Here is a 113,645-nt window from a genome sequence, read left to right as displayed (position 1 = left end):
GAGCAAGGCGGAGGAACGGGCGGTGCATGGTTCAGTCCTGGCCGATGGCGTTTTCGAGTTCGGCCTGCGCGGTGAGGACGGCGAGGAGCGCCTGTTGGCGGCGGCTCTGGGCGGCCTCGGCGGCGGCCTGCTGCTGGAGCAGGTCCTTGCGCAGGGCAAAATTCTGCTGGAAGGCGTTGAGGGCGACGCGGAGCTTCTCCTGCTCGGCGGCGAGCTGCAGGTCGGCGCTGCGGAGCGCGAGCCGCGTTTCCTCGAGCTGCCGGTACTTTGCCCCCACCTCGACCAGGACGCGGGCCTCGGTGTCGTTGGCGAGGTTATCCGCCTGGCGGAGCGCCTTCTTCGCGATGGCGACCTCGCGGCCGCGCCGGCCCCAGTCGAACACGTCCCACTGCGCCATCACGCCCGCGCTGGTGACCTCCGAGGGCAGGACGTCGCTGGTGTTGGCGCGCACATGGCTGACGACGAGGTTGACGTCGGGGATGTACTCGGCGCGTTTTTCGCGGCGGGTGAGCTCGGCGTAACGCACGCCGAGGCGGGCTTGCTGGAGTTCCGGCCGGTGTGCGAGGGCCTGTCGGCGCGCGTTGGCGAGAGAGGGGGCGGCGGGCACCTCCGTCACGGGAACGACGGTGAATTCGGTGGCAAGATCGCGGCCGAGGAGGACGTTGAGCTGTTCGCGCTGCGTGACGAGTGCGTCCCGGGCCTGGGCGGCCCGCGCTTCGGCGTCCGCGAGGCGTGCCTGTACCTCGAGCAGGTCACCCGGGAGCGCGGCGCGTTCCGTCACGGCCTGTCGCGTGATGCGTTCGAACTCGCGGGCGAACTCGACCGCGGCTTCCGCCGCCAGGACGGCGCCCTGTGTCTGGACGATGCCGTGGTACGTCCGCTTCACCTGCAGGTCCGTGGCCTGTTGCTGGGCGCGCAGCCGTTCGGCGTCCACCTTCCGGCCGATCTCCGCCTGGCGTACCTTGAGGCCGACCTTGTACTGCTGGGAGACGGGTTGGGTGAGGAGGGCGACGCCGGCGAGCAGGGATTCGCGCGGGCTGCGGATGACGGTGTCGGTGGCCGGCACCGGCCCGAGGTAGTTGTACACGCCGAAGGCGCCCTGCGGGAAATGGAAGTCGAGAGGCGAAAGGAGATGGCTGCCGATTCCGTAGGCCTGGAGCTGGGGGTAGCGGTAGCTGCGGGCGGCGGCGGCGCGGTCCCCGGCAATCTCCACGGCGAGCGCGGCATTCTGGACCTGCCGGTTGTGCGCGCGGGCCAAAACGAGGGCGTCGGACAGGGGCAGCGGGGCCGGGGCGGCGACGAGCGGGAGGACCGCGGCCAGCAGGAGGATGCCGGCGAGTCGTACGCCCACCGTGGCGGGGGCCGCCGACGGTTCATCCGCGCGGACGCACGAAGGGCGGCGCGAAGGCGGGAGGCGCGGCGGGAAGGTGTCGGAGGCGGGCATCGGGAACGGCGATCAGCGGTGAGAATCTGCGATCATACCAGCCCGCCGGGCGGCGAGGAACGACTTAGATGTTGCCACGCTGGTAACCGGAAACTACCAGCAACGCCGAAATGGAACTGCGGCACCTGCGGTACTTTGTGGCGGTGGCGGAAGCGCTGAGCTTTCGGCGGGCGGCGGAGCGGCTGCGGGTCGCGCACCCGGCACTGAGCAATCAGATCCGCGATCTGGAGGACGAGTTGGCGGTGCGGCTGCTCGACCGGAACACCAGCCGGGTGCGGTTGACGGATGCCGGTCGCGTCCTGCTCGAGGAGGCGCGCGCGGTGCTCCGGCGGACCAGCGTTCTCGCGCAGGTGGTGCGGGAGGCGGGCGCGGGCCGGTCGGGCCGGCTCGCCGTGGGAAACGTGGGGCCGATCTCCGCCACGTTCATGCCGGCCGTGCTGCTGGCGTATCGCGAGCGGTTCCCCCAGGTCGAGGTGATGCTGCACGAGATGGATCTGCCGGATCAGATCGCCGGGCTGGACGACGGCACACTGCAACTCGGGTTCACGATGCGCCCGGCCGCTGAGATCCCGCCGCGGCTTGACCACGTTCTGGTGCTCCGCACCCCGGTGTGTGCCCTGGTGGGGCGCCGCCATCGGCTGGCCGCGCTGCCCCGGATCACGCCGGCGGATGCGCAGGCGGAGGTCATCTTGTGCGTCGGAACCGGTCCCCGGTTTCCGGGCCATGCCGAGCGCGTGATCGCCGCGTTTGAGGCCAACGGGCTGCCGGCCCCGAAGATCCGCCGGGTGAACAGCTCCGCCGCGCTCTTTACGCTCATCGCAGGCCATCAGGGCATCGCGTTCATGCCGGCGTTACCCGGCCTGCCGCCGTCGTCCGAGATCGTGGTCCGGCCGGTGAAGCAGGTGCGGCCGGAGGTGAGATTTGAGATGCACGCGGTGTGGCGTCGCGGCGACGGATCGGCGCTCGTGCGCAACTTCATCGAAGTGCTGAAGCGGACGATTCGCGTCCGGCCCCAACTGCGGGACGGCGCCGCGAACCCCGCCGGCTAGGCGCCGAATTCGACCCAGGCGTCGCGGAACCAGACGAGCGTTTCCCAGCGCGTGCGAATCGAGGTGTTGCAGCTCGCGGAGAGCATGAACCGGTGCCGGTACGGCTGGAGCCGGCGGAGGAGTCCCTCCACGTAGCGGCGGACGTCGTCCCGGGTTTGCAGCCGCTCTGTTTCCATGGCGCTGATGCCGCCCGTGATGATGAGCCGGTCACCCGCGAGTTGCAGCGCCTCGTCGAGCTCCACGTTGCCGAGCGGCGGAAACGCGACGCCTTCGAGCCCGTCCACGCCGAGCGAGGCGACCAGAGGCAGGATGGCGCGCTGGTGGCCGCAGGCGTGAATGAAAAAGGTGGCACCGGCCGCGTGGCAGAGTTCGCTGGCGCGCTGGTAGAACCGGGCGGAGTACTGCTCGAGGTAGTGCGGCGGGTGGAAGGCCGCGTCGAGGTTGTCCATCGCGATCATCGACGGCACCCCCGCGGCCAGCATCTGGCGCACGAGGTCGAGCTGGGCCTCTTCATGGGCGTCCATCCACGCCCGGCAGCGTTCCGGATGATCCTGCAGAAGGAAGACGGCGTTGTCGGCGCCGGCGGCGAGGTGGAGGAGCTTCAGCGGGCTGTAAAGTTCGCCGGGATGGATGAACCCGGCGTCGCCGACCCGCGCCTGCCATTCGGCGTACGCGGTCGCGTCGAAGCGCCAGCGGCGGGCGTGAACCAGGGCGTCGAAGGCGTCGAGGCCGGCCTCGGAGCCGTCGAGGAGGAAGGCCTCTTGGACGAGCGTGGACTCCGCGAACACGTAGCGCTGCCGTTCCGTCAGCGGGCCGCGTGGGGTGTGGTACGTGCGTGTGATGACCCGGTCGCGATCATCGCTGGCGGCTTCCTCCTGGCGGGTGGTGCCGGGAGCGAGTGTTTCCTGGGCGAGGCCGCCGAACCAGCAGGACTGCTGGTCGCAGTAGGCGTTGCGGCTGAAGACGTCGAGGCCGAGGTGGCGGATGAGGTCGAGCTGATCGCGGCAGCCGGCGAGTTCCGGCGGCAGGAGCCGGTGGTTGAGATGATGGGCGAACCACTGCCAGTAGTTGGGCGCATAGACGAAGCGCGCGGGCGGCTGGCGGCGCAGGACGGACTCGATGCAGGCGCGGGGCGAAGCGGGCATGGTCGGCGGCCGGGCGGATCAGGCGAGTTGCGTGCCTTCGAGGAACGGCTGGCCGGCGCTGAGCCGTTCGAGGTTCTCGCCGGTGACCTGCGCGATCTGCGTCAGCGCCTCATGCGTGAGGAATGCCTGGTGCGAGGTGATGAGGACGTTGGGAAACGTGAGCAGCCGGGAGAGCTCGTCGTCCTGCAGGACCTGGCCGGAGAGATCCTCGTAGAACACGCCCGCCTCTTCCTCGTAAACATCCAGGGCGACGCCGCCGACCCGATGGTTCTTGAGCGCCTGGATCAGTGCGCCGGTGTCGATCAGCTTGCCGCGGCTGGTGTTCAAGATGGTGACCGTGGGCTTCATGAGCCCGAGGGTGCGCTCGTTGACCAGGTGGTGGGTTTCCGGGGTGAGCGGCGTGTGCAGGCTGAGGATGTCGCTGGCGCGCAGCACCTCCTCGAGGCTGGCGTAGCGGATGCCGCGAGCCCGGGCCCACGCCTGGTCGGGGTAGAGGTCGTACGCGAGGACGCTGACGCCGAAGCCCTGCAGGATCTCGGCGGTGATGCGGCCAATCTTGCCGGTGCCGATGATGCCGGCGGTCTTGCCGTGCAGGTCAAAGCCGACGAGCCCGGCGAGGGAGAAGTTGAGTTCGCGCACCCGGTTGTGGGCGCGGTGGATCTTGCGGTTGAGCGTGAGCAGGAGGGCCACGGTGTGCTCGGCGACCGCGTGCGGGGAGTAGGCGGGCACGCGGGTGACGGTGATCCCGAGTTCCTTGGCGGCGGCAAGGTCGACGTTGTTGAAGCCGGCGCAGCGCAGCGCCACATGCCGGACTTCCTGGCGGCGGAGAATCTCGAGGCAGGCGCGGTCGACGCGGTCATTCACGAACACGCAGACCGCGGCGGCGCCGCGTGCGATCGGAGCAGTTTCGGCGTCGAGGCGAAACTCGTGAAACTGCAGGGCCTGGCCCGGGTGGGCCGCCTGCTGGAGATAGCTGCGATCGTAGCTGCGCGCATCGAATACCGCGATGTGACTCATGGCGGCGAAGATGGGGCGGCCATGGGGGTGCGCAATGCTGCGCTTGCCTGACGGGCCGAGTGGCGCCTGGCCGATGGCTGGAAAGTCGCGGTGACGGCCTAGTTCGCCGGACCGGCCAACGACCAGACGAGGCAGGAGCCGTCGCGCCGGTCGGGCTTGGGCCCTGGCGAGTCGGCAACCAGGCCGCCATCGGGATGCAGGCGCACGTGGCGATGCGTCACGAGCGAAAGGAGGTTGAGGTCACCATAGACGTTCTCGGTCCACTGGAATGTTTCGGCGTCGCCCGGCGGTCCGGCCCGCAGACTGATCTGCGGGTCGCCGGATTGGGCGACCGAGAGGAAACGTTCGCCGGCCTGGAACGCCACGCGCCCGAGCCCGCGGTCGATCACCTTGAACGTGGTTGCGTCGCCGACGCGGACCGGCAGACCGCCACCATAGATGACGAACGAGATGGTCCGATCCACGGGGATGGGCCGCATCAAGCCGCGCGGGTGCGGTTGGTCCACGGTGAACGCGTCGAAGTCGGCGTGGCCGCCGTCCGGCCCGAGGCGGTTGTAGGCGAAGAGCGCATAGCGCACGCCCTGAAAGGTCTTCAGTTGAAACACCATCGTGAACTCGCCGCCGATGGGCGTGAACGCGTGGCCGTCGGTGCTGTAGCTGAACGCGGCCTTTTCGGTGAGGAAGTCGCAGTGCGCGCGGAGCCAGACGCGGGACGTGGCGAGCGGGACCGTGGTGGTCTTGTCGGCGAGCTGGTCGTACTGGGCGAGCACGAGGCCGGACGCCTCGCGGCGCACACCGAGCCAGGCGTAGGGCAGGTTGAGCAGGGCGAGCCCGGCGACGTCGCCGGGGGCGAGGGCGCTCGCATCGAGGATCGTCGTGGGCGTCGAGCTTGGGCCGATGGCTCGCTGCGTGAGGGTGTTGCGCGCCCACCAGAAATCGGCGGCGGGCAGGGCGTGCAGCCGGAGAAACCCGGGGCGTTCGGTGAGCGACCACCGCGCGTTCACGGGCAGATGGTTCCACTGCCAGACGTTGGCCAGGGCGGGAGCGGAGAAGTCGTCGTCGCGCTGATACGGTGCGGTCGGCGGCGAGACGTGACCGGTGTTGGGCTTCACCCAGGTGCGCGGGGTGCGCTTGAGGTTGCCCGGCAGGCCGAAGTACGGCCAGCCGTCCTGCCAGGTGATCGGGGAGAGGCAGGTGAGGCGGCCGACCGAGTTGTAGTCCATCATCGAGAAGCCCCACCACTCGCCGGCGGGCGTGTCGACGATGCCGCCTTGATGCAGCGACATGCGGCCGCGGTCATCGGTGTTGCCGGGCACGATCTGGAAGGGCGGCTTCTGGCCGCGCAGCCGGTTGCCTTCGGCGAGCCCGAAATCCTCATCCATGCTGATGGCGGGATTGACCTCATACGGCCCTTCCGGACGGTCGGCGCGGGCGCAGGGCATGCGCATGCGCCCCTCGAACCAGGCGCTCAGGATGTAGTATTTGCCATTGAGCTTGTAGAAATGGCAGCCCTCGCCGATGCCCGAGCCCTTCTCGATGATCACGCGCTCGGTGCCGGGGACGACGTCGGTGAGCTCCTCGTTGAGCTGCGCAAGGTGGATTCCCTGGTATCCCCAGATCACGTACACCTTGCCGTCGTCATCGAAGAGGACGGACAGGTCGTGGAACGTGCGCTTCATGCGCGTGTGCGTCCACGGGCCGGCGGGATTCGTGGCGCGGAATAACTGGGTGCCCTGGCGGTTGATGTTGGAGAAGATATAGAACGTACCGCGGTGGTGGCGAAAACTGGGGGCCCAGATGCCCTGGCCGTAGATCTCGCGTCCCTCCTCGAGCCGAAATTCGGGGCCCAGGTCGAGCCGGTCGAAGACGTACGTGAGCAGCCGCCAGTTCACCAGATCGCGGGAGTGCAGCACGGGCAGGCCGGGCTGCGCGTGCATGGTGGTGCCGGTGAGATAATAGTCCTCGCCGACGCGGATGAGGTCGGGGTCGGAAAACTCATCGTAGAACAGCGGGTTGGTGTACGTGCCGTTCCCGTTGTCGGGCATCCAGGTGGCGGCATGGGCGCACAGCGCAAGCAGGCAGGCGGCGAGGGCGACGAGGGGCTTCATCGGAGGGAAAGCAAAAGTGAGAGTGAAAGAGGGGGAATCGAGGGGAGGGGTCGCGGAGGCGGGCTCGTCCGCAGAGGGGGTGAGGTGGAGATATGGCACGGCGGTGGCGGAAGGGAAGCTCCCGGGGCGCGTGACCGTGAGGGGGGGCGGGATGTCTCCGGCTCTTACTCTTACTCTTACTCTTGCTCTTGCTCTCTCTCCGCGATTCCCCGCGGGCGTACCAGCTGGCGATGGAGAGTAAGAGAAAGAGAAAGAGGAAGAGTAAGAGGAAGAGGAGGAGGGTGCCGGGGAGCGGCCGGCTTGCCATGGCCGGGTGAGCTGGGCTGTGTTGGGCGGATGCGAGTTGGGTGGACGTGCCTTTTGGTGATGACCGTGGCGACCCTGGCGGGATGGGGAGCGGGGACGGTCGCGGGCACGGGGACGACTCCCGCGACGGCGAAAGACCTGGCGGCGGTGGGATCGGACGATGTGGTGGTTGCGGCCCCAGAACTGCAGGCGGCGGCAGAACGCGGCGAATCGGCGGCGCAGTTCGTCCTCGGCTTCTTTTGCGATGTCGGGGTGGGCGTGCGGCTCGATCATGAGCGGGCGCGGGCGCTGCTGCAGGCGGCGGCGGAGCGGGAGCCGGCGGCAAGGGCGTACCTGAAGTGGAAATACGAGAGCGGCTTCGGGCTGCCGCAGGCGGATGAGAGCGCGGCGGACCGGCTGGCGACGCGGGCTGGTGATCTCGCGTTGCCGGGAGCCTTGCGGCGCTGGGCGGAAGTCGACGCGAACCGCGTGCGGCCGCGGTTTGGCCGGGTGCTGCTGTGGATGATGGACCGGGCGGCGGCGGAGGACGTCGTGGCGCAGCTCAACCTGGCCGATGTGTACCTCGCGGAGGAGTGGACCAAGCCCGATGCAGCGCAGCACCTCTACTGGCTCGGAATGGCCGCGGAGCGGGGCTCGCCAGAGGCGCTGGAGCGGATGGCCGCGTATTACGACGAAGGCCGGTTGGTGGCGCGCAACCCCGGCCGGGCCCTGGAGTTTCGCCGCCGTGCCGCCGAGTTGGGCCGGGTGACCGCTCAGCTGACGTTGGGCCGCCAGTACCGCGACGGCCAGAGCGTGGCGTCGGACCTGGTGGTGGCGGCAACGTGGCTGGGACGGGCGGCGGCGCAGGGTGATCTGCGGGCGACGGTCGAGCTCGCTGCGCTCCGACGCCAAGGTGGGCCGGGTCTGCCGGTCGATTATGCCGCGGCGTTGACGCTGTTGCGGCGCGCGGTGGACCGCGGCGACCCGGCGGCGATGTGCGATCTCGGCGCCATGTTGCGGGAGGGCCAGGGGACGCCGGTCGATGCGGCGGCGGCGGCGGCGCTTTACGCGCGCGCGGCGCAGGCGGGCTACGCTTATGGGGCCGACGTCCTGGGCTGGATGCACGCCCGAGGAGAGTTGGGCGCGCCGGATATGCGGCAGGCGCGGGAGTGGTACACGCGGGCGGCGGAGGCGGGGAACCGCCACGCCATGAGCCAGCTCGGCGTGCTGTGGCGCGACGGCCAGGGCGGGGAGAAGGACCTTGCGCGGGCGAAAGCGTGGTTCGAGCAGGCCGCGCGGCAGGGCGACACGAACAGCCAGGTCCAGCTCGGGCTGATGCTGCGGAATGGCCTGGGCGGCGAGGTCGACTTCGAAGGAGCGCTGGAGTGGTTTCGGCAGGCGGCAAAGAATGGCGCGCCGGAAGGCAGTGCACAGATCGGCTTCCATCATCTCTTCGGGCTCGGCGTGCCCCGGAGCATGACCCAGGCGCTGGCGCACTTCGTGGCGGCGGCTCGGGAGTGGGACGATCCCTGGCTGAAACGCCATTTCCGGATGGCCGTTGCGGCGGTCGAGCCGGAGGAGCTCGAGCCAGTTCACACCTTGCTGCAAACGGCGCTGGAAGATCCGCGGCTGATGCTGCTGTCGGGCCCGTTGCCGGAGCTTGGTCTCGACGTGCTCCAATCCGGTCCGGATGGGCTGCGCGATGCAAGTGCGGCGCGGGCGTTGCTCGCGCGGATGCGGGCATCGCGGCGGCCGCAAGCCGCGCTCACCATTGCGTGGTATGCCTTCCTCGGCGCGGGCATGCCGTACGACCTTGGCGTCGCGCGAGCGGCGCTGGCGCAGGGCGCGGCACGGCAACCAGAGGAGGCACGGCGGCTGCACGCGGTGATCGAGAGCGTGGCGGCGGAGACGCCGGTGGCGCGGGCGGCGGCGCGGGCCGAACTGCATGCGCTGGCGGACGCCGGGGACGTGGACGCCGCGCGCGCCCTGCTGCCGCGGCTGATCACCGGCGTGGGCGACAGCTACGATCTCGCGAGCGCCCGAAAATACTACGAGCTGGTGAGGGCGCCGACGCGCTCGCGTGCGACGCCGACCTTCATGCAGTTCGTCGCGCAGTTTGGCCGGAAGCAGAACGTGCCCGACGAGGTGGAGCTTGGCCGCCGCCGGGCCGAGCTGAAACGCGAGCGAGGCGACGCGCCGGCAACGGTGGTGTATCGCACGGAGCCCACGTACCCGATCGACCTGCGGCGGGTGGGCGGGGCGGGTGAGGCGACGGTAAACGTGAGCGTCGATGCCAGCGGCCGGCCGACGGCGGTACGCTGCGTGGCGGCGTCACACCCCCTGATGGCGCGGGCGGCGGAGGCGGCCGTGCTGGAGTGGCGCTTTGCCCCGGCCCTCCGGGCGGGAGTCCCGGTGGCCTCGGAGCTAGTCGTGCCGCTGATGTTTTCCGACCCCGAAGCAATCGTGGGACGATAACGTATGCGCATCTTCATCACCGGGGCGTCGGGACTTTTGGGCGCGGCGTTGGCCGCCGCAGCGGCGCGCGCGGGACATCGCGTCATTGGCACGCGGAATCGCGGTTGCGAGCGCGTGCCGGGAGTGGCCGTGCTGCACGCGCTGGACGCGGCGGACGAGGGCGCAATGCACGCGGCGCTCACCGCCGAGCCGGTCGACGCGATCGTGAACTGCGCGGCGGTGTCCTCGCCGCCGGATTGCGAACGTGATCCCGCGGGCTCGCGCGTGATCAATGTCGAGCTGCCGCGCCGGTTGGCGGCATTCGCGGCGGAACGCGGGGTGCGGCTGGTGCATGTGTCCTCGGAACAGGTGTTCGATGGCGACGGCCGCGAACCGTATGCGCCGGGTGATGCCGTGGCGCCGCGCAACGTTTACGGCCGGCAGAAGGTCGAGGCGGAGCAGGCCGTGGCCGAGCTGACGCAGGATGGGGCGGCCATCGTGCGGCCCCCGCTGCTGGTCGGCGACAGCCTGAGCGGCACGCGGAGCCTGCATGAACAGTTGCTGGCGGCGTGGGCGGCGGGGCAGGTGCCGCGACTCTTTACCGACGAGTACCGGCAGCCGTGCGGCATCGGGAACCTGGCGGACGTGCTACTCGCGCTGACGGTGCGCCGCGATCTCGGCGGGGTGTTCCACTGGGCGGGGCGGGATCTCGTGTCCCGTTACGAGCTGGCGGAGCGAATTCGCGTGCGATTTGGCCTCCCAGCGGAGCGGGCGCCGCTGGCGCCAGTGACCCGGGCGGAGGTGCCGGCGGTGGCGGCGGTGCGTCCGCAATACCTCGCGCTGGATGTCACGGCCCTCGAGGAGCGGCTCGGCCGGCGGGCGCAGACGCTCGAGGCCGCGCTGGCGGAGTTGTACCGGCGGTGATGGCCGAGCCCGGGAACGCCGGGCGGCGAAGTTGGCGCTCGACGGTGTTGGGTCCGGGGCCAATGAACGGGGCATGAACACGAAGAACCGGCGGGTGGCGTCCGGCGCGCCCTGTCCCTGTGGCAGCGGCCGGCCGTTTGGCGCGTGCTGCGGGGCGCTGCTGGACGGACAACGCGAGGCGGCGTCGGCGCGGGAACTGATGCGGTCGCGCTACACCGCGCACGTCCTGGGCGACGAGCCGTATCTGCACCGCACGTACGCCAAAACCGCGGACCAGCCGTTTGTGGCCGGCCAGCACGCGAGTCCCGGGGTGGACTGGGTGCGGCTGGTCATCCACGAAGACGCGCCCGGGCGCCGACCGGACCAGGCGTTCGTGGAGTTCTCGGCGTTCTATCGCGACCGGCAGGGCACGCATGAGATGCGGGAGCGGTCCGAGTTCCGGCTCGTCGGCGGACGCTGGCTGTACTGGGACGGGGCGCTGCGGAAGGAAGGCTGAACGGCTGAAGGCTGAGAACAGAGGACGCCGCCGCCGAGGAAAGAGTGATTGCAGGAGGGCGGACCTGACTCCGTCGGTCCGGTTTCAGCCTCCAGTGCTTCAGCGTTCAGCCTTCCTCCGCTCTGCGGATCTCAGAGCGGCGGGAAGGTGAGTTCGTGGGCGATGCCGCCGGCGACGCGATGGGCGACGACACGGAGGCGGGCGGCGTTGGCGTCGACGTCGATCCAGGTGGCCTGTTCCAGGTTGGGGCCACCGCCCGTGAGCTGGGCGTAGGGGAAGTCGGGCGTGGCGGGGATCGCCTCGGAGCGGTGGGTGTGGCCGGAGATGACGAGCTGGGTCTTCCAGGCGACGAGGGAGTCGTGCCAGAGGGGGCGGCCGCGGGCGCAGAAGTGGTCGTAGCCCTTGTTGGCGTAGTCGGCCGGGACCTCCTCGATCCAGCGCAGCGGCATGTGGCAGCAAACGACGCGATAGGGGGCGTCGGCGATGCCCGGCTGCCGGATGGCGGCGCGGAGCCACTCGGCCTCCTCGGCGAGGAGCGTTTCGAAGGCGGCGCGACCCTTGAAGGTTGGGTGGTTGTCGGGCTTGTCCTCGCCGCTGTGCAGCATGATGCAGGCGACCGGGCCGGTGCGGAAGGCGCAGAACGGGCGGCCGGCGGGCGTGGGCACGATGGAGGCGGTGAGATAGCCGAACTTGCCGCGCGAATCGTGGTTGCCCCAGTTGAACAGGAGCGGGCGTCGGGCGGTGATGTCGCGACCGCCGGGGTGCAGGAGCGTGGGCACCAGGAGGTCGGAGGCGGTCCAATTGTTGCAGGTGTCGCCATTCCACAGGAGGAAGTCGGCGGCGGGGGTGAGGTCGTCGAGCCGCTGGATGGTGTCGTTGTGGATGTGGGTGTCGTTCCAGGCGACGAAGTGGGTGGTGGCGGCGGAGGCGTCGAGGGTGCGGAACGTCTTCCACGCGCTCGTCTCGGTGCGTCCGTCCTCGCCGGACACGGTGATGGCGCGGACGCGGTAGCTTTGGCCGGGCTGCAGGCGATCGACGCGGACGCGCAGGACGCTGTCGTGCTGCGGAGTGAAACCGAAGCTGTTGGCGGCGGCGACGTGACGGCGGCCCGCGGCGTCTTCGTACTCAATCCGGCCGAGGCAGAGCTCGTTGACGCCCCAGACCGCCTCGAACCCATCGACGCGGGGCGCCATGAGACTCACCGGCGTGCGCACGAGGGGGCCGGATTTCGCCGCGGTCGCAGGGGTGGGGGCGGGAGTGCTGGCGGCGGAGGCGAGGGCGGGAACAGCGCTGGCAGCGGCAGCGGTGAATAGGAATTCGCGGCGGTTCATGCCGCAGCCCTCTCAGGAACTGGAGTGAAGGCAAACGCAGAATATTTACCGCGGAACAAGGAATCCGGACGAAGCGCCCTTCCTGATGGCAGCCCGTTGGTTCCGGCCCGCTCAACGTCCTTACTTTTCGGTTTTCGCGGCGCCGAAAACCGGATGGAGCCACGCGAGATAGCAGAGGAGCACGAAGCAGCCGAAGGCGCCGAGCCATGCGACGGCGGCGCTGGAGGCGGCGGAAGACTCGATCGCGCGGAGTTCATCGCGGCCGAGCCCAAGCTTCTCGTAATACGCGATGAGGTTGGAGCCGTAGAACGAAATGAACGTGTTGAGGCCGCCCAGCAGGACCACGCCGAGGGCGGTGAAGTAGGCGGAGCGTTTCAGGCGATAGAGACCGCAAGCGATCCAGGCGGAGAGGGCGGCGAACGCGAGGAGCACGAGGATGGCGGGAGTACCGGAAAGCACGTGACCAAAGACCGGCAGCGCCCGGCCATAGAGCGGCGAGAGCAGGGCCACACTCAGCGTGCCGACGCCGAACAACAGGACGAGCCCGAGCACGCGGAGCGGGCAGGCGTCGGTCCAGCGGCGGACAGGGTCGCGGGCCTCGCAGGTGCGGCGGACGTTCTCAGCGCGGAAGAACAGGACGAGCGCGCTTGGGATGACGACATACATGACGAGGACCATGCCGATCATCGACGACTTCATGGCGAGCATCATGCCCTCGGTGAGGTGCTGTCCGCTCTGCGCGGCGGTGAGCCGCATCGAACGGTCAAATTCGGGAAGGATCCAAACGAGCGAGAGGCTGCCGAGGAGACCGCAGACGAGCCAGATCCAGCCGAGGCAGAGATTGAGGGCACGGGCCCAGCGGCGGGCGAGGATTGTGCCGATGCCGAGCCAGGCGGCGGCGACGGCCATGCCGGCGAGCACGAGGACCGACCAGAGGGCGACGGTCGGTCCGCCGGCGGACTTGGCGCGGACCGCGAGCAGGGTGACAACGCTCAGGAGTGTAATCGCGGCAAGCAGAAGGGCGAGGAGCAGTTCAAAAACGCCGAAGACAATGAGGGCCGTCTTCCGATCTTGATAGGGCGCGGGGACCGCCGGTTCGCTGGTCATCGCGCCTTTCTGCCGGCGGGACGGACCTCGCGCAACGCCGGAGAGGCGGCCGGGCCGGCGTGGCGGGAACGCTACGCGCGGGCGCGACCGAGGGCGGAGGCCATGAAGTGGGCGTGGGCGGAGAGCGGCTTGGCGTTGGGGGCGCGCGATGGCGCGACGTAGCTTCCGTTGGCCAGGAGGATGCGGGCGTTGGCGGTGTCCCGAAGTTCGGTGAGCAGCAGTTCCTCGACGACCCAGCGCCGCAGGCGTGGATCCTCGAGCGGGAAGAGCACCTCGACGCGGCGGAAGAAGTTGCGTGGCATCCAATCGGCGCTGCCGGCGAGGATGAGCGGTTCGCCGCCGTGGTTCTCGAAGTAGAAGGCCCGCGCATGCTCGAGGAACCGGCCGACGATGCTGCGGACTCGGATGTGCTCGCTGAGATGGGGAATGCCGGGGACGAGACAGCAGGTGCCGCGGACGATGAGATCGATTTCCACGCCGGCCTGGGACGCCTTGTACAGGGCGTTGATGGTCTCGGGATCCACCAGGGAGTTCATTTTGGCGATGATCCGCGCGGGCCGGCCGGCGGCGGCGTTGCGGGACTCGCGGGCGATGAAACGGTTGAGGCGGGTGTGGAGGTCGAACGGCGCGACGAGCAGGTGGCGGAAGTGCGGCGAGCGGCCGAAGCCGGTGAGCGTGTTAAACACGCGCGCGACATCGCGGGTGAGGTGGCTGCGGGCGGTGAAGAAGCTGAGATCAGTGTAGATGCGGGCGGTGCGCGGATTGTAGTTCCCCGTGCCCAGGTGCACGTAGTGCATCATCTTCCGGCCCTCGCGGCGGACGATCAGACACATCTTGCAGTGGGTCTTGTGGCCGACGAGGCCGTACACGACGTGGACGCCCGCCTCCTCGAGCTGGCGGGCCCACTGGATGTTGTTGGCCTCGTCGAAGCGGGCCTTGAGCTCCACGAGGGCGGTGACCTGCTTGCCGTTCTGGGAAGCCTCGATGAGGGCGCGCACGAGCGGAGAGTCGCCGCTGGTGCGGTAGAACGTCTGCTTGATGGCAACGACCTTGGGGTCGCGCGCGGCCTGCTCGACGAAATCCACCACGGGCGCGAAGGAATCGTACGGGTGATGAAGCAGGACGTCGGTGGCGCGAAGGGTCTCGAAGATCCGCGTCGGATCGCGCAGGGGCGAGATGTTCACCGGCGTAAAGGGCGGGTACTTCAGGTCGGGCCGGTCGATGTCGGCGAGCGACTGCAGCCGCAGCGGACTGAGCGGGCCCTTGATGCGGAAGGCGTATTCCCGCGGGAGCTCGAGATGGCTGCAGAGCGTGTCGAAGAGGAACGGGTCCATGTGCTCCTCGACCTCGAGGCGGACGGCGGCGCCGCGGCGGAGGTTGCGGAGCTCCTCCTCGATCTTCTTGAGCAGGTTGGCCGCCTCCTCCTCGTCGATGTAGAGGTCACTGTTGCGCGTGATCCGGAACGTGTAGGCGCCGCGGACGCGGTAGCCGGGGAACAATTCGCCGGCGTGGAGCTTGATGATCTCGCTGATGAAGATGACGCGCAGCGGGCCGCGGCGGGTGGCGGGCAGCGGGATCAGCTGGGGGAGGATGCGCGGGACGGGCAGGAGGGCGACGGAGACCGTCGGCGGCCGGGCGGTGGGGTTCTCGAGCGAGACGATGACGTTGAGCGTCTTGTTGCCGATCTGGGGAAACGGGTGCGCCTGGTCGAGGGCAAGCGGGGTGAGGACGGGATAGATCTGTTCCTGAAAATAGGCGCGAGCCCAGGCGAGCTCGCGGGCGGAGAGGTCGCCGCCGGTGCGGAACTGGATGCCCTGGGCCTCGAGGGCGGGCATGAGCTGGTTGCGCCAGCAACGGTAGAGGTCCTCCAGGAGGGCGTCGACGAGCGCGCGGATGCGTTGCAGCTGCTCGCGCGGATCGAGCCCGTCGGGGCCGGGCTCCATGATGCCGGACTCGGTCTGCTGGATGAGGCCGGCGACGCGGATCTCGAAGAACTCGTCGAGGTTGTTGGAAACGATGGCGAGGAAGCGGACGCGTTCGAGGAGCGGATGCCGTTCGCTTTGGGCCTGTTCCAGGACGCGGCGGTTGAAAGCGAGCCAGGAGAGTTCGCGGTTGAAATAGACGGGTGAGGTGGGGTGGGCGGGCAGCTCGGGCGCAGGCGACGCGGCGGCGCTCCGGCGTGACTTTGCCGGCGTGCGGTGAACGCGACGCGGGGAGCGGGACGAAGGACGCGTGGCCATGAGCGGGACCGGAAGACGTTAGCGAGAAGGCGTGGGATGACGACGATTATGCCGGGCTGACACCGGAATGTAACCTGGGGTTGCGCGGAGGATCAGGCGCCGACGACGGTCTTGATGTTGGTGAACGCATGTGCGCCCCAGGCGCCGAGCTCGCGGCCGAAGCCGCTTTGCTTGATGCCGCCGAACGGGAGTTCGGGCGAGGAGCGGACAAGTTTGTTGACGAAGACGCAGCCAGCCTCGAGTTGCGGCGCTAGACGCCGGGCGCGGTCGGGATCGCGGGTGACAAGGACGGCACCGAGCCCGAAGGACGTGGCGTTGGCGAGGCGGATGGCTTCGGCCTCGTGGCGGGCGGGGACGACGGCGGCGACGGGACCGAAGGTTTCTTCGTCGAACACGGCCATACCCGGAGTCACGCCGGTAAGGATGGTTGGATCGTAGAAGAAGCCGCGGCCCGAGCGGGCGCCGCCGGCCAGGAGCGGCTTGGCCCCACGGCGCAGGCTGCGCCGTACCTGGGCTTCGAGTGTCTCGCGCAGGTCGGCGCGGGCGAGCGGACCGACGGCGTTGGCCGGATCGGTGGGGTCGCCGACGCGCCGCGCGGCGACGCGCGCGACGAGCCGAGACTCAAATGCGCGGCGGACGGAGCGCAGGACGATGATCCGTTTGCCGCAGATGCAGCTCTGGCCGGAGTTGAGGAGACGGGACTCGGCGGCGAGCTCGGCGGCGGCGTCGAGGTCGGCGTCATCAAGGACGACGATCGGATCGCTGCCGCCGAGTTCGAGCACGGCGGGCGTGAGGGCGGCGCCGGCGAGGGCGGCGACGGCACGACCGGCGTGCGTGCTACCGGTGAGCGTGACGCCGGTGACACGGGCATCACCGATGAGCCGGCTGGTGACGCGGGTGTCCACCAGGAGCGTCTGGAAGACGGCGGGAGGGAAGCCGGCGTGCTGGAACAGAGCTTCGATCGCGAGGGCACAGCCCGGAACATTGGGGGCGTGCTTCAGAAGGACGGCGTTGCCGGCAAGCAGCGCAGGGACGGCGGCGCGCATCACCTGCCAGAAAGGGAAATTCCATGGCATGATCGCCAGGAGGACGCCGAGAGGTTCGAACGCGACGCGGCTGCGAGCGGGAGCGCCGGGCGGGTGCTGGTCGAGCAGCAGGGCAGGGCCCTGGGCGGCATAGTAGTCGCACAGCGCGGCGCACTTCTCCACCTCGGCCACGGCTTGTGTGACGGGTTTGCCCATTTCCTCCGTGGCAAGGTGGGCGAGCGCGGTGGCGCGTTGACGCAGGACGCGGCCGAGCTCCCGCACGGGCGTCGCGCGCTCAGCCGGGCTTGGCTTGCGCCATCTCCGTTGGGCGGCCGCGGCGCGATCGAGCCGCCGCGCGACATCGGCTGCAGTGTGCGTTGGATACACGGCGATCCGCCGTTCGGTGGCCGGGTTGATGGTGGTGAAGGGCATGAAAGGAAGTGAGGGAGTGAGGGAATGAGGGATTGAGGGAACTGAAGGGAGGTGGACGGAGTGGCAAACGGGGGTGGCGTGATGCCGATGGTTCCAAACCATGGAATGAACATCGTAAGGTTTGGAAGTTATTTATGAATAGTACATTGCGTCGATCCAGGCGCCCGGGAAAGCTGGTTCAGGGGAAAACGGTTGACGAGTTGCTAAATCCATTTAGCTAAAACCGCCGATCGGGCCGCAGGCAGGGCTGTGCCGGGGTCTTCCGGTGCCTCTCCTGTACCCGCCGACCTTACAATGGCCTTCGAACTCTCCGGTGTTTTCAGTGCTCAGTGGCTGCCGACCGATTCCCACGGTCAGCTCGACCGCGAACTGCTCGCGCGGCATCTCGCGTTTGAGCGGACGGCAGGCATCGCGGGGGTGCTCGCGCTGGGCAGTACGGGTGAATTTCCGCATTTCTCGCCGGCGCAGCGGCAGCATGCGATCAGCACGCTGGTCGAATTGGCGGCGCCGCTGCCCGTCATGGTCAACATCAGCGACCTGCGCCCGGGCGTGGCGGTGGAACTCGGGCGCTTTGCGAAAAGCGTCGGCGCCCCTGCGGTGGCGCTGATGCCGCCGAGCTTCTATCCGATTTCGCCGGCGGACATGCTGGCCTACTTCCTCCATGTGGCGGAGCGGGTCGAGCTGCCGGTGATGCTGTACAACTTCCCGGAACTCACCGGCAAACGCATCGGCCTCGAGACGATCGCCGCGTTTGCCGACCGCGCCCCGATGATCGGCATCAAGCAGAGCGGCGGAGAGTTCGCGTATCACCGCGAGCTGATCGCCCTGGGGCGCGAGAAGCGGTTCGTGGTGATGTCGGGAGCGGACACGCGGCTGCCGGAGGTGTTTGCGCTCGGGGCGGCCGGCTGCATTGGCGGCCTGGTGAATCTCGTCCCGGAGTGGATGGTGGCACTCGAGCGCATCTGCCGCCGGGGGCAGCCCGGCGAGCATGCGACGATCGCGCAGGCGATGGTCGAGGTGGGCCGCATCATCGATCAGCTTACCTTCCCGATCAACGTGGCGGCGGGGATTGAGGCGCGCGGGTTCGATCCTGGCGTGCCCAAGGAAGTGATCTCGCCGGCGTCGCAGCAGTTGCACACGAAGATCGTCGCGGAACTGCGCGCGCTCTTCCGGCAGCACGAGCTCACGCTCGGCGGCTTCACCGCCTCGGCCCGCCCGGCGGCAGCGTAATCGATTGCGGCGGACACCAACGTCCGCCGCGCCTGCCGGCTCGCGCGGAGGAAACACCGCGCGCCGGGATGCAGCCTGTTTCCGCGTGTTCTCGCGTTTGCCCCGCCCCCTCTTTCCCCTGCTCTGCTTTCCGTGCGCCGACGCTTCCAGCCTAGGTTGGGAGTCGAAGTCGGCGGCCGGGTTGATCAACCTCCCCTGAGATGCCGCCTGAAAACACCCCCAGCCGCCTCAACTACGCCTGGTTCGTGGTCGCGATCCTGTTCCCGGTTGCGCTCCTGAACTACCTCGACCGGCAGATGCTGGCCACGATGAAGGCGTCGATGGTGGGCGACATTCCCAGCATCGCGAACCGCGCCGACTGGGGGCTGGTGCTCGGGTGTTTCAAGTGGACCTACGCGATCCTGAGTCCCTTCGGCGGCTACATCGCGGATCGCTTCAGCCGCCGGCACGTGATCGCGGGCAGCCTCTTTGTGTGGTCGGCGGTGACATGGTGGACGGGGCACGTGACAAGCTTCCATGAACTGATGCTGGCGCGCGCCCTGATGGGCATCAGTGAGGCCTTCTACATTCCCGCGGCACTGGCGATGATCGCCGAATACCATCCCGGGTTGACCCGTTCGCGGGCGGTCGGCGTGCATCAGACGGGCATCTACATTGGGCAGATTCTGGGCGGCTTTGCCGGGTACATCGCGGATTCGCCGGAGCATGGCTGGCGCTGGGCCTTCACGATGCTGGGCATGATCGGCGTGGTGTATGCGGTGCCGCTGCTGCTGGCGCTGCGCAACCCGCCGCCCGCCACGGCGACTCCTGGTGCCGCCGCCACCTCACGCCCGACGGAAGGCGTGTTGCGGGGGCTGCTCGGCAACCGAAATTTCCTGCTGCTGGTCCTGTATTTCACGCTGCCCGCGATCGCGGGCTGGGTGGTGCGCGACTGGATGCCGGACATCCTGCGCGAGAAGTTTCACCTCGGGCAGGGCAAGGCTGGGGTCAGTGCGATCCTCTACGTGCAAATTGCCTCGATGGTGGGGGCGCTCGTCGGCGGCGTCCTGGCGGATCGCTGGATGCGGACGAACGCGCGCGGCCGGATTTACACCAGTGCCCTCGGCATGGCGCTGTTCCTTCCGGCGCTGTTTAGCGTGGGCAACGCCGGCACGCTGTCGCTCGCGATCGTGGGGTTGATCGTGTTTGGCATCGGGTGGGGCTTTTTCGACTGCAACAACATGCCCATCCTCTGCCAGATCGCGCGACCGGAATGGCGCGCCACCGGCTATGGCATCATGAACCTCGTCAGCATCAGCTGCGGCGGGTTCGGCGACTGGGCGTTTGGGGCGCTGCGCGACCGGCACATGCCCTTGAACCTGATCTTCGGCGTGTTCGCCGGCGTGGCACTGCTCTCGGTCGCGCTGGTCCTGGCGATCCGGCCGCGGTCCGAGCAGACGGGTTGAGTCCGGCGGGCGCCCGGGCGAAACACGGGCGCGCCGGGCGGCCCCACGGTCAGCCGCGGCGAATTTCGCAGCCCGGGAACTTGATCTGGATGCGGAAGACCTTCTTGACGCGGCAGGTGATGGCGCCGGTCTGCAGGTCGAACTTCTCGGGTACCTCGATGCGGTGGATGTCGACGACGGCGTGGAAGCCACGCTCGGAGAAGACGTCGATCAGCATGGCCAGCGCGGTTGGATCGGTGAGCAGCGGGTCCTCGGTGTTGACCTGGGCGGCGCCGGAAATCGCGTGCCGCTGGACGACCGGGATGATCTTGCGGCTGATGAAGGCGACGACCTGACGGAAGAGTTCCGGCTGGCCAAACTCGTAGCTGTCGAGCCGCTTCACCAGCTCCTGGCGGGCATGGACGGCGAGTTCGCTGGCGACAGGCACGTTGCGGAGGCAGTCGACGGTACGCGGGTCGAGCTCGAGCGTGCTCTGGTATTCAAGCTCGTGGAGAATGTTCTGCTCCACCTCGTCGATCGCGCCCTGGGCGTTGATGAAGTGGTAGTGGAAAATCTCCTTCAGGGACTGCAGCGCATCCCACGTCTGCTCCTTGAACACGCGGTAGCGCCGCTGGGCGAGTTGCTGGTCGTAATCGGTGGGCCGCTCCTCGAGCAGTTCACCGATGCCGGTGCGCCGGACCTCCTCGTTGTACTGCTGGACCTCGCGGCCGCGTTTCAGCTGGCGCTCCACGGAGGTCTTTTCGTCCACGAAAAGGACCATGATGTGGATCGTCGGTAGCCGGAAATGCATGCACAGCGGCGTGGCGTAAAACTCGCGCCGCAGCTGGTGCATCTTGTCGACGAGCATCTTGAAGCACTCGACCTGGACGTTGGTGCGGGGGAAGCCGTCGAGGATGACGCCGTCGTGGTATTCGGGGCGCAGCAGGTGGCGATAAACGAGGCGCACGACCTCGCGGTCGCCGACCATGTTGCCGGAGTCCTTGATCGCCTTGGCCTCAGGGGAGTCGAGCAGGGAGCTGACGACGACGGGCGGGCAGGTGAGGCCGCGCGTGCGCGTGATGAAAGCGGTGTTGGTGCCCTTGCCGGCGCCGGGGGCGCCCCCCAGCAGGATGATCTCCTTTGGGAAGCGGAGATTCTCGCGGCCGTAGTCCTCCTCCAGATCGCGCCACACGGATCCGAAGATCAGGTGGGCGTCTTTGATTTCGAGGTCGCTCAGTTTGGCGGCGCCGGTGGGAGCCGCAGGCGTCATGGGGGCGGACGATTTCATGAAGGAGCCAGGAGAAAAGGAATCACGTACCCTGCGGCGTCCGGGGGCGATTCGTGCAAAACGCGAGGTCCCGGGGGTGGGTCGGGGACATTTGCACGATCCGCGCTCGGGCCGCCGGCGAGCCGCGAGGGCAGGTAATCCGCCAAGGGCCCGCCCGCAAGGCAAGTTACTTCGACCCGACGGCGCTTGGCACGTTTCCGGCGAACTTGCCGTATCAAATCGGCTACTTCCCCGGCAGTATGACGGGATCGTGGCTAGATCGCAGGCGAGGCGGATATCTCCCACCGCCGCAGCCGCTAACGTCGTTCCCTTTGAAATCTGAAAAAATTCCGTCCGCCTTGGAACCGCCCCCGAGCACCCGGGTCAATCCCGCCAACAATTCGCGCGGGCTTAGCCTGCGGGATTGTTAAGTTGAAGCTGGACCTGGCGGGGTCGCGCAAGCGGCCCCGCCTTGTTTTCGGCTTACGCGGACGTCCACCGCTCACTTTCCCCACAGTCCATGCGAATTCTCATCGTCGACGACGAACCCGGCATCCGGCGCACGACGCGCATCGCGGTCGAAACGGCAGGCCATCAGGCGGCGGAAGCGCCCAACGGTCTGCGCGCCCTGAAAGCGCTGGAGGACGAGACGTTCGAGGCGGCTTTCCTCGACCTGAAACTCGGGGCCGAGGACGGGCTGGAGGTGCTGGACAAGATGCTGAAGGCGCAGCCCTCGCTGGCGGTGGTGATGTTCACGGCGTATGCGAACATCGCGACGGCCGTGGAGGCGATGCGGCGGGGGGCGTTCGACTTCGTGCCCAAGCCGTTCACGCCGGAGCAGATTCGAACGATCCTGGCGAAGATCGAGAAGACCCGGGCCCTGGAGACGCGCGTGCGCACGCTGGAAAGCGAACTGGCCGCGGAGGCGCCGCCGGTCGACCTGGAGTCCGCGGAGCCACAGACCCAGCACGCGCTCGAGATCGCGTTCAAGGCAGCCGAGACGCCGGCGAACATCCTGATCCTGGGGCCCAGCGGCACCGGGAAGAGCGTGCTCGCGCGCGAGATTCACAAACGCAGCGCGCGCCGCGAGGCTGCATTTGTCACCGTAAGCTGTCCCAGTCTTTCCCGCGAACTCCTCGAGAGCGACCTGTTCGGCCACGTGAAGGGCTCGTTCACCGGGGCGGTGATGGACACGATGGGCAAGGTGGCGGCGGCGGACGGCGGAACCTTGTTCCTCGACGAGATCGGGGAGATGCCGCTGGAGATCCAGCCGAAGCTGCTGCGCCTGCTGCAGGAGCGGGAGTATGAGCGGCTCGGGGAGGCGAAAGTGCGCCGGGCAAACGTCCGCGTGGTGGCGGCGACCAACCGCAACCTGGCGGAGGACGTGAAGGCGGGGCGCTTTCGCGAAGACCTCTTTTACCGGCTCAACGTGATCAGCGTGCTGCTCCCGGGGCTGCGCGACCGGCCGGCGGACCTGACGCGGTTTGCGGAGAGCTATCGGAAGTTCTTCGCCGAGCGGCTGGGCAAGAAGGTCACCGGGTTCACCCCGGCGGTGCTGAATGCGTTCGTTGGATACCGGTGGCCGGGCAATTTGCGCGAACTGCGCAATGTCGTTGAGCGGGCGGTGATTCTGTGTGCCGGCGAGCAGATCGACCTGTGCGATTTGCCCGAAGAGTTCGGGTCGAAACCGGAACCCGGGATCGCGGTCGGTGCGCGAGTGACAATCGATGCCCTCGAAGCCGAACACATCCGCCGCCTTCTTGCCATCTCCAGGAATCTGGAGGAGGCGGCACGCACGCTCGGCATCGATCCGGCCACGCTCTACCGGAAGCGACAGAAGCTCGGGCTCCTCTGAGCGGCCCTCCGGCATGCTGCGCACCCGCCTCTACCTCGGGCTGCTGCCACTCGTCCTGCTCATCATCGCGATGGGCGGGTACGCGATCTACGTGTGCCGCGATCTCGCCGGGTCGCTTTCGAGCGACCTGGTGACGAACTACCGCGCCATCGTCGCGTGCCAGCACATGCGCGAATCGGCGCGGCAGATGTACGGCGCCATGACGCCACTGACGCCGTCGGATGCGGATCGGCAGTCGTTCGCCGACGCGCGCGCGGCGTTCGTGCGCGAGCTGATGGCGCAGTCGGCGGCTTCGGCCGGGACGCCGCGCGCGAGTTTCGTGGAAGCGCTCGACCGGGCGTTTACCCAATTCGTCGAACTCGGCGAGCGGACTGTGGAGGGTGATGTGCGCCGCTGGGGCGTGGCGGCGACAAATCGTTACGATGCCTTCGGCAGCGTGCTCACCGCGATCGAGAATCTCACGCGCCGGGATTTTGCCGCAGCGCAGCAGACGGCGGCGCGCGTGGCGCAGCTCGCGACGTCGACGCAACAGCTCATGGTGATGACCATGGCGGCGGCGGTGTTGCTGTCGCTCTTCCTGGCGTGGCGGCTGGCGGCCTCGCTGCTGCGCCCGATCAAGGCGTTCACGGCGTCGGTGATGGCAGTCGGCGAAGGTGATCTGGAGCGCGAGGTGCCGGAATACTCGCGGGACGAACTCGGGCAGCTGGCGCGTGCGTTCAATACCATGGCCGCGAAGTTGCGGGCGTACCGCGACGCGACGCTCGCGCGGGTGCTGCGCGCGCAGCGCACGATGGAGGCGACGCTGACCTCGACCCCGGATCCGGTGTTCGTGGTGGCGCGGGACGGCACGCACGAAGTGCGCAACCCGGCGGCCGAGCAGCTTGCGAAGTCGGAGGAGTTCGAACCCGGCTTCCCGCCTGCGTTGGCGGAGCCCTTGGCGCGAGTGCTGGCGTCGGGTGAACACTACCTGCCCGCGGACTACAGCCGGATCATCACCCTGCGCGTGGAGCGCGAGGATCGGCATTACCTTCCGCGCATCCTGGCGGTGGGCGACAAGCTCACGGAGTTCCGGGGCGCGGCGGTGATCCTGCAGGACGTGACGAAGTTCCGGCTGCTCGACGACGCGAAGACGAACCTCGTCGGCACGGTGAGTCATGAGCTGAAGACGCCGCTGACGAGCCTGCGCATGGCGCTCTATCTGCTCGTCGAGCAGCGGATCGCCGGCCTCACCCCGCAGCAGAACGAATTGCTGGAAGGCGCGCGCGACGACGCCGATCGCCTGCTGCGCATCCTGGACAACCTGCTGGATCTGGCGCGGCTGGAGAGCGGCGCCTCGGCCCTCGACCGGCAGCCGGTGACGGTGGGCGAACTCGTCAGCCGCATCGCGGCGGAGGCGCGCGGCATCATCGAGACGGCGGAGCAGCGGCTGGTCGTGGAGGTCTCGCCGGAAATCGAGGGAGGCGAGATCAACATCGATGAAGGACGGATGCGGCACGTGTTCATGAACCTGTTGACGAACGCCTCGAAGTACTCGCCGCCTGGCTGTGAGATCCGGCTGGTGGCGCGGCCCGCGGACGAGCGGGGCTTTGTGCGGTTCAGCGTGCATGATCGCGGGCCGGGCATCCCGTCGGACAAAGTCGGCCGGGTTTTCGATCGCTTCTTCCGGGCGACGGATCTGCCCAAGCCGGGCGCGGGGCTGGGACTGGCCATCGCGCGCGAGTTGGTCGTGGCGCACGGCGGTTCGATCGCCTGCAACAGCACGCCGGGCGAAGGCAGCGAGTTCTATTTTTTGCTGCCGCAGTAGGCGGGCGCGTTGTGACCCGGCGCCAAGTCGCGTTCCCGGCAGAGAGTTGGGCACCGGGGCGGCGAACGAGTGACTATGGCCCTCTGGAACGGGGCGGTTCGATCGAGCCGGGCCTCCGGCCTAGACCAGGATGCATGCGGAAGCGGGCGCAGCCTGGCCGGGCCGGGCTTGGCGCGCGGTCGCCCCGGAGTTCCGCAACCTGAACCTTGTTTCTCCCTCACTATGAAAAACCGTTACGACTCCGGCACGGAGACCCCCGAACAGATCATCGAACACATCAGCCGGTTGATGGCCGAGGCCGAGGCCATGCTGGCCGGTCCTGTCGCGCAACAGGCCGGTGAGCGGATCAGCGACCTGCGCGAGCGGCTGTCCGACGCCCGTGCGAAGATGGGCGAGATGTACGCGACGGCGCGCCGCAATGTCGTCGCCGGCGCGAAGTACACCGACCGCACGATCCGCGAGTACCCGTACTACGCGATCGGCATCGCGCTCGGAATTGGCCTGCTGGCCGGCACGTTGATGCGCCGCGACGACTGAGGCGCGGGCGCGGTCAGCGCTTCTTGGCGATCACTTGCGGTGCGGCTTCCATCTGGCCGCGGGTGACACCGAGCTGGTTGAGGAGCTTGAGCTCGCGCCAGAGCTCGGCGCCGGTGATTTCGCCGCGCAGGAGCCGGGCGTAGCGTTCCAGCGTTCGGGCGACCTCGGCGGCGGGTTCGTTGACGAACTCGACGCGGAAGCTGCGGACGCCGAGTTCCTGGAACCGGGCGACGTATTCGGCGCCGGTCTGCGCGCGGTTGTTGAAGACCGTGTTGCGGCAGCCGGCGTCGGCCCGCAGCGGGAGTTCGGCGCCCACGCGGTCGCGCAAGGCGACGCGATGGCGGTCACAGGGCCGGCCGCAGTCGCGGTAGTCCTTGCCGGTCGAGAGGAACGCGCAAAACACGCAATGCTCCATGTGAAACATGGGCATGTGTTGGTGGATGGTGATCTCGAGCCGCGGGGCCGCACCGCTGCCGAGGAGTGCCTCGAGCTGCGTGAAATTGAGATCGTAACTGGCGGTGACGCGTTCGAGCCCGTGTTGGCGCACGAAGTAGTCGACGGTCCACGGGTTCGCGACGTTGAGGGAGAAGTCGCCGCGGCGCCGGTCGCCCGCGAAGAACGCGAGATGGTCGTAGTTGCGGACGAGGTACCCGTCGGCCTCGCAGGAGCGTACCTGCTTCAGGATCCATTCCTCGCCCGGTTTGTGGATCCGCGGCGGCGCGACCCAGATGCTGCCGGCGATGGAGAGGGAAGCGTCGGGTGACGCGGTGGTCCGCTGAAGGTCGCGAAAACGGCTGACGGTGTCGCGGTAGGACTTCGGGTTTTCAAAGTCGCAATAGACGGTGCGCACGCCGGCCTGCCAAGCGGCGTCGAGCTGTTCCGGCAGCCTGATGACGGCGATGAGTTCCGGGGGGGCCGGTACAGGCGTTGCGTCGCCGGCGGAGAAGGAGAAGTCGGGCGCACGCAGCTCCGGGTGCACGGCCCAGCGTTTCGGCGTCGCCCGGAGGCGATCGAGGGCGGCGACGGCGTCGCGCCGCAGTTGGTTAAGCGCGCTGACGGGCAGGATGACGGCCCCCTCAAGGTGGAATGCGAGCTGGGCGAGGTGGTAGGGCGTACCGCCGAGGCGGCCGAGTTGGTCCTGGAGACGCTCCGGGGTGAGCGGGTGTTTTTCCGCGGGCGCGAGCGGAAGGGCCGAGTCGACCTGCACAACGTGGCCATCACCGTCGTTGACGATGAGCGTGAGCGGCGTGCCGGCGCGGCCGTGGACCTCAAGCCGGATGGGACGCTGGAAACGGATCTGGTCGCCTTCGAACGTGGCGCGGAGCTCGCGATCGAGCGCGGGATCGTTGGTTTTCCAGAGCCGCTGGCCGGCGCGGATGCGGCGCCAGTTGAGGTCGTCGCGACCGAAGCGGAGTGTGGCCTCGTCGCCGTGACGTTCGACTTGGTAGACGCGGCCACCTTCCTCGCGCTCGTCCGGCCGGCCGGCGTCGAAGACGACGCCATCGCCGGGTTTCAATGGGCCCTGGAGCCGGAGGGTGACGGAGTCATGGTCGACGCGGGCGATCTCGCCGAGGAAGACGCCGCGCTTGGTGCCGAAGCGGCCGTGCGCGAGCTCCTGGTTGTTGTTGCCGCGGAACCAGCCGGTGTAGAGCCCGCGCGAGAAGGCCATCTGCAACTCGTAGGTGGCGGCCGGCGCGACGGGCAGGGGCGTGTGCGGGGCGACGCCGGCCTGCGCGAGGGCGCGGTCGAGCGCCTGGCGGTAGACGCGGGTGATGCTGGCGACGTACTCAGCGGACTTGAGGCGGCCCTCGATCTTGAGCGAGCCGACGCCGAGGCGGACGAGTTCGGGGAGGACCTCGATGCCCGCGAGATCCTGTGGGCTGAGCAGGTAGCGGCGGTCGCCCAAGTCAACCTGTTGGCCGTCGCAGATGAGGTCGTAGGGGAGGCGGCAGGCTTGGGCGCATTCGCCGCGATTGGCCGAGCGGCCGCCGAGCGACTCGCTGGTGAGGCATTGGCCGGAGTAGGCGACGCAAAGGGCGCCGTGGACGAAGACCTCGAGGGCGAGGGGGCGTGCGGGAGCCTGCGCCTGGGCGGTTTGGATGCGCTCGATGTCGGCCAGGGAGTTCTCACGGGCGAGCACGACAAGTTGCGCGCCGAGCTGCCGGGCGAAGTCGACGCCGGCGGCACTGGTGATCGTCATCTGCGTCGAGCAGTGAATCGGGAAATCGGGCGACAGCGCGCGGATGAGGCGGCACATGCCGACGTCCTGCACAATCGCGGCATCGACGCCGGAGGCGATGAGCGTGCGGAGATAGTCCTCGGCTTCGGCGAGTTCGTTGGCGAAGACGAGGGTGTTGAAGGTGACGTAGCCGCGGACGCCGCGGCGGTGGAGAAATTCGATGAGCGCGGGAAGGTCGGCCTGGGTGAAGTTGCGCGCGCGCATCCGGGCGTTGAAGCGCTCGAGGCCGAAGTAGATGGCGTCGGCGCCGTTTTCGACGGCGGCGTGCACGCAGTCCCAATCCCCGGCCGGGGCGAGGAGTTCCGGGCGCCGCAAGGGCGGAGTGGCCGGGGCGCCGGCGGGCGCTGGGTGGTTGAGGACTTCCGTTGACATGGGCGGACCGTATGCCGGGAGCGAGGAACGGCGCAAGCGGTCGGGCCGGGGAACGGGCAAGCAGTTCAGGCTGTGGCGGGTGCGCCGTGCTTTTCGCGGGTGTGTTCGCGGAGGAGGCGGAGAAACTGTTCGGCGCCGCGGCTCTGATAGCGCTGCATGTGGCGGATGATGGCCAGGTCGCGGGTGGGTTGGGAGCCGGTGAGGCGCAGGTAGACGAGGTCGTTGTCGTGCTCCTGGCGGGCGATTTGCGGCAGGATGGAGATGCCGGCGTTCATTGCGACCAGGAGCTTGAGCGTGCGCACCTGGGCGCAGCGGTAGCCGATGCGCGGCGAGAAGTTGTGGCCGCCGAAGAACACCCGGATCTGTTCGGCGAGCGTGGACGAGCTGCCCATCGAGATGAAGTTCTCCTCGGCGATGTCATTGATGCTGATCTCGGTGCGGCGGGCGATCGGGTGGTTTTTGCCCACGACCAGCAGGAGCGGCTCGTTGAGGATGGGCTCGATGGAGACGCGGTGTTCGTCGACGGGCAGGGGGACCACGGCAAGATCGAGTTCGCCTTCAACGACCGCATGAACCAGATCGGCGCGGAAGTCCTCGCGAGCGTCGATCGTGAGATTAGGGAGGGCCTCGCGGCAGCGGGCAATGAGCGGGATGATGAGGTAGGGCATCACCGTCTGGACGGCACCGACGGTGATGCGTCGCTCCAAGCTGGGGTGATCGCTCAGTTCCTTGGCGGCGTTCTCTACCTCAAAGAGGATGCGTTTGGCGCGCTGCAGGAAGGTAGCGCCAGCCTCCGTGAGCACGGCCTTTCGGCCCAAGCGGTGGAACAGCTTGTGTCCGACTTCTTGTTCAAGGTTTATTATCTGCTGACTAAGAGATGGTTGGGTTACATTGCACCGTTCGGCAGCACGCGTGAAGTTACCAGACTCGGCGACGGCGACAAGGTAACGCAATTGGTGGAGTTCCATAGCTCGAGCCTATGGAATAGATAGGATCAGTCGATTTCAACTATTGAAAATTGGCGGTATACTCCTGGCGTCGGTCAAGTGACCGGCAAACCCACAAGAACATGAAGAACATCCTAATCGTCACCGCGGCCGCCCTGAGTGCGTTTGCTATCGCCGCCTTTGCGCTTTCTTCCCGGTTCCCCGTTGATGCTGACTCCCTGCTTGGCTACCTGAGCGTTTTCGCGCTCATGGGGCTGGCGGCGCTCGAGTACCGCATCGACCGGAAGCGGCTCCTGGGACGGTAACTGAGGACCGTCCCTCGAGGTTAGATCCAAAACAGGGCCCGGCTTAACCGGGCCCTTTTTATTTTCGGGCACAAAAAGAGGGCGGAGCAGGTGCTCGGCCCTCGGGATGACGCGGGGGTTGGGCCGCGTCGACGTTTTCGGTCAGGCGATCAGGCCAGCGGCGGCGGGGCATCCACGGCGACTTCGGCCGTGCGCAGCGGCTTGCGGAAGAAGATCGCGATGATGAGGGCCAGAATCACAGACCAGATGAAGCCGAAGACCGTCTGCATGATCGTCATGGGAATGGGGGCGCTCATCTTCCGCATCATTGGCGCGGCGGCATCGATTTGGGACTGGGACATGCCCTTGTCCACCAGGGAGGCAATCTGCAGCTCGTGCAGCGTCTCGCTGAAGTTGGGGTTGACGATCACGAAGTACACGAAGGCGACGATGGCGCTGAAGAGCGCGGCCCATAGGCCGGTCATGACGCCGGTGCCCAAGGCCGAGCCATAGCCCCACGTGCGATCCGCGGGAAAATCGACGCGCCGTTCGCGCATTGCGAGGGCGAGGCAGATGATCGAAGCGATAAGGCCAACGACGCCGGGCAGCCATTGCATGGCCTTCATCTTCTCCGGCGTGTCGTGGTAGCCGGCAAAATAGAGGCCAAAGGTGAGCAGCGCGCCGACGAGTGCGATCAGCGCTCCATAGAGCAGGGGTGTTTTCATCGCGACCAACCTGCCACAGCCCAGGTTAGGCTTCAACGTCGACCTCGATAACTGGCGCACACGCCTTACAGGCGGTCCGAAAGGACCGGCCACTCCCTTCTGGCGTTTTCGCGTCCCCGAAATCACCGACCCGATCGGAACAGAGTCCGCGCGTTCTGCCCTCGATAAAACCTCCCCGCCCCATGCCCAAAATCTCCATCCGACTCTGGCTCCTTCACTCTTCCAAAATGGCGCAGCCGTTTTTTTTAGCAGCCTGCGGACGAAGTCCGACAGGCTGCTACGAATTGTCGCCGTCGATCATGCGGCCGATGCCGCCGAGAATGGAGCCTTCCTCCTTGCCTCCGCTGCCAGTCTTCGGCGCGGCGGCGACGATGCGGGAGGCAAGGCGGGAGAAAGGCAGCGACTGCAGCCAGATTCTGCCGGGGCCACGCAGGGTCGCGAAGAACAGCCCCTCGCCGCCAAAGAGGGCGGTCTTGATGCCGCCGACGTACTGGATGTCGTAGTCGACGGTGGGCTGGAAAGCCACGATGCAGCCGGTGTCAACGCGCAGCGTTTCGCCCGGGGCGAGCGTGCGCTCGTAGATGTTCCCGCCGGCGTGGATGAAGGTGAGGCCATCGCCGGTGAGTCGCTCGAGAATGAAGCCTTCGCCACCAAACAGGCCGACGCCGAGTCGCTTTTGGAAAGCGATCCCGACGGCAACGCCCTTGGCGGCGCAGAGGAACGAGTCCTTCTGGGCGATCAGCTCGCCCCCGATGTCGCTCAGTCGCACCGGTAGAATCTTGCCCGGGTAGGGCGCGCCGAACGCGACGCGGCGCTTGCCGGTGCCGCGGTTCTGGTACGCCGTCATGAAAAGGGATTCGCCCGTGAGCAAACGGCGACCGGCGCCGAGCAGCGCGCTCATGATGCCGCCGGACGGATTGGAGCCGTCGCCGAAGATCGCCTCCATCGCGATGCCGTCCTCCATGAACATCATCGAACCCGCCTCGGCGACGGCGGCCTCGCTCGGGTCGAGTTCGATCTCGACGAACTGCATGTCGTCACCGTGGATCTGGTAGTCGATTTCGTGCATTGCGTTCATGGCGGCGAAGGCTGGGTGGCGGCGGCAGGGGCGGCAATCTGGGACGCGGTGGAAACGGGGATGCCGTTTCGAGGGGGAGCGATGGGCCCCAAAATGGCCGCGGCGCACCTCGCGGCCGTGCTCAGGCGGCGAACGGCAGCGACTCGGCGACCCGGGCCCCGCGGCGCGCGTGGTAGTGGCGCGGAGCGGCGTAATCAATGGTGCCGATGAGGCAGATCATGCCGACGAGGGCGATGCCGTAGGCGGCGGGGGAGAGCGCGCTGATGCTGATGCCGATGACGGCGGCGATCACGCTGAGGGAGGCGAGGGCGGAAGTGTATTTGGCGTTCATGGGTGGGATGCCGTCAGAACACCGGTGTCCCCCGAAAAGTTACACCGAAGCGCGGCGGGCGCGTGCGCCGGAAGGCAGGGGGAACGCCAACCTGCCGCATCGCCGCGGCTTATGACGTGTTCGCCGCGTCAGGGCGCGAGCAGCGCTGACTTCACCAGGCGGTCGTCGCCATCGTTCGCGGCCGGCTTCAGCCCGGCGGCGGCGCAGAGCAGGTTGTACACGTGGACGTTTTCCACCTCGGGCAGCGTGACGCCGCGTCGGAAGGCCGGCCCGTGGGCGATGAGGATCCCGTGCATCGAGGGCAGCGCGGGATCGTAGCCGTGCTGCGCCTTCACAAAGTGGTTCCGGGCTGCCGCGAACGCCGCGCGGCGCTGCACGAGCCAGCCCTCGTCGGGCAGTATCCAGATCCCGGGCACGCGCGGGTTGGCCGGGTCGACATGGAGGCGGGCGGGAAGATCGGCGGACCGATAGGCTTTCGCGTGCGGCATTCGGCCCAGCGCGGCGAGGATGGTCTCCGGCGCCACGCCCGGGGCGGGACGCAGCCCGCAGGCGGTGTCCGCGAAGTCGACGGCGACCTTCGTCAGGTCGACGTAGTCGTCGAGCAGGAGCACCCGGTCCGGGCCGCACGGCGTCATCCCATGGTCCGACAGGATCACCAGGTTGATCGGCAGGTTCTCCGCCTGGAAGCGGGCGAGCATCGTGCCGAGCTGGGCGTCGAGCGTCTTCAGCGTGGCCTGGAGCTCGGGCGAGTCCGGACCGTACCGGTGGCCGCTGCTGTTCGATTCCTCGAAGTAGAACGTTGCCACGGCCGGGCGCTGAGGAGCGGGAACCTTGAGCCACCCGATCAATTCGTCGAGCCGCCGGGCGAAGGGAATGCTGTAGTCGTATGGTTTCCAGTGCGTGGCGTGCAGGCCGGCGATCGGCGCCTCGGAGCCGGGCCAGAAGTAGCACGCGCTGGTCCGTCCCTGCTTGACGGCCGTGATCCAGACCGGCTCGCCGCCCCACCAGCGGCCGTCCTCCGCGCACTGGGTCTTGCTGGAGACAAAGACGCCGAGCTGCGGATCGACCATGCGGTTGTTGATGATGCCGTGGTGAGAGGGATAGAGCCCGGTCGCGATCGCGTAGTGGTTGGGAAAGGTGTTGCTCGGGAACACCGGTACGAGCCCGCGGGCGGTCACGCCCTCCCGCGCGAGGCGCCGCAACACGGGCGTCGCCTGGGGGTAGAGGTTCAGGTAATCCCAGCGGAAGCCGTCCATCGAGATCAGCAGCACGGTCGCATGCGCCGTCTCGGCGGCGCCACTGGGGACGGCAGCGGCGCCACTGGGAACGGCAGCGGCGGCGCGGGACACCGGAAGGGCGAGGACGAACAGGAGCAGCAGCAGGCGCATGGCGGAAAGGGGGCGGGCTCAGGTAACGCGCGGTGGTCGCGGCTGGCAAATGACGGTGCCGTGGGCGGAATCAGGGCCGCGGCCGCAGTTGCACGAGGGTGGCACCCCAACTGCCGGAGGTCTCATCGCCCAGGCGGAACGACGCCACGAGGGGCGAACGGCGGAGCAGGGCGTGGACGGTGGTGCGCAGCGTGCCGGTTCCTTTGCCGTGAATGATCCGGACCTCGCGCAGGCCGGCGCGCTCGCATTCGCCGAGGTAGGCCGGGATCAGTTCGCCTAGGTCGGCGGGTCGAAACGTGTGCAGATCGAGTTCACCCGTGATCGGCAGCGGCACGGGCGCATCCTCGGGCGGCTCAGCCGGCATGCGGGGAGGATGCCGGCGGCGTGCTCGGCGGGACCGGCGGCGTCGGCGTTGCCGGCGGGTTCGCGGCTTCGGGGGCGGGCACGGTGCCGGCGGTCGGGTCGGTCGCGGGTGCGGCGGGCGCAACGGGCGTGGGCGCCTGCACCGGCGGCAGAATCTTCGGCGTCGCGTCCTGGGGACGCGACGCGGGCGTGGGCTCCTCCTCCATCGCGCGGCGGAACTCCTGCTCGACGCCGGAGGCGGCCTTGCGCACCTCGCGGATGACCTTGGCGAGGCCGCGCGCGAACTCCGGCATCTTTTCGCCGCCGAAGAGGATGAGGATGATCAGGAAGACGACGAGCACCTCGGAGCCGCCGAGCATGTCAAACAGCGCGAGCGGCTGGCCGGGAAACGTCGCGAGCACGGAAAGCATTCGGACAGGGTGGCGAGGGTTACTTTACCTGCACGCTGACGACGAACTTGCCGGTTTCGCCGGGCGGCACGAGATGCAGCCCGACCTTGTGCCCGGGGGCGTTGGCCGGCCCCATCCACGGCTCCACGCAGTAGTAAGGCGCGTCGGGCGCGCCGGACCACGTGACGTACGTGGCTTCGGGCGGCGGCACCTTGTCGACGCCGAGCCGGACGATGACGTCGCCCCGCTGTCCTTTTTCCCCGAATACGACTTCGTTGCCGCGGAGCTCGGTGTGGAACGTATCGATCAGGTCGGGATGGGAGAGCTTTTCCTCGAGCTGGAGGGTCGGGCCGGCGACGAGGTGGCCGGTGGCATCCTGCTTCAGGCGCTTGCCCGCCGGGATGCGGATCATGTAGTCGCTGCGGCTCGAGCCCTCCTGCCACGGCACGGTGAAATAGAAGTGGTGGCCGGCGCTCCACGGCAGCGGCTCGGTGCCGTGGTTGGTGACGGCGAACTCGCAGGAGAGGCCGAACGGCTCGAAGCGGTAGGTGACGACGAACTCGTATTTGAACGGGAAACACGTCTGCGCCTCGGCGCCCGGCACGAAGTGCGCGACGAAGCCGCGCGCATCGAGGTGCGAGACGTGGAACGTGCCCTGGCGGGCGAGGCCGTGGATGGGCATCGGGCGGCGCACGCCGTCGGCGGCGCGCCAGAAGAAGATCTCGCCCTGGTCGAAGCAGCGGCCGTTGAAGGGGAACAGGATCGGGTTGCCGCCGCGAACCTTGGCAATGTCGCCGAAGTCAGCGTCCTCCGGCCAGTAGATCACGTCGCGGACGGAGCCGTCGGGCAGGGTGAGATTCCAGTTGAGGAGTCGCGCCCCTTTTTCCGGCAGGGCGAGGAAAGTGGAGTTGCCGACGCGCCAGCGGGTGAGGGTCTGGCCTTTGTAGGGGATCTGTTCCATCACCGCCGAAGTAAGCGGCAAGGGTGACGCGCGCAAAGTCTTTTCCTGCGCGCGTCGCGACCGCGCCGGTTACGGCGTGCCGGTCGGCGCCGGAAGCTGGCCGACCGTGTTGCCGCGGAGCCCCATGCCGATGCGACGGCCGCGGATCTCAAGCTGCAGATTCTCGCAGGCGGTCGCGGCGATGTACACCGGGCCGGGCCATTCGACGATCTGCGCATCGCCACGGTTGAGCGTGCCCTCGAAAAGGACGGCGCCGGTCGACTCGTCCGGGTTCTTCCGGTTGACGCGGACGTGCACGGGATTGACCGCGACGAGCGTGAAGGTGTAGCGCGGGGTCGGCGGCAGCGTCGGGGCGGGCGGCGGGACGTTGGACGCGGCGGCAGGCTGCGCGGCGGGCGCGGGGGCGGCGCGGTTGCCGCTGAAGATCGATCGAATCAGAAGCACCACGAGCAGGGCCACGATGATGCCGCCGCCGATCTTCACCCACTTGAACACGACGGCCGGGTCGGGACCGGTGGGGAGAGAGGAGCCAGTGCCACGCGGATAGTGCGGCTGCTGCTGGCGGCCGCCGGCGGCGGGTTCGGGCGCGGGGGCGGCTTCAGGCGGCGGCGGGGCGCTGCGGTCGGTGGCATCGCCCGCGCTCGCGACGCTGATGTCCATGCGGCCATACACCTCGCGGCTGGGTTGGCGCGGGCGCACCTCGCCACGACCGAGCGCGGCGTAGTCGCTCATGATGCGATCGGCGGGTACCTTCAGGAAATTGGCGTAGGTGCGCAGGAAGCCGCGCGTGTAGATCTCGGTGAGCCCGATGTCGAACTGGTTGCTTTCGAACTTCTGCAGATAGTCCCCGCGGATCTTGGTCGCTTCGGCCGCTTCGCGGATGGAAACGCCCTTCTTCTTGCGTGCTTCCTCAAGCCGTTCGCCGATTGTCTGCATGGAGTGCTAGTGAGTTAGGGAGTTTAGGGAAGGAGGGGAAGCCGGAACTGCCGCGGGCGAAACGCCGGGCGCTGACGGATACCCGAGGGAGGGACGGAGCCCGCGGGGGGCGCAGGTCATTCGTATCGGGTCGGGCAGCGTCGGGTCGGGCAGCGTCGGGTCGGGACAGGGTGCGGCCGGGAATATCTGGGAAATGGGAGGTGGGCGCGACGCTCAGAGTGAGTCGAGATCCACCAGAATCTCGCGCGGGCTGGAGCCATTCTCCGGTCCGACGATGCCCTTCTCCTCCATGATCTCCATGATACGGGCCGCGCGGTTGTAGCCGATGCGGAGCCGCCGCTGGAGCATGGAGGTGCTGGCGCGCCGGGTGGACTTCAGGACGTCGAGCGCCTGCTCGTACAAATCCTCATCGTCGCCGAGATCGCCGTCGTCACCGCCGTCCTCGCCGTCCTCATCCTCGCGCGCGGCGCGGTCGATGTGCTGTTGGACGGACTGGGCGTACTGCGGCGGGCCGTTGCGCTTGAGGAATTCGACCATCTCGGAGACCTCGTCGTCGGAAACGAACGCGCCCTGGGCGCGCACGAGCCGGGAGGTGCCGGGCGGGGAGAAGAGCATGTCACCGCGGCCGATCAGCGTGTCGGCGCCCTTGGTGTCGAGGATGGTCCGCGAGTCGACCTGCGAAGCGACCTGGAACGCGATGCGCGAGGGCAGGTTGGCCTTGATGACGCCGGTGATGACGTTCACGGACGGACGCTGCGTCGCGATGATGAGATGGATGCCGGCGGCGCGGGCGAGCTGCGCGAGGCGGGCGATGCTCGTCTCGATTTCAGCGGGCGCGACCATCATGAGGTCGGCGAGCTCGTCGATGATCGCGACGATGTAGGGCAGGCGGTCGGGAATCTCGATCTCCTCGAGCGCGGGATCGACGCCGGTGAGCGAGGCCTGGGTCTCGGCGGCTTCGGGCGGGGGCGTATCCGTTTTCGGGGTGCGCTTGCGGGAGTTGAAGCCGGAAATGTTGCGGACGTTGGCCTTGGCGAAGATCTGGTACCGTTGCTCCATTTCGCCGAGGAGCCACTTCAGGGCGGCCGGCACCTTCTTGGGCTCGGTGACGACCGGAATGAGCATGTGCGGCAGGGTGTTGAAGATCTTCAGCTCGACGACCTTCGGATCCACCATGATGAGTCGCACGTCCTTCGGGCTCTTGGAGTAGAGGACGGAGGCGACGATGGAGTTGATGCAGACCGATTTGCCGGAGCCGGTGGCGCCGGCGATCAGCAGGTGCGGCATCTTCGCCAGGTCGGAAATCAGGGGCTTGCCGGAAACATCCTTGCCCAGCGCGATGGGCAACTCGGCCTTGGCGCCCACCCAATCCTCGCTTTCGAGGAGCTCGCGCATGCCGACCGGCGTGGGCTTCTGGTTCGGCACTTCGACGCCGACCGCCGCCTTGCCGGGAATCGGGGCGAGGATGCGCACCGACTGCGCGCGCATGCCGAGGGCAATGTTCTTGTCGAGGCCGGCGATCTTCTCGACGCGCACGCCGGGCGCGGGGACGACCTCGTAGCGGGTGATGACCGGGCCGACGTGAATTTCGCCGAGGGTGACCTCGACGCCGAATTCGCTCAGGATGCGCAGGAGGTTCTCGGCGTTCTGGCGGTGCTCCTCCTCGGTGTTGGAGGCGTCGGGCTTCACCTGCTCCTTGAGGAGCGTGAGCGGGGGAAACTGGTAATTGGCGTCGTCGCTCTGCGGGAGGGTGATCTTTGCCTTCTTGGGCTCCTCGGGCTTGACGATGTTGAGCTCCACTTTGCCCGTCGCGACGGCGAGCGACTTGGTGTCGGTCGCGGGCTCGGTGGCGCCGCGGCCGTTGCCGAGGCGAAGCGACGGCGCCTTCGGCTCGGGCTTCCCGGCGGCGGCACGGATGGTCGCCGCGTCGGGTTCGGCGGCCGGGGAAGTCGCGGGCGTGGTCGCGCCGGTGCTGCGAGGCGTGGCGGCGCGGGCGAGAGGGTCTTCGCCCGACTTCGGAACGAACGTCTTCTTCCCGGCGGGGCCGACCGGAGCGGCGGCGGTCGGCGGGGGCGTGTTGTTCGCGCCGGTGGTGGCCGCAATGACGGCGGCGGCCGCCTTCTGCTTTTCGCGGGCGTCCTTTTCGCGGGTCTTCGCTTCGGCCACCTCCGCGCGCAGTTTCGCGCGTTCCTCGCGCCACGCCTGGAAACGGGCGAGCAGCCGCTCGAACTCGGCGCCGATGTCCTTCGTGAAAAGGATGAACAGGAAGCACCCGATGTATATGGCGCCGAGCACCATGGCGGAACCGAAGCCGCCGAGCGGCACCTTCAGCCCGCTCTGGTAAACGAGTTCACCCACCAGCCCGCCCCAGTCATTGGGGAAGTAGTTGCTCTTCCCGTATTCGACCATCGCGAGCAGGCCAGAGCCGGAGATCAGCCCGAACACCATGGCGAGATACCGCCCGGTGGTGAGGTGCTTCGACATCCGGATCGCGAGGTAGACGAGCCAGTAGAGATAAAACGGGATGCACCAGGCGCTGACGCCGAACGTCCAGAATGCGGCCCACGCAGCGTGCGCGCCCCAACTGCCGGCCAGGTTGGTGTCGACCGGCTGGGTCGAGATGAGGCTGGTCTGGTTCGGGGTGAAATCGAGCATCGCCACCAACAACCAGGACGCCACCAGGAAGCAGCCCACGGCGACCAGCCAATTGGGCTGGTAGCGCGGTCCCTGAAACGACGGCCCGTCGTTTGGGTTTGAACTCTCAGACTTAGGCATTTGATCTCGACCGGTTTTCGATCTGCGCGGATTCCACGCTAACGAAGAAGCCGGTCAAATGTAAATGCCCCCGGGCCCGAGTTAAGTTCTCATCAAATCCTTATCTCAGAATTCCATGCGCGACCTACTGCGGTTTGCACCACTTTATCAGGAACGAGTATGGGGTGGGAGGGCGCTGGAGACCGCGCTGGAGCGCGTCCTGCCGCCCAATCGACCGATTGGGGAGAGCTGGGAGCTCGTGGATCGCCCCGAGGCCCAGTCGCTGATCGCGGGTGGCGCGCTGGCCGGCCAGAAGCTGCGCGATGTCCTGACCAAGCATGCTGCCGACATCATGGGGCCGACATGGCCGGCCGAGCGGCCGTTTCCGATCCTCGTCAAATGGCTCGATTGCCGCGAACGGCTGAGCCTCCAGGTGCATCCGCCGGCGAACGTTGCCCCGGAACTGGGCGGCGAGCCGAAAACCGAGAACTGGTACATCGCGGCCACCGGCCCCGGCGCCGAACTCATCGTCGGCCTGAAGCGCGGCGTCACCCGCCCGCAGTTCGAGAAGGCCATCGAGCAGAACACGGTCGAATCCTGCGTGCACCATTTCCGCGTGGCCGCCGGCGATTCCATTCTCGTGCACAGCGGCCAGGTCCACGCGATCGACGCGGGCAACCTGATCCTCGAGATCCAGCAGAACTCCGACACGACCTATCGCGTGTACGACTGGGGACGCGTCGGCCTGGACGGCAAGCCGCGCCAGCTTCACATCGCGCAGTCCCTGCGCTCGATCGACTGGGATGACTTCGAGCCTGCGCCGGTGCGCGCCGCGCCCACCGGCGGCGTGATCGCGGATTGCGCCGAGTTTCGCATTCGCCGCCTCGTGCTCGGGGCTGGCGAGCGCCTGCACCTGCGCGCGGGCGAGCAGCCGCGGATCGTGAGCATCGTGAGCGGGACGGTTCGTGCCGCCGGCGAGAATCCTTCCGGCACGCGTTCGCCGCTCGGCCAGAAGCTCCCGCGCGGAGAAAACGTTCTCGTGCCCTACGCCGGCGCCTTCACGTTCTCCGCCGAGACGACGACCATCCTGCTCGTGACGGAGAACTTCGCCGGGATCATCGAATAAGTCGCGCACGGCTCCGGCGTCGCGGTCTCACGTGGCGCCCGGATCGCCGCGCCACGGCAGCACATCGGCGCGGTCCGCCGTCGAGCTTGCCGCTCTGTGCCCCGCCCGCGCCCCGCGCCGCGTCGCAACTTGACGGCGCGCCGCGAACCTCGGTGCCGCCGGCGGGTTGCACGAGGGGCGGCCGCTGCACGGCAGACTTGAAGAAACCAGGAACCCACTGTTAATTCGGCCCTCTTTTGCCGCATGCCTGACGCAGATCCTTCCAAGCCAACGACCCAAGCTGCTGAAAAGCAGAATGAAGCAGCGACTGCTGCCACCGACGCCGCGAACGCCACGCCCACCGCCGGAACGGAGGCGGGCAGCGCGACGACGGCCACCGATGCCGCCGTGCAGTTGATCGCGGCGAAGGCGGAGGCTTCGGCCAACTACGACAAGTACATGCGCGCGGTCGCCGACCTGGAAAATTTCCGCCGCCGTGCGGTCCGCGAGAAGGACGAGCTGCGGACCATCGCGACCGGGCGCGTGCTCGAAGACCTTTTCCCGGTGTTGGACAACCTGAGCCTCGCGGTGGCCCACGCCCGCCAGCCGAATGCTGACGTGAAGTCGCTCTTGGGCGGGGTAGAAATGGTGCTCAGCCAGCTCAAGTCCGCGCTCGGCAACCACGGCGTTAAGGACATCAACCCCGTCGGACAGCCCTTCGACCCCCACCAGCACGAGGCCATTTCGCACGAGCCCAGCGCGACGGTGAAGGCGGAGCACGTGATCAACGTCGTGCGCACCGGCTATTCGCTCAATGGGCGACTGCTCCGGGCCGCGGCGGTGACGGTCTCCAGCGGCCCCGCCAAACCCGCGCCCGACGGGAAGCCCGCCTGATTCTTTTCGCGCAGCCCTCTGCCGATTTACTCCAGCTGACCCATGGCCCAGGAAGACTATTACGAACTGCTTGGCGTCTCCAAAACCGTCTCTCCGGAAGAGCTCAAGAAGGCTTACCGGAAGAAGGCGGTCCAGTTTCACCCGGACAAGAACCCGGGCAACAAGGAGGCCGAGGAGATGTTCAAGAAGGTCTCCCATGCCTACGAGGTGCTGAGCGACGCCGACAAGCGCGCGGCCTATGATCGCTATGGCCCGGCGGCCTTTGAAGGCGGTGCCGGCGCCCCAGGCCCACGCGGTCCGGGCGGCATGGGCGGCGGCGGGTTCCACGATCCGTTCGACATTTTCCGCGAGGTCTTCGGCCAGCAAGGCGGCGGCGGTGGCATCTTCGAGGAGATGTTCGGCGGTGGCGGCGGCCGCGACGGCAGCCGCGACGGTGCCGACCTGCGCTACGACCTCGAGATCACGCTCGAGGAGGCCGCGCGCGGCGTGGAGAAGGAGATCGCTTTCCGCAAGAACGTGACCTGTGAGCGGTGCGATGGCACCGGCGCGGAGCCGGGTTCACGCCGCGTGACGTGTCCGACCTGTCGCGGCGCGGGCCAGATCCGGCGGTCCGGCGGCATCATCACGTTTACGCAGACGTGCCCCACGTGCGGTGGCGCGGGCACGAAGATCGAGAAGCCCTGCTCGGCGTGCCGGGGCGAAGGCCGCGTGCCGAAGAGCACCAAGCTCAACGTGCGCATCCCTGCGGGCGTCGACACGGGTTCGCGGCTGCGTTCGTCCGGCAACGGCGAGGCCGGACTGGCCGGCGGTCAGCCGGGCGACCTCTACATCGTGCTCACGGTGAAGGAGCACGAGTTGTTCGAACGCCAGGGCGAGGACCTCTTCTGCGAGGTGCCGATCAAGTACACGCTCGCGGCGCTCGGCGGTTCCGTCGAGGTGCCCACGCTGTTCGGCAAGGGCGCGCTGAAGCTTCCCGCCGGTACCCAGAGCGGCACGACCTTCCGCCTTCGCGGCAAGGGCATGCCGAGCCTGCGGGGCGGCCACCAGGGCGACCAGTTGGTGCGCGTGCAGGTGGAGGTGCCGCAGTCGCTCACCGCTGAGCAGCGTCGCCTGCTGGAGGAGTTCGCTCGCGTGAGCGGCGACGCCGCCGAGCCGACGTCACGCTCGTTCTTCGAGAAGGCGAAAAAGTTCTTCTGAGCTTCCGACCGCCGCCCCCGTCGCTCAGCGCCCGGGGGCGGTCACGCGGCGCATTTCGCGGGTGCCGCCGACGCGGTATACGCCTTGGTAAGTCGTCTCGACCCCGCTGGGTGCATCCTTGGCGTTCGTGGAAAACGCGGCGCCGCTGCGCAGGTGGTTCATCCACGTGGCACGGCGCGCGTAGGCGTCGGCGCCTTCATTGCCGAGCGTGCCCTGCAGGTCGGCCTCGGCCCGCTTGGCGAGCGCAGTGAGCTGCGTGCGGCGCTCCTGGTCGGTCAGGGCGGCGTTGCGCTGGATGTCGAGCGACTGGGTCGCGTACGAGGCGCGCAGGGCGATCACCTGGTCGGTCGTGGTGGCGGGAAGGTTTAGCCGGCGGGAAATCGCGGCGAGCGTGCCATAGTCGCTGTCGTGCGCGCGTTGCAGGGCGGCGCGCTGGTCGGGCGTGAGCGTGGCATCAATCGTCGCCTGCAACTGGCGCTCCGCCTCGCGCCGCTCGCGCATCTGGTCGGGCGTGAGCTGACCGTCGTTGTTCGCGTATTGGTCGGCGAACGCCTTCTGCAGCGCGTAAACCTGCCGGTACTGCTCCTCGGTTTCGAGCGCCGCGCCGTAGCGCCACATCACCTGATGCGCCGCCGGTGAGTCGTGGAGTTCATACTGTTCGCGCTCCTCGGGGGTCATCGCCGCCGCGATGTCGCGCTCCCGCTCCTCGCGCAGCAGCTTCATCTTTTCGCGATCGGAGGGGAGCTGGATCGCGCCCTGATCTGCGTACGCGCTCTCCATCATGTCGGCATAGTCCTGCTCAATCCGCTGCAGCTTCGTTCGCTTCTCGGGCGAGAGGTAGCCGTAGCGCTCGCTGCCACCGCCAAAAATCGTGCCGACGTCCGCCCCAAACGCACGCCGCAGTTCGTCGTTGAACTCGCGCTGCGCCTTGCGGACCTCGACGCGCGACTGCGCCGTGGCGTCCGGATCAAAAGGCGTCCGGCGCCAGTACCGGGCGTCGGCCTGCTGCGACGCGCGCAGTTCCTTCATGCGCGCCTGCAGCCGAAACATCGCGCGGCCAATGACCAGTTGCCGCGCCACCTCGGGCGTGCAGCCGGCCGCGATCAGCGCATCGGCGTCGCCCGACTCCAGCGCCGCCTGCAGCGCGGCCGCCGTGCCGCCGCCCCGGTCGGAACTCGCGCGGCGCTCCGGGGCCGGCGACGTGGCGCGAGTCGGGGCGGTGCCGCCCGAGCGTTGGAGGACGAAGCCGATGAGCACGCCGTTCGCGAGCAGCGAGCCGGCAAGGAGCAGGGGAGTGATGCGCATGGAGCAGGAGAGGCGGGAGCAGAACGATGCAGTCAGGGCGAAAGACGCGGCAATGCCCGCTTTCTTAGCTTCAGGCAATCCATGGCGCCGCCGGTTCCATCCTCCTGGCGAACGTCGGCACGCGGCCACGCCGATCCGGAGGTGGCGTTCGGAGGCAGCGGCACGCGTCGGCGGCAGGAGCCCAGGGGCCGAGGGCTGCAATTATTATCAACTAATCCATAATGGGTTGTGGAATAATGTCCGGATACTTCCCGCATAATGTCCGGATACTCCGGAATAATGTCCGGATACTCGCGGCGCGCTCCGATCGGCGTGGCGGTCGACCGGGCAGCGTCGACAGTCGCGAGCCGCTGGTAGGAAACGTCGACGCGCCGGCCAAACCCGGGATTTACAACCCGCGTGGCTCTGGCGAGGGTGGGGGCGTGGTGCTCGAGAATCCCAAACTGATGCCGTTGCCGGAGGCGGTTGCCTGGCGTGAACGCTGCCGGACGGCCAAACGTCGCGTGGTGTTGACCAATGGTGTCTTTGACCTGCTGCACACGGGGCATCTCTACTACCTCCAGCAGGCGCGGGCGCTGGGCGACGCGCTCGTCATCGTCCTCAACGCCGACGCGAGCGTTCGCCTGCTCAAGGGCCCCGCGCGTCCGGTTCAGTCCGAGGAGCAGCGGGCCTACGCGCTGGCTGCGCTGGCGTGCGTCGATGCGGTGACGATTTTTCGCGAGCCGCGGCTGACGGCGGAGATCCGCGCGCTGCGTCCGGACCTCTACTGCAAGGCGGGCGACTACACGCTCGAAAAACTCGATGCCGGCGAGCGCACCGCGCTCCAGGAGGTCGGGGCGGAAATCCGCTTCCTGCCGTTCCTGCCCGGGTTCAGCACCACGTCGCTGATCGCGCGGATCAAGGCGGCGGGCGAGATTTAGGGCGGGCACGCGGCGGGTGCGGCAGGCCTCGCGGGCGGGTGACGCACGCCACGGATTTATTCGTGTGCATTCGCCGGCAAACCGGCTTGGCTCTGCCGTACCATGCGCGTCGTCATTCTTGGTTCCGGCCGCGGCTCGAATGCCGAGGCGATCCTCAAAGCCCAGAAAGAAAACCGGCTGGGTCGGGCCGAGGTTGTGCAGATTTTTGCGGACCGGCCTGACGCCGGGTTGCTGGAGCTAGGCGCGCGGTTCGGCGTGCCGGCGCACTTCCTGGATCCGGCGCCGTACAAGTCGAAGCTCGATGGCGCGGCCGAGCAGGCCTACATCGCGGCGATCACCGCGTGCCGGCCCGACCTCGTCGTCCTCGCCGGCTTCATGCGCGTGCTGAAGATGCCGTTCATCGCGGCATTCGAGCGTCGGATCATCAACCTCCACCCGAGCCTGCTGCCGAGTTTCCCGGGGCTGGATGGCATCGGGCAGGCGTTTCGCCGCGGCGTGAAGGTCACCGGCTGCACGGTCCACTACGTGACCCTCGAAGTGGACGGCGGACCGATCATCGACCAGGCCGCGGTGAGGATCGAGGAGACTGACACGCTGGAATCGCTCACCGCCAAGGTTCACGCCGCCGAGCATCACCTGCTGCCCACCGTGATCGCTCGCCTGAGCGAGCGCTGGACGCCGGGGGAGTAGCCCGCCCCCCCTCTTTCTCTTTCTCGTTCTCTCTCGACTGCGGCGCCGCCGTGCGCCGCCCCGGTTGGTGCGACCTAACGAGAACGAGAACGAGAACGAGAACGAGAACGAGAACGAGAACGAGAACGAGAACCCCGCGGGGCGAGGGCTCCTGAGATCCCCCTCGGATCCCGCCGCCCCATTCCGCCGGCTTGCGTGCCCGCGGCGTTGTGGCGACGGTGGGGGCGCATGGCTCTCTTTGAATTCAAGGTCGAAATCCCGGCGGCTGGCGCCGATGCGGCGGATACGGTGCTGCTCGAGCGCGGCTCGGCGAACTGGAGCATTCTGCAGGATGCAATCGCGCTGCGGGCCTGGCTCGTCGGGCTCGGCGACAGCGAAATGACGCTGCGCGGCGAATGGACCCCCTTGGCCGCGGCGCTGGCCGAAGCCGGGGTGACGCCGGTTGAGGCCGGCGTGATGCGGACGCTGGCGGACACGGACTGGCGCGAGAGCTACAAGGCTCATTTCCACGCGTGGCAGTTCGGCCGGCTGCACTGGGTGCCAATCTGGGAGAAACCCACCTTCCAAGTGCCGCCAGGCGATACCGTGCTCTGGCTCGACCCGGGGCTCGCGTTCGGCACCGGCAACCACGAGACGACGCGGTTGTGCATCGAGCGGCTCGTCGCGATCGACACGGAGCTGCCCGGGCACGGCTGGACGCACGAGTCGGCGCGGATCATCGATGCGGGGTGTGGCTCGGGCATTCTCGCGTTGTCGGCGGCGCTGCTCGGGTACGTGCAGGTGGACGGCTTCGACAACGATCCCGAGGCGATCCGCATCAGCGGCGAAAACGCCGCGATGAACGGACTGCAGAACCGCGTGCGCTTCGCCGTCGGCGATCTCGTCTCGGGCCTCACCGGCCGCGAGGCCGAGGTGGTCATGGCGAACATTCAGGCCGACGTGCTGATGCGCTTTGCCCGTGAACTCGTGGCGGCGGTCGCGCCCGGCGGGGTGCTGATCCTGAGCGGCATTCTGGCCCACGAGAACGCCGCGGTGCGGACAGCGTTTGAAAAAGTGGTGCCGGGCTGGACCGTAAACGCCCGCACGATGGGCGAGTGGAGCGACGTCTTGCTGCAACGCCCGCGGGCCGCATAACCTTCGCGACGCGTTCAACCCCATCGCGTCATGGATCCCGTTCCTTTCCGTTCCGGCGCCGCGTTTCGCCGCTGGCTCGCGCGTCATCACGCGAGCGCGACTGAGCTCGTGCTGCTGTTCTACAAGAAGGAGTCGGGTCGCGGGGGCATCACCTACGCCGAGGCGCTGGATGAGGCGCTGTGCTATGGCTGGATCGACGGGATCAGGCGCTCGCTCGACGCGGAGGGCTACACCATCCGGTTCACGCCGCGTAAGCCGAAGAGCTTCTGGAGTCGCGTCAACGTGCGCCATATCGAGCGGCTCATCGGCGAGGGGCGCATGCAGCCGCCGGGACTGGCCGCGTTCAAATTGCGCGTGCCCGAGCGGACCGGGGTGTACTCGTTCGAGCAGCCGACCGCGGAGTTGCCGCCGGCAATGGAGGCGCAGTTTCGCCGCGAGCAGGCCGCCTATGAGTTCTTCCTGGCGCAGCCGCCGGGCTATCGCCGGACCATTCTGCGCTGGGTTACCAGCGCGAAGCAGGACGTCACGCGCGAGCGGCGAATCTGCCACCTGATCCGCGCTTCCGCCGACCGCCGCCGCCTCGACCTGATGGCCCCCAACGCGTGAGCCCGCGGCAGGTCGGTCCACCTGACGGCTGACCGGTCGAACACTCCGCCTCGCGCGCGGGCGCGTTCCGGTCCTGACTCCGCCTCCTCTGGGACTGGGGTTCAGCCTTCGGCCTTCAGCATTCAGCCTTCCTTCCGTAACCACCGTGTGGTTACGGCAAGCGGGGGGGCGGACCTGCTCACAGGGGCGGTGCTCAACCCATTGCGGGAAAGGGGAAATTTCACCGGCGCAGGCGGTTGCGCGGCGCCCGTGAATTTCCCCATGCGTGATTCGGGAACCCCGCGGCCGAATAGATTTTGCGCCCCCTCCACCCCGGGAGTTTAGAGGGGCGTAATCGAAAACAGCCTGATGTCTGAGCACTTTCTCATTGTTGATGACGATGCCGACAGCGCGTTCCTCGCGCGTCGCAATCTCGCCGTCGCCTTTCCCCACGCCGCGATCGAACAGGTCGAGACCGGCCAGGCGGCGCTGGATGCGCTGGCCCGTGACGAGTTCACGGCCGTCATCACGGATTACCGCATGCCCTGGATGGACGGCCTGACGCTCGTCCGGAAGATCCGCGAACGGAACCTCCCGGTGCCGATCATCATGCGGACGGCCATGGAGGACCTCGAGGCGCAGGCCCGCGCGGCCGGAGTGGACTACGTCCTGCCTTGGTTTCGCTGGCGCGAGCTCGGCGAGGTCGTGCGCGAGGTCCTGCACTGCAACACCACCGGCCATTCGGAGAAGTCGTGATGACACCGCAGACGCCGCGCACCCGCCCGATCCTGATCGTCGATGACGATCCGGATGCCGTGGCGCTCACCAAACACGCCCTGGCCAAGGCCGGGATCAAAACCCAGATCGACGTCCGCGAGAATGGCGACGACGCGATCCGCTACCTCAAACACTGCCTGGCGGAGGGCGACCACGCGCTGCCGCTCGTCCTCTTCCTCGACCTCAAGATGCCCGGCACGGATGGCTTTCAAGTGCTCGACTGGATCCGGCAGGAACCGCGGCTGCGCCGGCTGTTGACGGTGGTGCTGAGCTCCTCGACCAGCTCGCGTGACGTCGACAAGGCGTATGCGCTCGGAGCGAAGACCTATTTTGGCAAGTACCCGGTCGCCTCCGACGTGAAGACGGTGTTCCAACTCGCGAACGCGATGCTCACCGTCGACGAGATCGAGAAGTTCGTCCTGCCGGGCATCCGGCCGACGCCGACGAACGCCTGAAGAGGGGCCGGGCAGGAGGGGCCTTGCCTTTCCCCGCGGTCACGGCGAGGGTGGCGGCTCGTTAATTGGCGTATGATGCCAGCCGCTGGTGAATCCTCAGGTGATGATTCGAAACCCGAGTGTCGGGAACGCGCTGACAGCGGACGAAATAAACGAATCAGCACCATGAGCACCAAACTGTATGTCGGGAACCTGTCGTTCAGGATCGCGGAAGGTGAGCTGCACGACGCGTTCGGGCAGTTCGGCAATGTCACGGAGGTTTATCTTGCCACCGATCGCGTGACCGGGCGTCCGCGTGGGTTTGCCTTTGTGACCTTCGCCACGCCGGAAGAGGCGAAGCTCGCCACGGAGAAGATGAACGGGGCCGAGCTGGACGGTCGCGCCATCAGCGTCAGCGAGGCCAAGGCCCGCGATGAGGCGGGCGGCACGACCGTGGCCGGTCGCACCTACACGAGCCCGAACCGGAAGGCGGGCGCGTTCCACCAGCGCGGCAACCGCCGTCACTGACGCCCGGCAGCCACGAAGTGGACGCCGCCCACCGAGACAACGTTCTCGCCGGCGGCGGCGATCACGTTGCGGCCCGCGGCGCGACTTCGCGGCGCCGCCGGCAAGCCGAGGGTGGCGCGAAGCTGGTCGGCGTCGGCCGGTGACAGCCGGAGGGTGGTCAGCCACGCGCTGTTTACCGACACGGAGGCGGTCCCGGCCGTTTCCATCAACCCCGGCTGATTCCGGCGCGCCCAATCATCGATGCAGCCGGTCATCAGCGCGAACGTCACGACCGGCCGTCGGCTCCAGTACTCGATTTCGCCGGGATACACGGCCCGGTCCAAGACCCGCCGATATGCCCGCTCCATCACGGCCCGGTATTCGGCGGTCGGCTGCTCGAGTTCGCAGGCGAGTTCGGAGCTGATCGCAAAGTAGGTTTTCCCTTGTCCCTGCCAGCGCTGGAGGTCGGTGGGGCTGGGAGCGCGACCAAGAACGTCAGCATAGGCGCGTTCCACCACCGTGCGCCGGGCCGACTCCGGCGCCGTCGCCAAAGCGTTGCCCAGCGTGCGCCATAGGTCCGCCGGCTTCCCTGCGAGCGTGGCGCGCTCGGTGTCGGTCGGAATCCGACCGTGCACGAGCATGAACACGGCCGCATGCGGGTCGGACAATTTCGCGGGGGCGGCGGACGCGGCGGGGGCGAGCAGGGCGGCGGTGGCCAGGCAGAGCGCGGCGAAAAGCTTCATGGGGAGGGACCCCAGCGAAGCCGCGTCGCCGCGCGCACGCAACCGGCCCCTCGGTCAAACTGTGGAGCGGAGCCGGCGGGGGGCACCCTCGCGGGGCTAGTGGCCGGGCGAAAGATGGGTGTCGGAGTCGCCGCGATGGAGCGACGAGCTGACTTTCCGGCCGATCGCCAGGCCGGCGATGAGCAGGATCGCGAAGAGCGCGAGGAACAGGAAGAACAGGACCTTGGCGATGCTCGCCGCGGCCCCGGCGATGCCGGTGAAGCCCAGCGCGGCGGCGACGATGGCGATAATGGCGGAGATGGCGGCCCATTTAAGCATGATGTGATCCCTCCAGGTTTCGTGCGCCGGCGACACGCGCCGCGCGCGCCGAGGGACCGACCGAGGTCGCCGCCGTTCCCCGGCGATCGCCCAGCGGCGAGCCTCGGGAAATCTACGTGGTGCTTGCGCGCCCCGGCGGCTGCAGCCATGCCTGACGGACCCTGTTCGCGACGTAACTGCGGCATTCCCCGGCTCTTGCCTGCGACCGCCGCCTTTTTCCCAGGTATGTCCAACCCCGCTCCTACCTCGCATCACCCGGCTGAACCATGGACCGCCCGCTTGGGGGCGGGGATCGGTTCCGACCTGCGGCATGCGGTCCGCCTGCTGCGCAAGCATCTCGGCTTCACCAGTGTCGCGCTGCTGACCCTGGCGCTGTGCATCGGCGCGAACACCGCGATCTTCTCCGCCGTGTACGGGCTCATGTTGCGGCCGCTGCCGTATCCGAAGCCCGACGACATCGTCGAGGTCTACAACCAGTATCCGAAAGCGGGGCTGCCGAAGATGCCGAGCAACGTGGTGCAGTACCTGGACTACAAGCGGAACGCCACGTCCTACCGCGCGCTGGCGCTGTGGTCGGGCGCCTCCGGCCTGTTCGGCGAGGACGCGCAGGCGGAGGTGATGACGGGCGCGCGGGCAACGGCCGATTTCTTCGATGTGCTCGCGGTGCAGCCGTTTCTCGGGCGGTTCTTCACGCTCGAGAACAGCCAGCAGAACGCGGACAAGGTGGTCGTCCTGACCCGCTCCTTTTGGGAGCGCCACTTCCAGGCCGATCCCGCGGTGATCGGGCGCACGGTGCGTTTCGATGGTGAAAGCTACACCGTCGTGGGGGTGGCCCCGCGCGAGGTCGAGGAGTTCAATGCCACAGTGCGCTTCATCCTGCCGTATTCGTGGTCGCCGGCGGCAGAGAATCCGCAGGGCCGGCACGGCGTGTCGCCCTTTCTGTTCGGCCGGCTCAAGACGGGCGTCACGCCGGAGCAGGCGCTCGCCGAGGCGCGGTTGATCGAGCGGCGCTACTATGACGCCGCGGTGCCCCCGCTCCGGGAGTTCATTGACCGGGCGGGGCATCAGATCGGCGTGGGCACGCTGCATGTGCTGCGGATCGAACCCCTGCGCAGCCGGCTGCTCCTCCTGCAGGGCGGGGTGGCTTTCGTGCTGCTGATCGGATGCCTCAATGTCGCGAACCTGCAGCTCGCGCGGGCCAATGGCCGGCAGGCGGAGCTGGCCGTCCGGTTCGCCCTCGGGGCCTCCCGCGGGCACATTGCGCGGCAGTTGTTCGTGGAGAATCTCCTCCTCACGACGGCGGGCATGCTCGGCGGCCTGGGCGTGGCGGCGTTGGGGGTGCGCGTCCTGAACCATTACCGTGAGCAGATGCTCGCGCACGCCCTGCCGTTCTCGCTCAGCGGGCAGGTGCTGGTGATCACGATGGCGGTGACCGTGCTGGCGGCTCTCCTGATCACCGTCGTCCCGCTGGTGCACGTCTTCCGGGGCAACCTGCTCGCGCTGGTGCATCGCAGCGCCCGCGGGTCGTCCGGCGGCTCGCGCGTGCGTGCGGTGAGCAGCCTGCTGGTCGTGGCGCAGATCGCGATCGCGCTCATGCTCCTCACCGGCGCCGGGCTGCTCATTCGCAGCTTCCTCAAGGCCACCGCGGTCAACCCCGGCTTTGACCCGCAAGGCGTGGTGGCCGCGCGCATCGTCATCCCGCGGAGCCACCGGGCGGACGACGCCGCGGCGAAGAGTTTTCAGGAACGGCTGGTGCAGGCGGCGAAGGAGATTCCCGGCGTGTCCGCGGCGTCATTGTCGTTTGCCATCCCCTTCCGCCGCGGCCTGCCGATCAACGCGTTGATCCTGCAGAATGATCCCTTCCCTCCTGGTTCGCCCCAGCCCGGCGCGTACCGGGTGATCGTCTCGCCGGAGTATTTCGCGGCCCTCCGCGTGCAGCTCATCGAGGGCCGGTTCCTTGAACCGGCCGACCTCGCGCCCGGGCGTCGCGCCTTCGTGGTCGACGAGACCTTCGCGCGCAAGTACTTCCCGGGCCGCTCCGCGGTGGGCGGTCGCTTTGCGTTTGGCGGGCGGCCCCAGCGGGATGACGGCTGGGCCACGGTCGTCGGTGTCGTGCGCAACGTGCCCCACAACGGCGTGGAGGACCGCAGCGGCGTGCCTTTCGTCTACCAGGCGCTCGGCGGGCGCCCGGGCGGTGTCATGCTGTTGGCCCGCACCGAGCGGCATGCGGCCGAGGTGATTCCGCTGCTGCGTGAAAAACTCCGGGCGCTCGACCCGGGGGCGGCGATCTACGAGTCGAACTCCCTCGAGGGCTATATCGCCGAATCGTTCAATGAGCGGCGTGGCGTGATGATCCTGCTGGGAAGCTTTGCCGGCCTCGCGCTGTTCCTTTCCGGCATCGGGATTTACGGCGTGCTCGCGTACGACGTCTCGCAGCGCACGCGCGAGATCGGCGTGCGCTGCGCCATCGGCGCCTCCGAAGCCCAGGTTGTGAGCCTCATCATGCGCCAGGGAATCTGGCGCGCCGTCATCGGCCTCGCGATCGGCCTCGTCGGCGCGTGGTGGTTGAGTCGATACCTGCGTTCCATGCTCTTCGACCTGAGCCCGTTCGACCCGTGGTCCTACGGCGTCGTCGCGCTGCTGCTGCTCGGAGTGGCGGCGGTCGCCAGTTTCCTCCCCGCGCGCCGCGCCGCCCGGATCAGCCCGCTGGAAGCCCTGCGGGTGGATTGAGCGGCGGCGCGTCCGCCGCGAGCTCTTTCTCTTCCTCTTACTCTTCCTCTTTCTCTCCGAGGCCGGGCGCGAGAACGAGAACGCCTTCGGAGTGAGAGCGAAAGTGAGAGTGAAAGTGCGGAGTGACTGACTGACCGACCCTCAATCCCTCAATCCCTCAATCCCTCAATCCCTCAATCCCTCAATCCCTCGAGAGAAAGAGGAAGAGTACGAGCAAGAGTAAGAACCCAGGAGGGGGTTGACGGCGGGGGGAGTTTGCGGCTGAGTGGCAGCCTTCTGCCTCGCGAGAGGCGCAACCTTCAACCGCTCAACACCACTCATCTATGCCGGAGATTGTTCTGAGTTTTTCGCTCTCGTGGGTTGGCGCGGACGCGTCGGTCTGACGCGTAGGATCGTTTGAATCCGGACCGGCCGCCCCGAGGCGGTTTTTTTATGCCCGCGCGCAGCCGTGCGCTGCCGGCGCGTTTCCCGGTTCCTTCCTTCGATTCCGCTTACGATCATGACTCTCTCTTCCCTCGGCTGGGACGACTTCTTCGCGAACGCGTTCCAGCCTTATTCCTCCAACGGACTCGTGCCCGCCCGCGTGGCGTGCGAGCACAAGCACGCCTACGACCTGCTCGGCGCCGACGGCGAGCTGGCCGGCGTCTGCACCGGCCGGTTGTTGCACCTCGCGGCAGAGTCCGCCGAACTGCCCGCGGTGGGCGACTGGGTCGCGGTGTGCCCGCGTCCCACCCCCGGCCCCGACGGCGTGCCCACGGCCGACATTCACTTCGTGCTGCCGCGGCGCACCTGCTTTTCGCGCGCCGCGGCCGGCGCGCCCGGTCGCGAACAGGTCCTCGCAGCCAACATCGACACCGTGTTCCTCGTCATGGGCCTCGACGCGAACTTCAACCTGCGCCGCATCGAGCGCTACCTCGCGGTGGCGCGTGCCGGCGGGGCGGAGCCCGTGGTGGTGCTCACGAAGGCCGACCTGCATCCCGCGCCGGCGGAGGCCGCGGCCGAGGTGCGGTCCATCGTGCGCACTGTGCCGGTCGTCACGTTGAGCGCGGTCGAGAACGCCGGGCTCGATGGGCTGTCGCCTTGGCTGCTGCCGGGCGCGACGATCGCGCTGCTCGGTTCGTCGGGCGTCGGCAAGTCCACGCTCATCAACCGGCTCCTCGACGAGGAGGTGCTGGCCACCGGCGCGATCAGCACGGCCGTCAACAAGGGCCGGCACACGACCACCCGCCGCGAGATGCTGCCGCTGCCCGGGGGCGCGCTCGTCATCGACACACCCGGACTCCGGGAACTGCAGTTGTGGGACGTCTCGGAGGACACGTTGGCCGAGTCGTTCGATGACGTCGCGGCGGTGATTGCGCAGTGTCGGTTCCACGACTGCACGCACGGCGGCGAGCCGGGCTGTGCCGTCGTGGCGGCACTTGAGTCGGGGGAGTTGGATGAAACCCGCTGGGCCAGCTATCAGAAACTCCGCCGCGAGCAGGCGTACGCCGCCCGTCGGGCCGACCCGCAGCTTGCGCGCGAACACCGCGATCGCTGGAAGAAGATCTACAAGGATCACCGCCAGCGGACCCGCCTCGAGGAACGGTCGGAGTAGCCGCCTTGGGCGCAGGAGCCGGGGGAGAATCCCGACGATTGCATTCGCCGCTGATGAAGGGGCGGTAATCGCAGCCGTTCTCTCCGCCGGGCCTGACTGGTTGGCCCGGCGGAGAGAACGGCGGTGCGCCCTCGTCCTCGCGCGCACCGCCGGGCGGCCGGTTCACGCGCCGCTCACGCCGGCGGTGAGCGCGCGGTGCATCTGGAGTTGGGTCAACTCGGTGCGTTGGAACCCCGCCTCGACGAACACGACGGCGGCGGCTTCGGGCCAGACGGCTTTGATCACGCACCGCCGGCCGGAAAAATGCGCCGGCAGCGCACGCAGCAGCGCCGTCGCGGCCCGCGTCCCGGCGGCGTCAGCTGGGTGGCCGAGGGCCCGGATCACGACGTCGCCTTGGTCGGGGCAGGCCACCGCAACGCCCGCGTCGCCGAGCCGAAACGCGCGGAGCGGCGGCGCGAACTGGGCCGCGGTGGCGGCGGAAATCTGCCATGGCCAGTCAGTGCCGACGTTGGCCATGTGCTGGGGCATCTCGGCCGGATCAATCTCGGTGAGGGCGCAGGCAGAGGCGCGCTCGGCGGTCGCCCCAATCTCGGTTGTCCGGGCGAAGCCAAGCAGCCGTCGGAGTTCGCGAAAGCCGCACTTCCGGTACAACGCGACCGCCGGCGCGTTCTGCTCGATGACCTCGAGGACGAAGGAGCGATCACCCCGGGCTTTCGCCATCGCGACGAGATGCCGGACGAACGCTTCGCCAGCGCCGCGTCTCCGCGCCTCGGGCACCAGGCACATCCCGGCCAACCGGCACGTCCAGCCGCGGCGCGCCAGCAACGCGGCCCCAATGGCAGCGCCGTCCGCGCTGACGATCTGGCTCTCCGCCAAGTCCACGCTGTCTACGCGGGCGGCCTGCAGCAGCGCACCGGCGGTGAAGGGGATTTGGACAAAGTAGTCGGCGAACCCGTGGGTGAGCACCGCGGCCGCCGGTTCGAGACCGAACGTGGACAAGGACGTGAACGCGAGGGACATGGGTGGTCGCCTATGGAAGCGATCCCGGTGCGGGCTGCAAACGCGGCGGGGGCGTCCGGTGTCGGGACTGCGCTCAGGGCCGCGTCGCCCGCTCCAGCGTGGTGAGGTGGGCGAGGGCGTGCTCGCGCCCCGCGCCGCACATCTCATCCGTCGGGCGCAGGCTCACGCAGACCGCCGGGCGCTCCGGTCTCCCAAACAGGGCGCAGCGCAGGTCGGGCAGGAGCTGCACGCAAGGCACCCCCGCCGGTTTCCCCTGCGGCATGCCGGGGATCGGCGAAGAGATCGAAGGCGCGATGCAGCACGCCGCGCAGCCTGCTCGGCAATCCATGCCCGCCACCCTGGGCGCCCGGCCGAAAGTGTCACGCAATACGTGACACTTCGGGCGCCCTCCCACGTCGGAAAACTGTCACGCAATACGTGACACTAGCGCCTCGCGCACGAGGGAACGGCGCGGAAAACTGTCACGTATTGCGTGACACTGGGCGCAGCGTCGGACGGCCGAAAGTGTCACGTATTGCGTGACACTGCCGGTGAACTCCGGGCGCGGCGCGCGTTCCATGGCGGGCATGAGCGTCAAAATCAAAGTCATCTTTCACAGTATCCACGGGCATGTGTTTCGCATGGCCGAGGCGGTGGCGGCGGGGGCGCGCGAGGTGGGCGGCGCCGAGGTCGAGTTGCTGCAAGTGGCGGAGACGCTGCCGGCGGCGGTGTTGGAGAAGATGGGCGCGGTCGAGGCGAGAACGGCGTTTGCCCACGTGCCGGTGGCGGACCCAAAGAAGCTGCCCGAGGCAGATGCGATCCTGTTCGGCAGCGGCACGCGCTATGGCAGCGCCACGGCGCAGATGCAGGCGTTCTTTGACGCCACGGGCTCGCTGTGGAGCAAGGGCGCGCTCGTGGGCAAGGTGGGGAGCGTGTTCACCTCGACCGCGACGCAGCACGGCGGCCAGGAGACGACGATCATCAGCATGCAGACGTTCCTGTTTCACCAGGGCATGATCGTGGTGGGCGTGCCGTATGCGGAGCAACGGTTGCTGGTGATGGACCAAATGACGGGTGGTTCCCCGTACGGCGCCGGCACGATCACGGGCGGCGAAGGCGAGCGCTGGCCGAGCGAAAACGAACGGGCAATCGCCCGGTATCAGGGCCGGCACGTCACCGAGATCGCGCGGCGATTGAAAGCCGGCTGACGCGACGTCGCGCCCGGGCCGGGGCGCCGGGCGGAGGCGGGGCGCGGCGACGGCCCCCATCCGCGGGTGGGTTTTGGGCCTACCGCAGGCCGGGGCGAAATTCCGGATGCGGCTTACCGGACTCCGCCACGGAACAGGCCCCGCGGGACCGCTACTATCGCCGCGTAAACCCCGTCGCATAACCAATGAAGAAATCACTCACTACCATTCTCGCGGTGCTGGCGCTCAGCAGCGGCATCGCCCTCGTCCAGACCGGCTGTGCCGGCACCTCCACGCAGGAGAGCACGGGCGAGTATATCGACGACGCCGGCATCACCACGAAGGTGAAGGCCGCGTTTGTCCGCGATCCGATCGTCAAGGCCCTCGACGTGAAGGTTGAGACCTTCAAGGGCACGGTGCAGCTCAGCGGCTTTGTGGATTCCCAGGAGCACAAGGCGCGTGCGGAGCAGATCGCCCGCAACGTGCCGGGCGTGCAGAACGTGACCAACAACATCACGATCAAGTAATCCGGGAAACCTCGTGGGCGGCGAGCGCCGTGGGCTGAGCCCCGCGGAGCCCGCCGCTTTTTTATCGACGTGAATTCCGCCGTGGCCCCACCCGCCCGCCCGTCGCCGCTGGATCGCCTGGCTGCGGCCGCCCTGTGGCGGATGGCGGTGATCGGGCTGGTGCTGATCGGGGCCTTCCTGCTGTTGCGGGACCGCATTGATGTGGAGGCGATGCACGCGTTCGCGCAACGCCGCCACGGGGGCGTGGTGTTTGCGCTGCTGTGCGTGCTCCCGCTCGTGGGGTTCCCCGTCAGCCTGCTGCACGTGGCCGCGGGCGTGCGGTTTGGCGCGGGCCTGGGCCTGGTCCTGGTGAGCACCTCAATCGGGTTCCAGCTGCTCGTGAGCTACGCGCTGGTGCGGCTCTGGCCGGAGCGCTTTGCGGCGCGGCTCGGCGACCTGCGGCAGCGGATCCCGCCGGGGGCGCATGCGAGCATCGCGGTTTTCGCGGTACTGCTGCCCGGCGCGCCGTATGTGGCGATCAATTACCTGCTGCCGCTGCTGGGGGTGCGGTTGCGGACGTACCTGCTGTGCTGCTGGCCGCTGCACACGTTGCGCGCGACGGTGACCGTGCTGCTGGGGGACCAGGCGGCGCACTTCACGCCCCTGCGACTGGGCATGCTGGGGGCGTATGCCCTGGCGCTCGCGGCGGGTTCCTGGTGGTTGTACCGGCGCCTGCGTCGAGAACTCGCAAATCCGCCCGCAGCGGCAGGTGATCCGAGGCCACACGGGTGAGGTCGTTGCGCACGGCGACAATGCCGTCGCACTGGAAGTGCCGGCTCACGAACATGTGGTCGATGCGCAGCAGCGGGTGCATGGAGCTGAAGGTGTTCAATGGCCGGTGGGCGCGGTCGAGCAACTGCACGTCGCGCAGCCGCGCGCTGGCCAGCCGGTAGGGCGTGCTGCCCGGCAGCAGGTTGAAGTCGCCGCACAGGATGATCGGCTCGGCGTCGAGGATCGGCCCGAGCCATTCGGGGCCGAGCAGCGCGCGCATCTGCAGCTCGCGCTCGTGCACTCCCAGGCCGAGGTGGGCGGTCACGACGTTCACCCTGTGCCCGGCCACCTGGATGCGGGCCCAGAGTCCGGAGCGGGGTTCATCCCACCAGCCATGCGGGTCGTCGGGCAGCCGCGCCCGCTTGACGATCTCGATGGGCCAGTGGCTGAGCAGCGCATGACCGTAGTGTTCGTCGCCGCGGGTCACGGTGGGGCAGAACACCGCGTGCATGCCGAGTTCGCGGGCAATGATCGCCGACTGATCCTCGGCGCGCGAGCGTCGCCGGCCGAGGTCCAGCTCCTGCAACGCGACGACGTCGGGCGCCTGCTCCCGGATCGCGCGGGCGATGCGCCGCGGCGAGACGCGGCCATCCATGCCGCTGCAGCCATGCGTGTTGTAGGTCATGAGCCGCAGGTGGGAACCGTGCCGCGTGGCCGGGCGCCACGCCGTAAGTGGGCTGCGGCCGAGGTGATGTAGCGCGGCGACCCGGAGCGCACTGGGCCGGATGAAGTGCTCGGTGCCGGGCGGGAGCCGCGTGCCCGAGGGCAGGAGCGCGAAGCCCTGGGTTTCCTCGGGCCCGAAGCCGGCGTGCGAGCCGTTCTCGGGCGCGAAGGTCCACGCGCCCGACCATGGACTCCACCCCACGAGCACGAGGTCGCCGCTGTGCGGATGCTGCAGCCAGGTCACGAGGTCGCGGGCGATTTCCTGGCGGAGCGGCTCGGGATGGGTCGTCAGGAGCGGTGGCACCTCGTCTGGGATGCGGGTCGCGCCGCGCGCGTGCACCCAGGTCATGGTGCCGTCACCGGCTTGCAGGAGCACGCCCGGGACGTGGTGCTGATGGACCAGCCGTTCGGCGAACCGGCGGCGCTGGGCGTCGTCGAGCGGTTCCTTGAAGTACAGGTGGCCGACGGGACCGAGCGCGGCCAGGACGAAGGGCTGGTCGGGGGAGGAGACAAAGTACTGGGGTGTGCCGTGGTAGCGGCGCCGGTGCCATGCGCGCGGGCCCTCCGCCTCGGGTTGCGTCGCGGCGTCCGGCGGCTGGTCCGGTGGGGAGGCGGCCCGGAGTTCGTCGTACACCTCGCGGACCATCCGTTCGACGCCGCCCGGGAATTCGAGGGCGAAAGAGCGGGTGTGCTCCTGGCCGTGGTCGGAGTAGATCCAGACGCTGTAGTCGCGCCGGCGGGATTTTTGCGCCTCGCGCCAGAGGCCCTTGATCGCGCGGTCGATGCCGCGCAGGGAGCGCAGCGCGAAACGGGAGCCGGGGCCGCGGCGGTGGGCGTGTTCGTCGTAGCCGACGAAGTTGGCGTGTACGATCGGCAGCCCGCGGGTCACGTCGATGCGCCCGCCGATCCGGATCAACTCGCGCAGCCCGGTCGCAATGAAGACGCGGGACAGGACGGTGGTGAACTCCAGGCTGGGCTTGCGCCCGTGGCGAATGCCCAGGAGGGCGGCGCGGACTGCGGCGCCGAGTTCAAGCGTGAGGAGTCCGGCGATACGAAGCGCGGCGGGGAGTTGGAGGAGCGAGAAGAGGACGAGGTTGCCGAACTTCCCGGTGCGCCAGAGATCGGCGAGGCTGTTGCTGGCGATGCAGAAGTGAGCCTCGTGCGGGCCGGCGCCACCGGTGTAGATGTTGGACCAGCTACTGCCATCGCGGAGGAGGCCCTCGGCTTGGGCGGCACAGGCCGCCTCGCGTTCCTTCGCGGGCGCCGGCGAGAACATCACCGAGAGGTCCTGCTGCCGCCGGTCGAGGAAGGCGAAGGCGGGGACGGCGCTCCGGACGCCGTAGAAGAGCTCGGCCTGCACCGCGGGCGTGGTGGTGGGCAGCCCGGGGTAGAACGCGTGCCACTCGTAGCCGTTGTGCCGGATCAGCCGGCGCAGAAACGGCATACGGCCCTGGGCAATCGCTTTTTCCAGGTGCACGCGGGCGAGGCCGTCGATCTGGATGAGCAGGAGGCCAGGCTCCTCGGCGGTGCCCTCGGACGGGGCCAACCCCAGGTGCCGGATGGCCCATTCGCTCCGACTCAGGCGACGGCGCGCCTGGCGCAGGATGGACTCAATGCGGGCAAACATCGTTTGAAGTCAGGGAGGAGCGAAACTCAGCGACCGGCCGCCGCGGTGGGCTCGGCCGGCTTGTTGTCGGTGCTCTCCTTGTCGCTGAACACGGCGGCGGCGAGTGTCTGGGTGCGGGCGGAGAGGATGTCCCACTCGAGTCCGACCCGTTGGAGGAGCGCGGCCCACGGGTGGAGGTCGTGCAGGAGCCGGCGGGCGCGGGTGGCGCGGCGGATTTCTTCGTAGAACGCGAGCACGCGGGCGGCGCTGCGCTCCCGGGAAAATGCGTGTGCGGCCGTCGCCGCGCCGGTGGCGAGGGCGCCGCGCCGCCCGGGATCATCCGCGAGCGCTTGCAGGGCGGCGGCGAAGTCGGCGGAGGTCGCCGTGGCGGGCAGCAGTTCGCCGTTGCCGGCGTCGACGACTTCGCGAACCCCGGACGCGTTGAGGGCGACGACGGGCAGGTGGGCGGCCATGGCTTCGGCGACGACCATGCCCTGCGTTTCGCTGCGGGAGGCGAAGGCAAACAGGTCCATCGCGCGGTACGCCTCGCGCAGGGCGGCGCCGGTGCGCTTGCCCGCGAGGATCAACTGCTCACGCACGCCGTGCGCGGTGAACTGCGCCTCGAGCTCCGCGCGCCCGGGGCCGTCGCCGATGACGAGGAAGCGGGCGTGGGGGTGCTCGCGCAGGAAGAGCGCGACCGCCTCGCCCAGGAACGGCAGGTTCTTCTCCGGGGCGAGCCGGCCGACGTGGCCGACGACGAACGCGTCGGCGGAAATGCCGTGGCGCGTGCGGCCGCGGGCGCGGTTGGCCTGGGCAAACGCCGCCACGTCGATCCCGGTGGGCACGACTGTCATTGGCGCCGTCACGCCACGCTTTCGAATCAGGCGTGCGATGCTCTCGCTGGGGGCGATGACGCCATCGCAGAGGTTGGCAAAGTGCGTGGGCAGCTCGATCGCGACCTCGCGGAGCGTTTCGGAGAACGGCACGTAGTGGGTGTAGTCCTCGTAGCGGGTGTGGTGGGTGAAGACGATGGGCACGTTCTTGTTCAGCGCGACGCGGAGCGCGGTGTCGCCGAGCAGGAAAGGGTGATGCGCGTGGATGATGTCGGCCTGGAAAGCGTCGATGCGCTCCGAAAGCGCGGCGGCAAACGGGAGGCGTACGGAGAAGTCGCTGCCGTTGAAGTTCTGCAGGGAGGGCACGCGTTCGACGATGGCCTCGCGCTCGGGTGGGAGCGGCTTGCCGTCGAAGTTGGGCGCGACGACGAGCACCTCATGGCCGAGACGGACAAACTCGTGCGCGAAGGTGCTGACGGACCGCGCGACCCCGCCCACGTGCGGCAGGTAGGTGTTGGTCATCATGCAGACTTTCATGGGGCGACCTCCAGGTGGAATTCCTCCCGCGGGCCGGCGGCGCGGCGCGCCTGCGGCCGGGCGCCGGGCAGGGCAATCACCAGGTGGGGCGGGGCGCCGCGCCAGTTGCCCTTGACGGTGACGACGGCCCGGCCGGCGGCTGCCGGCGCGACCTCGACGGAAACCTCTCCATACCGTGTCAGGGTCCGGCTGAAGGTCGCGGGCTCGTCGCGCCACCACGCCGGCGGCACACCAGGCGCGACCACGAGCCCGTCATCCTCTTCGCGGACGAAACAGGCGCGCAGCATGAGCGCCCACTCGGCGGCGGCCCAGATGTGTTCGCCGTCGCCCATGCAGCCGCCGCCGGTGCGAGGGTGGATGGCCTCGGGCCACTGCCCGGTGGGCGACGCGAGATCGGCGACGCGGTTGATGAGCTGATGGGCGGCCTCGACCTCACCGGCGCGGAGCCGCACCTGCGCGAGATGCAGCGTGAGGTACGCGTTGATGCCCGAGTGGATCATGTTCTGGAAGAAGCCACCCTCGAAGCTGCTGTGATCGCGGAGGTAGTCGGCGGTCTTGAGGATCCGTGGATCGCGCGGGGTGAAGAGTTGCAGCGGGTAGTCGGCGACGATCGATCCGATGGCGCCGGAATCCATCCGCCGGCGCGGCGAAGCCGGGATGGCACCGGGAAAGCGGCGATGGGGGCTCTGGGGGAACGACCGCTCGATCGTCGCCATGAAATTGGCGGCGGCGCGGGTGAACTCGATCGCGGTGTCGGGCGCGCGATCGCGGAGGAGGTCCGCGGCGCAGCGCAGCCCGGCGACGCCCCAGAAGTCGTCCCAGTAGTAAAAGTCGTTTGGACCGAGGTGCTCCGCGCTGAACCCTGCGGGGAGGAGGCCCGCCTCGGGCAGGCCGCTGTCGGCGGGCAGCCGTTTGCGGATGATCCAGCGCGCGCCCTTCTCGATGGCGTTGAGCCAGGGTTCCGGGAGCGGTTCGCCGGTGAGCTGGGCAAAACGGTGGTAGATCCAGATCGCCTCGCCGTTGGAGTCCCATTCGCCCTCCTGCGAGAGAAAATAGCCGTCGTGACGTTGGCGCGGGGCGAAAAGCGCGAGCGTACGCCGGGTGCGCTCGATATCCCCGAGGGCGAGGATCGCGTGCAGGATGAAGGCGGCGTCACGAAACCAGAACCGCTTGTACGTGTAGGGACCGGGATAGACCTCGCGCGGCGCGTGCAGCACCAGATTGGCCACCGCGAGATCGTAGAGCCGCTGCAGCCGCGGGTCGGAGATGCGCAGCGCGGAGAAGCGCGAGCGCGCGTCGGCCCACGACACGGGCCGCGTGACGACCGGGCGCTTGTTGGGCTCGAGCTCGTTGTAGATCGGCGTGCGGACCTCGAGCGGATGTTCGCGGAGGCCGTCGATTCGGAAGAGGGCGACGGCGGTGGCCATCCCGACGCTACAGCTCACAGTGGTTTCCGGCACCGGTTCGGTGAGTCGGTGGGAGGCGTCGCCGTGGGTGTAGGTCGAGAGAATGATCTGCTCGGGGCGCCGGTCGAAGAGGACGGGATGCCGGCCGTTGACGATCCAGCCGCCGCCATCGGCGGACACGGCGACCTTTTCCACGAAGCTAATCCCCTCGGGGTTGTACGGGCGCAGCGAGACTGCGACGAAGCCCTCGCGCAGGCCGACGGGGCTGAGGCTCACGGTGCAGTGCGGCTCCAGGTTGTGGAGCGCGAGGGCGACATCCATCTCGAGCGAGATATCACCCCAGCGGGCGGTGGAGCGGACGTGGAGGTTGGGGTCGCAGGCGAGCTGCTGGGAAAACTCCGGGAGCCGGGCCGGAGCGAGAATCTGTTGGCGGGTGGGGAGGAGCCAAAAGTCGAGCGACCAGCCGTCGAAGAGCGGGGTGACAAGCCCGCGCGGATCGACGATCGGGTAAAACGGAACGTCGGGCAGCCCGACGGCGGTCCAGTTGCGGTGGGTGAGATTGATGTGGCTGAAGGAGAACGCGCGCGGAATGAAGGATTCGTCGGCGGGGTTGAACTGGCGCTCGACCCAGTAGGGCCAGATCCAGTCGAGGTTGTTCTGGATGGCCTTGGTGTTCACGAGGCCGCGGGCGTGGAAGAGCATGCCGGCGCGGAGCAGCTCGATGGGCTCCGAGAATTCGGAGGGCTGGGCGAAGCTGCGAATCTTGGCGACGAGCTTCACGGGATCGAGGAACCCGTAAGCGCGTGCGGCGCGGCTGATCAGGACACGAATCGGCCAGGAGTTGAGAAGCATACCACCGCGGCATTGTCCGGCGCGGGAAGCAGTTGATCCCTGCCGGGCACGATTTTTGCGGTCGCGTTGAACCGGCGACGCGGCAGGCCGGCGGTGGCGGATACGGAAGCGGCCGGCCACGCCGCGGTGGGGCCGAGCGTTCAGGATTGGCCCGGGGGCCGGCGACGCGAGCGGGACTTGGGTTGGGAGCGAAACGGCTCCTCGGTCGAGCGCGCGGCGGTCATCTGGTCGTGCTGCGCCTCCTCAACCCCGTCGAGGGCCAGACGTTGCAGGGAGGTCTCCTCGTCGGCCTCAATGTAGTTGGGAACCTGGTGTCCGCGGGAGGAGGCAGGATCGCTTGGATCGCGGGACATCGTGCGGGAGGTGTCGGCGTCCTCGTTGAGGGCCTCCGGCAGATGGCGGTCGAGGAGCTCGGCGCGGGCGCGTTCGCGGTCCTCGTTGCTGACGACCAGGCGATTGTCGATTTCGGCGAGCTCCTTGGCGCGCCGTTCGACGTCACCCTTGGTGAAGCCGCCGGTGCCCCGGCCGTGCAGGTTGATCTTGGGCCCTTGGGTCTGGGGAATTTTTCGAAGTGGCATACGGCAAGGTAACGCGTGTCGGCGGAAGCAAAATGGGGCCGCTCCCGCGAAAGGGAACGGTGGCAACCTGCCACGGGGCGGGGCCCCCGCGGCTCCGACTCGCCATCGGAGATTGCCGCAAGCGGGAAACGGCGGGGCGCCGGATTGGCGGGCGCCTGCGCAAGTGGTTAAGTGGTTGGCCGCGGTGACGAAGGTGCCGATCTCCAGCTATCCCGGTCGGCTTACCGCCTTCCATGCTTCAACCCCTCCCAAATCCGTTCGGTGTTCGCCATGAAACCCTCCGCTTCCCGAGTACGTTCCGCTCAAAGTCTCTTTTCCCCTTCCGCTCACCCGTCGCCCGAGGAGATTGCGTCCTATGCTGCTGAGATTGCTCGGAAGGAAGGAGAGCCGCCGGAGCAGGCGAAGGTCTATGCCCGCGAGGCCGAGCTGCAGTTGTGGGTCTGGCGCACGGAGGCGCGGCGGGCGCTGCGCCACGAAGGCCATGAGTTGCAGCTCTTCTGACGATGGCGAAGGGCGGCCGGTGGTGTCGCGCGCCCCACGCGTCACCTACAGATCCTTGAGGAGCTGGGTGGTGAGGTTCACGTGCTCGCGCAGCGTGGGCAGCATGCGGCCGGCGAGATCGCGGACGTCCGGGTCTCGGGCATGGCGTACGGCGTCCTCGCACAGCCGGAGGGCGTGCTGGCTGGCGGTGGTCGCCTCGAGCAGGTACGCGCGGTCGAAGGCCGCGCCGCTGCGTTCTGCGAACGCCCGGTAGCGCTCGGAAAACGACACCGGCTGCAGCGGCACCGGCAGCGCCTTGCGCCGCGCGAGCGTTTCGAGGGAACGATTGATGTCGCTGTAGTCGGCGGCGACTTGCTGGGCGAAGTCGCGCAGCGCGCTCGCGGTGGCCTGGCTGACGGCGAGGCGCGACAACTCGGCCTGGGTCCGGGCATTGCTGACGCTGGCGAGCACGAAGTCGCGTTCGAGTGGGCGGAGCGAGCTCGCGGCGGCTTCGCGCTCGGCCGCGGCGGTGCTGGCGCCGGTGGGCGGTGCCACCGGCTGGGCTCCCGCCGAGGGCGCGCAGACGGCGGCCAGGGCCATCACGGCCAGCGGGAGGGGAGGGCTAATCCGAAGAGCGAACACACCCGCATCCTGGGCCGCAGTTCGAGGACGCACCATGGGGCGGGAACCCCGTGCGGGGCCAAGTAGGAATTCGCCCGATGGCGCTGCCGGGCGGGGTCCTGATTGTGACGATGGCGCGGCGGATGATACCGTCATGTGGCGGTGGGTTTTCTCCTGCAAACGTCCATGCCGCTGCTTTGTTCCGCATGATTCCACTGTCTCCCTCCCGAAACCCGAGTTGCATGTTTCCCCGGCGGACGCATGCTCCGGAGCCCCTGGCCAAAACCCGGATTTTGGCGGGGCGTTGGACAAACCAGGAACCGCAGCGTATTTCGTCGGCTTGGACTTCGTCGTGCCCATGAAGATTTCGGATGCCGTTTCTCCCGCCCTGGCGCCCACGGCGCTGCCGCCGCTGAAGCTCGGCGCGCTGGGTCCGCGTCGCGGGGCGCGGGGCGCGCTCGTGCGCGTGCTGGTGCTCGATGACAACGAGGATGATTTTGCCTTCGTAAAGGTCCTGTTGGGCAAGAGCGTGACCTTCCAATACGAGCTGGAGTGGGCGCCCACCGAGGAGGCGGCGCTGGAGGCGATCCGTGAGCGCCGGCCCGATGTCGGGCTCTTTGACTACCGGCTCGCCGGCACGACGGGCCTGGATCTGCTGCGCAAACTGCAGGCCGACTCCTGCGAGATGCCGATCATCCTGCTGACCGGCTCGGAGAATCCCGAGGTGGACCAGGCGGCGCTGGACGCGGGCGCGGCGGATTACCTGTGCAAGTCGTCGCTCGACACGACGCGGCTGGAGCGGGCGATCCGGTACTCGCGGAGTCATGCGGCGATGCTCTCGGCGCTGCGGCAAAGCCAGGCGCAACTGCAGCTCTTCATGCGCAGCGTGCCCTGCGCGGTGTGCATCTACGACGAGACGACCTCGGCGCTGCTGTTCCAGAACGAGATTTTCAGCCGGCACTTCACGGTCGAAGCCATCGTACGGTTCCAGCAGCACGGCGGAGCGGCGGAGGTGCCGACGCATTTCTACCATGCGAACCGGCACTGGCTGATCAGTTCGTTCCCGATGGTGGAGCAGAACGGGCGGGCGCTGCAGGGCCTCGCGGCGATCGACATTACAACCCGCATCAATGCGGAGGAGGCGCTCCGCAAGACGTCGGAATTTCTGAACGGCATGCTCGCGACGCTGCCCGTGGCGGTGGCGCGGGTGGATGAGAACGGCACGATCCGCGAGGCGCGGGGCCAGGCGCTGGCGGCGCTCGGGTTGCGCGACAACGAATTGAACGGGGCGAGCATTTTCTCGCTGTTCCCGCAGGCGGAGACCTCGATCCAGCAGGCGCTGGGCGGCGGGTCGGCGAACTTCACGTCGGAAGTGACGCAGGGCGACAAGACCTGCCACTTCGAGAACTATTATCGCTTCGACCGGAGCCGGGGGGCCGGTGCGATGGGCTTCACCATCGACGTCACGGCACGGGTCGAGGCGGAGAAGGCCATCAAGCAGAAGAGCCAGTTGCTGAACGGGCTCGTGGCGAACCTGCCCATGGTGGTGGGGCGCCTGGATCCGGACGGCGTGGTCGTCGAGGCGCAGGGCCAGAAGCTCGAGCAGTACGGCATGAATCCCGAGGCGATTATCGGTCGCCGGCTCGCCGACCTCTATCCGCAGCTCCAGCCCTCGGTGGCGGAAGCGTTGGCGGGCGGGGCGGTCAACTCGGTGCTGACGTCGCGCTACGAGGACACCGAGTGGTTCGCGGACGTGTTCCTCTTTTTTGACCACGAACTCGACCGCGGGGCGCTGTTCTTCGGCTGCGACATCACGCAGCGGAAAATGATCGAGCGGGAACTGCTGCGCGTGAGCGACGTGGAGAAAAACCGCATCGGCAGTGACCTGCACGACGGCCTTGGCCAGTACCTTACCGGCATCTCCTGCCTGAGCGCGGCCTTGCGCGACAAACTCAGCGCCAACCAGCGTTCGGAGGCGGAGGAGGCGGCTACGATTTCCAGCCTGGTGCAGGAGGCAATCGCGCAGACGCGGGCGCTCGCGCGCGGCCTGTGTCCGGTGCAGCTCGAAACGGCCGGCCTCGACACGGCGCTGGAGGACCTGACCTACCAGGTGCAGCGGATGCACAACACGGACTGCCGCTTTGTCTCGGCCGGCACGATGCCACCTTGTGACTCGACGGTGGCGCTGCACCTGTACCGGATCGCGCAAGAGGCGATCAACAACGCGGTGAAGCACTCGGGCGCGCAGCACATCACCGTGACCCTGGATTTTTCGCAGGAAAACAAAGTGCTTCGCATTGAGGACGACGGCTGCGGCTTCGATCCCGAGGTGAAGCATCGGCCGAGCAGTGGTCTCCATCTCATGCCCTACCGCGCGGCGATGATCGGAGGCACACTGAACATCACCTCGCAACCCAGCGCGGGCACCACAGTGGAATGTCGATTCGTATACCCGTCGTGAATACCTTAGCTGACACCATGAAACCCAAGAAGAAAGCCGCGCCGACCGCCACCACGGGGACGGTGATGGAACCGGAGACGCTGCCGGTCCAGCCCCCGAAGTTGAAGGTGTTGCTCGTCGACGACCATCCGATCACCCGCCAGGGCATGAAGGCGCTGGTCAACCAGCAGCCCAATCTGGAAGTCTGCGGCGAGGCCGACAACGCGGCGTACGCGATCGAGCTGGTGAGCAAGCTGCAGCCGGACCTCGCGATTGTGGACATCGCGCTGAAGACGACCAACGGCATCGAGCTGACGAAGAACATCAAGGTGCAGGCGCCGAACCTCCCCGTCTTGATCGTCTCGATGCACGACGAGGGGCTTTACGCCGAGCGCGCGCTGCGCGCGGGCGCGATGGGTTATCTCATGAAGCAGGAGGCCGGCGAGAAAATCATCCAGGCCATCCAGCGGCTGCTGCAGGGTGAGATCTACCTTAGCGACAAGATCAAGGAGAAGATGCTGCACCGCTTCGTGAACAAGAAGGGCGACGGCATGGTGTTCTCGATCGACACGCTGAGCGACCGCGAGATGGAGGTCTTCCAGCTGATTGGCAACGGCTACAGCACGCGGCAGATCGCGCAGAAGCTGAACCTCAGCTCCAAGACGATCGATTCGTACCGCGAGCACCTGAAGTTGAAGCTCAACCTGGAGTCGGGCGCCGAACTTGTGCGTCACGCCATCCAGTGGGCGCGCAACGAAGGCAGCATTTGAGGTTCGGGCGCGTCTTGGGACGCGCCTGACGAGGCAAATCCAGGCCCCGGGACCGCGGCGCGCGCAGCGTTGCGGCGGCGGCGTGGGATGGACACCGGTTCGGCCGGTGCGTCCGCGCGCTTGCCGACGAGGGCGCGACGCCTAGAGGTTGGGCCGGATGACCTCTGGAACCGCAGTTGAATTGTCGGCCGACTACCTTGACCGCTTCGGCGGGGTGGGGCGGCTGTTGGGCTGGGCTGGGCTCGAGCGGCTGGCCGCGGCGCACGTGTGCGTCGTGGGGCTGGGCGGGGTCGGATCCTGGGTTGTGGAAGGACTCGCGCGCAGCGGCGTGGGCGCGCTCACGCTGATCGACATGGACGATGTCTGCGTGACGAACGTGAACCGGCAGTTGCCGGCGCTGGACGGGCAGATTGGCCGGCCGAAGCCGATGGTGCTGGCCGACCGCGTGCGGCTGATCAATCCCGCGTGCCGGGTGACGGCGCTCCCGGAGTTCTTCACGAGTTCGACGGCGGAGCGGCTGCTGGCGGGGCCGTTCGACTATGTGGTCGACGCGATCGACAAGGTGCCGGCCAAGGCGTTGCTGATCGCGAGCGCGAAGCAGCGCGGCTGGCCGGTTCTGACCTCGGGGGGCGCGGGCGGGCGGATGGATCCGACGCAGATCCGGACGGGCGATCTTGGGCAGGCGTCGGTGGACAGCCTGCTGCGGCTGGTGCGGAAGACATTGCGGCGGGAGCATGGCTTTGCGCCCGGCGCGCAGCGCGGCCGGATGCATTTTGGTGTGCGCTGTGTGTGGTCGGAGGAGCCGCAGGTCTTTCCCTGGGCCGACGGCACCTGCGCGGCAGAGCCGGAGCCGGGCTCGAACCTGAGGCTCGACTGCGCGAGCGGCTTTGGCACGGGCGTGTTCGTGACCGGGGCTTTCGGCCTGGCTGCGGCAGGCGAGGTCGTAAGGGAGCTCGGGAAGAAAGGGCTGAAGGACTGAAAGGCTGAAGGGCTGAAGCCGGAAGCCGGAAGCCGGAGGACGGAGACCAGAAGACAGAAGTCAGAAGCCGGAGGCCAGCGTCGGAAGCCGAAGGGCAGAAGCTCGGTGCCCTCTTCCGAGCTCTGTGAACTCTGTGCCCCGCCCATTCAACCAGTTCGCCGCTGGCCTCCAGCTTCCGGCCTCCATTCTCCGGCTTCTGGCCTTCCGTCCTCCGTCCTCCGTCCTCCGGCCTCTGGCTTCTGGCTTCCGGCCGTAGGCTTGGCGAAGGCGCGGGAGCAGACGCTGAACCTGCGAGCCGCCGTGGGCGGACCTGTCCGCCGTAGGCTTGGCGGAGGCGGAAAGGGTCTTGTCGCCGGGGAGGGCGCTCCCTTTAACCGAGGCATGGCTGACACTCTCACCGTCCAGTTGGGCGATCGCAGTTACCCGATCCATTTCGGGACGGATCTGGCCGGGACGATCCGGCAGACGCTCGCGGAGCTCGCCGCGGCGGGGCGCAAGGTGGTGGTGCTGACGGATACGCGCGTCCAAGCGGCGCAGTCGGAGTGGATCACGGCGGTGACGGCGGGCCTGCCGATCTTTGCGGTCGAGCCGGGCGAGGGCGCGAAGTCGCTCGCCGGGCTGGGGGCGGTGCTCGATTTCCTGGCGAACCAGCAGGTCGACCGGCATGGCGTGCTGCTGGTCATCGGCGGCGGCGTAGTGGGTGACCTGGGGGGCTTTGCGGCGGCATCGTGGCTGCGCGGAATCGATTTTCTGCAGGTGCCCACGACGTTGCTGGCGATGGTGGACAGCTCCGTTGGCGGAAAAACGGGCATCAATATCGCGGCGGGCAAGAATCTCGTCGGGGCCTTTCACCAGCCGCGGGCGGTCTTCATCTCCACGCGTCTGCTGGCCACGCTGCCGGCGCGGGAGTTCGCGGCCGGCATGGCGGAGGTGATCAAGTACGGGCTGCTGGGCGATCGCGCGCTCTTTGAGCAGCTCGAACGTGCGCCGGTGACGGTGAACAGTCCGGAACTGGCGGACGTGGTGCGCCGGTGCTGCGCGGCCAAGGCGCGGATCGTCGAGGCGGACGAGCGCGAGACGGCGGCGACGGGCGGGCGGGCGTTGCTGAACCTTGGCCATACCTTCGGCCACGCGATCGAGAATGCGGCGGGCTACGGCACGTACCTGCATGGCGAGGCGGTGGCGATCGGTCTGAACGGCGCCGCGCGGTTGTCACAGAAGCTTGGCTACATGACCGCCGCCGACGCCGAGCGGGTCGAGGCCGTGGTGCGGGCGCACGCGCTGCCGGTGCGGCTGCAACGACCGCTGCCGTACAGCGCGCTGTTGCCGGCGATGAAGCGCGACAAGAAGGTGCGCTCCGGTGGCCTGCGTTTCGTGGTGCTGAAGGAAATCGGCGACTCCGTCACGGCCGAGAACGTGCCGGCGCATCTCGTCGAGGCATGCTTCCGCGAAGTGGGGGCGGCCTGACGCTGCCTCGCGCCGGCGGCTGCCGACGCACGGCAGCTAATGGAGAATTGAGAATGGCGAATGGAGAATGCCGGACGACGCGGTGCGGGTGCGTTCAGGACATCCTATCCTTCCCGCGGGGCGGAGGATCTTCGTGGCGTATTCCACGCCTCCTTCCGGTCCATAAGAAATCGCGGCAGCGATCTCTTCAGCGGAAACGGAGGTAGTTGAGGAGGAGCCGGCGGGCGACGTGGGCGGGGCCTTCGCGGGAGTCGAGCTGCGAGCAGATGTCCAGCGTGGAGAAGACGATCTTGCCGCGGCCGAAGGGGATCACGCCCACGGCGGTGCCGAGCTGCATCGGGTAGCTGTGGTAGCAACCGGCGGCGAGGTCTTCGCCGTGAAGCAGGAGCCCAGTGCGTTCGTCACCGTTGCGGACGACTGCCTGGTACGGCCAATCGAGAGCGGCGTTGACGGGGAGACCGGCGAACAGCGGGTGCTCGCGGGCGAAGTGAATGCCGCCGAGCCAGGCCTTGCCGACCTTGAACGCGCCATCGTAGGTCACCACCGGGTTGGCCGCGCCGGTGATCAGCGGCATCCACGATTCGGCGCGCTCGAGAATCACGAGGGTGGTCCCGTCGCGGCGGACGCGTTCCAGGATGGACGGGGCGATGGTGGAGTCGGTTTCCGGGGCGATCCAGGAGACCTCGCACGCGGCGTTGCCGCGGAGATGCCGCAACTCGAGCGTGAATGACACCGGTTGGTTGCGTCGGAGGGGGACTGAGCCGCGCACGGGCGGCGGATTGCGGGCGAGCTGCGATTCGATGACCAGGTGGCCGTCAATGAGCAGGCGCACCCCGCCGCTGGCGCGGGCGACGAACGTGTAGGTGCCCTCGGCGGGAGCGGTGAGGCGGCCCTCCCAGCGCACGCCGTAATTGGTCATGACGGACAACGCGGGATCGGGCGCGGCGCCATCATCGACGGCGTACGTCACGGCGGGGTCGATACGTTCGTGGACTTTGTCGGTGAGGCGCAGGTCACGGAAGAACGTGGTGCGCAGTCCCGGCCCGGAGCCGTCCGGCAAGGTGAGCCGGCTGGCGGGCAGGGGCGTGGGCTCGCCCTCGGCCGGACCACGGGCGACGGCGATCCAGTCGAGTCGCGGGGCGTCGGGGCGGAAGGCGGGGGCGGCGAGGTGCATTTCCTGGGTGAGGAAGCGCCCCACGTGGTCCTCGGTTTCCCAGACGGCGCCGCTGCCGGGCACGTCAACGCCGCGCCAGTCAACCGCGACGGCGTCGTCGTGGCCGCGGGCACGCTCGGCGCCGGAGGCGTCGAGCAGCCGGGCATCGACGCGGAGGGAGCCGTGAACAGTGGCGTCGAGTGGCAGGGAAACCGCGGCGGCGATCAGTTCGCCGAAGGTATCGCCGCCGGTGACGGTGACGGCGCGCTGCGCGCGGGCAAGTTCGCGTCCGGCGGCGTCACGGGTGACGATCTCGAGCTGATGCGGGCCGTGGAGGTTGGTCTCGTTGACGATGTAGAAATCGGCGAGGAGCGCGGCGGGCGGATGCACGACGGTCGTGCGGAGCTTCACGGCCACGTAGAGCGGCTGGTTATAGTAGGCGATGATCGCCGGATCGGCCTTGGGGTTTCGGAAGCAGTCCACGGCACCGGAGTGGTTTTCGACGATCTCGGCTTCCCAGCCGTTGATGGCGTAACCGTCGCCGACGTTGGACATGCGCATGTTTTCGATGCGGCGTCCTTGATGGCCGAGCGAGACGGCGCCCATGGCGCAGGTGAGGGCATCGACCGTGAGGAACGCGGCGCGGAGATGCTTTTCGTCGAGGAATCGGGTGAACGTCGCGTGCCAATCGAGATACATGGCGCCGTCCCAGCCGAGGCGCGGGCCGGCCTTGAGCTCGGCGGCGATGCGGTCGAGGCGCGGCGGGGTGGAGATCGCGCCCTCCTCGCCCCAGAAGACGACTTCACGGCGGTTTTCGGTCCGACCGTAGAAGTTGTCGGGGTTGCGATACAGGCTCTCGTTCCACGTGGCGGGACCGCCGGCGTGGTGAACGTCGTACCAGCCATTCAAGTACGGCTGCGCGTCGAAGGGGCGAAAGTGTAGCTTGGCGGGGTCTTCGATGTCGACGCCGCGGGCCCAGGCGGAGGTGTGAAGGATGAGCCGGCTCGGATCGATTTCCCGGGCGGCGGCCATGTCGTCGCGGTGGCGCGCGATCTCAGCCGGGTTGGGGTGCGGGTTTCGGGAGTCCCACTCGTTGATGAGATTGTAGATGACAAGGGAAGGGTGGCTGCGGTCGCGGCGGACCATGCGAAGGAACTTCTCGCGCGCGAGCGGCTGGCCGAACGGCTCGCGGTCGACGGATTTGTAGGCGCCCGGTTCTTCGAAATAGAGCAGGCCCAGTGCGTCGGCCTGCTCCAGGACGACGGGGTTGCCGATGGCGCGGTGAAAATTGAGCATGTTCAACCCCATCGCCTTGGCGGTGCGGATCTGCCGCGCGGCGAGTTCGGACGTTGGGTAGATGCCGTTGATCGGCCAGAAGCCCCAACTGATCGCGGTGCGCGCGACGAAGCGGCGGCCATTGAGGCGCAGGACGGCGTCCTGGCCGATGCCGTCGATGGCGAACCAGCGGAAGCCGAAGGTCTGGGACGCGGAGTCAGCGTCGGCGTCGGCGACGGGGGCGGAGCTGCGCAGGCTGGCTTCGCAGACATAGAGGTTGGGGCGGTCGACGTCCCAGAGGCGGGCCTGTGGGACGTGCAGGCGGGCGGTGACGACGTTCTCGCCGGGTTGCAGCGTGATGTCGGTGAGCGTCGTTTCGAGGACGGTTGCCGGGGCGGCGCCGACGGAGGCGGGAGCCGGGGAGTGTTCACGCACGCGCACGATGACGTCGCGTTGAACCGGTTGGCGGCCGGGATTGCGGATCGTGACGTGGGCGTTGGCCGTGGTGAGGGCGGGCGTGTTCTGGACGTAGATATCCGCGATGTGGACTGGGGCGCAGACGACCAGGCGGACGCGTCCGGTGATGCCGCCGAAGCCATGGCTGAGCGGAAACGCGTGCTTGCCCCAGAGCATGGGCTGGGAGTCACGCCAGTCGAAGTTGCCGGCGGGGTCGGTGACCCTGACGGCGATCTCGCAGGGCTGGCCGGGCGTGACGAAGCGGGTGATGTCGAACTCGAGCGGCGAGTTGCCGACGATGTCGTAGCCGGCGAGCTGGCGGTTGACGAAGACCTCGGCGCGCTGGCGGATGGATTCAAAACGCAGCAGAACGGTGCGCGGAGCAGAAGCGGCAGGGAGCGTGATCGTGCGTGACCACCAACTGACGCCGGTGAGATCGCCGGCGGGGCCGGGGACGGTTTGCAGGTACTCTTCGACCGTGCCGGGAACAGAGACGGGCTTGGCGGCGGACGAGGCAAGGCTGGCCCAGCCGCCGGTGGGCGGGTGGATGGGGAGTTGGTTGAGCGGTGGGGCGGGGAAGTGGAGCTTGTCGTCGCGCCAGGGGGCATCGCGATCGAACCACAGCGACCAGCCCGGGCCGGAGAGATCGAGGTCGACGCGGTCGGCGGCGGACGCCGCCACGGGACGGGTGGCAGCGATGGCAACGAGCGCGAGACAGGGGAACAGTAACAGCTGACGGAGCGTGCGCCACGGAGCGAACGAGAGGGGAGACATGTGGGCAGCCTGACGCAGCAGGGTGGAGTGAGGGTCCGTTTTCAGATCTCACTCTTACTCTTCCTCCTTCTCTTACTCCCCCTCAGGCCGGCCGGTGGAGGCCGGCCGAGAACGCCTTCGGAGTGAAAGTGAGAGTGAGGGTGAAAGTGAAAGTGGCGAAGCCACTGAGCGGGCGACCCTCAATCCCTCAATCCCTCAATCCCTCAATCCCTCAATCCCTCAATCCCTCGGGAGAAAGCGGAAGAGTAGGAGTAAGAGAAAGAGATGAAAAAGGCGGCCCTCGAAAATGAGGGCCGCCTTGAAAGCGAGAGGTATTGATCTGGCGATTACAGATCGAACGACGCCGTCAGGAAGAACTGCTGCGGGTCGACGATGCGGAACGCGTTCGGGGTGCCGTCAGGGAAGGCGCCGATCGGCTGCAACCGGCCGTTTTCGCCCAGATTTCGGACGTTCAGCTGGAAGTTGGCGCCGACGCGGTTCCGGAAGAGCTTTGTCCGATAGCTGATGAAGGCGTCCACATAGGTGTGGGCCTTGTCCCAGATCGGGCGGTTCGGGTTGAGCTCAGTGACGACGGCGGGCAGTTCCTGCAGGCCGTAGAAGCCGATGGCGCCCTGGTCTTCCCAACGCACCGCGCCGCCGACCTTGAAGTTCTTCAGGATGCGGTTCTCGGTGAACTGGGCGAGCTGGAGGCTGGAGCTGACCTTGACGGTGTACTCGCGAACGCTCGGCTTGGACTTGCCGTCCATCTGCTTGATCACGCTGTAGGGCGCGTTGACGAACGAAGCGTAGTTCTGCTCAGGCGTCTGGGAGCCGCTGTAGCTGTGCTTCCACCAGAGGTGCTGCGGATTGGCGGCGTCGACCCAGCCCTGGGACGCACCGGTGCCGAGGTTCGGATCGCTGTTCTGGTCAACGATCGAGGTCCAGATCGGCATGCGTTCGTTGATCCATTGCTGAACGGTCTGCGAGACATTCGCGCTGATCGACTTCTGCTGCACGACCGAGGCCTTGACGGTCCAATAGCGCGTGGGGTTGAAGTCGATTTCGACTTCGTTGCCGGTCGCGATGATGTCGTTGGTGGCGGCGATGGTGCCGGCGCGGAAGTTCGTGACCAGACGATCGTATTGATCGATCGGAATCTTCATCTGGTCAGCGACGGCTTGGCGAACCTGAGTGGCGGTCCAGTCAGGATGCGTGAGCGTCCACCAGTCGGTGGCGCGATCATACAACTGGTAGTTGTCGGCCGAGATATCGAGGTCGAGGCGGAGCACGCGCTGGGCGACGGTGTTGGCATCGCCATCACGCGCGTTCAGCTGACGGGTGATGTAGTGGTTGAAGCGGAGGACGAGCTTGCTGTCGAAGAGGTCGAGCCAGAAGCCGTAGTCCTTGCCCTTGCCGGTGGTGTTGGGCAGCTCCTTGAAGTACAGGTCGACCGCGGGGGCCTGCGGGAAGAAGTTGTCGGATTGATTGTAGGTGACCGAGAGGCCGCGGGCGACATGGCCGAGGGCGCTGACGACCGGGTTGTTGCTGTTCATCATGTTCCGGGTGAACGCGAATTCACGGAACGGACGGGCCACGATGCTGGTGGTCTTGGTCCGGCCGCTGCTGTAGCGGTAGTCGCCGGTCTGCCAGCCATTGTCGGTGATGAAGTCGTGCTCGGTGTTGCCGTTCACGAGATTCGGGGTGTTGCCGAACTTCGAGTATACCTTGTCCTGGCGCATACCGAACATCGTGACGAGCGCGCCGTTGAAGAACTGGCTCTGAAGGACGGCGCCGGGGGTCTTGATGATGGTCTTGACGTTGTTGTTGCCGCCGGTGCCATCGGTCGAGGCGAGCAGGCCGAGGGTCGCGTTCTCCTTGTAGAAGACCGGATCACTCACGACGCCGCTGCTGACGGTGCGATAGCCGCCCCAGTTGAACGTGTAGTTGCCGTGATTGAAGTCCTGCGGGGCGTAGTCGATGTTCGAGCCGTTGGCGTCGCCGACATAGTACCGGAGGTACTGGCGCACAACGTTGGCGCCGGCCTGCGGGCCGCCGCTGACATTGCTCTGCACGGCGCGGCCCATGGTCGAAAGGAAGCCGGTACGGCCCGTTTCGGTCCAGGTGTGATTGGAGGTCAGCGCCTCACGATAGGAGTACTGGCGCTGGATGCGGTACTTGTACTCGTTGTAGCCGCTCAGCTGGTGCATGCCGAGCCACTTGAGCCAGTTGCTCTCCTCACGAAGGTCGAGCTTATAGGCGACCTGGCCGCGATAGGTGTCCCATTTCATCGGCATCCAGCGAGTGAGGGGTTCGGTGGCGGCCAGATAGGGCCGGCCGAAGTACGGGTTCACCGTGCCGTCGAGATTATACTCGTTGACGTCGACGAAGAGCTGGCCGGTCTGGCCGGAGGTGCCGGAATTGCCGAGCGGGGTACGCTGGTAGCGGAGGGAATCTTCGCGGAAGAAGCCCACCTGGGCGACGAGCATCTGACGAGGCGTGTTGAAGAACGTCTGGTCGATCTGCGCGCTATACGTGTTGGTCCGGTCCATCAGCCGGTTGACCGAGGACAAGTTCTGTTCGGACCAGTCGTACCAGCTATGGTCACCGACCGTCGGGGTGGTGGTCCAGAGGGGCTGGTTGGTGAAGCGGCCGAGGTTGGCGCCCAGAATGCCGGTTTGCATGAGGCGGACGGTCTGGTTGTTGGCCGCGGGCGTGACGAAGGAGGCGGTCTGCGAGTTGGCGTTCGGGGCGGACCAGTAGCCGATGCCGCCCTGATCGATGTAAAGGTTGCCGCGAGTCTGGATCGTGCCCGACCGGGTGATCGGGACATAGGACGGAATGGCCGAGTCGGCCGTGATCGGGACGATCGCCCGGCCGCCGGTGACGACGCCATTCTTGTCGATCGTCTGGCCGTTCAGGTGGATAACTTGGCGGACCGGATCCCATGAGGGCTTCCCGTTGTTGACCCAGTCGCTGATGTAGTCACGCGGCGGGGTGTAGTTCGGGCGGTTGCCGTTCATGCGGTAGTGCAGGAAGGCACCGGAGATCGTGGTGTTCTTGAATGGCTGGTACTTGATCATGCCGTTGTAGCGCACCGTGTTGACGCCGGAGGGCTTGCGGATGAAGGCGTCGTGCTGGAAGGCGCCGTTCACGCGCACGGCGAGAACGTTCTTCTTGATCACACGATTGATGTCCAAGCTCGTGCGATAGCCTTCGTAACTGTCGACGCGAACCTCGGCGCGGCTGCGGTCGCGGGTGAGGTTGGCGGAGACCGGGACGGCGTTGGCGGTACCGGAGGCATTGCCGAGGCCGAACACGTTGGCGTTCGGGCCGCGGCTGACTTCGATCGCGTCCGTGATCAACGGGTCGATCGGCATGCGGCCCTGCGTCTCGTAGTTGCCGTAAGACTGGTTGGCAGCGGCGACGCCACGGATGCGGTTCGCGCCCGTGGGGTTCATCTGCACGTTGTCCGTCAGCTGGCCGTTACGGTCCATGACGTAGTCCGTGTAGGTGCCCGTGCCTTCCGCGCCGGCGGTGTAGAGGAAGACGTCGTTCAGATCGAGCATGCCGAAGTCTTCCATCTGCTCCTTGGTCACGACGCTCAGCGACGACGCCAGGTCCTCGACCTTGGTGTTGAAGCGGGTGCCGGACATCGTGTTCGTCGCGAAGTAACCGCGGCTGTCGGAGACGACCTCGAACGGCGAGAGTTCAATGACCTCGTCGGTGGAGGCTGCCGGCTTGGCAGCGGTGTTTTGCGTTACCGGCACCGGCTGGCGCGGAGCCGTGGCGGCCTCGGGAGCCGGCGCCGGCGCCACTTGGGCGACGAGGCCGGTAGCCGCGAGCATGGCGGCGAGAGCTTGTGCCCGCACGATCGGGCGCAGCGTCATTGATCGATGTGGAGTCATAGTTGTAGCAGGTTTGAGCGGTGGCAGCATGGCGTCGCGGTCAACGAACCAACGGCGTCACCGAAGGGGTCTGTTGGAGGGGGTATCTCTGTCAGGGTTTAAGCAAATATGCCCAATGGCGCGGACACGTGTCCGCCGCAAGTTCATATTGTTCGGGGACGGGGGAATACCTGCGGGAACGGGGGTAGTCAGCGGGCAGATCAAGCAGTGCGCCCGATGAAATAAGGAGCCAAGGAGACCGGTGCGCGCATCGTTGACTGGCAGGAGACGCGGGAGGCGGGAATCACACAAAATGGCGGACAGTCCGTCGCCCGCACGTGACGGATCGGAAACTCCGGGATTCCCGTCGGGCGCCGCGCCGTCCACGCTGGCCGAACCATGCTTTACCGCCCCCTTGGTCACACCGGTCTGGATGTGTCGGTCCTGAGTTTCGGCGCGTCGTCGCTGGGCGGCGTGTTCCGGACGACGGACGACTCCGAGTCGATCCGTGCCGTGCGCACCGCCCTGGACCTGGGGATGAACTTCATCGACGTGTCGCCGTATTACGGCGCGACCCGGGCGGAGACGGTGCTCGGCCGGGCGCTGGCGGGCGTGCCGCGGGAAAGCTATGTGCTGGCAACCAAGGTGGGCCAGTATGGCGAGGGGCAGTTTGATTTCTCCGCCGCCCGCGTGACGCGCAGCCTGGACGAGAGCTGCCAGCGCCTCGGGGTTGAGTACATCGACTTGCTGCAGTGCCACGACATCGAGTTCGCCGACCTGAACCAAATCGTGCACGAGACGCTGCCGGCGCTGGTGAAGCTGCGCGATGCCGGCCGGATCGGGCACATCGGGATCACGGGCCTGCCATTGAAGATATTCTCGGGCGTGCTCGACCAGGCGCCGGCCGGGACGGTCGAGACCATCCTGTCGTTCTGCCGCTACGAACTGAATGATACGGCGCTGGACGGGCTGATTCCGTACCTGCAAGGCAAGGGCATTGGCGTGATCAACGCCTCGCCGACCGGCATGGGGCTGCTCACGGAGCGCGGCGTGCCGTCGTGGCACCCGGCGCCGCGCCAGATGGTGGAGGTGAGCCGCCGTGCGGTGGCGTACTGCCAGGCCGTCGGAGCCGACATTGTGAAGCTCGCGGTCCAGTTCTGTGTCGCGCACCCGGCGATCGCCACGACCCTCGTGGGCAGCGCCAACCCGGAGAACATCCGCCGGAACGTCCGCTACATCGAAGAGCCGATCGACTTCGAGCTGATGGCCCAGGTGCTCGCGATCCTGAAGCCGATCCACAATCACAACTTCACCCGCGGCCGGCCCGAGAACCGCGATGCGCTGATCGGCTGAGCCGCCAGTGGTGTTCGTCCCGCGCCGCCCTCGTGCCGTCGCGCCGCCCCGCTTCGTCTTCCCCCTCTTCCATGCTTCAAATCGTACTCGAGAAACCCGGTTCGTTCAGCGCCGTCGACGTGACCGAGCCCAAGCCCGCGCCGGGCGAGGCCCTGGTCCGCGTGCACCGCGTGGGCGTCTGTGGCACTGACCTGCACGCCTTCGCCGGCAAGCAACCGTTCTTCAGCTACCCGCGCGTGCTCGGACACGAACTCGGCGTGGAGGTGGTCGACCCCGGTTCTGAGCCGCATGGCCTCAAGGTGGGCGACCGCTGCTCGGTCGAACCTTATGTGAATTGCGGCCGCTGCGTGGCGTGCCGGCGCGGCAAACCCAACTGCTGCTCCGAGCTGAAGGTGCTCGGCGTGCATGCGGACGGCGGCATGCGGCCGTTGTTCGCCCTCCCGGCGCGCAAGCTCCACCGCTCCGCCAAGCTGGGCTTCGAGCAACTCGCCCTCGTCGAGACGCTCGGCATCGGGGCGCACGCCGTGGAACGCGCCGCCCTGCAGCGCGATGACTTCGTGGTCGTGATCGGCGCCGGCCCGATCGGGCTGAGCGTGATCCAGTTCGCCCTCGTGAGCGGCGCGACCGTCGCGGTCATGGATGTCAGCGAAACGCGCCTCACGTTCTGCCGCGAGAAACTGGGCGTCCGCCATGTCGTGACCGCCGGCGCGGAGGCCGCGAACGCCCTCAAGGCGATCGGCGGCGGCGATCTGCCCAACGTCGTGATCGACGCCACCGGCAACCCCAAGTCCATGGCCGGCACCTTCGAGTTGGCGGCGCACGGCGGGCGGATCGTCTTCGTCGGCCTCTTCCAGGGCGATCTTACCTTCAACGACCCTAACTTCCACCGCCGCGAGCTCACAGTGTCCGGCAGCCGCAACTCGCTGCCGCAGACATTCCGCGACATCATCGCGCTGGTCGAGGCGGGCAAGGTCGACACCAGCCCGTGGATCACGCACCGCTTCGCCCTGGCCGACACGCCGCGCGTGTTTCCAACGGAGATCGCCGGGAATCCCGCGGTGCTGAAAGCGATGATCGAGGTTTAGCGGCGCGTCCCGCGCCGCTGTTTAAGGTTGGAAGTCCTAAGGCTTAAGGTTCGGACCCTCCCAACCTGCAACTTGCCAACCTTCCCACCTGCAACGCGGGGCGGCTCCTCGCCTGCAACGGTCGTTCCGCTTCCGAACCTGCAACTTTCCAACGTGGAACCTGCAACGTTCTGACCTTCCCACCTGCAACATCTCGGCGCCGGTGGGGCGCCGAGACTACAGGTCGTAGATCGGCGTGCTCTGTCCCTGCTCGACGATGGAAAACTCGCACGCGTTCAGCGCGCGGCGCACATCGGCAAACGCGGCCTCGACCGCCGGGCGCGAGTTACAGTCGCGCGAGAGATGCGTGAGGTAGATGCGGCGCCACCGCGGGCTCGCCACCGTCGCGAGCAGCTCGCGCGCGGCGGCGTTCGACAGATGCCCGTGCCGCCCTGCGATGCGCTGCTTCGTCGACCACGGCCGGCGGGTGTCGGCCTTCAACAACTCCGGGCAGTGGTTCGACTCCACCATGACAACTTCGCAGTCGCGGATGCACTCGTGGACGTTCTGCGGGGCATAGCCCAGGTCGGTGAGGACCGCGATCGACCGGCGCGGCGAAAAGAGATCGCCGTCGATGCCGCTGCTGAACCGGAAACCCACCGGCTCCTGTGCGTCGTGCGGCACCGCATAGCTCTGCACCTCCAGGTCGCGAAACCGAAAGCGCCCGCCGGTCTCGAAAAGCTGCCAGTTGGGCTGGTGGCTCAGCCCCCGCTGGATCGCGCGCGCGGTCGCCGCGTTGGCGAAGAACTGCAGGTGCGGAAACTTCTTCAACCCCTCCACGCCGGCGCAGTGGTCGCCGTGCTCATGCGTGAGGAACACCGCATCGATGCGCTCCAGGGTTTCGCCCACCGCCGCCAGCAGCGTGGACAGCTTCCGCGCCGAAAAGCCCGCGTCGACCAGCACCCGGGTGTTCTCCGTGATCAACAGCGCGGAGTTGCCCGCGCTGCCGCTCCCCAGAATGCAAAACCTCATGCCCATGTTGGCATGGGTTGAAACGCCGCGGGTTGCGCCCGCCAATCCAATTCTTGGTCCCGCGCCGTTGCCTGCGGACGCACCGCGTTTTCCGCGCGCGATTTCGCCCGCCCGCCATCCCGCTCACCCCGCCTTGAGCCGCAGCCCGGCCGGGACGCCCCGCATCCCGCCTTCGCCGCCTCCGGCGGGGCAGGGGAGCGCAGCCCCGCCCGCACGCTCAGTCCGGACGTCCCGCCGACACACCCCGGCCCGCGTGCCCGCGAATTTGCACTCTCGCGGTTTGTGGGCTCGCAACGTCCCGCCGGTTCCGTTGACGTCCGCGCATGGCCACAAGCGACCGCTACCCCGCCGCCTTGCGGAGCCCGCGCGTGGACTGACCTATGCTGTCCTACGCCCTCGCGATCTTCACCGGCGCGTTCCTCCTGTTCCAGGTTCAGCCGCTCATCGGGAAATACATCCTGCCGTGGTTCGGCGGCGGTCCCGGCGTGTGGACCACCTGCCTGCTCTTCTTCCAGGTCGTCCTGCTCGGCGGCTACGCGTACGCGCATTTCCTGACCACGCATGTGCGCCCGCGGCGTCAGGCGATCGTGCACGGCGTGCTGCTCGTCGCCGCCATGCTCCTCCTGCCCATCGCTCCCGGTGACCACTGGAAGCTTCATGTCGCCGGCAACCCGACGTGGCAAATTCTCCTCCTCCTCGCCGGCACCATCGGGCTGCCGTACTTCGTGCTCTCCGCCACCGGTCCGCTCATGCAGCAGTGGTTCAGCGCCTCTCACCCGGGCGTCTCCCCCTACCGGCTTTACGCGCTGTCCAACGTGGGCTCGCTCCTCGCGCTGCTGAGCTACCCGGTGTTCTTTGAGGTCAAGTTCTCGCGCTTCACCCAGGCCGCGCTCTGGTCCTCCGGCTTCGTCGTCTTCGTCGCCCTTTGCGGCTACTGCGCGTGGCGCCTGGCGCGCCAGCCCGTGCCCGGCCCGTCCACTCCCGCGGCCGACCCGGCCGCGCCCGCCAACCCCGTCGACGAGGCGGAGGCCCGCCCCGCGCCGCTCGACAAGGCCCTCTGGGTCCTGCTACCCGCCACGGCTTCCGTCCTCCTCCTCGCGACCACCAACAAGCTCTGCCAGGAGGTTGCCGTCATTCCGTTCCTCTGGGTGCTGCCGCTGGCGCTCTATCTCCTGAGCTTCGTGATCTGCTTCGATCACGCGCGCTGGTATGCCCGCGGGGTTTTCGCCGCGCTGCTGGCGGTCGGCATCGCCGCCTGCTTCCAGGTCATGCCCGCGGGCAACAACGCGCCGCTGCCCCTCCAGATCGCGGTGTACAGCGGGACGCTGTTCGTCGCCTGCATGTTCTGCCACGGCGAGCTCTACCAGCTGAAGCCGTCGCCCCGGTACCTGACGTCCTTCTACCTCGCGATCTCGCTGGGCGGCGCGCTCGGCGGCGTGCTCGTGGCGCTCGTCGCGCCGGCGCTGTTTGACGACTACCATGATCTCTCACTCGGTCTGTGGGTGCTCAGCTACCTTGCCGGCGTGATCTGCTTCCGGCAGGCGAGCCGCTCGCTTGGGCTCGGTGCCGCCGTCGGCGCCATCATCGCCGTTCTCCTGATCCCGGTGTTGCAGTCGCGCTTCTCCGGCGGGCTCTCGATCTGGGAGGAGTGGCTGCTCGTGTGTGACCGCTACCTTTGGTTCATGGTTGGCGGCCTCGCGTTCTTCCTCGGCTGCGTCATCGATGCCCGCACGCGCCGCGTCAGCACCGAGTGGACCCCGAAGCTCGGCGGCTACCTGATGGGACTCAGCGTCCTCGTCGGTATCGTCACCATCGTGCAATGGAACGTTGCCCGCGGCGCCGCCGCCATTGCCACCTCCCGCAACTTCTACGGCACGCTCAAGGTGTACGACTACAGCCCGGAAACTCAGGGCGAACGGTACCGTTTGCTGCTCCACGGCGCCACCACGCACGGCCTCCAGTTCACCGATCCGGCCAAGGCCCTTTTCGCCACCTCGTACTACGGCGAAACCAGCGGCGTCGGTCTCGCGATCAAGCACCTGCCCACGCCTCCCGGCCAGCGCCGGCTCGGGCTCGTCGGTCTCGGCACCGGCACGCTCGCGCGCTACGGCGCCGCCGGTGACTACGTCCGCATCTACGAGATCAACCCGGCCGTCGAACGGCTCGCCCGCACGCATTTTACCTACCTCGAGCGCAGCCCCGCCAAGGTCGACGTCGTCATGGGCGACGCCCGGCTCTCGATGGAGTATGAGCTCGCCGCCCACGAGCCGCAGAAGTTCGACCTCCTCGCGCTCGATGCCTTCAGCAGCGACGCCATCCCCATCCACCTGCTCACCCGCGAGGCGTTCGCCATCTACCTCCAACAGCTGAAGCCCGACGGCATCATCGCCGTGCACATCTCCAACCGCTACCTCGACCTGCGCCCCGTCGTGGAGCGCCTCGCTGGCGAGTTCGATCTCACCGCGGTGACGATCTCGGAGGACGACGAGCCCAACTGGTGGGTGTACCGCACGACCTGGATGCTCGTGAGCCGCAATCGCGCGCTCCTGGAGACGCCAGAGATCCGCGAGGTCTCCGAGGGCCTCGAGCGCCCGGCCATCTACCAGCCTCTCTGGACCGACGACCGCGCCAGCCTCTACCAGGTCCTGAAACGCTGACGCGCCATCGGGTGCACGCCTTCGTCACAAGGTCGTCAACCTCGTCCCCAATGGCGCGTTCGTCGGGATAGAGCGTCGAGGGCCTTGTCCACCTCACCCTACGTGGTTTCCCTCCACTCTCACTCTCACTTTCACCCTCACTCCGATCGTCACTCTCACTTTCACTCTCACTCCTCACTTTCATGAACACTCGCCAGCTGCGTTGGGGCGTCCTGGGTTATGCACGGATTGCCCGCGTCTCAGTCATACCGGCCATCCGCAAATCCCGCAATGCCGTCTTCCACGCGCTCGCCTCCCGCGACGGCGCCAAGCTCGACCAATGCCGCGCCGAGGGCGCGCCGCCGCACTGCCACGCCAGCTACGAGGACCTCGTTCACGATCCCGAGGTGGAGGCGGTTTACATCCCGCTGCCCAACTCGATGCACCGGGAGTGGACGTTGCAGGCGATCGCTCAGGGCAAGCACGTGCTTTGCGAGAAGCCCATGGGCCTCTCCGCCGCCGAGAGCCGCGAGATGATCGCCGCCGCGGAGGCGCGGGGCGTGACGCTGATGGAGGCGTTCATGTACCGCTACACGCCGCGCACCCAGAAGGTCGTTGAGATCCTGCGTTCCGGCGTGCTGGGCGAGATCAAGCAGGTGAACGCGTTCTTCCGGTTCCGGCTGCAGGCGCCGTCGATCAAGCTGCACCCCGAGCTCGGCGGCGGCTCGCTGTACGATGTCGGTTGCTACCCGATCAACTTCATCGGCCTGGTCGTCGATATCCTCGCGGGCGGGGGGCCCGCTGCGGGCGGTCAGCCGGAAAAGGTGGCGGTCGACTGCGTGTGCGAGGGCGGGGTGGACATGAATTTCTCCGCGCTCCTGCACTATCGCTCTGGCCTCATGGCCACCCTGCAGTCCGGCTTCAGCGCGCACCGGCGGATCTACGCCGAGATCATCGGCACCGAGGGCACGCTCGAGGTGCCCGACGCGTTCCTGGGCGACGGCAGCCCGCTGGTTCTGCTGCAGGGCGACTCGCGCCGCGAGCTCAGCCTGCCGACCTGCGACCGGTACCAGTTGGAGATCGAAGATTTCTCCGACGCCGTGATGCAGGGGCGAGCCCCGGCCTTCAGGCTGGTCGAGACGGTGCGCAACGCGGAGCTGCTCGATCGGTTGCTCGCCGCGAGCCGCGCGTGACGCTGGCGTCGAGCGGGCGCCGGGCGACCAGCGCCTGCCGGAGGGCAACTTCGTCGCCATCACTTCGCGGCTTCTTCCTGGGACTCGGTGGCGAAGGGTGGCCGTGAGGACCGGCTCTTGAGCAATTCGGCCACGACGGTCCCGATGCGCAGCCATTCGTCGTAAAGCAGGAAGCCGTCAGCCCCGAGCGCCTTTGCCTCCTGGCTCCGATCGATGCTCGAAACCACGATGATGGGCACCGTGCCGTTGGCCGCGCGGAGTTCCCGCAGCAACTGCAGGCCCGTGAGCTCGGACGCGCGATGCATCACGACAGCCGAGTGGGATTCCTGCCGCACCAAGTCGATCGCGCTCGGCGCGCTCTGGCACTCCTGCACGAGCGCGGCCGGGAACTTCCGCAGCAATGTCTTCACCAGCAGGAACCGGCTGTCCGCGTTGTCATCGATCACCAGAAAGTTGAGGGAGGGGCTGGCGGGGATGGACATACGTGGGAAAATCGCGGGCTAGGGTTGTGTAGAACACAAGGTCCCTCACCTCTGCCGCAACCGAATCTTTGGCGATTGGGGCGGGAGAATGACCGAACTTTTCCCCGGGATTCTTCCGGGGGCTTGATCGGAAGCCGGGCTGCCTCCGCGGGCGCTCAAACCTCAATTCTACCCTCTGTTGTCTCCCTTAGCTCCTGTGAAACCTGCCTTGGAAATCCGCGGCTCCCGATCCCAAACTATCAACAGGAGCTCGCAGAACCCGCAGAGGATCCGATCCTGAGAACCTTACACCCCGCGGCGCGTCCCCGGCCACGGCCCAACTGTCCGGCAGGTCCATCCGTTGCTGGCGGCGAAGCCATGTCGCAGGGTGAAAACGGCCTCGGCGCGCGGCCCAGCCGGCGTCAACCCGGGTCTGGCTCTTGCGCGTGGATGTGCCCAATCTCGACCCTTCCATGTCCGCTTTCACTTCCAAGTCCGGCGAGTCCCAACGGCGTCGTTATGCGATCGTTGGCCTGGGTTCGCGCCACGAAATCTACCAGGATGCCATTGAGCAGCCCTACGCCGACCGGGCGCAGTTGGTGGGGCTCTGCGATTCCAACGTCGCGCGGGTCGATTTGGCCCGCGAGCGCTCCAAGAAAAATGGTGCGGTGGTGCCTCTGGGTTATGTCGCCGCGGATTTTGGCCGGATGCTGAAGGAGACCAAGCCCGACGTCGTCATCGTAACCACGGCGGACTTCATGCACCACGAGTATCTCGTGCGCGCGATGGAGGCCGGTTGCGACGTGATCACCGAGAAGCCGATGACGATCGACGCCGAGAAGTGCCGGCAGATCGTCGATGCGCGTCGCCGCACCAGTCGCAACTGCCGCGTCACCTTCAACTATCGTTACTCGCCGCCGCGTTCGCAGGTGAAGGAGCTCCTCATGGCGGGTGAGATCGGCGAAATTCTCTCGGTTGATTTTCACTGGCTGCTCAACACGCACCATGGCGCCGACTACTTCCGCCGCTGGCACAGCCACAAGCAGTTTTCCGGCGGCCTGTTCGTCCACAAGGCCACGCATCATTTCGACCTCATCAACTGGTGGCTCGGTGCCACCCCCGTGTCGGTTATGGCGATGGGCAAGCGCGAGTTTTACACGCCGGCGACCGCCAAGCGCATGGGCCTCACCGGTCCGCACGAGCGCTGTCACACCTGTCCCGAAAAAGATCGCTGCGGGTTTTACATGGATCTCGCGGCGTTTCCGCACCTGAAGGCCCTGTACCTCGATTGCGAGGCGCACGACGGCTACTACCGCGATCGCTGTGTGTGGCGGCCCGATATCGATATCGAGGACACAATGAACGCGCTGGTGAATTACGACACGGGCGCGACGCTCAGCTACTCGCTCAACGCGTTCAACGCGTGGGAGGGCTACACGGTTTCCTTCAACGGCACCAAGGGCCGGCTCGAACACACGATTGTCGAGTCGACGTACATCAACGGCGCCGAAACCGTGCAGGGCGGCATCGCGGCCAACGGTGTGAAGACGCGCATCATTCCGCTGCGCGGCGCGGGTTACGATATCACGCCGTGGACCGCGGAGGGCGATCACGGCGGTGGCGATCGGCTCATGTTGCAGGACATCTTCGCGCCGGATCCGTCGATCGATCGCTACAAGCGCGTCGCCGACGAGCGCGCGGGTGCGTGGTCAATCCTCGTGGGCATCGCGGCCAATCGCAGCCTGCAGACCGGTGCGAAGGTCAACATCAACGACCTCGTTCCCGGACTCGAACGCCCCGATTATCCGCCGATGCCATCGCGCACCGAACCGCTGCCGATGCCGATTCGCGTGAAATAGCGCGTTCGCTTCGCTCACGTCTCTCGTTTTTTCGTGCGAAAAAACGAGAGAAGTATCCGGACATTATGAAAAAGTATCCGGACATTATTCGGGAGTATCTGGACATTATCGCGTTATCCGTTGGTGGATAACGGATAATAATTGCAGCCCTCGTCACCTCCTGATCGTCCGTTTTCGTTGCCACGAAAACGGAAAGGGGCGGGAAGCGGGGCTCCGAGCCAAACAAAGCGGGGCGCAGTTGGGGCACGGACGGGGCGGAAAAAGGGCGCGCCGGGGGCAGAGTTTGGGCGCGGAAGGGGCGCCGATGCGCAGGGAACGAGGAGAGAAGGGCGCAAAACCGGGGCGCGAAAGGGGCGGGATACCTGCGACGCCTCAACGAAACTGGGGCGGAAGAGGGGCGCGAACGGGGCGGGCATGCGCGCACCTGCCGGCCGATTTTCCCCGCCCATTCTGGGCGCCGCCCGGGCAGCTTCGATGCTGACGATCAATGAAGCCCGCGCCTCTTGGGCCCCAAACCCCAAGACATCCTTACAGGAGGAAACGGAGTCAACGGAGGGCCCGAACAGGACCCCGAATCTCACCAGGTCACGGCGCGCCCAAAGGGGCGAAGTCGTGCCGAAACGCGTGCATCGTCCGATGCGAAACCTCGCGCCTCTTTTGCGCCCACGTGGGGCGAGACGCGTTCGAAACGGCGCGCCCATTTTGCGCCCATGTGGCGCGAGACGCGTTCGAAACCGCGCGCCCCTTTTGTGTGGAACCGCGGCGAAACCGCGCGCCCCGGCACGGCGAAACGGGGGCGAAAGGGCACGCCCACCTGGCGCGAAAGGCGTTCGAAAGGGCGCGCCCCTTGTCCGCGGAGTGGGACGAAACCGCGCGCCCCATTTACCCAAAACCCGCGCCCCGTTTTACGGCGGCGCGGGCGAAAGCAGCGAGCGGATGACTGCGGCCGTTACTTCTGGCCGAGCATTTCGAGGACCGCCGGCTTGATGGCGGCGGCCCAGATCTCGTAGCCCTTCGGGCCGGGGTGGAGGAGGTCGGGCATGATGTCGCGCGAGAGCGTGCCATCCGGCTCCAGCAGCTTGGCGTTGATGTCGAGGAAGCGGATCGTGTCGCCGTTGTGCAGTTGCGCGATCTCGCGGTTGATCTCGTTTACCTGCTGGCGCTGCGCATCGAGCGGGCCCTCATTGCGGGGGAAGATCGCGAGCAGGAGAATCTTCGCCTGCGGCTCGCGCTGGCGGAGCTCGCGCACGATCGCGCGCACGCCTTCCGCGGCCTGCGCGGGGGTGTTGCGGGGCGTGACCTTGTCTTTCTCGAAGCCGGTGTTGTTGGTGCCGATCATCAGCACGATCACCTTGGGATCGATGCCGTTGAGCTCACCGTTGCGCAGCCGCCACAGCACGTGCTGGGTGCGGTCGGCGCTGATGCCGATGTTGAGCGCGTGCAACGGGGCAAACTCGCGATCCCAGACCGCGCGGCCACCGTTCTTCTCCGGCGCATTGCGCCAGAAATCGGTGATCGAATCGCCGACAAAGAGCAGGTCCACGCCGCCCTTCGCCGCGGCCGCCACGAAACCCTGGTGGCGCTTCATCCACTTCTCGTCGCGCGGGACGGGATTGATGGCGCTGTTGCGCGCCGGATCGCGCAGCGCCAACTCGGCCGCCGAGGCGGCGGGCAGCGGTGCCTGAGTGGCACAGCTGGTGAACAACGCGCCCACGCCCAGGATCGCGACGCAACCCAGGACACGGAGAGAGAGACGGGTAGTCTGCTTCATGGAGGGTTCGTGTTTGCCGGCGCTTCGCCCCCGGCGCAACTGTGTATCCCCATCCCGCGGACCGTCTGAAACCGGCCCGCTTCCCCTCACCGGCAATCCCCGCTTTCTCGGCCGCACCGTTTCGCCGAATCATCCACATGCGCCGCCTTCTCGCCTTCGTCCTCCTGCTTTCCGCCACCGCCATCGCGGGCGCAACCGACGCTCCCTCCGCCAAGCTCGCTTCCGTCCCGACGACGCCGGCGCCCGCGTTGCCCGCCAAGGCCGAGGTCCTCGCCAAGATGCGGCTCGCCAATGGCTGGTTCATGAAGGCCTGGCCCGACCCGGCGAAACCCATCGTCACCCGGCGCGCCCGCCCGAGTAACATCTGGACGCGCGGCGTCTATTACGAGGGCCTGATGGCGCTGCACGCCGTCGCCCCCGACGCCGCTTCCCTCGACTACGCGGTGCGCTGGGGCGAGGCGCATCAGTGGGGCCTCCGCCACGGCACCACGACGCGCAACGCCGACGACCAATGCTGCGGGCAGACCTACATCGAACTCTACCAGCTCGACCCCAAGCCTGAGCGCCTCCGCGACATCGTCGCCAACATCGACTTCATCGTCGCCGGCGAGCGAAACGACGACTGGTGGTGGATTGACGCCATCCAGATGGCGATGCCGGTCTATGCGAAGCTGGGTGTGCTCAAGCAGGACCCGCGCTACTGGGAAAAGGCGCACGCGATCTACACTTACACCAAGAACCAGCACGGCGGTAAGGGCCTGTACAACCCCGCCGACAAGCTCTGGTGGCGCGACAAGGACTTCGTGCCGCCGTACCGCGAGCCCAACGGTGAGGACTGCTACTGGTCGCGCGGCAACGGTTGGGTGATCGCCGCCATGGCACGCGTGCTCGATGTCCTGCCCGCCAACGCCCCGCACCGCGCCGAGTACGAGACGATGCTCCGCGACATGGCCGAGGCGCTCGTCCCGCTGCAGCGCGCCGATGGTTTCTGGAACTGCAGCCTGCACGACCCGGACAATTTCGGGGGCAAGGAATCCTCGGGCACCGCGCTCTTCGTGTACGCGATGGCGTGGGGCGTACGCCACGGCGTGCTGCCCGCCGAGAAGTACCTGCCCGTGATCACCAAGGCGTGGCAGGGCCTCGTGAACGACGCGGTGCACCCCGACGGCTTCCTTGGCTATATCCAAGGCACCGGCAAGGAGCCGAAGGACGGCCAGCCGACGAAGTATGACAGCAAGCCCGACTTCGAGGACTTCGGCGTCGGCTGCTTCCTGCTCGCCGGCGCCGAGGTGTACCAACTCGCGCGCTGAGCGCGGTCGCGAACTCCTGTGAGACTGCCTCGGTTTGAGACCAAGATCCACAAAGGCCCAAGCCATTCTACAGGAGGAAACGGAGGCAACAGAGGGCCCGAACAGGAGCCCGAAGCGCACTGGATCGTCCTCTGTTTCCTCCCTTGGCTCCTGTAAGAATGCCTTGGGGTTTGAGGAACAAGCCCCTAAGCATCCCAGCCGTTTCACAGGAGGGCGCAGAGCGCGCAGAGGCTCAATCCGGAGCCGGATTGAACTCTGCTTTTGCCCTCTGCGGCCTCAGCGAGCTCCTGTGAGACTGCCTTGGTTGAGACCAAGATCCACAAAGGCCCAAACCATTCTACAGGAGGAAACGGAGGCAACGGAGGGGCCGAACAGGAGCCAGAAGCTCACTCCTCTGTTTCCTCCCTTGGCTCCTGTAAAAGTGTCTTGGGGTTTGAGGCTCCCAGGCATCCAAGCCGTTTCACAGGAGCACGCAGAGTACGCAGATGCTCGATCCGGAGCCGAATTGAGCTCTGCTTTTGCCCTCTGCGGCCTCAGCGAACTCCTGTGAGGCTGCCTTGGTTTGAGACCAAGATCCACAAAGGCCCGAGCCATTTTACAGGAGGCAACGGAGGGCCCGAACAGGAGCCAGAAGCTCACTCCTCTGTTTCCTCCCTTAGCTCCTGTAACAGTGCCTTGGGGGTTTGAGACTCAAAGCTCCCAGACATCCAAGCCATTTTACAGGAGCACGCAGAGGGTTCGATCCGCGGATCGCAACCCTTGAACCTGCACCTTCCCCACTTGGAAACGCGGCGCGGCAGCGCCGCGTCTGCTTAACCATTTAAAAGGCGCTGGCATTGTCCGCGCCGCAGCCGCTGACTCTTTCCTGCCATGCGCCCCCTCCTTCTCGTTGCCCTCCTCGCATGTTCACCCTTGGCCGCGCCCGCCGCGGAAACCGTTTCGCCCCCGATGCCGGAGGCGGCCGACGTGCTCGCGGTGATGGAGCGCGTGGCGGACTGGCAACTCGCCAACCCGGCCCGCCACGACCCCCGCGGCTGGGTGCAGGGCGCCGGCTACACCGGCATGATGGCGCTCGCCGAAGTGTCGCCGAGTCCGCGCTTCCTCGAGGCAATGCGCCAGATGGGCGCGAAGAACGCCTGGCAGCCCGGCACGCGCGTGTATCACGCCGACGATCACGTCGTCATCCAGACCTACGCCGATCTGTTCCTGCGCGACCACAAGCCCGAGACGATCGCCCCGTCGATCGAGCGCTTTGATCACATTCTCAAGAACCCCGCGCCCGGTGGCCTCGAGTTCGTCGGCCAGAATCGCAGCACGCAGTGGTCGTGGTGCGACGCGCTGTTCATGGCGCCGCCGGCCTGGGCCAAGCTCTGGCGCGCCACCGGCAATACCGCCTACCTCGACTTCGCCGTCACGCACTGGTGGCAGACGTCCGACTACCTCTACGACAAGGAGGAGCACCTGTATTTCCGCGACAGCACCTACTTCGAGAAGCGCGAAGCCAACGGCAAAAAGATCTTCTGGTCGCGCGGCAACGGTTGGGTGTTCGGCGGCCTCGTCCGCATGTTGCAACTCCTCCCGCCGGAGCATCCGGCGCGGGCGCGCTTCGTGCAGCAATTCCAGGAGATGGCGGCCAAGCTGCTCACGCTGCAGCAGCCCGACGGTTTCTGGCGCTCGAGTCTGCTCGACGCCGAAAGTTACCCCGCGCTCGAGACAAGCGGCACCGGTTTCTACTGCTACGGGCTTTTGTGGGGCGTGAACCAGGGCCTGCTCGACCGCGGCAAGTACCTGCCTGCCGCCCTGCGCGCTTGGCAGGGGCTCATGGGCTGCGTGCAGCCCGACGGCAAACTCACCCACGTGCAGCCGATCGGCGCCGACCCAAAACGCTTCGACCCCGCCTCCACTGAGCCCTACGGCGTCGGCGCCTTCCTCCTCGCCGGCAGTGAGCTCTACCGCGCCGCCAAGCCAGCGCGGTAGACGTGAGAGGGGAAAGTGAAAGTCAGAGTGAAAGTGGGCTAGCGTCGGGCCTTGGCGACGCCGTCCTGGGCTCAAACTTATCCGATTTCGCGGCAGCGAAATCGGATCGGATTACGCGCAGTACACGCCGCCGTTGATGTCGAGCGTGGCGCCGGTGATGAAGCCGTCGAACTCGCTCGCGAGGTAAACCGCTGCGCGCGCCACGTCGTCCACCGAGCCGGGCCGCCCCAGCGGGATCCCGGCGATCGCCGCCTGCTGCGCCTCGATCGGTGTGTGCGTGGTGTGAAACTTCGTGCCGAGGATGAGCCCGGGGGCGAGGGCGTTGACGCGTACGCCCTGCGGGCCGACTTCCTGCGCGAGCGCGCGGGTGAACGTGAGCACCGCGCCCTTCGCCGTGGCGTAGGCGAGCGAGCCGGCGGCGCCGCCCTTGCGACCGGCGAGCGACGAGAGATTCACGATGCTGGCGCCGCCGCGCACCTTGGCGGCCTCGATCAGATGCGGCAGCGCCGCGCGCGTGACCCGCCGCATGCTGCCGACGTTGAGTGACATCGTCTCAGCCCAGAATTCATCGTCGGCCGCGGCAAAGCCCCGGCGCTCGATCAGCGAGCCGGCGTTGTTCACGAGAATGTCGAGGCCGCCGAGGAAGTGCACCGCGTCGTGGACGATCCGCTCGCACTGCTCGGTCTCGGTGAGATCGGCCATGCCGCGTTCGAACCGCCGGCCCAGCGTGCCGGCCTCTTTCTCTAGTTCGTGCGCACCGGCCGCGCTGCTGAAGAAGTGGACGAACAACTCGCAGCCCGCCTGGAGCAGGTGCTGGCTGATTGCGTACCCGATGCCTTGCGCGCCGGCGGTGACCAGCACGCGCTTTCCGAGGAGCTTGTTCTTCATGAGGAGTTCAGGGGCCGCGGGGAACAGGCCGGCGCGAAATTTGGCGTGGCGCGCCGAGGGATGGGCTGCAGGATCACGAAGATGCCTTCGACCGTCAAACCTCCGTCTGCGACCTACACTCCGGCCGAGGAAGTCGCCAACGCCGTCTCCCACGGGATCGGACTCGTGCTGAGCGTGGCGGCCCTGGTGCTCCTGGTGGTGTTCGCGGCGCTGCGCGGCAGTGCCTGGCACATCACGGCGTGCACGATCTTCGGTGCCTCGCTCGTGCTCCTCTACACGTCGTCCACGCTCTACCACAGCGTCCGCCACGAACGCGTGAAGCTGGTCCTGCGCAAGCTCGACCACGCAGCGATCTTCGTGCTGATCGCCGGCACGTACACACCCTTCCTGCTGGTGAATCTGCGCGGTCCCTGGGGCTGGAGCCTGTTTGGCGTGATCTGGACGCTCGCGCTCGGCGGCATCGCGATGAAGGTCTGGTTCACCGGCCGCTTCCGGGTCGTCTCCACGATCATCTACATCGTGATGGGCTGGCTCATCATCATCGCGATCGCGCCGATGATGCGCGTGATCGAGCCGGGCGGCATCTGGCTGCTGGTCGGCGGAGGCGTCTGCTACACCGGCGGCACGGTCTTCTATCTCTGGCGCAGCCTGCCGTATCACCACGCCGTGTGGCACCTCTTCGTGCTCGGCGGCAGCGTCTGCCACTTCTTCGCCGTCTTCAGCTTCGTCGTTCCGCGAGGCGCGTAGCACCGGAGGCCGGAAGCCAGAGGCCGGAAGTCAGAAGCCAGAAGCCGGAGGCCGGAACCCGGAGGACGGAGTGACGGAAGCCGATTCGATAACTGGTTCGGACTGGCTTCTGGCCTCCGGCTTCAGGCTTCTTGGGCTTCTGGTCAGTCAGCTGGCCTCTGGCTTCAGGCTTCTGGCTTCCGCACATTTCCCCGTGCGAGCGAGGCGAAGACGCCGATCGTGCACAGGACGGCGGACGCGATGAACACGCCGCGCATCGCTTCAAGAAATTGCGGGTGCACCGCCGGCGTGATCGCCGCGCGGCCGACCGAAACCGCCAGCACCGCCACAGTCAGGCCCATGCTCACGGTCTGACCGAGCAGCCGCATCGTGCCCAGCGTGGCGGACGCGACTCCGAGCCGCTCCTTTGGCACCGAGCTCATCACCGCATTCGTGTTGGGGGAGGAGAAGAGCCCGAACCCGATGCCGAGCACCACGAGCGTCGTGATGACCACGGCCAGCGGGGTATCGGCGTGCAGGAAGCAGAGGATGATCAGGCCAGCCACCGTGAACCCCATGCCGGCCGAGGCCATGATGCGCGGCTCGATCTTGTCCGACAGCTTGCCGGCGAACGGACTCACCCCGGCCATCGTCACCGATTGCACCAGCAGCACGCACCCGGCCTGCGCGGGATCGAAACCGCGCAGGTATTGCAGGTAGAGGCTGATCAGGAACGCGACCGTCGAGGTCGCGCTGTAGTTGATGAACGCGGACACGTTGGACCACGCGAACACCGGGTTTCCGACGAGGAAGCGCACGTCGAGCATCGGCTGCTCCATCCGGCGCTCCCAGAGCACGAAGATCACCGCCGCAGCCAGCGCCGCGCCCAGCAACCCGAGCCCCGCCGGCCGCGGCAGCGCCGATACCCCGGCCATCAGGGCGACCAGCATCGTGGCGTAGATCGCCACGCCGACATAGTCGAACGGCTTGGTGGTGCGCTCGACCACCTCGGTGCGCAGGCCCCGGCCCGCCACGATCGCGGAGGCGACACCCAGCGGCACGGTGGCGAAGAAGATGCTCTGCCAGCCGAAGTGCCGCGTGAGCAGTCCGCCCACGAACGGCCCGAGCGAGAGCCCGATATAGACGGCCGATGCGTTGAAGCCGATGACGCGGCCGCGCTGGTTGGCGGGAAACGCCGAGGTCAGGATCGCTAGGCCGGTGCCAAAAATCATCGCGGCGCTCATGCCTTGGAGAGCGCGGGCGGTGATCAGGAACACCGTCGAGTGGGCCAGCCCGCAGGCGAGCGTGGTGAGCGTGAAGCACACGGTGCCGGTGACGAACACCCGCTTGCGGCCGACGAGGTCAGCGATGCGTCCGAATGGCACCAGGCACACCGCCGAGCCGAGCATGAACGCGGCCGCCACCCAGCTGAGCTGAACGGCCGTGAGGCCGAGCTCGGCACCAATCGCTGGCAACGCGACGACGATCGAGGAGCCGAGGAACGGCGTCAGAAATGACGCCATCGTGGCGGCGATCAGCGCGGCACGCTGCTGGGTGCGATCGGCGGGCGTGAGCATGGAAGCCGGAGAGCCTGAAGCGGACGACGAACCGGCTGAAGCCGGAAGTGGGAGACCACGAAGAGGCACGAAGAGGCACGAAAAGGGACGATGGAACGAAGGCAGTGAACAGGAGGGAGCAGAGTTCGCAGAGGCCGGGCCGGAGAAAGGCAGGGTTGGCCACGAAGAGGCACGAAGAGGCAGGAAATGCAGGGACGGATCCAAGGCGGTTTGAACAGGAGGGAAGGGAGGAAACGGAGGGGATCGGTGACGTTTGGACCCAAGCTCCTTTGATTTCGGTTTTCGCGACGCGAAAACCGCGAAAACCGAATGATGCGCGGCCTTTTCACGGCGGCGCGAAACGTTAGCGTGGGCGCTTCATGTCTGTCGCACCTGCTGCCTCACCGATGCCTGAGCGCTCCTCGCGAACGCTCGCGGGCGTGCTCCTGATTGTGGGCGCGGTGCTTTGCTTCTCGTGCATGGATGCCTCGGCCAAGTGGCTCGGGCGCGTGCTCAATCCCTGGCAAACCATCGCGGTACGCTACGTCTTCAGCTTCGCGCTCACGGGGTTGTTCTTCAATCCGCTCACCCGGCCCGGCCTCATGCGCACACAGCACCTCGGATTGCAGTGCGGCCGCGCGCTGTGCGTCGTGGTGGCGACGGCGTCGGGGTGGACCGCGCTGCGTTTCATCGAGCTCACGCAACTGACGGCGATCACGTTCGCCGCGCCGCTGCTGGTTGCCCTGATGGCGGCGCCGCTGCTCGGCGAGAAGATCGGGCCGCGTCGCGTCGTGGCGGTGGCGGTCGGGTTTTGCGGCGTGCTGATTGTCACGCGTCCCTTCAGCGGCGCGATCCATCCGGCCGGGCTGCTGGCGCTGGTCGCGGCGGTGGCGAACGCGATCTACTCGATCCTCACGCGCCGGCTTGCGGCGTTCGACGCGCCCGAGACCACCATGTTCTACACGGGCCTGGTCGGCTCGGTGGTGATGCTGCCGGTCGCGCCGTTCGTGTGGGAAACGCCGACCTCGGCGCTGACCTGGGGCGTGCTCGCGGTGCTGGGCTCGTTTGGCGCGCTCGCCCACTGGCTGCTGATCCTCGCTCACCGCCACGCGCCGGCCTCGCTGCTGGCGCCCTTCTACTACGCGCAGATCCTCGGCGCCGTTGTCCTCGGGATCGCGGTCTTCGGCGAAGTGCCCGATCGCTGGACCATCACCGGCGCGCTGATCGTCACCGGCTCCGGCCTCTACCTCGTGTACCGCGAACGCGTCCGCCGGAAGCCCGTCCCGAGCTCGGACCTGCAGGCCTGAACCCGGCGTGGCGGGTGGTGGCACGCGGCGGCCTAGCATGCTTGCTTGCAGGTGAGCTGCAGGAGCGCGGCTGCGCCTATTACTGAAACGACCGCGACCAGAAGGACGCCACCGCATCCAGGCTCCCGGCAGCGCAGGAGGTCGGCGGGCTCAATTTGCCCACCTCATCCGCCACGCCGCCACCCGTCTCGATGCTCACGTTCGTAAGTGCCGATGAGCAGCGAGGTTGATACATGGGAACCTGTAAATGGTCCTAATGGCCAATCTGTAGTCCGGCTGTCCCACGACGGAGCCCCTATGCATCTTTTGGCATTCTTGTATCGGGTAGCTCGAATTTAGCCGCGCTTTAGGGCGGTCTCGGTGAATCGAAATTCATCCGCGGTGACCGTGATCTTCATGGAGCTGGACGATCACACCTCCCACGGTACCAATCCGAAAATCTATGTCCACGAGCACATCTCTCAGTCGAAACCTTCTCCGAGCTCAAAAGAAGCTCGCCCCCTCCGTTGCGCGGGGTCCGGCCGACGAGTACCCGGAACGCGTCGTGCAGTTCGGGGAGGGCAACTTCCTGCGCGCCTTCGCCGACTGGATGATCGACGAGGTAAACTCGCAACAGCTGTTCCGCAGCAACGTGCTCGTCGCCCAGCCGATCCGCCAAGGCATGGCCAGCGAGCTGAACGCGCAGGACGGCATCTACACGCTGCTCATGCGCGGCGTGCAGAACGGCAAGGTCGTCGAGGCCCGCCGCATCGTCACGGCGACCCGCCGCGCGGTGAACCCTTACGAGCAGTGGTCCGATCTCGTGAACGCATTCCGCGGCAACGATATCCGCTTCGTGCTCTCCAACACCACCGAGGCCGGCATCGCTTACGTCGCCGAGACCTACTCCCAGGGCGTCTGCCCCGAGAGCTTCCCCGCCAAGGTTGCGTCGCTCCTGTTCGAGCGCTTCAACGCGGTGAACGGCGACCCGAAGAAGGGCCTGATTTTCCTGCCGTGCGAGCTGATCGACCGCAATGGCGACAACCTCCGCCGCATCGTCCTCGAGCACGCCCAGAAGTGGGCGCTCCCGGCCGCGTTCACCACCTGGATCAAGGAGGCGAACTACTTCCTTAACACATTGGTGGACCGGATCGTCCCGGGGTATCCCCGCGCCGAGGTCGAGCAGCTCCGCAAGGACCTCGGCTATGACGACAAGCTGATCGTCGCCGCCGAGTACTTCCACCTGTGGGTCATTGAAGGGCCCAAGCACCTGGCCGACGAACTGCCGTTCACCAAGGCCGGGCTCAACGTGGTCTGGACCGACGACCTCACGCCGTACCGCACGCGCAAGGTCCGCGTGCTCAATGGCGCGCACACCTCCAGCGTGCTCGGCGCCTACCTGGCGGGCCTGGACACCGTCCGCGACATGGTCGAGGACGTGACGTTCGGCGCGTTCGTGCGCCGCGCGGTGTTCGACGAGATCCTTCCGACGGTCGCGCTGCCCGAAGCCGAGAAGCGCGCGTACGCCGAGTCGGTTCTCGAGCGTTTTCGCAACCCGTTCGTCCGCCACGAGCTGCTCTCGATCTCGCTGAACTCGGTCTCGAAGTGGAAGGTCCGCGTGCTGCCCTCGCTGCTCGATTACCAGAAGGCCAAGGGCAAGCTGCCCGTGGCACTCTCGTTCTCGCTCGCCGCGCTGATCGCGTTCTACCGCGGCACGCAGGTCACGACCAACGAGCTGCAGGGCCACCGCGACGGCAAGGCTTACCCGATCCGCGACGATGCCGCCGTGCTGGCGCACTTCTCCGCGGCCTGGCGCAAGGCCGAGCTGACCAAGAACTGGCAGGAGCTGGCCACGACCACGCTCGCCCACGCCGAGTTCTGGGGTCAGGATCTCAACCAAGTTGCCGGCCTGACCACCTTGGTCGCCCGCAGCCTCGAGACGATCGCCACGCAGGGCGCGCGCGCGGCCGTCACCGCAGCCTTGAAGAGCTAACGTAATGAAAAACCCCGTCCTCCAGATCCACCCCCGTGACAATGTCGCCGTGTCCCTGCGCAGCTTGGACGCCGGCCTGACCGTGGACGTTGCCGGCCGCTCCGTGCGGCTGGCGGCGGCGGTGCCGCCGGCGCACAAGATCGCGCTGCGGGCGATCCGCGCCGGCGAGCCGATCATCAAGTTCGGCCAGCCGATCGGGCGCGCGACGAGCGACGTGGGCGAGGGTGGCTGGGTGCACGTGCAGAACGTGCGCACCAACCTGGAGGGCGTTTTGGATTACCAGTACGCACCGGCGATCGAGCCGCTGCGTCCGATCGACGACGGCAAGACCTTCATGGGCTACCGTCGCCCGAACGGCGAGGTGGGCATCCGCAACGAGATCTGGATCATCCCGACTGTGGGCTGCGTGAACGAGATCGCGCAGACCCTCGCGCGGCAGCTCAACGCGCGGGCGCTCCCCGGCAACATCACGGGCGTCCACGCGATGTCGCATCCCTACGGCTGCTCGCAGCTCGGCGATGACCACGCCACCACGCAGCGCGTGCTGGCGGCCCTGGCGCAGCATCCGAACGCCGCGGGCGTGCTGATCATCGGCCTCGGTTGTGAGAACAACACGATGGCGAGCTTCCGGAAGCTGATCCCGGAGGCGGACTCGCCGCGGTACCGTTTCATGGTGGCCCAGGAGGTGGGCGACGAACTCGCCGCCGGCCGCAAGATGCTCGACTCGCTGATCGAGTACGCCGCGGGCTTCCACCGCGAAAAGGTCCCGGTCTCCGAGCTGCGCGTCGGCCTCAAGTGCGGCGGCTCCGACGGCTTCTCCGGCATCACCGCGAACCCGCTGGTGGGCGCGTTTTCCGACCAGCTGATCGCGCGCGGCGGCACCTCCATCCTGACCGAGGTGCCGGAGATGTTCGGCGCCGAGGCGCTGTTCATGAACCGCTGCGTCACGCGCCCGGTCTTCGATCGCTGCGTGGCGATGATCAACGGCTTCAAGGAGTACTTCCTCCGCCACGGCCAGGTCGTTTACGAGAATCCGTCACCGGGCAACAAGGACGGCGGCATCACCACGCTCGAGGAGAAGTCGCTCGGCTGCCTGCAGAAGGGCGGCACCTCGCCGGTCGTGGACATTCTCCCGTACGGCGGCCGGCTGCAGCAGCGCGGCCTGAATTTCCTCACCGGCCCGGGCAACGACATCGTGTCCGTGACCGCGCTGGCGGCGTCCGGCGCGCACCTCGTGCTCTTCACGACCGGCCGCGGCACGCCGCTCGGCGGCCCGATCCCAACGTTCAAGATCGCGACGAACAGCGACCTCGCGACGCGGAAGGAGAACTGGATCGATTTCAACGCCGGCCAGCTCCTCGAGAAGGAGACGATGGACTCGCTCGCGGCCAAGCTGCTCGACGAAGTCATCATGACCGCCAGCGGCCAGCCCGCCCGCAACGAGCTGAACGGCTTCCGCGAGATCGCGATCTTCAAGGACGGCGTGACGCTCTGAGCGCGCCGCTGAGCGCGCGCGGACGCGCGCTCAGAAAGGCTGAAGGCGGAATACTGAAAGACTGAACGCGGCGGAAATGCGGTCGGAAAGTGTCACGTATTACGTGACAACTCCGCCCTCCGCCGCGTGCGCCAACTGTCACGCATTACGTGACACTTTTCGTGGATCTCCCTCTGGCGTGCCCGCCCGAGTGTCACGTATTACGTGACACTATCCGCCGGAGCCGCGCGCGGGAATTGTCACGTAATACGTGACACTTCGCGGGGAGATAATTGTCGCCAGATCTTCGATACAGGCGTGCGCGGTGATGTTCCGCGCGAGGCTGACGAGGTCAGGGCTTGGGAACGGGAAAACTGCCAATTTGACGCCCTACCGCCGCCAGGCTCAGCATTCAGCACGGTGACGTCTGCTGGGAAGCGTTGCTCCATGATATATGAGCAATCCGGAATACACGTTTATGTTGATCGCTGCGGGCTTTGCGGGATTCGGGGGCGTTTTCGTCGTGATCGGGCTGATCTGGGCCTCTCGTCGTTTGCATAGATTGCCCATCACCCGGGCAGACTTTCAGACTCTGTCGGAGACGGCAGAATCACCGTGGAATCCGTTCGGAAAGACCGGAGCCAAGCGTTGGCGGTGGTTGATGCTAACTCTGTTTTGGGCCGTCGCCATCGCCGGGTTCGCAATGGTGAAGACGCACAATGAAAGGCTCGCAACCCGACCGTTGCCTGCAGAGTCACGGTGATCGGCTGCCGGATATGAGATCTCGCTGCCTGATCAGAGTTGGAATTCACCCGCCTGTGAGGCAGGTGACCGACCGCCGTGGGCGCTAGCGCGATCGATGCGCGGCGGGAGCCCGGGCTTGGGTTCAGCGTTTGCCGCTGACGGCCTGGAGCGTCTTTTCCTGGAGGTGGGTGAGGCGGAGTTTGGATTCGCTGTTGCGGACGGCCATCGCGTAGGCGGTCGGGTCGCCGACGATGAAGACCTTCTTCTTCCCGCGCGTGATCGCGGTGTAGATCAGGTTTCGCTGCAGCATCATGAAGTGCGCCTTCAGCAGCGGCACGACCACCACGGGATATTCGCTGCCCTGTGACTTGTGGATGCTGATCGCGTACGCGAGGGCGAGGTCGCCGAACTCCGAGCGCTCGAAGGTGTGCCGCTCGCCATCGAACTCCGCTTCCATCGTGCCGCGGTCGGCGTGCACCGCCACCACCGTCCCGATGTCACCGTTGAAGAGGTTCTTGTCGTAGTTGTTCCGGAGCTGGATGACCTTGTCGCCCGCGCGGTACTCGCCGGTGGCGGTGCGGAGTCCGGTCTCGTGGGGGTTGAGCGCGCCCTGGAGCTCGAGGTTGAAGTTGCCCACGCCGGCGGTGCCCTTGTGCATTGGGGCGAGGACCTGCACGTCGCGGATCGGGTGCGGCCATTTCAGCACGCGCGGGATGAACTCGGTGACGAGCTGGATGACCTTGCGCAGGCAGTCCTCGGCATCGAGCGCGGCGATGAAGTTGAGGTCGGACCAGACCTGCGCGCTCGCGACGTCGGGCAGGACGGTCGGCAGCATCGGGTTGCCCTCGTTGATGGCGTGGGCGGTGGTGACGATCTGGCTCTGGCCCTGCTGGCGGAAGATGACGGCGAGGCGCGTCACGGGCATCCGGCCCGCGGCGCCGCTGCCCTCGCGGTCGAGGTGGGTGGCGGCGCTGATGAGGTCCTTGAGCACATTGCCGGCGCCGACGCTGGGCAACTGGTCGGTGTCGCCCACGAGGAGAATGTGCGCGCGCGACGGGACGGCCTGCAGCAGCGCGGCGGCGAGGCGCGTGTCGAGCATCGAGGCCTCGTCGACGATGAGGAAGTCGGTGTGCAGCGGATCGCTCTCGTTGGCGGTGAACCCGCCGGCCGCGGCGTCGTAGCGGAGGAGCCGGTGGATGGTGGAGGCGAAGCCGCCGGTGGTCTCGGCGAGCCGCTGCGCAGCGCGGCCGGTGGGGGCGGCGAGGTGTACGCGGACCTTCTTGGCCTTCAGGATCTCGACGAGCGCGCGCAGGATCGTGGTTTTGCCCGTGCCGGGACCGCCGGTGAGGACGGAGAGCTTGCAGGACAGGGCGCTCTTGAGGGCGACCCGCTGAAGCTCGGCGAACGTGAAACCCGCCTTCTGCTCGGCCCACTGGACCGCCGCATCGATCTTGATGGGCGGCAGCCCGCTGCCGACGCGGAGCAGCCGCGCGACGGTGTCGGCGATCTTCTGCTCGGCCCGGTCGTTGTGCGGGAGTTGGATGAGGGCGCCGGGCGTGCCGGCCGCGCCCTGGCGAACGAGGGCCTTGTCCTGGACCTGCACGACGATGCGGGCGGCGACGAGCCGGCCCTCGGTCTCGAGGAGGTTGGCGGTGTAGTCGGCGAGGTCGGTCTCGCCGTAGGCGGTGTGGCCCTCCTCCTGGAGCGTCTCGAGGGCGAACTGGATGCCGGCGTCGATGCGCGGCGGGGCGTCGTTGGCAAAGCCCAGGTTGATGGCGATGCGGTCGGCGGTCTTGAAACCAATGCCGTCGATCTCGCGCGCCGCGCGGTAAGGCTCGCTCGTGAGCACGGTCTTGGCCTGGGCGCCGTACTGCTTCACGAGCTTCACGCACTGGGCGGGCGTGACGCCGTAGGTCTGGAGGAAGATGTAGAGCTCGCGCTCGGTGCGCTTGGAATCCCACGCCTGCTTGATGGCGGTGGCGCGCTTGCGGCCGATGCCGGCGACGTCGCGCAACCGGCCGGACTCCTCGCTCAGGATGCGGAACGTGTCGGTGCCGAAGGCGTCGACGATCTTGTTGGCGTAGACCTTGCCGATGCCGGGGACGAGGCCGCTGCCGAGGTATTTGCGAATCCCGTACACGCTGGCGGGCAGCTCGCTACGGAACGTCGCGATCTTGAACTGGGCGCCGTGCTGGGCGTGGCGCGTCCACTCGCCCGTGAGGTGGAGCGTCTCGCCGCATTCGACGCCGGGGAGCGGGCCGACGATGGTGACCGGCTCAGGCTTGGCGGGCTTGCCGGCGGCGGCGCTGGCGGGCGGGACGTCGGGGCGGAACTCCGCGATCGTGTAGTGGTTCTCCTCGTTCAGGAAAATGATCCGCTCGACGACGCCGGTGAGCGTGGCGGAGGCGGAGCTGGGACTGGGACGGGAGAAGGCCAAAGTTGGGCCGTGAGGTGAGACGGATTTCGCGGCTGAGGCAACCCGGCGGAACGCACGCGGCGCGGCGTGGCCAACGCCGGGGGCGGGCTTGCGATCTTCCCTCCCCCCCCGAGGAGCGCCGCCCGCGATGCGGCCGGGTTAACCGCGGGAGAGCGCGGCGTTGACGGCCAGCAGGTCGGGGTACACGGCTTCGGCGCCGGCGGCCTGGAGCTGGGCGGCGGTATGGGTGCCGGTGGTAACGCACCAGCAGGCGAACCCGCCGGCATGGGCAGCCTGGACGTCAAAGGGCGAATCGCCGATGAGGACCGTGGTTTCGGCGCGGGCACCGAGGGCGCGGAGCGCGTGCGCGGCGAACTCCGGCTGCGGTTTGAGCCAGGGTGTGTCCTTGGCGCCGAAGATGGCCTTGAGGTACGGGGTGGCGCCAAGGTGGGCGCAGACAGCGCGGGCATGGTCGCCGCGCTTGTTGGTGAACACTGCCAGGATGGCGCCGCGGGCCTGCTGGTCGCGGAGCAGTTCGAGGGCGCCGGGCATGAGCTTCGCGTCCTCGAGGAGGATCTCGTTGGTGTAGGCGATGTGGACCTTGACCGCCGCGGCGACGAGTTCCTCGGGCACGAAGTGGCGCATGGCGTTCTCCAGGCCCCCGCCGACGGCCCGCCGGACCTGGTCGATGGTCGGCGCCGGGCGGCCGAACTGCGGCAGCGTGTGGACGTAGGCGCGGTGGATGGTGGTGAACGCGTCCACCAGGGTGCCGTCCAGATCCAGGAGAATCGTTGCGAAGGAGGCCATGAGCGCCGGCCAGATTTGGTTTGGCGTGTGGCGGTGTCACGAGTGAAGTGGGCCCCATGCCTGCAACCGAGCCCACGACTTCCGCTCGCGCCGTGGCGCACGCCGACGGCGACGTGCTGGACGTGGCGCTGGGGGGCGACTGGCAGGTCACCGGGAAAGTTCCGAACTGGACCTCGGTGATCGACCGGCAGGCGCCACGGCGGGTGCGGCTGCGGCTGGAGGGGCTCGGCCGCTGGGATTCGTCGCTGCTGCTCTTCGTGATGCATGCGCAGGACTGGTGTCGGAATGCCGGCGCGGCGTGCGACGCGGAGGCGTTGCCGGAGGAGATCCGCACCCTGAGCGGCCAGCTGGCAACCTCGCATGAAACGCGGGCGCCGTTCGACCGCTCGGAAGGGTTCCTGGCGAACGTCGGCCGGGCGACGATCGATATCCGGCGCAACGTCGGGGAGATCTTCCACTTTGTCGGCGAGACGGTGATCAGCGCCACGCGGCTGGCGCGCAGTCCGGCGCGGTTCCGCTGGCGGGACTGGGCGTACGAGATGCAGCAGTGCGGGGCGATGGCGCTGCCGATCGTGAGCCTGATCAGTTTCTTGGTTGGCGTGACGCTGGCCTACACGGGAGCGATCGTGCTGCGGCAATACGGCGGCGACATCTACATTGCCGACCTGATCGGGCTTTCGATGGTGCGCGAAACGGGCGCAGTCATGACGGCGGTGGTGCTGGCGGGGCGGACGGGGGCGGCGTTTGCGGCGACGCTCGGCAACATGAAGGCGAACGAGGAGATCGACGCGCTGGAGACGCTCGGCATCGCGCCGGTGCAGTTTCTGGTGCTGCCGCGGCTGCTGGCGCTGGCGGTGATGATGCCGCTGCTCTCGGTGTACGCCAACGCGCTGGGCATGATCGGCGGCATGGCCGTGGCGTTGGGCATCCTGGACATCCAGCCGACGGCGTATTGGGCGGAGATGCAGACGAGCATCGACATGTCGGACCTCGCGGTCGGCGTGATCAAGGCGGTGGCATTCGGCCTGATCATCGGCCTGTCGGGCTGCCTCCGCGGCCTGCAGGCGGAACGCAGTGCGGCCGGCGTGGGCCGGGCGGCGACCTCGGCGGTGGTGACCGCGATCCTTTTCCTAGTGGTGGCGGACGCGTTGTTCGCCGTCGTATTCAACATCCTTGGGCTGTGACGCGCCTGACCTCCTGACGACATGAGCACGCCGCCCAATCCTCCCGCCGTTCCGGCGATCCAGGTGAACCAGCTCACGGCCGGTTACGACGGGCGTGTCGTGCTGCAGGATGTGAGCTTTGCGGTCCAGCCGGGCGAGGTGTTCTTCATCATCGGCGGGTCGGGCTGCGGGAAGAGCACGCTGTTGCGGCACATGATCGGGCTGCATCCGCTGCGCGGCGGCGACGTGACCTTCTTCGGCGATTCCTTCACGCAGGCGGATGCGGCAACGCGGCGGGCGCGGCTGAAGACCTTTGGCGTGCTGTTCCAGAGCGGCGCGCTGTGGTCGTCGCTCACGCTGCGGCAGAACGTGGCGCTGCCGCTGGAGGAGTACACGACGCTCTCGCGGCGGGAGATCGACGACCTGGCGAGTTTCAAGCTCGGGCAGGTGGGGCTGGGCGGGTTCGAGGACTACTTCCCGGCGGAGATCAGCGGCGGCATGAAGAAGCGCGCGGGGCTGGCGCGGGCGCTGGCGCTGGACCCGGCGATCGTGTTTTTCGACGAACCCTCGGCGGGACTCGATCCGGTGACCTCGCGAAAGATGGACGAACTTATCCTGCAGGTGCGCGACACGTTTGGGACGACCATCGTGGTGGTGTCGCACGAGCTGCAGTCGATCTACGGGATCGCCGACCGCGTGATCATGCTGGACCGGGAGGCGAAAGGGATCATCGCGCAGGGTCGGCCACGGGAACTCGTGGCGACGTCGCGCGATCCGAGGGTGACCGAGTTTCTGCGCTTTGCGCTGCCGGAGACGGCGGCGGGGAAAGGCGCGAGTTGAGTTCCACCTGAAACATTGAGAAGCTGCTGCCGACACATGACCCAGATGAACCCAAAGAACCCCGCGCGACGGGGTGTCCGGCTCGTGGGGAGCGAACACCAATGAAGACGAAAGTGAGTCCATCCGTGGTGGGCGCCTTCGTCATCGGGGCGTTTGCGCTGGGCATCATCGCGCTGCTGGCGTTTGGCGGGGTGAATTTCTTCTCCAAGCCGCAGCGGTTCGTCGTGTACTTCGACGAATCGGTGCACGGCCTTGAGCAAGGCTCGCCGGTGAAGCTCGGCGGCGTTCGCGTGGGCCGGGTGGTGGCGCTGAACATCCGCTACGATGAGAAGGCAAACCGCTCGGCGACGGCGGTCACGTGCGAGCTGAATCGGGACACGATGACGGACTTTCGCGGCGTGAACATCGACGTGTCGAACCGCGACCAGCTGCAGGGGCTCGTCGACCGCGGCCTGCGCGCGCAGTTGTCGGTCGCGGGCCTGGCGACGGGCCTGCTGTACGTGGAACTCGATTTCCTGAACCCGCGGCAGTTCCCGGCGCCGATCCGGCCCGAGGCCAACCGGCTGGTGGTGGTGCCGGCGGTGCCCTCGGCCATTGCCGGATTCCAGGCGAGCCTGACAGAGATCATGACGAACCTGAAGAACATCGACTTCGCGGGTCTCTCCCGCGGGCTGACGGCGCTGATGGCGGACGTGCGCACGCGGCTCGATGCGCTGGATCTCAAGGGCACGGTGGACCAGTGGAAGCGGACGGGCGCGCAGATCGAGAACCTGGCGAAGGGCGACGAGTTCAAGCGCACGCTGGAGAACCTGAACCAGGCGGTGGCGGACCTGCGCGGGACGATCGCACGGATCGACGGGCAGGTGGAGCCGACGGGCAAGGAGCTGCGCGAGACGCTGGCGGAGGCGAAGCGCACGATCGCGTCCTTCAACACCACGGCGGCGACGGCGCAGAAATTCCTGAGCCGCAATGCGGCGGTGGGTGACGAGCTGGGCACGACGCTGCAGCACTTGAACGAGGCGGCGGAGTCGGTGAAGCGGCTGGCCGATTTCCTCGAACGCAATCCGAACGCGCTCCTCACGGGCAAGAAGCCGCCGGAGTGAGCGTGGTGGTCGCGGCTCCCCCCTTTTCCTTTTCCGGATGAAATCGCATCTCTCCCTCCGTCTTCCGGTCGTGGTGGCCGCGCTTGGGCTGGCCGCCAGCGCGGCGTCGCTCACGGGCTGCCTGGGCCTGCCGCAGGCGCAGACTGATCCGACGCGCACGTACGTGTTGTCGCTCGGCACGGCACCGGCGATGGCGAACGCCTCGACCCGCGTGGTGCGGCTGCGGCCGGTGGAGCTGCCGAGCTACCTGCGGACGCGGAGTCTGGTGGTGCGGCGCGGGGACAACGAGATCCAGCTGCGCGATTTCGCGCGCTGGGGTGAGCCGCTGGAGCTCGGGATCGCGCGTGTGCTGCGGGAGGATCTGCTGGCGCGTGGCGGCGCACGGACGGTGCAGAGCGGGCTCTTGCCGGCGCCGGCGGGCGAGGAACCAAATTTCGAGCTGACCGTGCGCGTGCTGGCCTGCGAAGGCCTGGCGGACGGCCGCGTGGCGTTTCGCGCCGCGTGGGAGCTGAGCCCGGTCGACGCGACCGCGGGCGCGGCGGTGAGCCGCGGGGACTTCCAGGCGGCGGAGCTGAAATGGAGCGCGGACAACGAAGCCACGCTGGCCGCGGCGGTGAGCCGCGGGGTGGACGGGCTGGCGGCCGAGATCGCAGCGGCGCTGGCGCGGTAGCGCGGCGCTGAGAGGCAACTGGATTTGGCGCGGGCCGGAGACGCGTTGCGTAGATCGGCGCGGAACGGCTGCGGCGCGACGGCTCGCGCACGCGACCGCCGTGCGGAAAGGAAACGCGTTGGCCGCCGGCGAAGTCCGGGAGCGGGCGCGCCGCCGGTTACTTCAGGGCGGCGGCGATGCGGGCGAGGGCGGCCTCGACGTTCTCGCGGGAGTTGAACGCGCTGATGCGGACATGGCCCTCGCCGCACTTGCCGAAGCCGGCGCCCGGGGTGCAGACGACCTGCGCGCGGTTGAGCAGGAGGTCGAAGAACTCCCACGAATCGCGGCCGGTGTTGACCCACAGGTAGGGGGCGTTGTCGCCGCCCATGCAGGAGAAGCCGAGCCGGGTCATGGCCTCGCGGATCAGCTTCGCGTTGCCGAGGTAGAAATCGATGAGGTCGCGGGTCTGCTGCTTGCCGGCGTCGGTATAGATCGCGGCGGCGGCCTTCTGGATCGGGTAGGCCACGCCGTTGAACTTGGTGGTGTGGCGACGATTCCAGAGGGCGTGGAGCGGGTGGGCGTTGCCGGCGGCGTCGTAGGCGACGAGCGACTTCGGGATGACGGTGTAGGCGCAGCGGGTACCGGTGAACCCGGCGGTCTTGGAGAAGCTGCGGAGCTCGATCGCGACCTCCCGGGCGCCCTCGATCTCGTAGATGGAGTGAGGAATCTGCGGGTCGCGGATGAAGGCCTCGTAGGCCGAGTCGAAGAGGATGACGGCCTTGTGCTGGCGCGCGTACTGCACCCACTCGGTGAGCTGAGCGCGGGTGGCGACGGCGCCGGTCGGGTTGTTGGGGAAGCAGAGATAGATCAGGTCGGTCGCGACCTTGGGAACGGACGGCACGTAGCCGTTGGCCGGGGTGCTCTCGAGGTAGGTGATGCCCTCGTACCGGCCGTCGACGTTGGGACCGGTGCGGCCGGCCATCACGTTGGTATCCACATAGACCGGATACACGGGATCGGGGATGGCGAGGCGGACGTCCTGGGCGAAGATTTCCTGGATGTTGCCGCAGTCGCACTTGGCGCCATCGGAGACGAAGATCTCGTCGGCGGCGATGGGGCAGCCGCGGGCGGCGTAGTCGTGCTGGGCGATAGCGTCGCGCAGGAACGCGTAGCCCTGCTCGGGACCGTAGCCCTTGAAGGTGCTGCGGTGGCCCATTTCGTCGGACGCCTGATGAAGGGCTTCAATGCAGACGGGTGGCAACGGTTCGGTGACGTCGCCGATGCCCAACCGGATCACGGATTTGCCGGGATTCGCCGCGACGTAGGCGTTCACGCGCTTGGCGATGTCGCTGAAAAGGTAGGAAGCCTTCAGCTTGGAGTAGTTCTCGTTGATCCGAATCATGGGTGTAAACGGGCTGTAACGACAGGTGCGGGTGGGCGAAAAACTTGAACAAACCCTTCGCCCTCCGTTATTCAAGTCCACGTTTCCCCCTCCCGCCTGCGCCCCATGCTTAAAATCGAATCTGTATCGGAGATGCGCTCGTATGCTGCCCAGTTGCGAGCAGCCGGGCAAACGATTGCGCTCGTCCCTACCCAGGGAGCGCTGCACGCCGGGCAGGAAGGACTGATCCGGGCGGCGGCGCAGAGGGCCGACAGCGTGGTGGTCTCAATCTTCGTCAACCCGCTGCAGTTTCCACCGAACGAGATCGTGGCGCGCTACCCGCGGAGCCTCGAGGCGGACTTCGCCCTGTGCGAGCGCTGCGGCGCGCACGTGGCTTTCGTTCCGGCGGCGGAGGAGATCTATCCGAAGGGTTTCTCGACCTATGTCGTCGAGGAGCACGTGGCGAAGCCGCTGGACGGCGTGTCGCGGCCGACGCACTTCCGCGGCGTCACGACGCTGATGGCGAAGCTCATCAACATCATTCACCCGACGTTTGCGTTCTTCGGGCAGAAGACGGCGCAGCGGGCGGCGGTGGTGCGCAAGATGTGTGACGACCTTGGTTTCCCGGTCGAAGTGATCGTGGAGCCGACGGTGCGCGAGCCGGATGGACTGGCCGCGGGGGTGCACAATCGGAGCCTGACCGTGGCGCAGCGCATCGACGCGGTGGCGTTGCACGCGGCGGTGGAGAAAGCCCGGACGATGGTGGCGGGAGGCGTGCGCAGCCCGGACCGCATCGTGGCGGAGGCGACGCACATCCTGGGCGAGCGGCGCCGCATCCGCGTCATCTACATTTCCATTGTCGACCCGGTGACGCTCGAGGCGCAGCGCGAGGTCGTGCCGGGGCACTCGATGCTGGCGATCGCGGTGTGGATCGACGAAGTGCGGCTGCTCGACAACGTGCTGCTGTAGCGCGGACGGCCGCGCAGGCGGGAGCAGGCCCGGGCCGGCAGCGGGCCGCAGCCGGCGCTTGCGACTGCGCGGGATCCTTCAAACGTGTCGCGCTCGTCGCCGGCTCCGCGCGACGCGGTGCCCGCGACCTCTCCTTTCCTTTCCCATGTCTGATTCCTCTCTTCTCTCCCGAATTCGGACCGGCGGCTTCGCGCTCGTGATGCTGGCCGGGGTATTTACCGGCGGCGCCGCGCGCGCCGAGGTGAAAGTCGGCGGCTGGACACCGATTTTCCAAGGCGTCGAGTTTGCGACGGGCGAGGCCGATGAGAAGGAGCCGCGGCTGCAGAAGGCGTTTGCGGTGCGGGTGGACCTGCGGGCGCCGGGGATCGAGTTCCTGGCGACGCCGGACAACGGGGATGCTCCGCTCGAAACGACGAGCGAGACGCCGAATGATTTCCTTGTGCGGCACAAGCTGCAGGTCGCGATCAATGCAAACTTCTACGAGCCCTGCTGCGAGCCCGGGAACAAGAACCTGCTGGGGCTGGCGATGTCGCGCGGCGTGCTGGTGTCGCCGCCGGCGGCGACGGGCACCGGCGCGGCGGTGCTGCTGATCACGCGGGACAATCACGCGACGATCACGACGACGGCCAAGCCAATCGCGGTGGAGAAGTATTGGACGGCGGTGGCGGGCTCGGAGCGGGTGTTGATCGACGGGGTGAAGCCGGTGTTCAAGCCAACGAAGTTTAACACGACGGAGCATCCGCGGAGCGCGGTCGGCATTTCGAAGGACGGCCGTTACCTGATCCTGCTGGCGATCGATGGCCGGCAGCCCGGGTACAGCATTGGCGCGCCGATGGACGACGTGGCGGCGTGGCTGCTGCGCTTCGGGGCGTGGCAGGGATTGAATCTGGACGGCGGTGGATCGACGGCGCTGGTGCGGGCGAGTGAGGACGGCCCGATGCAGCTCAACAAGGTGAGTGGGGCGGGGAAACCGCACGGCGACCAGAGCGACTTCGAGGTGGTGAAGCGCGTGCAGCGTTCGAACGGCAATCACCTCGGGGTGTTTGCTCGGCCGCTGGCGCGGCGCTGAGCGCGGTGCGCTCAGCGCAAGGGCTGAAAGGCTGAAGCCGGAGGCCAGAGGCCGGAAGTCGGAAGCCAGAAGTCGGAAGCCGGAAGCCAGAAATCAGGTGTCGGAGGTCAGATGTCGGGTGGCGGAAGCCGAAGATCAGGAGCCTCCTCCGAGCTCTGTGATCCGCCGAATCAGCCAGTCTGCTCCGTGGCCTCGGTGTCTCCGTGGTTCATTCCAGGTCGCACACCTGAGGCCGGATGCCAGAAGCCAGAAGACGGTCAGGGGCCCGATCTGACCTCTGATTTCTGACCTCTGCCCTGGCCTGGTTGGTGACGGCGACGACGAAGGCGGTCTTTTCGCGGGTGTAGCGGACGCGGTCGTCGGGGAACTCGGCGGCGAGGCGGAGCTTGAGGGCGGCGTACGCGGCGGCCGTTTCAGGGTGCTGGCGCAGGTAGTCGCGGAAGAGGAGTCGGTCCCAGTGTTCGAAGTGGGGCTCGACGAAATGCAGGTGGTGGGTGCGTTGGCCGGCAGCGTCGCGCTTGATGAACCACGCATAGAAGGGCGGGCCGGCGTCCCCGTGGGTGGCGCGCCAGAAATAGTCGTAGCCGAGCGATTCCAGCATGGGGGCGATCTCGACTTGGGTACGGGCGAGCGAGCGGACGCCGACGAGGAGGTCGATGACCGGCTTGGCGGCAAGGCCGGGGACGGCAGTGCTGCCGAAATGCTCGATGCGCGTGATCAGGTCGCCGGGAAAACGCTCCCGGAGGAAGGCGCGCTCGGCCTCAAAGCGTCCCGGCCAGGCGGGATCGTAAGGGACGACTTCGATCCGATCGCGCAGGACGCGCTGAACCTTCTCGTGGAGCGACTCCGAACTCATCGAGCCGCATGACGGGAGAGTTCGGCGAGGATCGAAGCGGGAATGGGGCGGCAGGCACAGGCCTGGGTGTGGGCGACGTGCCAGGCGACGCGCTGCGCGGTACTGGGGTTCTTGGGCATCCGGTTGGCGCGATGCCAGTCGGCGTTGAGCCGTGGGCGCTGGTCGGCAGAGGCGGTGGAACCACGCGGCTTCATTTTGGGAAGAGACGTTGGACGATGGGTTCGGCGCGGGCGACGGCGGCCTCGGGCACGAACACCAGGATTTTGGGTAGGGCGGGGCACATGCCGAGAGAGCGCTGGAACTGGAGGTTGTCCTGATTCACGTCGAGGGCATCTTCCTCGAGTTCGTAGGTGATGCCCTCGGCTTCGAGGGCGGGGACGAGCTTCTCGACCTCAGGCGCATCGAAGGCGCCGATCTGATGCAGCATTTCGTCTGAGTCCGGCATGGGAGGGCGGGGGTTGAGGGTTGGAGCGGAAGGTATGCTGGAAGACAGAAGGCGGAAAGCGGAAATCAGATGTCAGACGTCAGAGGTCAGATGTCAGAGGCCGAAGGCCGAAGGACGGAGGACGGAAGACAGAAGCCAGAAGCCGGAAGCCGGAAGCCGGAGGACGGTTTTCGCGGTAGCGAAAACCGGCGCGAACGATGCCGAGGCCCTCAATCCCTCAATCGCCCGAGAGAAAGAGAAAGAGGAAGAGTAAGAGTAAGAGGTGGCCGGTGGTACCCACAGGGGACCAAAAAACCGGCCTTTCGATTGCGGAGGTAGGCGAGCAAGGCTTCCTGCCCATGATGCCGAATCAGAGTCACACGCCGACGACAGGGGAGATCGAGGCCTTGGGCCGCGGTCGGAGGCGGACGGCGTGGCACTTTGCGCCCTGCATTGGAACGTGGCAGGGACTCATCAATCCGGTGATCGTTTCGGTGCCCACGGTGCTGTTGAAATCGATGGGCTATTCGAACGCGGTGATTGGATACGCCACGCTCGCCACGTTGCCGATGGCGTTGAAGTTTCTGCTGGGGCCCATGGTGGACGCGCATCAGACGCGGCGATGGTGGTCGATCCAGTCCGGCCTGTGGCTCATCGGCTGCGTCTTCCTCCTGGCGGGCGCGCTGATGCTGCCGACGTTTTCACTCTGGGTGTACCTCGCGGCCCTCGCCGTGCTCGCGGTGGTGAAGTCGATCCAACAGATCGCGCTGCAGGGGTTCTTCACGGTGGCCCTGACAAAGTCGGAGCAGGCGCTGTTTGCAGGGTTGGATCCGGTGTGGGGCCGGGCGGCCTCGATTTTTACCGGTTCGGTGCTGCTGGCGATCGCGGGAGCGGTGGGCGATCGCTATGGCAGTCCGCGCATCACGTGGGCGGTCTATTTTGCCGGGCTCGTGGCGGTGTTTCTGCCGCTGTACTTCTACACGCGGGCGTTCTTCCCCCGGCCGCGCGCGGACTGCGCGCCGGATCCCGCAATGAAAGCGGCGCCGCTTCCCTTCTGGACGGCATTGCGTGGCTATCTGCAGTTGCCGGCGCTGCTGCCCGGCGTGGCCTACATGTTTTTCATGCGCTCGGGCGAGACCTTCCTCGCCAAGATGGGCATGGCGTTCCTGATGGATAAGCCGGAGCACGGCGGCTACGGGCTCAGCATCACGGAGGTGGGCGTCTTCACCGCGGTGATGACGGTTTGTGCCATCAGCGGTGGGGCGATCTCGGGCGTGTTGCTGAAGAAGTACGGGCTGCGCCGGGTGGTGTGGCCATTCTCGATTCTGGCGGTGCTGCCCAACGCGATCTACGTCTACCTCGCGTTGACGAACCAGGCCGGACGCGAACTCGTGCAATGGGACCTGAGCGCCTTCGGGATGGGGGTGTGGCACCTCGATTTTGTCCTGCTGGTGCTGCTGGGCCTCGAAAATTTCGGCTTCGGCCTCGGGTTCAC

92 protein-coding genes (2 of these 92 only partly in view) are annotated in these 113,645 nt (G+C 67.5%); 48 read left to right on the top strand and 44 right to left on the bottom strand.

The window, feature by feature from the left end; genetic code table 11:
• Together DB354_RS06735 and DB354_RS06730 are read right to left on the bottom strand one after the other, a co-directional pair.
• Window positions 1–28 carry the 5' end (the start) of an efflux RND transporter periplasmic adaptor subunit gene (locus DB354_RS06735; protein ID WP_107834668.1) on the bottom strand. Its footprint begins 1,109 nt before the window's first position, so only the first 28 of its 1,137 coding nucleotides appear in the window; the start codon lies at window positions 26–28; its stop codon lies beyond the left edge, outside the window.
• Between the two features lie 3 nt (window positions 29–31).
• Window positions 32–1,444: a TolC family protein gene (locus DB354_RS06730; protein WP_107834667.1), complete on the bottom strand. Its 1,413-nt coding sequence runs from the start codon at window positions 1,442–1,444 to the stop codon at window positions 32–34.
• Window positions 1,445–1,554: 110 nt separating this feature from the next.
• Here DB354_RS06730 and DB354_RS06725 point away from each other — a divergent pair, with 110 nt between their 5' ends.
• Window positions 1,555–2,493: a LysR substrate-binding domain-containing protein gene (locus DB354_RS06725; protein ID WP_107834666.1), complete on the top strand. Its 939-nt coding sequence runs from the start codon at window positions 1,555–1,557 to the stop codon at window positions 2,491–2,493.
• Here the strand turns inward: DB354_RS06725 and DB354_RS06720 are convergent.
• The 3 genes from DB354_RS06720 to DB354_RS06710 form a co-directional block, all read right to left on the bottom strand.
• Window positions 2,490–3,638: a uroporphyrinogen decarboxylase family protein gene (locus tag DB354_RS06720; RefSeq protein WP_107834665.1), complete on the bottom strand. Its 1,149-nt coding sequence runs from the start codon at window positions 3,636–3,638 to the stop codon at window positions 2,490–2,492. The two genes, DB354_RS06725 and DB354_RS06720, sit on opposite strands and share 4 nt — an antisense overlap.
• Before the next feature lie 18 nt (window positions 3,639–3,656).
• Window positions 3,657–4,655, bottom strand: coding sequence for a 2-hydroxyacid dehydrogenase (locus tag DB354_RS06715; RefSeq protein WP_107834664.1), 999 nt, complete (start codon window positions 4,653–4,655; stop codon window positions 3,657–3,659).
• A gap of 98 nt (window positions 4,656–4,753) precedes the next feature.
• On the bottom strand, window positions 4,754–6,763 hold the full coding sequence (locus DB354_RS06710; RefSeq protein WP_107834663.1) for a glycoside hydrolase 43 family protein: 2,010 nt from the start codon (window positions 6,761–6,763) through the stop codon (window positions 4,754–4,756).
• A gap of 182 nt (window positions 6,764–6,945) precedes the next feature.
• Between DB354_RS06710 and DB354_RS22815 the strand changes: the two genes are divergently transcribed.
• The 4 genes from DB354_RS22815 to DB354_RS06670 all read left to right on the top strand — a co-directional run bounded on the left by DB354_RS22815 (window position 6,946) and on the right by DB354_RS06670 (window position 10,922).
• Window positions 6,946–7,080, top strand: coding sequence for a hypothetical protein (locus DB354_RS22815; protein WP_255420720.1), 135 nt, complete (start codon window positions 6,946–6,948; stop codon window positions 7,078–7,080).
• Window positions 7,081–7,129: 49 nt separating this feature from the next.
• Window positions 7,130–9,523 (top strand): TonB family protein, encoded by a 2,394-nt coding sequence (locus DB354_RS21940; protein WP_158277399.1) that lies wholly within the window; start codon window positions 7,130–7,132, stop codon window positions 9,521–9,523.
• Between the two features lie 3 nt (window positions 9,524–9,526).
• Window positions 9,527–10,426 carry an SDR family oxidoreductase gene (locus DB354_RS06675; RefSeq protein WP_107834662.1) on the top strand — a complete coding sequence of 300 codons (900 nt, stop codon included), beginning with the start codon at window positions 9,527–9,529 and terminating at the stop codon, window positions 10,424–10,426.
• 73 nt (window positions 10,427–10,499) lie between these two features.
• On the top strand, window positions 10,500–10,922 hold the full coding sequence (locus DB354_RS06670) for a YchJ family metal-binding protein (protein ID WP_107834661.1): 423 nt from the start codon (window positions 10,500–10,502) through the stop codon (window positions 10,920–10,922).
• A gap of 131 nt (window positions 10,923–11,053) precedes the next feature.
• Here DB354_RS06670 and DB354_RS06665 read toward each other — a convergent pair whose 3' ends face one another.
• From DB354_RS06665 to DB354_RS06650, 4 genes are all read right to left on the bottom strand, one after another.
• Window positions 11,054–12,253, bottom strand: coding sequence for a metallophosphoesterase (locus tag DB354_RS06665; protein ID WP_107834660.1), 1,200 nt, complete (start codon window positions 12,251–12,253; stop codon window positions 11,054–11,056).
• A gap of 120 nt (window positions 12,254–12,373) precedes the next feature.
• Entirely contained in the window at window positions 12,374–13,360 is a 987-nt protein-coding gene (locus DB354_RS06660) for a hypothetical protein (protein WP_107834659.1), read from the bottom strand.
• A gap of 71 nt (window positions 13,361–13,431) precedes the next feature.
• The gene (gene ppk1 / locus DB354_RS06655) at window positions 13,432–15,600 is read right to left on the bottom strand and encodes a polyphosphate kinase 1 (protein ID WP_107834658.1); all 2,169 of its coding nucleotides are present in this window, start codon (window positions 15,598–15,600) and stop codon (window positions 13,432–13,434) included.
• A gap of 92 nt (window positions 15,601–15,692) precedes the next feature.
• Window positions 15,693–17,057: an aldehyde dehydrogenase family protein gene (locus DB354_RS06650; protein WP_107834657.1), complete on the bottom strand. Its 1,365-nt coding sequence runs from the start codon at window positions 17,055–17,057 to the stop codon at window positions 15,693–15,695.
• Between the two features lie 294 nt (window positions 17,058–17,351).
• Between DB354_RS06650 and DB354_RS06645 the strand changes: the two genes are divergently transcribed.
• Entirely contained in the window at window positions 17,352–18,287 is a 936-nt protein-coding gene (locus DB354_RS06645) for a dihydrodipicolinate synthase family protein (protein ID WP_107834656.1), read from the top strand.
• Window positions 18,288–18,487: 200 nt separating this feature from the next.
• Window positions 18,488–19,732: an MFS transporter gene (locus tag DB354_RS06640; protein ID WP_107834655.1), complete on the top strand. Its 1,245-nt coding sequence runs from the start codon at window positions 18,488–18,490 to the stop codon at window positions 19,730–19,732.
• 49 nt (window positions 19,733–19,781) lie between these two features.
• Here the strand turns inward: DB354_RS06640 and DB354_RS06635 are convergent, their stop codons facing one another.
• Entirely contained in the window at window positions 19,782–20,999 is a 1,218-nt protein-coding gene (locus tag DB354_RS06635; RefSeq protein WP_107834654.1) for a nucleoside monophosphate kinase, read from the bottom strand.
• Window positions 21,000–21,498: 499 nt separating this feature from the next.
• Here DB354_RS06635 and DB354_RS06630 point away from each other — a divergent pair, with 499 nt between their 5' ends.
• The 3 genes from DB354_RS06630 to DB354_RS06620 all read left to right on the top strand — a co-directional run bounded on the left by DB354_RS06630 (window position 21,499) and on the right by DB354_RS06620 (window position 25,174).
• Window positions 21,499–22,833, top strand: a complete 1,335-nt coding sequence (locus tag DB354_RS06630; protein ID WP_107834653.1) for a sigma-54 dependent transcriptional regulator — start codon at window positions 21,499–21,501, stop codon at window positions 22,831–22,833.
• 13 nt (window positions 22,834–22,846) lie between these two features.
• Window positions 22,847–24,637, top strand: a complete 1,791-nt coding sequence (locus DB354_RS06625) for an ATP-binding protein (protein WP_107834652.1) — start codon at window positions 22,847–22,849, stop codon at window positions 24,635–24,637.
• Between the two features lie 222 nt (window positions 24,638–24,859).
• Window positions 24,860–25,174 (top strand): DUF883 family protein, encoded by a 315-nt coding sequence (locus tag DB354_RS06620; protein WP_158277398.1) that lies wholly within the window; start codon window positions 24,860–24,862, stop codon window positions 25,172–25,174.
• A 13-nt stretch (window positions 25,175–25,187) separates the two neighbouring features.
• On the opposite strand, the gene DB354_RS06615 is transcribed toward DB354_RS06620, so the two are convergent.
• Together DB354_RS06615 and DB354_RS06610 are read right to left on the bottom strand one after the other, a co-directional pair.
• The gene (locus tag DB354_RS06615; protein ID WP_107834650.1) at window positions 25,188–27,785 is read right to left on the bottom strand and encodes a U32 family peptidase; all 2,598 of its coding nucleotides are present in this window, start codon (window positions 27,783–27,785) and stop codon (window positions 25,188–25,190) included.
• Between the two features lie 65 nt (window positions 27,786–27,850).
• Window positions 27,851–28,753, bottom strand: coding sequence for a LysR family transcriptional regulator (locus tag DB354_RS06610; RefSeq protein WP_107834649.1), 903 nt, complete (start codon window positions 28,751–28,753; stop codon window positions 27,851–27,853).
• A gap of 101 nt (window positions 28,754–28,854) precedes the next feature.
• Here DB354_RS06610 and DB354_RS06605 point away from each other — a divergent pair, with 101 nt between their 5' ends.
• On the top strand, window positions 28,855–29,037 hold the full coding sequence (locus DB354_RS06605) for a hypothetical protein (RefSeq protein WP_146180134.1): 183 nt from the start codon (window positions 28,855–28,857) through the stop codon (window positions 29,035–29,037).
• A 149-nt stretch (window positions 29,038–29,186) separates the two neighbouring features.
• Here DB354_RS06605 and DB354_RS06600 read toward each other — a convergent pair whose 3' ends face one another.
• The 9 genes from DB354_RS06600 to DB354_RS06560 all read right to left on the bottom strand — a co-directional run bounded on the left by DB354_RS06600 (window position 29,187) and on the right by DB354_RS06560 (window position 37,962).
• On the bottom strand, window positions 29,187–29,741 hold the full coding sequence (locus DB354_RS06600) for a DUF4199 domain-containing protein (RefSeq protein WP_107834647.1): 555 nt from the start codon (window positions 29,739–29,741) through the stop codon (window positions 29,187–29,189).
• Between the two features lie 277 nt (window positions 29,742–30,018).
• Window positions 30,019–30,819 (bottom strand): TIGR00266 family protein, encoded by an 801-nt coding sequence (locus tag DB354_RS06595; RefSeq protein WP_107834646.1) that lies wholly within the window; start codon window positions 30,817–30,819, stop codon window positions 30,019–30,021.
• A 121-nt stretch (window positions 30,820–30,940) separates the two neighbouring features.
• Window positions 30,941–31,150 (bottom strand): hypothetical protein, encoded by a 210-nt coding sequence (locus DB354_RS06590; protein WP_107834645.1) that lies wholly within the window; start codon window positions 31,148–31,150, stop codon window positions 30,941–30,943.
• A gap of 128 nt (window positions 31,151–31,278) precedes the next feature.
• Window positions 31,279–32,538 carry an ectonucleotide pyrophosphatase/phosphodiesterase gene (locus DB354_RS06585; protein ID WP_107834644.1) on the bottom strand — a complete coding sequence of 420 codons (1,260 nt, stop codon included), beginning with the start codon at window positions 32,536–32,538 and terminating at the stop codon, window positions 31,279–31,281.
• A 70-nt stretch (window positions 32,539–32,608) separates the two neighbouring features.
• Window positions 32,609–32,902, bottom strand: a complete 294-nt coding sequence (locus DB354_RS06580; protein ID WP_107834643.1) for a Smr/MutS family protein — start codon at window positions 32,900–32,902, stop codon at window positions 32,609–32,611.
• Entirely contained in the window at window positions 32,892–33,311 is a 420-nt protein-coding gene (locus tag DB354_RS06575) for a twin-arginine translocase TatA/TatE family subunit (protein WP_199226805.1), read from the bottom strand. The genes DB354_RS06580 and DB354_RS06575 overlap by 11 nt, the downstream gene beginning before the upstream one ends.
• Window positions 33,312–33,330: 19 nt before the next feature.
• Window positions 33,331–34,251 carry an aldose epimerase gene (locus DB354_RS06570; RefSeq protein ID WP_107834642.1) on the bottom strand — a complete coding sequence of 307 codons (921 nt, stop codon included), beginning with the start codon at window positions 34,249–34,251 and terminating at the stop codon, window positions 33,331–33,333.
• A gap of 69 nt (window positions 34,252–34,320) precedes the next feature.
• Window positions 34,321–35,187, bottom strand: coding sequence for a helix-turn-helix domain-containing protein (locus tag DB354_RS06565; RefSeq protein WP_107834641.1), 867 nt, complete (start codon window positions 35,185–35,187; stop codon window positions 34,321–34,323).
• 213 nt (window positions 35,188–35,400) lie between these two features.
• Entirely contained in the window at window positions 35,401–37,962 is a 2,562-nt protein-coding gene (locus tag DB354_RS06560; protein ID WP_107834640.1) for a DNA translocase FtsK, read from the bottom strand.
• 115 nt (window positions 37,963–38,077) lie between these two features.
• On the opposite strand from DB354_RS06560, the gene DB354_RS06555 reads away from it, so the two are divergent.
• The 3 genes from DB354_RS06555 to dnaJ all read left to right on the top strand — a co-directional run bounded on the left by DB354_RS06555 (window position 38,078) and on the right by dnaJ (window position 41,137).
• Window positions 38,078–39,067 carry a type I phosphomannose isomerase catalytic subunit gene (locus DB354_RS06555; RefSeq protein ID WP_107834639.1) on the top strand — a complete coding sequence of 330 codons (990 nt, stop codon included), beginning with the start codon at window positions 38,078–38,080 and terminating at the stop codon, window positions 39,065–39,067.
• A 243-nt stretch (window positions 39,068–39,310) separates the two neighbouring features.
• Window positions 39,311–39,940, top strand: coding sequence for a nucleotide exchange factor GrpE (locus DB354_RS06550; protein WP_107834638.1), 630 nt, complete (start codon window positions 39,311–39,313; stop codon window positions 39,938–39,940).
• A 42-nt stretch (window positions 39,941–39,982) separates the two neighbouring features.
• Window positions 39,983–41,137, top strand: coding sequence for a molecular chaperone DnaJ (gene dnaJ / locus DB354_RS06545; RefSeq protein WP_107834637.1), 1,155 nt, complete (start codon window positions 39,983–39,985; stop codon window positions 41,135–41,137).
• Window positions 41,138–41,161: 24 nt separating this feature from the next.
• Here the strand turns inward: dnaJ and DB354_RS06540 are convergent, their stop codons facing one another.
• Complete coding sequence (locus tag DB354_RS06540) at window positions 41,162–42,442, bottom strand: hypothetical protein (protein ID WP_107834636.1); 1,281 nt, start codon at window positions 42,440–42,442, stop codon at window positions 41,162–41,164.
• 236 nt (window positions 42,443–42,678) lie between these two features.
• Between DB354_RS06540 and DB354_RS06535 the strand changes: the two genes are divergently transcribed.
• The 7 genes from DB354_RS06535 (at window position 42,679) to DB354_RS06505 (ending at window position 47,510) form a co-directional block, all read left to right on the top strand.
• Window positions 42,679–43,362, top strand: coding sequence for an adenylyltransferase/cytidyltransferase family protein (locus DB354_RS06535; RefSeq protein ID WP_233256574.1), 684 nt, complete (start codon window positions 42,679–42,681; stop codon window positions 43,360–43,362).
• A gap of 102 nt (window positions 43,363–43,464) precedes the next feature.
• Complete coding sequence (gene purN, locus DB354_RS06530) at window positions 43,465–44,052, top strand: phosphoribosylglycinamide formyltransferase (RefSeq protein ID WP_107834635.1); 588 nt, start codon at window positions 43,465–43,467, stop codon at window positions 44,050–44,052.
• Between the two features lie 228 nt (window positions 44,053–44,280).
• A complete protein-coding gene (locus DB354_RS06525; protein WP_107834634.1) occupies window positions 44,281–45,186 on the top strand; it encodes a 50S ribosomal protein L11 methyltransferase in 906 nt (301 codons plus the stop codon).
• Between the two features lie 30 nt (window positions 45,187–45,216).
• Window positions 45,217–45,792 (top strand): YdeI/OmpD-associated family protein, encoded by a 576-nt coding sequence (locus tag DB354_RS06520; protein WP_107834633.1) that lies wholly within the window; start codon window positions 45,217–45,219, stop codon window positions 45,790–45,792.
• A 348-nt stretch (window positions 45,793–46,140) separates the two neighbouring features.
• On the top strand, window positions 46,141–46,527 hold the full coding sequence (locus DB354_RS06515) for a response regulator (RefSeq protein ID WP_107834632.1): 387 nt from the start codon (window positions 46,141–46,143) through the stop codon (window positions 46,525–46,527).
• Window positions 46,527–47,003: a response regulator gene (locus tag DB354_RS06510; protein ID WP_107834631.1), complete on the top strand. Its 477-nt coding sequence runs from the start codon at window positions 46,527–46,529 to the stop codon at window positions 47,001–47,003. The genes DB354_RS06515 and DB354_RS06510 overlap by 1 nt, the downstream gene beginning before the upstream one ends.
• A gap of 165 nt (window positions 47,004–47,168) precedes the next feature.
• Complete coding sequence (locus DB354_RS06505; RefSeq protein WP_107834630.1) at window positions 47,169–47,510, top strand: RNA-binding protein; 342 nt, start codon at window positions 47,169–47,171, stop codon at window positions 47,508–47,510.
• Here DB354_RS06505 and DB354_RS06500 read toward each other — a convergent pair.
• Together DB354_RS06500 and DB354_RS22975 are read right to left on the bottom strand one after the other, a co-directional pair.
• Window positions 47,504–48,232, bottom strand: coding sequence for a hypothetical protein (locus tag DB354_RS06500; RefSeq protein ID WP_107834629.1), 729 nt, complete (start codon window positions 48,230–48,232; stop codon window positions 47,504–47,506). The genes DB354_RS06505 and DB354_RS06500 overlap by 7 nt on opposite strands.
• A gap of 96 nt (window positions 48,233–48,328) precedes the next feature.
• Complete coding sequence (locus tag DB354_RS22975) at window positions 48,329–48,550, bottom strand: DUF1328 family protein (protein ID WP_107834628.1); 222 nt, start codon at window positions 48,548–48,550, stop codon at window positions 48,329–48,331.
• A gap of 225 nt (window positions 48,551–48,775) precedes the next feature.
• Between DB354_RS22975 and DB354_RS06490 the strand changes: the two genes are divergently transcribed.
• Together DB354_RS06490 and rsgA are read left to right on the top strand one after the other, a co-directional pair.
• Window positions 48,776–51,280: an ABC transporter permease gene (locus DB354_RS06490; RefSeq protein WP_158277397.1), complete on the top strand. Its 2,505-nt coding sequence runs from the start codon at window positions 48,776–48,778 to the stop codon at window positions 51,278–51,280.
• Window positions 51,281–51,779: 499 nt separating this feature from the next.
• The gene (gene rsgA / locus DB354_RS06485; protein ID WP_107834626.1) at window positions 51,780–52,874 is read left to right on the top strand and encodes a ribosome small subunit-dependent GTPase A; all 1,095 of its coding nucleotides are present in this window, start codon (window positions 51,780–51,782) and stop codon (window positions 52,872–52,874) included.
• A 162-nt stretch (window positions 52,875–53,036) separates the two neighbouring features.
• Here the strand turns inward: rsgA and DB354_RS06480 are convergent, their stop codons facing one another.
• Together DB354_RS06480 and DB354_RS22245 are read right to left on the bottom strand one after the other, a co-directional pair.
• Window positions 53,037–53,894: a GNAT family N-acetyltransferase gene (locus tag DB354_RS06480; RefSeq protein ID WP_158277396.1), complete on the bottom strand. Its 858-nt coding sequence runs from the start codon at window positions 53,892–53,894 to the stop codon at window positions 53,037–53,039.
• A 73-nt stretch (window positions 53,895–53,967) separates the two neighbouring features.
• Window positions 53,968–54,222, bottom strand: coding sequence for a YkgJ family cysteine cluster protein (locus tag DB354_RS22245; RefSeq protein WP_107834695.1), 255 nt, complete (start codon window positions 54,220–54,222; stop codon window positions 53,968–53,970).
• A gap of 238 nt (window positions 54,223–54,460) precedes the next feature.
• Here DB354_RS22245 and wrbA point away from each other — a divergent pair, with 238 nt between their 5' ends.
• Entirely contained in the window at window positions 54,461–55,081 is a 621-nt protein-coding gene (gene wrbA, locus DB354_RS06470) for an NAD(P)H:quinone oxidoreductase (protein WP_107834624.1), read from the top strand.
• Window positions 55,082–55,266: 185 nt separating this feature from the next.
• Complete coding sequence (locus DB354_RS06465) at window positions 55,267–55,587, top strand: BON domain-containing protein (RefSeq protein WP_107834623.1); 321 nt, start codon at window positions 55,267–55,269, stop codon at window positions 55,585–55,587.
• A gap of 634 nt (window positions 55,588–56,221) precedes the next feature.
• Here the strand turns inward: DB354_RS06465 and DB354_RS06460 are convergent.
• The 4 genes from DB354_RS06460 to DB354_RS06445 form a co-directional block, all read right to left on the bottom strand.
• Window positions 56,222–58,687: an endonuclease/exonuclease/phosphatase family protein gene (locus DB354_RS06460; protein WP_107834622.1), complete on the bottom strand. Its 2,466-nt coding sequence runs from the start codon at window positions 58,685–58,687 to the stop codon at window positions 56,222–56,224.
• 26 nt (window positions 58,688–58,713) lie between these two features.
• On the bottom strand, window positions 58,714–60,036 hold the full coding sequence (locus DB354_RS06455) for a glycosyltransferase (RefSeq protein ID WP_233256573.1): 1,323 nt from the start codon (window positions 60,034–60,036) through the stop codon (window positions 58,714–58,716).
• Window positions 60,033–62,294, bottom strand: a complete 2,262-nt coding sequence (locus DB354_RS06450; protein ID WP_107834621.1) for a hypothetical protein — start codon at window positions 62,292–62,294, stop codon at window positions 60,033–60,035. The genes DB354_RS06455 and DB354_RS06450 overlap by 4 nt, the downstream gene beginning before the upstream one ends.
• Before the next feature lie 140 nt (window positions 62,295–62,434).
• Complete coding sequence (locus DB354_RS06445; protein ID WP_107834620.1) at window positions 62,435–62,872, bottom strand: hypothetical protein; 438 nt, start codon at window positions 62,870–62,872, stop codon at window positions 62,435–62,437.
• 270 nt (window positions 62,873–63,142) lie between these two features.
• On the opposite strand from DB354_RS06445, the gene DB354_RS06440 reads away from it, so the two are divergent.
• Window positions 63,143–63,373, top strand: coding sequence for a hypothetical protein (locus DB354_RS06440; RefSeq protein ID WP_146180133.1), 231 nt, complete (start codon window positions 63,143–63,145; stop codon window positions 63,371–63,373).
• A gap of 45 nt (window positions 63,374–63,418) precedes the next feature.
• Here the strand turns inward: DB354_RS06440 and DB354_RS22240 are convergent, their stop codons facing one another.
• Window positions 63,419–63,952: a DUF4142 domain-containing protein gene (locus tag DB354_RS22240; RefSeq protein ID WP_158277394.1), complete on the bottom strand. Its 534-nt coding sequence runs from the start codon at window positions 63,950–63,952 to the stop codon at window positions 63,419–63,421.
• A gap of 379 nt (window positions 63,953–64,331) precedes the next feature.
• Between DB354_RS22240 and DB354_RS06430 the strand changes: the two genes are divergently transcribed.
• From DB354_RS06430 to aroB, 4 genes are all read left to right on the top strand, one after another.
• Window positions 64,332–66,434, top strand: a complete 2,103-nt coding sequence (locus DB354_RS06430; protein ID WP_158277393.1) for a PAS domain-containing protein — start codon at window positions 64,332–64,334, stop codon at window positions 66,432–66,434.
• Window positions 66,435–66,451: 17 nt separating this feature from the next.
• Window positions 66,452–67,183, top strand: a complete 732-nt coding sequence (locus DB354_RS06425; RefSeq protein ID WP_233256572.1) for a response regulator transcription factor — start codon at window positions 66,452–66,454, stop codon at window positions 67,181–67,183.
• A 157-nt stretch (window positions 67,184–67,340) separates the two neighbouring features.
• A complete protein-coding gene (locus tag DB354_RS06420; protein WP_107834617.1) occupies window positions 67,341–68,162 on the top strand; it encodes a tRNA threonylcarbamoyladenosine dehydratase in 822 nt (273 codons plus the stop codon).
• Between the two features lie 381 nt (window positions 68,163–68,543).
• Window positions 68,544–69,629 (top strand): 3-dehydroquinate synthase, encoded by a 1,086-nt coding sequence (gene aroB / locus DB354_RS06415; protein ID WP_107834616.1) that lies wholly within the window; start codon window positions 68,544–68,546, stop codon window positions 69,627–69,629.
• 187 nt (window positions 69,630–69,816) lie between these two features.
• On the opposite strand, the gene DB354_RS06410 is transcribed toward aroB, so the two are convergent.
• Window positions 69,817–73,287: a PA14 domain-containing protein gene (locus DB354_RS06410; protein ID WP_107834615.1), complete on the bottom strand. Its 3,471-nt coding sequence runs from the start codon at window positions 73,285–73,287 to the stop codon at window positions 69,817–69,819.
• A gap of 326 nt (window positions 73,288–73,613) precedes the next feature.
• A complete protein-coding gene (locus DB354_RS06405) occupies window positions 73,614–77,171 on the bottom strand; it encodes a TonB-dependent receptor plug domain-containing protein (RefSeq protein WP_158277392.1) in 3,558 nt (1,185 codons plus the stop codon).
• A gap of 378 nt (window positions 77,172–77,549) precedes the next feature.
• Between DB354_RS06405 and DB354_RS06400 the strand changes: the two genes are divergently transcribed.
• Window positions 77,550–78,503 carry an aldo/keto reductase gene (locus DB354_RS06400; protein ID WP_107834613.1) on the top strand — a complete coding sequence of 318 codons (954 nt, stop codon included), beginning with the start codon at window positions 77,550–77,552 and terminating at the stop codon, window positions 78,501–78,503.
• 71 nt (window positions 78,504–78,574) lie between these two features.
• Window positions 78,575–79,588: a zinc-binding alcohol dehydrogenase family protein gene (locus DB354_RS06395; RefSeq protein ID WP_107834612.1), complete on the top strand. Its 1,014-nt coding sequence runs from the start codon at window positions 78,575–78,577 to the stop codon at window positions 79,586–79,588.
• Window positions 79,589–79,804: 216 nt separating this feature from the next.
• Here DB354_RS06395 and DB354_RS06390 read toward each other — a convergent pair whose 3' ends face one another.
• On the bottom strand, window positions 79,805–80,599 hold the full coding sequence (locus DB354_RS06390) for an MBL fold metallo-hydrolase (RefSeq protein WP_233256571.1): 795 nt from the start codon (window positions 80,597–80,599) through the stop codon (window positions 79,805–79,807).
• 380 nt (window positions 80,600–80,979) lie between these two features.
• Between DB354_RS06390 and DB354_RS06385 the strand changes: the two genes are divergently transcribed.
• Window positions 80,980–83,256: a fused MFS/spermidine synthase gene (locus DB354_RS06385; RefSeq protein ID WP_107834610.1), complete on the top strand. Its 2,277-nt coding sequence runs from the start codon at window positions 80,980–80,982 to the stop codon at window positions 83,254–83,256.
• Between the two features lie 182 nt (window positions 83,257–83,438).
• Complete coding sequence (locus tag DB354_RS06380; protein ID WP_107834609.1) at window positions 83,439–84,428, top strand: Gfo/Idh/MocA family oxidoreductase; 990 nt, start codon at window positions 83,439–83,441, stop codon at window positions 84,426–84,428.
• 59 nt (window positions 84,429–84,487) lie between these two features.
• Here DB354_RS06380 and DB354_RS06375 read toward each other — a convergent pair whose 3' ends face one another.
• On the bottom strand, window positions 84,488–84,910 hold the full coding sequence (locus DB354_RS06375) for a response regulator (protein WP_107834608.1): 423 nt from the start codon (window positions 84,908–84,910) through the stop codon (window positions 84,488–84,490).
• A 452-nt stretch (window positions 84,911–85,362) separates the two neighbouring features.
• Here DB354_RS06375 and DB354_RS06370 point away from each other — a divergent pair, with 452 nt between their 5' ends.
• Window positions 85,363–86,748, top strand: a complete 1,386-nt coding sequence (locus DB354_RS06370) for a Gfo/Idh/MocA family oxidoreductase (protein WP_107834607.1) — start codon at window positions 85,363–85,365, stop codon at window positions 86,746–86,748.
• Between the two features lie 949 nt (window positions 86,749–87,697).
• Here DB354_RS06370 and DB354_RS06365 read toward each other — a convergent pair.
• Entirely contained in the window at window positions 87,698–88,519 is an 822-nt protein-coding gene (locus DB354_RS06365) for a GDSL-type esterase/lipase family protein (RefSeq protein WP_107834606.1), read from the bottom strand.
• Between the two features lie 137 nt (window positions 88,520–88,656).
• Here DB354_RS06365 and DB354_RS06360 point away from each other — a divergent pair, with 137 nt between their 5' ends.
• Both DB354_RS06360 and DB354_RS06355 read left to right on the top strand, forming a co-directional pair.
• A complete protein-coding gene (locus DB354_RS06360; RefSeq protein ID WP_107834605.1) occupies window positions 88,657–89,829 on the top strand; it encodes a glycoside hydrolase family 88 protein in 1,173 nt (390 codons plus the stop codon).
• A gap of 870 nt (window positions 89,830–90,699) precedes the next feature.
• Window positions 90,700–91,806: a glycoside hydrolase family 88 protein gene (locus DB354_RS06355; protein WP_107834604.1), complete on the top strand. Its 1,107-nt coding sequence runs from the start codon at window positions 90,700–90,702 to the stop codon at window positions 91,804–91,806.
• A 111-nt stretch (window positions 91,807–91,917) separates the two neighbouring features.
• On the opposite strand, the gene DB354_RS06350 is transcribed toward DB354_RS06355, so the two are convergent.
• Window positions 91,918–92,694 carry an SDR family oxidoreductase gene (locus DB354_RS06350; RefSeq protein ID WP_107834603.1) on the bottom strand — a complete coding sequence of 259 codons (777 nt, stop codon included), beginning with the start codon at window positions 92,692–92,694 and terminating at the stop codon, window positions 91,918–91,920.
• A gap of 81 nt (window positions 92,695–92,775) precedes the next feature.
• Here DB354_RS06350 and DB354_RS06345 point away from each other — a divergent pair, with 81 nt between their 5' ends.
• Window positions 92,776–93,441 (top strand): hemolysin III family protein, encoded by a 666-nt coding sequence (locus DB354_RS06345; RefSeq protein ID WP_107834691.1) that lies wholly within the window; start codon window positions 92,776–92,778, stop codon window positions 93,439–93,441.
• Between the two features lie 164 nt (window positions 93,442–93,605).
• Here DB354_RS06345 and DB354_RS06340 read toward each other — a convergent pair whose 3' ends face one another.
• The gene (locus DB354_RS06340) at window positions 93,606–94,997 is read right to left on the bottom strand and encodes an MFS transporter (RefSeq protein WP_107834602.1); all 1,392 of its coding nucleotides are present in this window, start codon (window positions 94,995–94,997) and stop codon (window positions 93,606–93,608) included.
• 386 nt (window positions 94,998–95,383) lie between these two features.
• On the opposite strand from DB354_RS06340, the gene DB354_RS06335 reads away from it, so the two are divergent.
• From DB354_RS06335 to DB354_RS06325, 3 genes are all read left to right on the top strand, one after another.
• Window positions 95,384–96,283 (top strand): DMT family transporter, encoded by a 900-nt coding sequence (locus tag DB354_RS06335; protein ID WP_233256570.1) that lies wholly within the window; start codon window positions 95,384–95,386, stop codon window positions 96,281–96,283.
• Between the two features lie 442 nt (window positions 96,284–96,725).
• Window positions 96,726–98,255, top strand: a complete 1,530-nt coding sequence (locus DB354_RS06330) for a tagaturonate reductase (RefSeq protein WP_107834600.1) — start codon at window positions 96,726–96,728, stop codon at window positions 98,253–98,255.
• Between the two features lie 4 nt (window positions 98,256–98,259).
• Window positions 98,260–99,750 carry an altronate dehydratase family protein gene (locus DB354_RS06325; protein ID WP_107834599.1) on the top strand — a complete coding sequence of 497 codons (1,491 nt, stop codon included), beginning with the start codon at window positions 98,260–98,262 and terminating at the stop codon, window positions 99,748–99,750.
• Window positions 99,751–100,615: 865 nt separating this feature from the next.
• Here the strand turns inward: DB354_RS06325 and DB354_RS06315 are convergent.
• Both DB354_RS06315 and DB354_RS06310 read right to left on the bottom strand, forming a co-directional pair.
• Window positions 100,616–102,910 carry an ATP-dependent RecD-like DNA helicase gene (locus tag DB354_RS06315; RefSeq protein ID WP_107834597.1) on the bottom strand — a complete coding sequence of 765 codons (2,295 nt, stop codon included), beginning with the start codon at window positions 102,908–102,910 and terminating at the stop codon, window positions 100,616–100,618.
• A 138-nt stretch (window positions 102,911–103,048) separates the two neighbouring features.
• Window positions 103,049–103,696, bottom strand: a complete 648-nt coding sequence (locus tag DB354_RS06310) for an HAD family hydrolase (RefSeq protein WP_107834596.1) — start codon at window positions 103,694–103,696, stop codon at window positions 103,049–103,051.
• A gap of 56 nt (window positions 103,697–103,752) precedes the next feature.
• Between DB354_RS06310 and DB354_RS06305 the strand changes: the two genes are divergently transcribed.
• The 4 genes from DB354_RS06305 to DB354_RS06290 all read left to right on the top strand — a co-directional run bounded on the left by DB354_RS06305 (window position 103,753) and on the right by DB354_RS06290 (window position 107,472).
• Window positions 103,753–104,880, top strand: a complete 1,128-nt coding sequence (locus DB354_RS06305; protein WP_107834595.1) for an ABC transporter permease — start codon at window positions 103,753–103,755, stop codon at window positions 104,878–104,880.
• Window positions 104,881–104,901: 21 nt separating this feature from the next.
• A complete protein-coding gene (locus DB354_RS06300) occupies window positions 104,902–105,699 on the top strand; it encodes an ATP-binding cassette domain-containing protein (protein ID WP_107834594.1) in 798 nt (265 codons plus the stop codon).
• A 101-nt stretch (window positions 105,700–105,800) separates the two neighbouring features.
• On the top strand, window positions 105,801–106,802 hold the full coding sequence (locus tag DB354_RS06295) for an MlaD family protein (protein ID WP_107834593.1): 1,002 nt from the start codon (window positions 105,801–105,803) through the stop codon (window positions 106,800–106,802).
• A 37-nt stretch (window positions 106,803–106,839) separates the two neighbouring features.
• Window positions 106,840–107,472 (top strand): PqiC family protein, encoded by a 633-nt coding sequence (locus tag DB354_RS06290; protein WP_107834592.1) that lies wholly within the window; start codon window positions 106,840–106,842, stop codon window positions 107,470–107,472.
• Window positions 107,473–107,629: 157 nt separating this feature from the next.
• Here DB354_RS06290 and DB354_RS06285 read toward each other — a convergent pair whose 3' ends face one another.
• A complete protein-coding gene (locus tag DB354_RS06285) occupies window positions 107,630–108,853 on the bottom strand; it encodes an LL-diaminopimelate aminotransferase (RefSeq protein ID WP_107834591.1) in 1,224 nt (407 codons plus the stop codon).
• A 105-nt stretch (window positions 108,854–108,958) separates the two neighbouring features.
• On the opposite strand from DB354_RS06285, the gene panC reads away from it, so the two are divergent.
• Both panC and DB354_RS06275 read left to right on the top strand, forming a co-directional pair.
• Entirely contained in the window at window positions 108,959–109,801 is an 843-nt protein-coding gene (gene panC / locus DB354_RS06280; protein WP_107834590.1) for a pantoate--beta-alanine ligase, read from the top strand.
• 145 nt (window positions 109,802–109,946) lie between these two features.
• Window positions 109,947–110,870, top strand: coding sequence for a phosphodiester glycosidase family protein (locus tag DB354_RS06275; RefSeq protein ID WP_107834589.1), 924 nt, complete (start codon window positions 109,947–109,949; stop codon window positions 110,868–110,870).
• A gap of 208 nt (window positions 110,871–111,078) precedes the next feature.
• On the opposite strand, the gene DB354_RS06270 is transcribed toward DB354_RS06275, so the two are convergent.
• From DB354_RS06270 to DB354_RS06260, 3 genes are read right to left on the bottom strand one after another with little or no spacing between them, the layout of a single operon-like run.
• The gene (locus DB354_RS06270) at window positions 111,079–111,726 is read right to left on the bottom strand and encodes a GrpB family protein (protein ID WP_107834588.1); all 648 of its coding nucleotides are present in this window, start codon (window positions 111,724–111,726) and stop codon (window positions 111,079–111,081) included.
• Window positions 111,723–111,920, bottom strand: coding sequence for a hypothetical protein (locus tag DB354_RS06265; protein ID WP_107834587.1), 198 nt, complete (start codon window positions 111,918–111,920; stop codon window positions 111,723–111,725). The genes DB354_RS06270 and DB354_RS06265 overlap by 4 nt, the downstream gene beginning before the upstream one ends.
• Complete coding sequence (locus tag DB354_RS06260; RefSeq protein ID WP_107834586.1) at window positions 111,917–112,171, bottom strand: hypothetical protein; 255 nt, start codon at window positions 112,169–112,171, stop codon at window positions 111,917–111,919. The genes DB354_RS06265 and DB354_RS06260 overlap by 4 nt, the downstream gene beginning before the upstream one ends.
• Window positions 112,172–112,509: 338 nt before the next feature.
• Here DB354_RS06260 and DB354_RS06255 point away from each other — a divergent pair, with 338 nt between their 5' ends.
• Window positions 112,510–113,645, top strand: the 5' portion of a protein-coding gene (locus DB354_RS06255; protein ID WP_107834585.1) for an MFS transporter. Its footprint extends 235 nt past the window's final position; the window shows 1,136 of its 1,371 coding nt (coding positions 1–1,136); the start codon lies at window positions 112,510–112,512; its stop codon lies beyond the right edge, outside the window.

The organism is Opitutus sp. ER46, from assembly GCF_003054705.1.
Classification (GTDB): Bacteria; Verrucomicrobiota; Verrucomicrobiia; order Opitutales; family Opitutaceae; genus ER46.
The sequence above is the reverse complement of the archived record's forward strand: the minus strand, read 5'-3'. Positions and strand labels throughout refer to the sequence as shown.

What these genes read in the sequence shown, in the direction of transcription:
- DB354_RS06420 (WP_107834617.1), top strand. Translation starts at nt 67,341, where the DNA reads ATGACCTCTGGAACCGCAGTTGAATTGTCGGCCGACTACCTTGACCGC.
- DB354_RS06520 (WP_107834633.1), top strand. Translation starts at nt 45,217, where the DNA reads ATGGATCCCGTTCCTTTCCGTTCCGGCGCCGCGTTTCGCCGCTGGCTC.
- ppk1 (WP_107834658.1), bottom strand. Translation starts at nt 15,600, where the DNA reads ATGGCCACGCGTCCTTCGTCCCGCTCCCCGCGTCGCGTTCACCGCACG.
- DB354_RS06660 (WP_107834659.1), bottom strand. Translation starts at nt 13,360, where the DNA reads ATGACCAGCGAACCGGCGGTCCCCGCGCCCTATCAAGATCGGAAGACG.
- DB354_RS06360 (WP_107834605.1), top strand. Translation starts at nt 88,657, where the DNA reads ATGCGCCGCCTTCTCGCCTTCGTCCTCCTGCTTTCCGCCACCGCCATC.
- DB354_RS06325 (WP_107834599.1), top strand. Translation starts at nt 98,260, where the DNA reads ATGAAAAACCCCGTCCTCCAGATCCACCCCCGTGACAATGTCGCCGTG.
- DB354_RS06340 (WP_107834602.1), bottom strand. Translation starts at nt 94,997, where the DNA reads ATGCTCACGCCCGCCGATCGCACCCAGCAGCGTGCCGCGCTGATCGCC.
- DB354_RS06365 (WP_107834606.1), bottom strand. Translation starts at nt 88,519, where the DNA reads ATGAAGCAGACTACCCGTCTCTCTCTCCGTGTCCTGGGTTGCGTCGCG.
- purN (WP_107834635.1), top strand. Translation starts at nt 43,465, where the DNA reads ATGCGCGTCGTCATTCTTGGTTCCGGCCGCGGCTCGAATGCCGAGGCG.
- DB354_RS06480 (WP_158277396.1), bottom strand. Translation starts at nt 53,894, where the DNA reads ATGTCCCTCGCGTTCACGTCCTTGTCCACGTTCGGTCTCGAACCGGCG.
- DB354_RS06730 (WP_107834667.1), bottom strand. Translation starts at nt 1,444, where the DNA reads ATGCCCGCCTCCGACACCTTCCCGCCGCGCCTCCCGCCTTCGCGCCGC.
- DB354_RS06500 (WP_107834629.1), bottom strand. Translation starts at nt 48,232, where the DNA reads ATGAAGCTTTTCGCCGCGCTCTGCCTGGCCACCGCCGCCCTGCTCGCC.
- DB354_RS22975 (WP_107834628.1), bottom strand. Translation starts at nt 48,550, where the DNA reads ATGCTTAAATGGGCCGCCATCTCCGCCATTATCGCCATCGTCGCCGCC.
- DB354_RS06540 (WP_107834636.1), bottom strand. Translation starts at nt 42,442, where the DNA reads ATGCGCATCACTCCCCTGCTCCTTGCCGGCTCGCTGCTCGCGAACGGC.
- DB354_RS21940 (WP_158277399.1), top strand. Translation starts at nt 7,130, where the DNA reads ATGACCGTGGCGACCCTGGCGGGATGGGGAGCGGGGACGGTCGCGGGC.
- DB354_RS06330 (WP_107834600.1), top strand. Translation starts at nt 96,726, where the DNA reads ATGTCCACGAGCACATCTCTCAGTCGAAACCTTCTCCGAGCTCAAAAG.
- DB354_RS06275 (WP_107834589.1), top strand. Translation starts at nt 109,947, where the DNA reads ATGTCTGATTCCTCTCTTCTCTCCCGAATTCGGACCGGCGGCTTCGCG.
- DB354_RS06425 (WP_233256572.1), top strand. Translation starts at nt 66,452, where the DNA reads ATGAAACCCAAGAAGAAAGCCGCGCCGACCGCCACCACGGGGACGGTG.
- DB354_RS06595 (WP_107834646.1), bottom strand. Translation starts at nt 30,819, where the DNA reads ATGAACGCAATGCACGAAATCGACTACCAGATCCACGGTGACGACATG.
- DB354_RS06335 (WP_233256570.1), top strand. Translation starts at nt 95,384, where the DNA reads ATGCCTGAGCGCTCCTCGCGAACGCTCGCGGGCGTGCTCCTGATTGTG.
- DB354_RS06260 (WP_107834586.1), bottom strand. Translation starts at nt 112,171, where the DNA reads ATGCCGGACTCAGACGAAATGCTGCATCAGATCGGCGCCTTCGATGCG.
- DB354_RS06715 (WP_107834664.1), bottom strand. Translation starts at nt 4,655, where the DNA reads ATGAGTCACATCGCGGTATTCGATGCGCGCAGCTACGATCGCAGCTAT.
- DB354_RS06440 (WP_146180133.1), top strand. Translation starts at nt 63,143, where the DNA reads ATGAAACCCTCCGCTTCCCGAGTACGTTCCGCTCAAAGTCTCTTTTCC.
- DB354_RS06370 (WP_107834607.1), top strand. Translation starts at nt 85,363, where the DNA reads ATGTCCGCTTTCACTTCCAAGTCCGGCGAGTCCCAACGGCGTCGTTAT.
- DB354_RS06590 (WP_107834645.1), bottom strand. Translation starts at nt 31,150, where the DNA reads ATGAACGCCAAATACACTTCCGCCCTCGCCTCCCTCAGCGTGATCGCC.
- DB354_RS06630 (WP_107834653.1), top strand. Translation starts at nt 21,499, where the DNA reads ATGCGAATTCTCATCGTCGACGACGAACCCGGCATCCGGCGCACGACG.
- DB354_RS06550 (WP_107834638.1), top strand. Translation starts at nt 39,311, where the DNA reads ATGCCTGACGCAGATCCTTCCAAGCCAACGACCCAAGCTGCTGAAAAG.
- DB354_RS06300 (WP_107834594.1), top strand. Translation starts at nt 104,902, where the DNA reads ATGAGCACGCCGCCCAATCCTCCCGCCGTTCCGGCGATCCAGGTGAAC.
- DB354_RS06600 (WP_107834647.1), bottom strand. Translation starts at nt 29,741, where the DNA reads ATGAAAACACCCCTGCTCTATGGAGCGCTGATCGCACTCGTCGGCGCG.
- wrbA (WP_107834624.1), top strand. Translation starts at nt 54,461, where the DNA reads ATGAGCGTCAAAATCAAAGTCATCTTTCACAGTATCCACGGGCATGTG.
- DB354_RS06510 (WP_107834631.1), top strand. Translation starts at nt 46,527, where the DNA reads ATGACACCGCAGACGCCGCGCACCCGCCCGATCCTGATCGTCGATGAC.
- DB354_RS06460 (WP_107834622.1), bottom strand. Translation starts at nt 58,687, where the DNA reads ATGTTTGCCCGCATTGAGTCCATCCTGCGCCAGGCGCGCCGTCGCCTG.
- DB354_RS06410 (WP_107834615.1), bottom strand. Translation starts at nt 73,287, where the DNA reads ATGTCTCCCCTCTCGTTCGCTCCGTGGCGCACGCTCCGTCAGCTGTTA.
- DB354_RS06570 (WP_107834642.1), bottom strand. Translation starts at nt 34,251, where the DNA reads ATGGAACAGATCCCCTACAAAGGCCAGACCCTCACCCGCTGGCGCGTC.
- DB354_RS06290 (WP_107834592.1), top strand. Translation starts at nt 106,840, where the DNA reads ATGAAATCGCATCTCTCCCTCCGTCTTCCGGTCGTGGTGGCCGCGCTT.
- DB354_RS06645 (WP_107834656.1), top strand. Translation starts at nt 17,352, where the DNA reads ATGGCCTTCGAACTCTCCGGTGTTTTCAGTGCTCAGTGGCTGCCGACC.
- DB354_RS06725 (WP_107834666.1), top strand. Translation starts at nt 1,555, where the DNA reads ATGGAACTGCGGCACCTGCGGTACTTTGTGGCGGTGGCGGAAGCGCTG.
- DB354_RS06450 (WP_107834621.1), bottom strand. Translation starts at nt 62,294, where the DNA reads ATGCTTCTCAACTCCTGGCCGATTCGTGTCCTGATCAGCCGCGCCGCA.
- DB354_RS06555 (WP_107834639.1), top strand. Translation starts at nt 38,078, where the DNA reads ATGCGCGACCTACTGCGGTTTGCACCACTTTATCAGGAACGAGTATGG.
- DB354_RS06455 (WP_233256573.1), bottom strand. Translation starts at nt 60,036, where the DNA reads ATGAAAGTCTGCATGATGACCAACACCTACCTGCCGCACGTGGGCGGG.
- DB354_RS06640 (WP_107834655.1), top strand. Translation starts at nt 18,488, where the DNA reads ATGCCGCCTGAAAACACCCCCAGCCGCCTCAACTACGCCTGGTTCGTG.
- DB354_RS06445 (WP_107834620.1), bottom strand. Translation starts at nt 62,872, where the DNA reads ATGCCACTTCGAAAAATTCCCCAGACCCAAGGGCCCAAGATCAACCTG.
- DB354_RS06350 (WP_107834603.1), bottom strand. Translation starts at nt 92,694, where the DNA reads ATGAAGAACAAGCTCCTCGGAAAGCGCGTGCTGGTCACCGCCGGCGCG.
- DB354_RS06665 (WP_107834660.1), bottom strand. Translation starts at nt 12,253, where the DNA reads ATGAACCGCCGCGAATTCCTATTCACCGCTGCCGCTGCCAGCGCTGTT.
- DB354_RS06270 (WP_107834588.1), bottom strand. Translation starts at nt 111,726, where the DNA reads ATGAGTTCGGAGTCGCTCCACGAGAAGGTTCAGCGCGTCCTGCGCGAT.
- DB354_RS06720 (WP_107834665.1), bottom strand. Translation starts at nt 3,638, where the DNA reads ATGCCCGCTTCGCCCCGCGCCTGCATCGAGTCCGTCCTGCGCCGCCAG.
- DB354_RS06305 (WP_107834595.1), top strand. Translation starts at nt 103,753, where the DNA reads ATGCCTGCAACCGAGCCCACGACTTCCGCTCGCGCCGTGGCGCACGCC.
- DB354_RS06535 (WP_233256574.1), top strand. Translation starts at nt 42,679, where the DNA reads ATGTCCGGATACTTCCCGCATAATGTCCGGATACTCCGGAATAATGTC.
- DB354_RS22240 (WP_158277394.1), bottom strand. Translation starts at nt 63,952, where the DNA reads ATGGCCCTGGCCGCCGTCTGCGCGCCCTCGGCGGGAGCCCAGCCGGTG.
- DB354_RS06515 (WP_107834632.1), top strand. Translation starts at nt 46,141, where the DNA reads ATGTCTGAGCACTTTCTCATTGTTGATGACGATGCCGACAGCGCGTTC.
- DB354_RS06505 (WP_107834630.1), top strand. Translation starts at nt 47,169, where the DNA reads ATGAGCACCAAACTGTATGTCGGGAACCTGTCGTTCAGGATCGCGGAA.
- dnaJ (WP_107834637.1), top strand. Translation starts at nt 39,983, where the DNA reads ATGGCCCAGGAAGACTATTACGAACTGCTTGGCGTCTCCAAAACCGTC.
- DB354_RS06355 (WP_107834604.1), top strand. Translation starts at nt 90,700, where the DNA reads ATGCGCCCCCTCCTTCTCGTTGCCCTCCTCGCATGTTCACCCTTGGCC.
- DB354_RS06620 (WP_158277398.1), top strand. Translation starts at nt 24,860, where the DNA reads ATGAAAAACCGTTACGACTCCGGCACGGAGACCCCCGAACAGATCATC.
- DB354_RS06610 (WP_107834649.1), bottom strand. Translation starts at nt 28,753, where the DNA reads ATGGAACTCCACCAATTGCGTTACCTTGTCGCCGTCGCCGAGTCTGGT.
- DB354_RS06490 (WP_158277397.1), top strand. Translation starts at nt 48,776, where the DNA reads ATGTCCAACCCCGCTCCTACCTCGCATCACCCGGCTGAACCATGGACC.
- DB354_RS06400 (WP_107834613.1), top strand. Translation starts at nt 77,550, where the DNA reads ATGCTTTACCGCCCCCTTGGTCACACCGGTCTGGATGTGTCGGTCCTG.
- rsgA (WP_107834626.1), top strand. Translation starts at nt 51,780, where the DNA reads ATGACTCTCTCTTCCCTCGGCTGGGACGACTTCTTCGCGAACGCGTTC.
- DB354_RS06710 (WP_107834663.1), bottom strand. Translation starts at nt 6,763, where the DNA reads ATGAAGCCCCTCGTCGCCCTCGCCGCCTGCCTGCTTGCGCTGTGCGCC.
- DB354_RS06265 (WP_107834587.1), bottom strand. Translation starts at nt 111,920, where the DNA reads ATGAAGCCGCGTGGTTCCACCGCCTCTGCCGACCAGCGCCCACGGCTC.
- DB354_RS06675 (WP_107834662.1), top strand. Translation starts at nt 9,527, where the DNA reads ATGCGCATCTTCATCACCGGGGCGTCGGGACTTTTGGGCGCGGCGTTG.
- DB354_RS06615 (WP_107834650.1), bottom strand. Translation starts at nt 27,785, where the DNA reads ATGTCAACGGAAGTCCTCAACCACCCAGCGCCCGCCGGCGCCCCGGCC.
- DB354_RS06565 (WP_107834641.1), bottom strand. Translation starts at nt 35,187, where the DNA reads ATGCAGACAATCGGCGAACGGCTTGAGGAAGCACGCAAGAAGAAGGGC.
- DB354_RS06560 (WP_107834640.1), bottom strand. Translation starts at nt 37,962, where the DNA reads ATGCCTAAGTCTGAGAGTTCAAACCCAAACGACGGGCCGTCGTTTCAG.
- DB354_RS22245 (WP_107834695.1), bottom strand. Translation starts at nt 54,222, where the DNA reads ATGGATTGCCGAGCAGGCTGCGCGGCGTGCTGCATCGCGCCTTCGATC.
- DB354_RS06345 (WP_107834691.1), top strand. Translation starts at nt 92,776, where the DNA reads ATGCCTTCGACCGTCAAACCTCCGTCTGCGACCTACACTCCGGCCGAG.
- DB354_RS06375 (WP_107834608.1), bottom strand. Translation starts at nt 84,910, where the DNA reads ATGTCCATCCCCGCCAGCCCCTCCCTCAACTTTCTGGTGATCGATGAC.
- DB354_RS06605 (WP_146180134.1), top strand. Translation starts at nt 28,855, where the DNA reads ATGAAGAACATCCTAATCGTCACCGCGGCCGCCCTGAGTGCGTTTGCT.
- DB354_RS06525 (WP_107834634.1), top strand. Translation starts at nt 44,281, where the DNA reads ATGGCTCTCTTTGAATTCAAGGTCGAAATCCCGGCGGCTGGCGCCGAT.
- DB354_RS06575 (WP_199226805.1), bottom strand. Translation starts at nt 33,311, where the DNA reads ATGCTTTCCGTGCTCGCGACGTTTCCCGGCCAGCCGCTCGCGCTGTTT.
- aroB (WP_107834616.1), top strand. Translation starts at nt 68,544, where the DNA reads ATGGCTGACACTCTCACCGTCCAGTTGGGCGATCGCAGTTACCCGATC.
- DB354_RS06380 (WP_107834609.1), top strand. Translation starts at nt 83,439, where the DNA reads ATGAACACTCGCCAGCTGCGTTGGGGCGTCCTGGGTTATGCACGGATT.
- DB354_RS06390 (WP_233256571.1), bottom strand. Translation starts at nt 80,599, where the DNA reads ATGAGGTTTTGCATTCTGGGGAGCGGCAGCGCGGGCAACTCCGCGCTG.
- DB354_RS06395 (WP_107834612.1), top strand. Translation starts at nt 78,575, where the DNA reads ATGCTTCAAATCGTACTCGAGAAACCCGGTTCGTTCAGCGCCGTCGAC.
- DB354_RS06635 (WP_107834654.1), bottom strand. Translation starts at nt 20,999, where the DNA reads ATGAAATCGTCCGCCCCCATGACGCCTGCGGCTCCCACCGGCGCCGCC.
- DB354_RS06465 (WP_107834623.1), top strand. Translation starts at nt 55,267, where the DNA reads ATGAAGAAATCACTCACTACCATTCTCGCGGTGCTGGCGCTCAGCAGC.
- DB354_RS06310 (WP_107834596.1), bottom strand. Translation starts at nt 103,696, where the DNA reads ATGGCCTCCTTCGCAACGATTCTCCTGGATCTGGACGGCACCCTGGTG.
- DB354_RS06585 (WP_107834644.1), bottom strand. Translation starts at nt 32,538, where the DNA reads ATGCGCCTGCTGCTGCTCCTGTTCGTCCTCGCCCTTCCGGTGTCCCGC.
- panC (WP_107834590.1), top strand. Translation starts at nt 108,959, where the DNA reads ATGCTTAAAATCGAATCTGTATCGGAGATGCGCTCGTATGCTGCCCAG.
- DB354_RS06430 (WP_158277393.1), top strand. Translation starts at nt 64,332, where the DNA reads ATGAAGATTTCGGATGCCGTTTCTCCCGCCCTGGCGCCCACGGCGCTG.
- DB354_RS06650 (WP_107834657.1), bottom strand. Translation starts at nt 17,057, where the DNA reads ATGCCCTTCACCACCATCAACCCGGCCACCGAACGGCGGATCGCCGTG.
- DB354_RS06285 (WP_107834591.1), bottom strand. Translation starts at nt 108,853, where the DNA reads ATGATTCGGATCAACGAGAACTACTCCAAGCTGAAGGCTTCCTACCTT.
- DB354_RS06385 (WP_107834610.1), top strand. Translation starts at nt 80,980, where the DNA reads ATGCTGTCCTACGCCCTCGCGATCTTCACCGGCGCGTTCCTCCTGTTC.
- DB354_RS06670 (WP_107834661.1), top strand. Translation starts at nt 10,500, where the DNA reads ATGAACACGAAGAACCGGCGGGTGGCGTCCGGCGCGCCCTGTCCCTGT.
- DB354_RS06580 (WP_107834643.1), bottom strand. Translation starts at nt 32,902, where the DNA reads ATGCCGGCTGAGCCGCCCGAGGATGCGCCCGTGCCGCTGCCGATCACG.
- DB354_RS06405 (WP_158277392.1), bottom strand. Translation starts at nt 77,171, where the DNA reads ATGACTCCACATCGATCAATGACGCTGCGCCCGATCGTGCGGGCACAA.
- DB354_RS06625 (WP_107834652.1), top strand. Translation starts at nt 22,847, where the DNA reads ATGCTGCGCACCCGCCTCTACCTCGGGCTGCTGCCACTCGTCCTGCTC.
- DB354_RS06295 (WP_107834593.1), top strand. Translation starts at nt 105,801, where the DNA reads ATGAAGACGAAAGTGAGTCCATCCGTGGTGGGCGCCTTCGTCATCGGG.